The 115,343-nt window shown below is 34.0% G+C and carries 99 protein-coding genes, 3 tRNA genes and 1 pseudogene (1 of these 103 running past the window's edge); 63 read left to right on the top strand and 40 right to left on the bottom strand.

Going from position 1 to position 115,343, the window contains the following annotated elements:
* The 13 genes from ACP5P5_RS08340 to ACP5P5_RS08280 form a co-directional block, all read left to right on the top strand.
* A protein-coding gene (locus ACP5P5_RS08340; RefSeq protein WP_428285647.1) for a diflavin oxidoreductase crosses the window boundary here: on the top strand, nucleotides 1–431 show its 3' portion. 1,246 nt of this gene lie to the left of the window's left edge; 431 of the gene's 1,677 nt are visible here — the last part of the coding sequence; its start codon lies off the left edge, out of view; it ends in the stop codon at nucleotides 429–431.
* A gap of 18 nt (nucleotides 432–449) precedes the next feature.
* Complete coding sequence (locus ACP5P5_RS08335) at nucleotides 450–2,120, top strand: NADPH-dependent assimilatory sulfite reductase hemoprotein subunit (protein ID WP_428285646.1); 1,671 nt, start codon at nucleotides 450–452, stop codon at nucleotides 2,118–2,120.
* 12 nt (nucleotides 2,121–2,132) lie between these two features.
* The gene (locus tag ACP5P5_RS08330) at nucleotides 2,133–2,840 is read left to right on the top strand and encodes a DUF2490 domain-containing protein (RefSeq protein ID WP_428285645.1); all 708 of its coding nucleotides are present in this window, start codon (nucleotides 2,133–2,135) and stop codon (nucleotides 2,838–2,840) included.
* The gene (locus tag ACP5P5_RS08325) at nucleotides 2,837–4,384 is read left to right on the top strand and encodes a TSUP family transporter (RefSeq protein ID WP_428285644.1); all 1,548 of its coding nucleotides are present in this window, start codon (nucleotides 2,837–2,839) and stop codon (nucleotides 4,382–4,384) included. Before ACP5P5_RS08330 ends, ACP5P5_RS08325 begins: the two co-directional genes overlap by 4 nt.
* Nucleotides 4,385–4,493: 109 nt before the next feature.
* Nucleotides 4,494–4,925: an RrF2 family transcriptional regulator gene (locus ACP5P5_RS08320; RefSeq protein WP_428285643.1), complete on the top strand. Its 432-nt coding sequence runs from the start codon at nucleotides 4,494–4,496 to the stop codon at nucleotides 4,923–4,925.
* Nucleotides 4,926–4,969: 44 nt separating this feature from the next.
* Nucleotides 4,970–7,153: a cbb3-type cytochrome c oxidase subunit I gene (locus ACP5P5_RS08315; RefSeq protein ID WP_428285642.1), complete on the top strand. Its 2,184-nt coding sequence runs from the start codon at nucleotides 4,970–4,972 to the stop codon at nucleotides 7,151–7,153.
* A 16-nt stretch (nucleotides 7,154–7,169) separates the two neighbouring features.
* Nucleotides 7,170–8,192: a cbb3-type cytochrome c oxidase subunit II gene (locus ACP5P5_RS08310; RefSeq protein ID WP_428285641.1), complete on the top strand. Its 1,023-nt coding sequence runs from the start codon at nucleotides 7,170–7,172 to the stop codon at nucleotides 8,190–8,192.
* Nucleotides 8,193–8,209: 17 nt separating this feature from the next.
* Nucleotides 8,210–8,479 (top strand): hypothetical protein, encoded by a 270-nt coding sequence (locus tag ACP5P5_RS08305; protein ID WP_428285640.1) that lies wholly within the window; start codon nucleotides 8,210–8,212, stop codon nucleotides 8,477–8,479.
* Nucleotides 8,480–8,538: 59 nt separating this feature from the next.
* The gene (locus tag ACP5P5_RS08300; protein ID WP_428285639.1) at nucleotides 8,539–8,946 is read left to right on the top strand and encodes a cytochrome C; all 408 of its coding nucleotides are present in this window, start codon (nucleotides 8,539–8,541) and stop codon (nucleotides 8,944–8,946) included.
* 74 nt (nucleotides 8,947–9,020) lie between these two features.
* Nucleotides 9,021–9,416 carry a group III truncated hemoglobin gene (locus ACP5P5_RS08295; protein WP_428285638.1) on the top strand — a complete coding sequence of 132 codons (396 nt, stop codon included), beginning with the start codon at nucleotides 9,021–9,023 and terminating at the stop codon, nucleotides 9,414–9,416.
* A gap of 39 nt (nucleotides 9,417–9,455) precedes the next feature.
* Nucleotides 9,456–9,908, top strand: coding sequence for a hypothetical protein (locus tag ACP5P5_RS08290; RefSeq protein ID WP_428285637.1), 453 nt, complete (start codon nucleotides 9,456–9,458; stop codon nucleotides 9,906–9,908).
* Between the two features lie 30 nt (nucleotides 9,909–9,938).
* Nucleotides 9,939–10,889 carry an iron-sulfur cluster repair di-iron protein gene (gene ric, locus ACP5P5_RS08285; protein ID WP_428285636.1) on the top strand — a complete coding sequence of 317 codons (951 nt, stop codon included), beginning with the start codon at nucleotides 9,939–9,941 and terminating at the stop codon, nucleotides 10,887–10,889.
* A 228-nt stretch (nucleotides 10,890–11,117) separates the two neighbouring features.
* Nucleotides 11,118–11,447 (top strand): 2Fe-2S iron-sulfur cluster-binding protein, encoded by a 330-nt coding sequence (locus tag ACP5P5_RS08280; protein WP_428285635.1) that lies wholly within the window; start codon nucleotides 11,118–11,120, stop codon nucleotides 11,445–11,447.
* A 169-nt stretch (nucleotides 11,448–11,616) separates the two neighbouring features.
* Here the strand turns inward: ACP5P5_RS08280 and ACP5P5_RS08275 are convergent.
* Nucleotides 11,617–11,689: transfer RNA gene (locus ACP5P5_RS08275), tRNA-Lys, on the bottom strand.
* A gap of 133 nt (nucleotides 11,690–11,822) precedes the next feature.
* Here ACP5P5_RS08275 and ACP5P5_RS08270 point away from each other — a divergent pair.
* The 3 genes from ACP5P5_RS08270 (at nucleotide 11,823) to lpdA (ending at nucleotide 15,026) form a co-directional block, all read left to right on the top strand.
* Complete coding sequence (locus tag ACP5P5_RS08270) at nucleotides 11,823–12,626, top strand: SDR family oxidoreductase (RefSeq protein ID WP_428285634.1); 804 nt, start codon at nucleotides 11,823–11,825, stop codon at nucleotides 12,624–12,626.
* A 27-nt stretch (nucleotides 12,627–12,653) separates the two neighbouring features.
* The gene (locus tag ACP5P5_RS08265) at nucleotides 12,654–13,478 is read left to right on the top strand and encodes an SAM hydrolase/SAM-dependent halogenase family protein (RefSeq protein ID WP_428285633.1); all 825 of its coding nucleotides are present in this window, start codon (nucleotides 12,654–12,656) and stop codon (nucleotides 13,476–13,478) included.
* A gap of 141 nt (nucleotides 13,479–13,619) precedes the next feature.
* Nucleotides 13,620–15,026 carry a dihydrolipoyl dehydrogenase gene (gene lpdA, locus ACP5P5_RS08260; protein WP_428285632.1) on the top strand — a complete coding sequence of 469 codons (1,407 nt, stop codon included), beginning with the start codon at nucleotides 13,620–13,622 and terminating at the stop codon, nucleotides 15,024–15,026.
* Nucleotides 15,027–15,172: 146 nt separating this feature from the next.
* Here lpdA and rplT read toward each other — a convergent pair whose 3' ends face one another.
* The 3 genes from rplT to ACP5P5_RS08245 form a co-directional block, all read right to left on the bottom strand.
* Nucleotides 15,173–15,517 carry a 50S ribosomal protein L20 gene (gene rplT / locus ACP5P5_RS08255; protein ID WP_428285631.1) on the bottom strand — a complete coding sequence of 115 codons (345 nt, stop codon included), beginning with the start codon at nucleotides 15,515–15,517 and terminating at the stop codon, nucleotides 15,173–15,175.
* 41 nt (nucleotides 15,518–15,558) lie between these two features.
* Nucleotides 15,559–15,756, bottom strand: coding sequence for a 50S ribosomal protein L35 (gene rpmI, locus ACP5P5_RS08250; protein ID WP_428285630.1), 198 nt, complete (start codon nucleotides 15,754–15,756; stop codon nucleotides 15,559–15,561).
* Between the two features lie 177 nt (nucleotides 15,757–15,933).
* Complete coding sequence (locus ACP5P5_RS08245; protein WP_428285629.1) at nucleotides 15,934–19,134, bottom strand: hypothetical protein; 3,201 nt, start codon at nucleotides 19,132–19,134, stop codon at nucleotides 15,934–15,936.
* A 407-nt stretch (nucleotides 19,135–19,541) separates the two neighbouring features.
* Between ACP5P5_RS08245 and ACP5P5_RS08240 the strand changes: the two genes are divergently transcribed.
* The 3 genes from ACP5P5_RS08240 (at nucleotide 19,542) to ACP5P5_RS08230 (ending at nucleotide 25,980) form a co-directional block, all read left to right on the top strand.
* Complete coding sequence (locus tag ACP5P5_RS08240; RefSeq protein WP_428285628.1) at nucleotides 19,542–22,007, top strand: gliding motility-associated C-terminal domain-containing protein; 2,466 nt, start codon at nucleotides 19,542–19,544, stop codon at nucleotides 22,005–22,007.
* Nucleotides 22,008–22,045: 38 nt separating this feature from the next.
* Nucleotides 22,046–23,008, top strand: a complete 963-nt coding sequence (locus ACP5P5_RS08235; RefSeq protein WP_428285627.1) for a PorP/SprF family type IX secretion system membrane protein — start codon at nucleotides 22,046–22,048, stop codon at nucleotides 23,006–23,008.
* 212 nt (nucleotides 23,009–23,220) lie between these two features.
* Entirely contained in the window at nucleotides 23,221–25,980 is a 2,760-nt protein-coding gene (locus tag ACP5P5_RS08230) for an OmpA family protein (RefSeq protein WP_428285626.1), read from the top strand.
* A gap of 282 nt (nucleotides 25,981–26,262) precedes the next feature.
* Here the strand turns inward: ACP5P5_RS08230 and ACP5P5_RS08225 are convergent, their stop codons facing one another.
* Nucleotides 26,263–27,444 (bottom strand): MFS transporter, encoded by a 1,182-nt coding sequence (locus ACP5P5_RS08225; RefSeq protein WP_428285625.1) that lies wholly within the window; start codon nucleotides 27,442–27,444, stop codon nucleotides 26,263–26,265.
* A 180-nt stretch (nucleotides 27,445–27,624) separates the two neighbouring features.
* Here ACP5P5_RS08225 and ACP5P5_RS08220 point away from each other — a divergent pair, with 180 nt between their 5' ends.
* Nucleotides 27,625–30,543 (top strand): SusC/RagA family TonB-linked outer membrane protein, encoded by a 2,919-nt coding sequence (locus ACP5P5_RS08220; RefSeq protein WP_428285624.1) that lies wholly within the window; start codon nucleotides 27,625–27,627, stop codon nucleotides 30,541–30,543.
* Nucleotides 30,544–30,561: 18 nt separating this feature from the next.
* On the top strand, nucleotides 30,562–31,869 hold the full coding sequence (locus ACP5P5_RS08215; RefSeq protein ID WP_428285623.1) for a RagB/SusD family nutrient uptake outer membrane protein: 1,308 nt from the start codon (nucleotides 30,562–30,564) through the stop codon (nucleotides 31,867–31,869).
* A gap of 64 nt (nucleotides 31,870–31,933) precedes the next feature.
* On the opposite strand, the gene ACP5P5_RS08210 is transcribed toward ACP5P5_RS08215, so the two are convergent.
* Together ACP5P5_RS08210 and ACP5P5_RS08205 are read right to left on the bottom strand one after the other, a co-directional pair.
* A complete protein-coding gene (locus ACP5P5_RS08210; protein WP_428285622.1) occupies nucleotides 31,934–34,171 on the bottom strand; it encodes a Tex family protein in 2,238 nt (745 codons plus the stop codon).
* Between the two features lie 97 nt (nucleotides 34,172–34,268).
* On the bottom strand, nucleotides 34,269–35,591 hold the full coding sequence (locus ACP5P5_RS08205) for an exonuclease domain-containing protein (RefSeq protein WP_428285621.1): 1,323 nt from the start codon (nucleotides 35,589–35,591) through the stop codon (nucleotides 34,269–34,271).
* 108 nt (nucleotides 35,592–35,699) lie between these two features.
* Between ACP5P5_RS08205 and ACP5P5_RS08200 the strand changes: the two genes are divergently transcribed.
* From ACP5P5_RS08200 to ACP5P5_RS08190, 3 genes are read left to right on the top strand one after another with little or no spacing between them, the layout of a single operon-like run.
* Nucleotides 35,700–38,333 carry a valine--tRNA ligase gene (locus tag ACP5P5_RS08200; protein WP_428285620.1) on the top strand — a complete coding sequence of 878 codons (2,634 nt, stop codon included), beginning with the start codon at nucleotides 35,700–35,702 and terminating at the stop codon, nucleotides 38,331–38,333.
* Nucleotides 38,334–38,353: 20 nt separating this feature from the next.
* Nucleotides 38,354–38,968, top strand: a complete 615-nt coding sequence (locus ACP5P5_RS08195) for a phosphatase PAP2 family protein (protein WP_428285619.1) — start codon at nucleotides 38,354–38,356, stop codon at nucleotides 38,966–38,968.
* Complete coding sequence (locus ACP5P5_RS08190; protein WP_428285618.1) at nucleotides 38,965–39,456, top strand: GNAT family N-acetyltransferase; 492 nt, start codon at nucleotides 38,965–38,967, stop codon at nucleotides 39,454–39,456. The genes ACP5P5_RS08195 and ACP5P5_RS08190 overlap by 4 nt, the downstream gene beginning before the upstream one ends.
* A 17-nt stretch (nucleotides 39,457–39,473) precedes the next feature.
* On the opposite strand, the gene ACP5P5_RS08185 is transcribed toward ACP5P5_RS08190, so the two are convergent.
* The gene (locus ACP5P5_RS08185) at nucleotides 39,474–39,974 is read right to left on the bottom strand and encodes an Lrp/AsnC family transcriptional regulator (RefSeq protein WP_428285617.1); all 501 of its coding nucleotides are present in this window, start codon (nucleotides 39,972–39,974) and stop codon (nucleotides 39,474–39,476) included.
* Nucleotides 39,975–40,098: 124 nt separating this feature from the next.
* On the opposite strand from ACP5P5_RS08185, the gene ahcY reads away from it, so the two are divergent.
* Nucleotides 40,099–41,424 (top strand): adenosylhomocysteinase, encoded by a 1,326-nt coding sequence (gene ahcY / locus ACP5P5_RS08180; protein ID WP_428285616.1) that lies wholly within the window; start codon nucleotides 40,099–40,101, stop codon nucleotides 41,422–41,424.
* A gap of 141 nt (nucleotides 41,425–41,565) precedes the next feature.
* Complete coding sequence (cysM, locus tag ACP5P5_RS08175; protein WP_428285615.1) at nucleotides 41,566–42,447, top strand: cysteine synthase CysM; 882 nt, start codon at nucleotides 41,566–41,568, stop codon at nucleotides 42,445–42,447.
* Nucleotides 42,448–42,481: 34 nt separating this feature from the next.
* On the opposite strand, the gene ACP5P5_RS08170 is transcribed toward cysM, so the two are convergent.
* A complete protein-coding gene (locus ACP5P5_RS08170) occupies nucleotides 42,482–43,393 on the bottom strand; it encodes a sugar phosphate isomerase/epimerase family protein (RefSeq protein WP_428285614.1) in 912 nt (303 codons plus the stop codon).
* Nucleotides 43,394–43,542: 149 nt separating this feature from the next.
* Here ACP5P5_RS08170 and ACP5P5_RS08165 point away from each other — a divergent pair, with 149 nt between their 5' ends.
* The 5 genes from ACP5P5_RS08165 to ACP5P5_RS08145 all read left to right on the top strand — a co-directional run bounded on the left by ACP5P5_RS08165 (nucleotide 43,543) and on the right by ACP5P5_RS08145 (nucleotide 48,231).
* Nucleotides 43,543–44,379 (top strand): polysaccharide deacetylase family protein, encoded by an 837-nt coding sequence (locus ACP5P5_RS08165; protein WP_428285613.1) that lies wholly within the window; start codon nucleotides 43,543–43,545, stop codon nucleotides 44,377–44,379.
* 5 nt (nucleotides 44,380–44,384) lie between these two features.
* Nucleotides 44,385–44,897, top strand: coding sequence for a DUF2911 domain-containing protein (locus ACP5P5_RS08160; protein ID WP_428285612.1), 513 nt, complete (start codon nucleotides 44,385–44,387; stop codon nucleotides 44,895–44,897).
* Between the two features lie 160 nt (nucleotides 44,898–45,057).
* A complete protein-coding gene (locus tag ACP5P5_RS08155; protein ID WP_428285611.1) occupies nucleotides 45,058–46,926 on the top strand; it encodes a hypothetical protein in 1,869 nt (622 codons plus the stop codon).
* Nucleotides 46,927–46,931: 5 nt separating this feature from the next.
* Nucleotides 46,932–47,381, top strand: a complete 450-nt coding sequence (locus tag ACP5P5_RS08150; protein WP_428285610.1) for a YhcH/YjgK/YiaL family protein — start codon at nucleotides 46,932–46,934, stop codon at nucleotides 47,379–47,381.
* 55 nt (nucleotides 47,382–47,436) lie between these two features.
* Complete coding sequence (locus tag ACP5P5_RS08145) at nucleotides 47,437–48,231, top strand: DUF2452 domain-containing protein (protein WP_428285609.1); 795 nt, start codon at nucleotides 47,437–47,439, stop codon at nucleotides 48,229–48,231.
* Nucleotides 48,232–48,275: 44 nt separating this feature from the next.
* On the opposite strand, the gene ACP5P5_RS08140 is transcribed toward ACP5P5_RS08145, so the two are convergent.
* The 3 genes from ACP5P5_RS08140 to ACP5P5_RS08130 all read right to left on the bottom strand — a co-directional run bounded on the left by ACP5P5_RS08140 (nucleotide 48,276) and on the right by ACP5P5_RS08130 (nucleotide 50,087).
* A tRNA-Arg gene (locus ACP5P5_RS08140) sits at nucleotides 48,276–48,349 on the bottom strand.
* Nucleotides 48,350–48,417: 68 nt separating this feature from the next.
* A complete protein-coding gene (locus ACP5P5_RS08135; protein WP_428285608.1) occupies nucleotides 48,418–49,236 on the bottom strand; it encodes an SDR family NAD(P)-dependent oxidoreductase in 819 nt (272 codons plus the stop codon).
* A gap of 38 nt (nucleotides 49,237–49,274) precedes the next feature.
* Entirely contained in the window at nucleotides 49,275–50,087 is an 813-nt protein-coding gene (locus ACP5P5_RS08130) for a phytanoyl-CoA dioxygenase family protein (protein WP_428285607.1), read from the bottom strand.
* A gap of 383 nt (nucleotides 50,088–50,470) precedes the next feature.
* Between ACP5P5_RS08130 and ACP5P5_RS08125 the strand changes: the two genes are divergently transcribed.
* Nucleotides 50,471–51,328, top strand: coding sequence for a BamA/TamA family outer membrane protein (locus ACP5P5_RS08125; protein ID WP_428285606.1), 858 nt, complete (start codon nucleotides 50,471–50,473; stop codon nucleotides 51,326–51,328).
* 1 nt (nucleotide 51,329) lies between these two features.
* Here ACP5P5_RS08125 and ACP5P5_RS08120 read toward each other — a convergent pair whose 3' ends face one another.
* The 6 genes from ACP5P5_RS08120 to pfkA all read right to left on the bottom strand — a co-directional run bounded on the left by ACP5P5_RS08120 (nucleotide 51,330) and on the right by pfkA (nucleotide 60,185).
* Nucleotides 51,330–51,986, bottom strand: coding sequence for a phosphatase PAP2-related protein (locus ACP5P5_RS08120; protein ID WP_428285605.1), 657 nt, complete (start codon nucleotides 51,984–51,986; stop codon nucleotides 51,330–51,332).
* A gap of 21 nt (nucleotides 51,987–52,007) precedes the next feature.
* Entirely contained in the window at nucleotides 52,008–53,945 is a 1,938-nt protein-coding gene (gene nagB / locus ACP5P5_RS08115; protein WP_428285604.1) for a glucosamine-6-phosphate deaminase, read from the bottom strand.
* A gap of 90 nt (nucleotides 53,946–54,035) precedes the next feature.
* Nucleotides 54,036–55,685 (bottom strand): beta-N-acetylhexosaminidase, encoded by a 1,650-nt coding sequence (locus tag ACP5P5_RS08110; RefSeq protein ID WP_428285603.1) that lies wholly within the window; start codon nucleotides 55,683–55,685, stop codon nucleotides 54,036–54,038.
* Between the two features lie 48 nt (nucleotides 55,686–55,733).
* On the bottom strand, nucleotides 55,734–57,590 hold the full coding sequence (locus ACP5P5_RS08105) for a CocE/NonD family hydrolase (protein ID WP_428285602.1): 1,857 nt from the start codon (nucleotides 57,588–57,590) through the stop codon (nucleotides 55,734–55,736).
* Between the two features lie 83 nt (nucleotides 57,591–57,673).
* Complete coding sequence (pyk, locus tag ACP5P5_RS08100) at nucleotides 57,674–59,167, bottom strand: pyruvate kinase (RefSeq protein WP_428285601.1); 1,494 nt, start codon at nucleotides 59,165–59,167, stop codon at nucleotides 57,674–57,676.
* Between the two features lie 28 nt (nucleotides 59,168–59,195).
* Entirely contained in the window at nucleotides 59,196–60,185 is a 990-nt protein-coding gene (gene pfkA / locus ACP5P5_RS08095; RefSeq protein ID WP_428285600.1) for a 6-phosphofructokinase, read from the bottom strand.
* A gap of 278 nt (nucleotides 60,186–60,463) precedes the next feature.
* On the opposite strand from pfkA, the gene ACP5P5_RS08090 reads away from it, so the two are divergent.
* Nucleotides 60,464–61,360 carry an SDR family oxidoreductase gene (locus ACP5P5_RS08090; RefSeq protein ID WP_428285599.1) on the top strand — a complete coding sequence of 299 codons (897 nt, stop codon included), beginning with the start codon at nucleotides 60,464–60,466 and terminating at the stop codon, nucleotides 61,358–61,360.
* A gap of 101 nt (nucleotides 61,361–61,461) precedes the next feature.
* Complete coding sequence (locus tag ACP5P5_RS08085; RefSeq protein WP_428285598.1) at nucleotides 61,462–62,259, top strand: CHAD domain-containing protein; 798 nt, start codon at nucleotides 61,462–61,464, stop codon at nucleotides 62,257–62,259.
* Between the two features lie 5 nt (nucleotides 62,260–62,264).
* Here the strand turns inward: ACP5P5_RS08085 and ctlX are convergent, their stop codons facing one another.
* The 3 genes from ctlX to ACP5P5_RS08070 form a co-directional block, all read right to left on the bottom strand.
* Nucleotides 62,265–63,179, bottom strand: a complete 915-nt coding sequence (gene ctlX / locus ACP5P5_RS08080; RefSeq protein WP_428285597.1) for a citrulline utilization hydrolase CtlX — start codon at nucleotides 63,177–63,179, stop codon at nucleotides 62,265–62,267.
* Between the two features lie 7 nt (nucleotides 63,180–63,186).
* Nucleotides 63,187–64,632 (bottom strand): arginine deiminase family protein, encoded by a 1,446-nt coding sequence (locus tag ACP5P5_RS08075; protein WP_428285596.1) that lies wholly within the window; start codon nucleotides 64,630–64,632, stop codon nucleotides 63,187–63,189.
* Nucleotides 64,633–64,841: 209 nt separating this feature from the next.
* On the bottom strand, nucleotides 64,842–65,474 hold the full coding sequence (locus ACP5P5_RS08070) for a spheroidene monooxygenase (RefSeq protein WP_428285595.1): 633 nt from the start codon (nucleotides 65,472–65,474) through the stop codon (nucleotides 64,842–64,844).
* A 149-nt stretch (nucleotides 65,475–65,623) separates the two neighbouring features.
* Here ACP5P5_RS08070 and hutI point away from each other — a divergent pair, with 149 nt between their 5' ends.
* The 4 genes from hutI (at nucleotide 65,624) to ACP5P5_RS08050 (ending at nucleotide 71,286) form a co-directional block, all read left to right on the top strand.
* The gene (hutI, locus tag ACP5P5_RS08065) at nucleotides 65,624–66,856 is read left to right on the top strand and encodes an imidazolonepropionase (protein ID WP_428285594.1); all 1,233 of its coding nucleotides are present in this window, start codon (nucleotides 65,624–65,626) and stop codon (nucleotides 66,854–66,856) included.
* 106 nt (nucleotides 66,857–66,962) lie between these two features.
* A complete protein-coding gene (locus ACP5P5_RS08060) occupies nucleotides 66,963–69,107 on the top strand; it encodes a cation:proton antiporter (protein ID WP_428285593.1) in 2,145 nt (714 codons plus the stop codon).
* 48 nt (nucleotides 69,108–69,155) lie between these two features.
* Nucleotides 69,156–70,211 carry a formimidoylglutamase gene (locus tag ACP5P5_RS08055; RefSeq protein WP_428285592.1) on the top strand — a complete coding sequence of 352 codons (1,056 nt, stop codon included), beginning with the start codon at nucleotides 69,156–69,158 and terminating at the stop codon, nucleotides 70,209–70,211.
* Between the two features lie 73 nt (nucleotides 70,212–70,284).
* Nucleotides 70,285–71,286 carry a hypothetical protein gene (locus ACP5P5_RS08050; RefSeq protein ID WP_428285591.1) on the top strand — a complete coding sequence of 334 codons (1,002 nt, stop codon included), beginning with the start codon at nucleotides 70,285–70,287 and terminating at the stop codon, nucleotides 71,284–71,286.
* Here the strand turns inward: ACP5P5_RS08050 and abc-f are convergent.
* A complete protein-coding gene (abc-f, locus tag ACP5P5_RS08045; protein WP_428285590.1) occupies nucleotides 71,283–73,220 on the bottom strand; it encodes a ribosomal protection-like ABC-F family protein in 1,938 nt (645 codons plus the stop codon). The genes ACP5P5_RS08050 and abc-f overlap by 4 nt on opposite strands.
* Before the next feature lie 142 nt (nucleotides 73,221–73,362).
* Between abc-f and ACP5P5_RS08040 the strand changes: the two genes are divergently transcribed.
* Nucleotides 73,363–73,953 carry a DUF3347 domain-containing protein gene (locus ACP5P5_RS08040; RefSeq protein WP_428285589.1) on the top strand — a complete coding sequence of 197 codons (591 nt, stop codon included), beginning with the start codon at nucleotides 73,363–73,365 and terminating at the stop codon, nucleotides 73,951–73,953.
* Nucleotides 73,954–73,968: 15 nt separating this feature from the next.
* Here ACP5P5_RS08040 and ACP5P5_RS08035 read toward each other — a convergent pair whose 3' ends face one another.
* Nucleotides 73,969–75,435 carry a hypothetical protein gene (locus tag ACP5P5_RS08035; protein WP_428285588.1) on the bottom strand — a complete coding sequence of 489 codons (1,467 nt, stop codon included), beginning with the start codon at nucleotides 75,433–75,435 and terminating at the stop codon, nucleotides 73,969–73,971.
* 139 nt (nucleotides 75,436–75,574) lie between these two features.
* On the opposite strand from ACP5P5_RS08035, the gene thrS reads away from it, so the two are divergent.
* The 3 genes from thrS (at nucleotide 75,575) to ACP5P5_RS08020 (ending at nucleotide 80,863) form a co-directional block, all read left to right on the top strand.
* Nucleotides 75,575–77,503, top strand: a complete 1,929-nt coding sequence (thrS, locus tag ACP5P5_RS08030) for a threonine--tRNA ligase (protein ID WP_428285587.1) — start codon at nucleotides 75,575–75,577, stop codon at nucleotides 77,501–77,503.
* Between the two features lie 61 nt (nucleotides 77,504–77,564).
* Nucleotides 77,565–78,164, top strand: a complete 600-nt coding sequence (gene infC / locus ACP5P5_RS08025; RefSeq protein WP_428285586.1) for a translation initiation factor IF-3 — start codon at nucleotides 77,565–77,567, stop codon at nucleotides 78,162–78,164.
* 203 nt (nucleotides 78,165–78,367) lie between these two features.
* On the top strand, nucleotides 78,368–80,863 hold the full coding sequence (locus tag ACP5P5_RS08020) for a TonB-dependent receptor domain-containing protein (protein WP_428285585.1): 2,496 nt from the start codon (nucleotides 78,368–78,370) through the stop codon (nucleotides 80,861–80,863).
* Nucleotides 80,864–80,868: 5 nt separating this feature from the next.
* Here ACP5P5_RS08020 and ACP5P5_RS08015 read toward each other — a convergent pair whose 3' ends face one another.
* Nucleotides 80,869–81,063, bottom strand: a complete 195-nt coding sequence (locus tag ACP5P5_RS08015; RefSeq protein WP_428285584.1) for a hypothetical protein — start codon at nucleotides 81,061–81,063, stop codon at nucleotides 80,869–80,871.
* A gap of 280 nt (nucleotides 81,064–81,343) precedes the next feature.
* Here ACP5P5_RS08015 and ACP5P5_RS08010 point away from each other — a divergent pair, with 280 nt between their 5' ends.
* Nucleotides 81,344–81,859, top strand: a complete 516-nt coding sequence (locus ACP5P5_RS08010) for a fasciclin domain-containing protein (protein WP_428285583.1) — start codon at nucleotides 81,344–81,346, stop codon at nucleotides 81,857–81,859.
* 54 nt (nucleotides 81,860–81,913) lie between these two features.
* Here ACP5P5_RS08010 and pruA read toward each other — a convergent pair whose 3' ends face one another.
* The gene (pruA, locus tag ACP5P5_RS08005) at nucleotides 81,914–83,545 is read right to left on the bottom strand and encodes an L-glutamate gamma-semialdehyde dehydrogenase (RefSeq protein ID WP_428285582.1); all 1,632 of its coding nucleotides are present in this window, start codon (nucleotides 83,543–83,545) and stop codon (nucleotides 81,914–81,916) included.
* Nucleotides 83,546–83,661: 116 nt separating this feature from the next.
* On the opposite strand from pruA, the gene ACP5P5_RS08000 reads away from it, so the two are divergent.
* Genes ACP5P5_RS08000 through ACP5P5_RS07985 form a run of 4 tightly spaced genes read left to right on the top strand, consistent with a single transcriptional unit; the run spans nucleotide 83,662 to nucleotide 87,120 of the window.
* Nucleotides 83,662–84,672: a class 1 isoprenoid biosynthesis enzyme gene (locus tag ACP5P5_RS08000; RefSeq protein ID WP_428285581.1), complete on the top strand. Its 1,011-nt coding sequence runs from the start codon at nucleotides 83,662–83,664 to the stop codon at nucleotides 84,670–84,672.
* An 8-nt stretch (nucleotides 84,673–84,680) separates the two neighbouring features.
* Nucleotides 84,681–85,856: a putative sugar nucleotidyl transferase gene (locus tag ACP5P5_RS07995; protein ID WP_428285580.1), complete on the top strand. Its 1,176-nt coding sequence runs from the start codon at nucleotides 84,681–84,683 to the stop codon at nucleotides 85,854–85,856.
* Nucleotides 85,857–85,885: 29 nt separating this feature from the next.
* On the top strand, nucleotides 85,886–86,647 hold the full coding sequence (gene tpiA, locus ACP5P5_RS07990) for a triose-phosphate isomerase (RefSeq protein ID WP_428285579.1): 762 nt from the start codon (nucleotides 85,886–85,888) through the stop codon (nucleotides 86,645–86,647).
* Nucleotides 86,647–87,120 carry a hemerythrin domain-containing protein gene (locus tag ACP5P5_RS07985; RefSeq protein WP_428285578.1) on the top strand — a complete coding sequence of 158 codons (474 nt, stop codon included), beginning with the start codon at nucleotides 86,647–86,649 and terminating at the stop codon, nucleotides 87,118–87,120. Before tpiA ends, ACP5P5_RS07985 begins: the two co-directional genes overlap by 1 nt.
* Nucleotides 87,121–87,124: 4 nt before the next feature.
* On the opposite strand, the gene ACP5P5_RS07980 is transcribed toward ACP5P5_RS07985, so the two are convergent.
* Nucleotides 87,125–88,096, bottom strand: a complete 972-nt coding sequence (locus ACP5P5_RS07980) for an ion channel (RefSeq protein WP_428285577.1) — start codon at nucleotides 88,094–88,096, stop codon at nucleotides 87,125–87,127.
* Between the two features lie 108 nt (nucleotides 88,097–88,204).
* Between ACP5P5_RS07980 and ACP5P5_RS07975 the strand changes: the two genes are divergently transcribed.
* The 3 genes from ACP5P5_RS07975 (at nucleotide 88,205) to lepA (ending at nucleotide 92,490) form a co-directional block, all read left to right on the top strand.
* The gene (locus ACP5P5_RS07975) at nucleotides 88,205–89,473 is read left to right on the top strand and encodes a lipopolysaccharide biosynthesis protein (protein ID WP_428285576.1); all 1,269 of its coding nucleotides are present in this window, start codon (nucleotides 88,205–88,207) and stop codon (nucleotides 89,471–89,473) included.
* 3 nt (nucleotides 89,474–89,476) lie between these two features.
* Entirely contained in the window at nucleotides 89,477–90,634 is a 1,158-nt protein-coding gene (locus tag ACP5P5_RS07970) for a glycosyltransferase (RefSeq protein WP_428285575.1), read from the top strand.
* A gap of 71 nt (nucleotides 90,635–90,705) precedes the next feature.
* Nucleotides 90,706–92,490, top strand: coding sequence for a translation elongation factor 4 (gene lepA / locus ACP5P5_RS07965; protein ID WP_428285574.1), 1,785 nt, complete (start codon nucleotides 90,706–90,708; stop codon nucleotides 92,488–92,490).
* 131 nt (nucleotides 92,491–92,621) lie between these two features.
* Here the strand turns inward: lepA and purB are convergent, their stop codons facing one another.
* Nucleotides 92,622–93,968 carry an adenylosuccinate lyase gene (purB, locus tag ACP5P5_RS07960; RefSeq protein ID WP_428285573.1) on the bottom strand — a complete coding sequence of 449 codons (1,347 nt, stop codon included), beginning with the start codon at nucleotides 93,966–93,968 and terminating at the stop codon, nucleotides 92,622–92,624.
* Nucleotides 93,969–94,110: 142 nt separating this feature from the next.
* On the opposite strand from purB, the gene ACP5P5_RS07955 reads away from it, so the two are divergent.
* Entirely contained in the window at nucleotides 94,111–94,857 is a 747-nt protein-coding gene (locus ACP5P5_RS07955; protein ID WP_428285572.1) for a menaquinone biosynthetic enzyme MqnA/MqnD family protein, read from the top strand.
* 10 nt (nucleotides 94,858–94,867) lie between these two features.
* On the top strand, nucleotides 94,868–95,650 hold the full coding sequence (locus ACP5P5_RS07950) for a glycosyltransferase (protein WP_428285571.1): 783 nt from the start codon (nucleotides 94,868–94,870) through the stop codon (nucleotides 95,648–95,650).
* Nucleotides 95,651–95,656: 6 nt separating this feature from the next.
* On the opposite strand, the gene ACP5P5_RS07945 is transcribed toward ACP5P5_RS07950, so the two are convergent.
* The 3 genes from ACP5P5_RS07945 to ACP5P5_RS07935 are packed head-to-tail and all read right to left on the bottom strand — an operon-like array spanning nucleotide 95,657 to nucleotide 99,109.
* Nucleotides 95,657–96,403, bottom strand: a complete 747-nt coding sequence (locus ACP5P5_RS07945; protein WP_428285570.1) for a TylF/MycF/NovP-related O-methyltransferase — start codon at nucleotides 96,401–96,403, stop codon at nucleotides 95,657–95,659.
* Nucleotides 96,404–96,431: 28 nt separating this feature from the next.
* Complete coding sequence (locus tag ACP5P5_RS07940) at nucleotides 96,432–97,595, bottom strand: glycosyltransferase family 9 protein (protein ID WP_428285569.1); 1,164 nt, start codon at nucleotides 97,593–97,595, stop codon at nucleotides 96,432–96,434.
* A 26-nt stretch (nucleotides 97,596–97,621) separates the two neighbouring features.
* Nucleotides 97,622–99,109, bottom strand: coding sequence for a lipopolysaccharide biosynthesis protein (locus ACP5P5_RS07935; protein WP_428285568.1), 1,488 nt, complete (start codon nucleotides 99,107–99,109; stop codon nucleotides 97,622–97,624).
* A 129-nt stretch (nucleotides 99,110–99,238) separates the two neighbouring features.
* Here ACP5P5_RS07935 and ACP5P5_RS07930 point away from each other — a divergent pair, with 129 nt between their 5' ends.
* Both ACP5P5_RS07930 and ACP5P5_RS07925 read left to right on the top strand, forming a co-directional pair.
* The gene (locus tag ACP5P5_RS07930; RefSeq protein ID WP_428285567.1) at nucleotides 99,239–99,964 is read left to right on the top strand and encodes a class I SAM-dependent methyltransferase; all 726 of its coding nucleotides are present in this window, start codon (nucleotides 99,239–99,241) and stop codon (nucleotides 99,962–99,964) included.
* A gap of 6 nt (nucleotides 99,965–99,970) precedes the next feature.
* On the top strand, nucleotides 99,971–100,957 hold the full coding sequence (locus ACP5P5_RS07925; RefSeq protein ID WP_428285566.1) for a hypothetical protein: 987 nt from the start codon (nucleotides 99,971–99,973) through the stop codon (nucleotides 100,955–100,957).
* Here the strand turns inward: ACP5P5_RS07925 and ACP5P5_RS07920 are convergent.
* From ACP5P5_RS07920 to ACP5P5_RS07905, 4 genes are read right to left on the bottom strand one after another with little or no spacing between them, the layout of a single operon-like run.
* Entirely contained in the window at nucleotides 100,944–101,543 is a 600-nt protein-coding gene (locus ACP5P5_RS07920; protein WP_428285565.1) for a class I SAM-dependent methyltransferase, read from the bottom strand. The genes ACP5P5_RS07925 and ACP5P5_RS07920 overlap by 14 nt on opposite strands.
* A gap of 2 nt (nucleotides 101,544–101,545) precedes the next feature.
* A complete protein-coding gene (locus ACP5P5_RS07915) occupies nucleotides 101,546–102,463 on the bottom strand; it encodes a glycosyltransferase family 2 protein (RefSeq protein WP_428285564.1) in 918 nt (305 codons plus the stop codon).
* Complete coding sequence (locus ACP5P5_RS07910; protein WP_428285563.1) at nucleotides 102,453–103,577, bottom strand: glycosyltransferase; 1,125 nt, start codon at nucleotides 103,575–103,577, stop codon at nucleotides 102,453–102,455. The genes ACP5P5_RS07915 and ACP5P5_RS07910 overlap by 11 nt, the downstream gene beginning before the upstream one ends.
* Nucleotides 103,578–103,585: 8 nt before the next feature.
* Entirely contained in the window at nucleotides 103,586–106,072 is a 2,487-nt protein-coding gene (locus tag ACP5P5_RS07905) for a YfhO family protein (protein WP_428285562.1), read from the bottom strand.
* Between the two features lie 133 nt (nucleotides 106,073–106,205).
* Between ACP5P5_RS07905 and ACP5P5_RS07900 the strand changes: the two genes are divergently transcribed.
* Entirely contained in the window at nucleotides 106,206–106,481 is a 276-nt protein-coding gene (locus ACP5P5_RS07900) for a hypothetical protein (RefSeq protein WP_428285561.1), read from the top strand.
* A 15-nt stretch (nucleotides 106,482–106,496) separates the two neighbouring features.
* Here ACP5P5_RS07900 and ACP5P5_RS07895 read toward each other — a convergent pair whose 3' ends face one another.
* The 3 genes from ACP5P5_RS07895 to ACP5P5_RS07885 are packed head-to-tail and all read right to left on the bottom strand — an operon-like array spanning nucleotide 106,497 to nucleotide 108,676.
* Complete coding sequence (locus ACP5P5_RS07895) at nucleotides 106,497–107,006, bottom strand: NUDIX domain-containing protein (protein WP_428285560.1); 510 nt, start codon at nucleotides 107,004–107,006, stop codon at nucleotides 106,497–106,499.
* A 15-nt stretch (nucleotides 107,007–107,021) separates the two neighbouring features.
* Nucleotides 107,022–107,798, bottom strand: a complete 777-nt coding sequence (gene dapF / locus ACP5P5_RS07890; RefSeq protein ID WP_428285559.1) for a diaminopimelate epimerase — start codon at nucleotides 107,796–107,798, stop codon at nucleotides 107,022–107,024.
* Nucleotides 107,799–107,803: 5 nt separating this feature from the next.
* Entirely contained in the window at nucleotides 107,804–108,676 is an 873-nt protein-coding gene (locus tag ACP5P5_RS07885) for a nucleoside phosphorylase (protein WP_428285558.1), read from the bottom strand.
* Between the two features lie 75 nt (nucleotides 108,677–108,751).
* Between ACP5P5_RS07885 and ACP5P5_RS07880 the strand changes: the two genes are divergently transcribed.
* Nucleotides 108,752–108,822 (top strand) — tRNA-Cys (locus ACP5P5_RS07880).
* A gap of 42 nt (nucleotides 108,823–108,864) precedes the next feature.
* A complete protein-coding gene (locus ACP5P5_RS07875) occupies nucleotides 108,865–109,275 on the top strand; it encodes a hypothetical protein (RefSeq protein WP_428285557.1) in 411 nt (136 codons plus the stop codon).
* Between the two features lie 20 nt (nucleotides 109,276–109,295).
* On the opposite strand, the gene ACP5P5_RS07870 is transcribed toward ACP5P5_RS07875, so the two are convergent.
* Together ACP5P5_RS07870 and rocD are read right to left on the bottom strand one after the other, a co-directional pair.
* Nucleotides 109,296–110,003 carry a VIT1/CCC1 transporter family protein gene (locus ACP5P5_RS07870; protein WP_428285556.1) on the bottom strand — a complete coding sequence of 236 codons (708 nt, stop codon included), beginning with the start codon at nucleotides 110,001–110,003 and terminating at the stop codon, nucleotides 109,296–109,298.
* 22 nt (nucleotides 110,004–110,025) lie between these two features.
* A complete protein-coding gene (rocD, locus tag ACP5P5_RS07865) occupies nucleotides 110,026–111,255 on the bottom strand; it encodes an ornithine--oxo-acid transaminase (RefSeq protein WP_428285555.1) in 1,230 nt (409 codons plus the stop codon).
* A 406-nt stretch (nucleotides 111,256–111,661) separates the two neighbouring features.
* Between rocD and rpmB the strand changes: the two genes are divergently transcribed.
* The 4 genes from rpmB (at nucleotide 111,662) to ftsY (ending at nucleotide 113,398) form a co-directional block, all read left to right on the top strand.
* Nucleotides 111,662–111,898, top strand: a complete 237-nt coding sequence (gene rpmB, locus ACP5P5_RS07860; RefSeq protein ID WP_428285554.1) for a 50S ribosomal protein L28 — start codon at nucleotides 111,662–111,664, stop codon at nucleotides 111,896–111,898.
* 25 nt (nucleotides 111,899–111,923) lie between these two features.
* Entirely contained in the window at nucleotides 111,924–112,106 is a 183-nt protein-coding gene (rpmG, locus tag ACP5P5_RS07855; protein ID WP_428285553.1) for a 50S ribosomal protein L33, read from the top strand.
* 2 nt (nucleotides 112,107–112,108) lie between these two features.
* Nucleotides 112,109–112,279, top strand: a complete 171-nt coding sequence (locus ACP5P5_RS07850) for a DUF4295 family protein (RefSeq protein ID WP_428285552.1) — start codon at nucleotides 112,109–112,111, stop codon at nucleotides 112,277–112,279.
* Nucleotides 112,280–112,447: 168 nt separating this feature from the next.
* Complete coding sequence (ftsY, locus tag ACP5P5_RS07845; protein ID WP_428285551.1) at nucleotides 112,448–113,398, top strand: signal recognition particle-docking protein FtsY; 951 nt, start codon at nucleotides 112,448–112,450, stop codon at nucleotides 113,396–113,398.
* A gap of 86 nt (nucleotides 113,399–113,484) precedes the next feature.
* Here the strand turns inward: ftsY and ACP5P5_RS07840 are convergent, their stop codons facing one another.
* A complete protein-coding gene (locus ACP5P5_RS07840) occupies nucleotides 113,485–113,967 on the bottom strand; it encodes a hypothetical protein (RefSeq protein ID WP_428285550.1) in 483 nt (160 codons plus the stop codon).
* 104 nt (nucleotides 113,968–114,071) lie between these two features.
* Between ACP5P5_RS07840 and ACP5P5_RS07835 the strand changes: the two genes are divergently transcribed.
* Both ACP5P5_RS07835 and ACP5P5_RS07830 read left to right on the top strand, forming a co-directional pair.
* Nucleotides 114,072–115,037 carry a polyprenyl synthetase family protein gene (locus tag ACP5P5_RS07835; protein ID WP_428285549.1) on the top strand — a complete coding sequence of 322 codons (966 nt, stop codon included), beginning with the start codon at nucleotides 114,072–114,074 and terminating at the stop codon, nucleotides 115,035–115,037.
* A 33-nt stretch (nucleotides 115,038–115,070) separates the two neighbouring features.
* Nucleotides 115,071–115,343: pseudogene (locus tag ACP5P5_RS07830) on the top strand (amino acid transporter); the annotation flags it as partial.

Genomic DNA, 115,343 nt, shown 5'->3' with positions numbered 1-115,343 from the left:
TTATTATGATTGCTCATGGAACAGGTATAGCACCTTTTCGTTCATTTCTTCATCAACGCGATGCCAATGGTGATGAGGGTTTGAATTGGTTGTTTTTTGAAAATGAAAATTTTGTAACCGACTTTTTATATCAAACCGAAATTCAAAATTGGTTAGCACTTGGGCATTTAAACAATTTGCATGTTTGTTTTCAAAAAAATATTTTTCAACCTAGCACTTTAACGGAACAATTAATTAATAATAGCTATGAGTTGTTTCAATTAATTAATAATGGCGCTTACATATATGTAAGTGGTGAAAAAGAATATACCGGTTCAGTAATTGATGATGCTTTATTACAAATTATAGAAAATAAAAATGGGAAAGATGCAGCTTTGGCAAAGTTGCAACAATTGAAAAAAGAAGGTAGGTATGTAAAAGAAATTTATTAATAGTACAATATGGCTAATATGGAAAATGAAAATAAACTTTCATCAATTGAGAAAATTAAATTGAAAAGTAACGGTTTACGGGGAACCCTTGCTGAAAGCCTGAAAGATAGTTATACAGGTGCAATACGTGAAGATGATCAAGCTTTAATAAAATTTCATGGTATGTATCAGCAGGATGATAGAGACAGGCGAGAGGAAAGGGCTGAAAAGAAACTAGAACGATTATATTCATTTATGGTGCGGTTACGTTTAACCGGTGGATTATTATTGCCGCATCAATGGGCAGCTATACATCATGTTGCAGGTAAATATAGTACTGAAGTAATTAAAATAACCAGTCGTCAAACCTTGCAATTGCATGGCATTATCAAAGCTGATATTAAGCCTACTTTAAAAAGTTTTCATCAGGCTGAATTAACTACGATTGCAACTTGTGGTGATATTAATAGAAATGTTTTATGTTCAGCACATCCTGCATATTCCGTTTTGCATGAACAAGTTTTTGATGTAGCAAAAAAAATTACAAAAAAATTATTGCCCAAAACTCATGGCTATGCCGAAATATGGTTAGATGAAGAACGTTTAGACAACCCCGAGTTAGAAAAAGATGAATTGTATGAGAATCGTTATTTGCCAAGGAAATTTAAAATTGCAATTGCCATACCACCACATAATGATGTGGATGTTTTTGCTAATGATATTGGGTTAATTGCAATTGAAGAAGATAATCGATTAGTGGGATTTAATGTTGCCATTGGTGGGGGCCTTGCATCTACACATGGCAACCCGGTTACTTATCCCAGATTAGCAACCGAGATTGGCTTTGTGCAAGGTGAAGAAAATCTTATAAACGTAGTTTATGCCATTGCTGCTATTCAACGCGATTATGGGAATAGAGCCGACAGAAAATTCGCCAGATTAAAATATACCGTAGATAAATATGGTATTGATTGGTTTAAACAAGAAATTGAAAAGCGAAGTGGTTATCAATTTCTGCCGTTAAAACCTTATCAGTTATTGGAACGGGCCGATAAAATTGATTGGCATCAAAATCATGAAGGGAAATGGTATTATACGGTATTTGTAGAAAATGGAAGAGTACTTGATACCGACACAGCTCAGTTAAAAACAGCTTTATATGAAATTGCAACTAAAAAATTAGCAAACTTTAGGTTTACATGTAATCAAAATTTGATTCTCAGTGATATATTACCACTCAATAAACCTGCTGTTGAATCTGTTTTAGTACAATATGGAATCATTCAAGCAAATGTATTGTTTTCAGCAATTCGCCAGCGTTCAATGGCTTGTGTAGCATTACCTACTTGTCCATTAGCCTTAGCTGAAGCCCAGCGCTATTTCCCTTCTTTAATTTCCAAAATTGAATTATTGTTAGCTAAACATCATTTGGAAAACGAACCTATTATTATTCGAATGACAGGTTGCCCCAATGGATGTGCTCGTTCTTATGCAGCCGAAATTGGTTTAATTGGTACAGCTATTGGAAAGTATAACTTGTATTTAGGTGGTGATTATGCCGGATTTCGATTGAATAAACTTTACAAAGAAAGTTTAGATGAAACAGCCATTTTGCAGGAGTTAGATGCATGCTTTAAAGCATTTTCGCAATTTCGAAAAAGGGGGCAATCCTTTGGCGATTTTTCGAATGAATATTTTTTTAAATCATAAATTCAATTTTTTTTGATTAAAAGATTAATATATACCATTTCTTTTTCGGGCTGCTATTATTTTGCAACGGCACAGGTGCAAACAACAACCACTATGGCTGCTTGGGGCGGTTATTTTTTTACTGCGCCGGTATCATCCAAATGGTCGTTGGTAGGCGATGCACAAGTTCGATCTAAAAATGGCTTTTCACAACTTTTCCAATTTTTAATAAGAGCAGGTGTTGCATACAATGTTCGTCCTAATTGGTCAGTTATTGTGGGTACAGCCAATTTTCAATCCTCTGGTAAACTTTTTAATGAAGCTATTTTATTGAATGAATTTCGCTTATGGCAAGAAAATGCTTTGCAATTGGATTTATCACCTTTTAATTTATTTTTTCGAACCAGAATGGAGCAAAGGTGGTTACAGCGACCTGTAACAGATAGTACAGTAGGCATAAACTATATCAATCGTTTACGTAATAAAGTAAGTATTACTTATCCTTTATCTTCTACACTTATGGCAGAAATGGGAACTGAAGTGATGGTTGTGTCACATCAATCGAATATGATGGATTTACTGAGAGCTTTCGCGGGAATATATGTTTCCCTAAATAATAATGTTCGTTGCCAAATTCAATATTTATATCAATGCCAGTACAAAGCGGATGCTTTGGCACATTATCGTGATAATCAACACATAATTCGTATCAATATTTTACAAGATTTTTCCAGAAAATGATTGATAATACAAAGACATATCAAAAGCAGGCATTGGCTCATACTATTGAGCAAAATAATTTATTTCCTGTTTTTATAAAATTGGAAACCTTACGAGTGTTAATTATTGGTGGCGGAAATGTTGCTTTAGAAAAGTTAAGAAGCATATTGCAAAATGCACCCGGTAGTCAAATTACAATGGTAGCTATTCAATTTCATGCTGAAATTATTGAACTTCAACAACAATACAATAATATAACAATTATTCCGACTGCTTATACACCTTCTTTTCTGCAAAACCAACAATTGGTATTTGTTGCCGTTAATAACATTGCGTTAGCTGCGCGTATTTTTGATGATGCACATGCTTGTAATCTATTGGTGAATGTAGCCGATACGCCTAATTTATGTGATTTTTATTTAGGCGCAATTGTGCAAAAAGGCAATCTAAAAATTGCTATATCTACAAACGGTAAATCGCCAACAATAGCAAAGCGTTTAAAAGAGTTATTAATTGAAACAATTCCAAATGACGTAGATGCATTGTTGTATAATATGCACCATATTCGCCAACGCCTCAATGGTGATTTCAGATTAAAAGTTCAACAACTTAATTCATTAACACAATCTTTAGTTTCTAATAATATTTCACCCAATAAGTTGTTCCAAACCAAAGAAAAAAAATGGCAACAGATTGTAAAATGGTGTTTGTTGGCTTTTGTATTTATGATTTTAGGCCATACATTATTATCATTGTTGCCTTCCTTCAGTTGGAAATCCGGAATTGTAAAGTTGATAGATTTAATGGATTGGAAAGTTTTTTTGATGATGCTATTAACAGGATTTATTGCACAACTGGTAGATGGTTCTTTAGGAATGGGTTATGGCACAATTTCAACTACGTTTCTTTTAGCTAATGGAGTTAATCCTGCCATTGTTAGTAGTCGAGTGCATGCAGCTCGTGTATTTTCAAGTGGTGTTTCTGGTTACCAACATCATCGTTTTGGGAACATTAACAAGAAGCTGTTTAAAAATTTGGTTATTACCGGCACAATAGGAGCTGTGTTAGGAGCTACTTTAGCGTGCCTGTTACAAGCTTATGCTTTTTATATTAAAATTCCATTATCTGTTTATACCTTATTTTTAGGTTATCATATTATACGCAAAGCATTTTCCCAAAAAATGGTTGGTTCTAAAGTTAAACGGGCCGGGTGGTTGGCAGGCTTTGGAGGTTTTACAGATGCATTTGCCGGCGGTGGTTGGGGTACTTTAGTTACAAGTACTTTGATTGCAAAACGCAAGAATCCTCGTTATGTTATTGGTTCAGTTTGTTTAGCTGAGTTTTTTATTGTTTTTGCAAGCGCCCTTACTTTTTTTATTGTATTAAAACATATTCCATTGTTTGATGTAGCCGGTTTAATTATTGGTGGTGTTTTGGCAGCGCCTGTAGCCGCAAAATTAGCCGGGAGGTTGCCTGTCAAAAAAATGTATGTAGCGGTTGGTATAATGGTCATGATAACCAGTATTATCACACTATGGAAGGCATTACATTCCTTTTTTGTTTAGCTTTTTTTAAAAACATCTGATTGTTGAAAAAAGAAATTTTTATTAATAAAAGATAAAAAGCTCCTTTATTTCTAATTTTATATTATTTTTGTGCCCACAAACCATGAATATGTTTTCAAAAACATGTGAATACGCTATCCGGGCAATTTTATATATTGCACAAAAGTCTAAACACGGCATAAAGGTTAGTATTAAAGATATTGCTAAAGGCATTGGCTCTCCGGAATATTTTTTAGGGAAAATATTACAAGACTTAAGCAGAAAGGGTTTAATACAATCTTTAAAAGGCCCAACTGGCGGTTTTTATTTAGATGAAAGTAATTTACAATATACACTGGCCGATGTAGTGAAAGCAATAGATGGCGATAAAATTTTTAACGGATGCGGATTGGGTTTAAAACAATGTTCTGAAAAATCGCCATGTCCCATTCATAACGATTTTAAGAAAATACGCGCTGAAATTTTTGAGTTATTGCAACGTGCCAGACTGGGTGAGTTTAATGAATTGTTGGAAAAAAAGCTGGCCGTTTTAAAAAAATAATTTTTTTGCTTTAATAAAAGACAAAAACCTCTTAATATATTTTTATGTTTAAAAAATTTAGCCTTCTTCTAATTGGTGCAATATTGCTGTTGGTTGCTTTTCCTTTGAACCATGTATTTGCACAGGATGGTATACCCACCAGTTCATTTAGTTTTCAATCCATTACAGGAATCATGCTCATCATTATTACATTATTAATTCTGATATTACTGGCAGCCTTTGTACTTCAGTTAAAAGTAAAGGAAATGAATAAAGAACAACTTCAGTCTGATCAGGTGAATATTGAACAAAACATATCCACTTATATCAGTCGGTTTACAGCTGAGCAGATTGATCAATATTTTTTATGGAAGCAAAAAAGAAAGCGTAACAATCATCAAAATGGAAATAGTGGGGTGGGTACTACTGGAAAGACGTTTTTGTTCTTAGTGTTCCTGTTTTTTGCACAGCAATTATTGGCGCAGGGCCCGGCTCAAACTGTAACCGGAGAGGCCGGAATTGTCATCACCACAATTCTAATTTTAACACCCATTTTATTGGGGATTATTATTATGATTGTAAAAGTGATGAATGTTTTAAAGCGATATCGAAATAATTTAAAAATTAAAGAAGCTGAAAAATTGGCGGAGTATCTGCAGCAAAAAGATGATGTGAATTTAGATGCAGCATTGATGCAAAGAAAAGCTGCTTTAGATTTTTCACTTCATAATAATGAATTATCAGGCAATGCCCCGCCGTTAGATAAACGTGGATTGATACAAACTGATCCTGATCAGACTGAATTGCCGATTGCCGCAGCAAAGAAACGTGCTTTGAAACGCCCCAATATTGACCCTGCTTTATCTAAATTGGTATTATGGTATATTGGTTGTGCCGCTTTTTGGCTAATTTTTGGAACAACAATAGGGGAGTACATCGGAATAAAATTTGTAGCACCAGATGCAGATCATATCAGTTGGTTAAGTTTCGGGCGTTTAAGACCTGTTCACACCAATTCGGTATTTTGGGGATGGGCTTCTTTAGGTATGTTGGGTTTAGGATACTATATTGTTCCAAAAGTGAGTAATGCACCATTAGCCAGTTTTAAAAAAGGATGGTATACGCTCTATTTCATTAATGCTGCAGTTATTTTAGGAACTCTTTGTTTAATGGCAGGTATTAATAATGCCGGTGGTGAATATAGAGAATACATTTGGCCTGTAATGTTGTTGTTTGGGATTGGCCTGGTTTTAACCTTAATCAATTTTTTACAAACTATTGCTAAAAGAACAACCAAAGAAATTTATATTTCCAATTGGTATATTGTTTCTGCCATAATGTTCGGATTAATCATTGCATTGGTTGCTTATCTTCCCTTTTGGCAAGATGCTTTAGGCGAAACCATTATACAAGGTTATTATATGCATCAGGGGGTAGGTATGTGGTTCATGTTGTTTACTTTAGGCATTGTTTACTATTTTTTGCCACAACAACTAAATCGTCCAATATATTCCTATAGCTTAGGTATTTTAGCTTTCTGGACTCAAATCTTATTTTATACATTAATTGGCACGCACCATTTTGTGTTTAGTGCTATACCTTGGTGGTTGCAAACTGTTGCAATTGTTGGAAGTGCCGGAATGGCTATTCCTGTAATTGCAGGTACTACTAACTTTTTAATGACCTTTAAAGGCTCATGGTATAAAGTTGCAGATAGTTATACGCTTCCATTTTTTTTGGTAGGCATTATTTTTTATTTCTCTGGATCTATGCAGGGAACGGCAGAGGCTTTCCGTTCTTCAAATCTAATTTGGCATTTTACCGATTTTACCGTGGCGCATTCACACTTAACAATGTATGGAATCATATCATTTTTTCTTTGGGCAGCTATTTATGCAGTTGTTCCCAGATTAACAGGAAAAGAAGCACCACAGCTTACAATTGGTGCACATTTTTGGTTTGCATTAATTGGACTATTGTTTTATACTATTCCATTAATGATTGGCGCTACGTTTAAAGGAAACATGTGGTTGGAAGGAAAGCCTTTTATTGAATCGGTAGTAATGATGGCACCTTATTGGTTATGGCGCGCTATTGGTGGTAGCTTAATGTGGTTTTCTCATTTATTGTTTGGGTATAATTTTTATAAAATGTTAGTTGATACGAGTAATATTTCTGTTACTGATTTAGCAATTGAAAAGCTACAACTTGGAAATACTAATACTACTGAAACAAACGCTATTCGTTAATTATTCAATTTTTTATATGGAATTGTTTGATAATCATAAAAAATTATTTTCTACAGCAGCATTATTTTTCATTGTATTAACCATATTGGTGGCTATTATTCCTGCATGGCGAAATCAATATAATAATGCACCATTACCCAACTCTGTTCCTTTATCTGATGATGCTGCTAAAGGAAAAGAAGTCTTCATATCAAATGGGTGTGTAGCTTGTCATACAAAACAAGTTCGAAATATTTCAATGGATAAAGTTTGGGGAGAGCGTCCAAGTATTGCTGCTGATTATGCAGATATTCATCGTCAAAGCATATGGGTTAATACGGCTACTTTAATGGGAACTGAACGTACCGGACCTGATTTAACCAACATTGGCTTAAGGCAACCCAGTAAAGATTGGAATTTAGTTCATTTATACAATCCTAGAATTGTGGTGAAAGAATCTATTATGCCATCTTATTCATTCCTTTTTGAAATAAAAGAAAATCCGGATAAAAATGATGTAGTGGTTAATGTTCCGGAAGCTTATTTATATGGTAAGAAGGGAAAAGTTGTTGCTAAACCCGAAGCTTTGCAACTCGTAGCTTATTTAGCTTCATTAAAGCAAACAAAATTACCTGATGGAAGTCCAACCCCCGATTTTTTATACAAGCAACAGTCGTTGGCTACAAATACTAATAGTCAAAATGCTTCAGGTAATGCTTTGAATGGTGATGCATTGTATGTAGCTAATTGCCAAAGTTGTCACCAGGCAAACGGTGAGGGATTGCCTGGCGCTTTTCCACCTTTAAAAGGAAGTAAGGTGGTATTAGATGATAATGCTGCAATAATGGTGAATATAATTATGAATGGTTACACCGGAAGAGAGAAGGAAGGTTTTGGACCTATGCCGCCTGTTGGTACAAACAACAACTTATCTGCCGAAGAAATTGCTGCTATTATGAACCATGAAAAAACAAGTTGGGGAAATAATGCTAAACAAGTATCGGTAGATGAAGTAAAAAAGTTGATGGATTTAGCAAAAAATGCCGCATCTAATCAATAATTTTTAAAAGAATTAGTATGAAAAAAGTTATCATTATTTTTTTGGGTATAATTTTTTCTAAAGTGCAAGTATTGGCATGTGCAGCTTGTAAGGAACTACAACCGACTTTTTTAAGAGGCATAACTCATGGACCGGGACCTGATGGAAATTTTGATTATATCATTGTTCTAATAGCCATTGTAATAACGCTACTAACACTTTATTATTCAATAAAATGGTTAATAAAACCGGGTGAAAACAACATTAATCACATTAAGCAATCAATTCTTAAAGATGACATTAGCTGAAAATAAAATTTCATTTAAGAATTGTGTTAGTGCAATTGACATTATTAAACTTAATATATATGAAAGATAAAAGTTCAATTTTCATTTTTTTAGATGATGAAATAAAACCTATTGCGTCTTTCGAATCACCCGTAAGGTTTGAATTAGATACTACTAAGTTAGTGGATGGGAAGCATAGTCTTCGAATAGTTAGTAAAGATCCCGTTGGTAAGGAAGGTATTCGAATTATTCCATTCGAGGTTAGGAATGGGCCAGCCATTGAAGTAGAAGGGATAAAGGAAAATGCAGTTGTAGATGGTATTTTACCTTTAATGATTAATGCATATGGAAAAGGTAATCAAAAAGATTTTTTAATCATTGGTAGTGAATCCCCTAAAAGTATTCCTTCTTGGGTATGGGTAATTACGATTTCCTTTATTGCTTGGGCTTTATTTTATTTAACACGGTATTTGTCATTGCATCCATAATGAAGCTTTAAGAATTTAGAAACGTTTTATTATCAATGAAATCGTAATAAGTTTTAAAATCAAACTATTTATCTATGAACATAAAAAATGACATACACTCATTTCAAGATATTCAGTATTTGGTCAATGCATTTTATACAAAAGTGCAACAAGATGAATTGCTAGCACCTATATTTAATAATGTAATAAAAGATGACTGGCCCAAACATTTAGAAAAAATGTATCGTTTTTGGGAAACATTATTGTTAGATAAACACACCTATTACGGAGCACCCTTTCCGCCACATAGTAAGTTACCTATTGGCCATGCACATTTTGAACGGTGGTTAACATTATTTACTGAAACCGTTGATTACTACTTTGTGGGCGAACGAGCAGAGGAAGCCAAATGGCGTGCCTCTAAAATGGCTATAATATTTGAAAGTAAGCTTAATTATCTTGTCAAAAAGCACAATGAAATTCAAGCTTGAGAACTCTTTTTGTCTATAAACAATTATATACTTTTTGTAATGAAAATAACAGACATTTTTATAGCTTCAACATTTATTTGGGTTGGTTTTATTGGTGCTATTAGTTTTATGGAAGCTTGGTTGAAATTTCAGGCTCCTGGTGTAACATTGTCAATTGGTTTAGGGATTGGTCGTTTAGTTTTCGGCGCACTCAATAAAGTAGAGTGGGTAATAACCTTTATTATAGTGGCTACATTTATTTATCTGGCTTTAGACATTCAAAATAATAAACAATTTTTAATAGATGTTGGATTTACTTTTTTTTGGGTGGTATGCTTATTACTTGCTGAAACTTTTTGGTTGTTGCCTAAATTAGATGAAAGAGCACAACTAATTATTGCAGGTGAAACATTACCGACAAATTCCCTTCACATTTTTTTTGTTGCAGCAGAGTGCCTTAAAGTAGTGTTATTAATTTATTTCGCTATCCAAATATTTCATTTTAAGCAATAAAACTCACATTATCATTTAAAATTTTTAATCATGTCAGCAATACCTGTTTTAAATGTTACTATCTTGCCTCCGCAAGAAAAACATGCCACCATATTTCGTCATTTCGATGCGTTAAACGAAGGAGAGGCATTTTTAATTTTAAACAATCATAATCCTAAACCTCTTTATTATCAATTAGTAGGAGAAAGAGGTAATGTATTCACTTGGGAGTATTTAGAGGAAGGCCCTGAATGGTGGAGGATAAAAATTACTAAAAAATTAATTTCAAGTAAAGTAAATGATACTGTTGGAAGTATTGTTGCAAATGATTTAAGTAAAGCTGAGGTATTTAAAAAATTAGGCATCGATTTTTGTTGCGGTGGTAATAAAACTTTGGCTGAAGTTGCTGCAGAAATAAACATTTCAGAAACAAACTTAAGAGCAGCATTAAGTGCTTTAGATGATCATGCAACTAAAAATTTCTCTGAAGATTATAATAAATGGGAAGTTGATTTCTTAGTAGATTATATCATTAATATCCATCATCGATATGTTAAAGAAGCTTCAGCTATCATTAATGAATTAGCTCGTAAGGTTACTGAACATCATGGCAGTAATCATCCGGAATTGTATGATTTTTCAAAAAGGGTGAATCTATTTTTAAATGACATGTTGCAACACATGGAGAAAGAAGAAAAGGTTTTATTTCCACAAATAAAATTATTGGTGCAGCATGAACGCGATCACAATCAAGGACATTTCATGAAAGGAATTATTCCGGGGGCTATTAAAATGATGATGCAGGAGCACGAAGTTTCTGGTGAAGACTTACGTTTTTTTAGAAAATTAACCAATAATTATACACTTCCTTCAGATGCTTGTAATAGCTATGCTTATTTATTTAAAAAAATGGAAGAATTTGAAAATGATTTGTTTATTCATATACATTTTGAAAATAATATACTTTTCCCAAAAGCTTTGGTATTGGAAAAAGAGGTATAAATATTGCATGTTACATCAACAAATGAAGTAGACACTGGATTTGATTTCCCAACAAACTTAAGCCTATTTAAAATGTTGCAAAGTTTGATGAAAATTGATAGGAAGTTAATTACTAGGTAATTCTATTACAAAATAAAGCAATTATGTAAAGTGCTTTTAGAACATGAATGATTTTGAAAATATAAATTAAGACAGTAAAATTTTTTAAGGGTCATTTAATATTATTTTATGAACTATAATGAAATTAGCTTCAATGTTTTTTTTCAGCATGAAATGAAGTTGGTACATACTTATACCAATTCTTATAGGAATCTCATGTATTTATTAGCGGACCAATTTTTTTTAGATGATTTTGGTGACTGCAAGGGTATGGGAAAATGTGGTACCTGCGCTATTGAAATAATGGATGCTCCTAATTTAGATATGAATTTACAGCGAAATGAGCGTAAAACTTTACAAAATATTATAACAACTGAACTGCCTATGCGTTTGTCATGTCAATTGTTTATTAATTCAAACTTACAAAATGCCATTATTAAAATTATTGAGTCTGATTAAAATACAATTACCCCTGACCCAATATCCATAAAAGAGGCATTTGCCTCTTTTTTTATTTTATAAGTTAAGTATTAAATCGTCAATATTATACCGTTGATAGAGAAATTGTGTAATGTTAAAAAATTTAATAAAATAAAAAAACCTCATCAAATATTGATGAGGTTTTCAGTGATCCCGCTGGGACTCGAACCCAGGGCCCATACATTAAAAGTGTATTGCTCTACCAACTGAGCTACGGAATCATCCCGTTTGTTTTTGGGAGTGCAAAAATAGGAGAAAAGTTTTTTTTACCAAATTTTTTTACAATCAATTCTAAAGATATTTATACACACTAACAAAAGCAGAACCTTATTTTTGCAAATAATACATTCATTTATGGTGTTCAAAAACAAAGTGGTAGTTATTACCGGAGGTTCTGAAGGTATTGGGAAAGCTTTAGTTGAGGCATTTATGGCACAAGGTGCAAAAGTGGCAACCTGTGGCCGTAACTATGATAAGTTATACATGTTACAATCTATTCATGCCGGGAAACCCTTAATGATACAAGCTGCTGATGTGAGCAATGAAACAGATTGTAAAAATTTTATCAATGCCGTAATAAAAGTTTATGGCACTATTGATATTTTGATTAATAATGCAGGAATTTCTATGCGATCTTTATTTAAAGAAACAAGTATTGAAACCTTGCAACGTTTAATGAATGTAAATTTTTGGGGTGCTGTTTATTGTACAAAATTTGCACTTCCTTATATAACTCAGACTAAAGGCACTATATTGGGTGTTTCGTCAATTGCCGGTTATAGAGGTTTACCTGGAAGATGTGGCTACTCAGCTTCGAAATTTGCAATGAACGGCTGGTTGGAAGCATTAAGAACAGAATTAATGGATGAGGGCGTAAATGTGATGTGGGTTTGCCCGGGTTTTACTGCATCCAATATTAGAAATGTAGCGTTGAATAAAGATGCTCAACCACAAGGCGAAAGTCCTTTGGATGAGTCTAAGTTAATGACTGCAGAAGAATGTGCCCAGCATATTATGAAAGCCATTGAAAAGCGCAAACGCACGTTGGTATTAACTGCACAGGGAAAAGAAACTGTTTGGATGAATAAGTTATTCCCTTCGTTAACTGATAAATTAATTAAGCGTTTTTTTTATAAACATGGCGAATTGGTAAAATAATTTTAGTGCTGTGAACGTTCCAGAAACATGTCAGTTGTAACACTTTCATCCGATATTGGTTTCCAAGATTATATTATTGCTGCTTTTAAGGGACAAATTATATCTCAAAACTCGCAGGCATTATTGGTTGATATTAATCATGAATTAAATGCAACGAATTATCCTCATGCTGCATTTATCTGCAGTAATGCTTATTCCTATTTTCCTAAGGGTACAATTCATGTTTTATTAATTGATTGTTTTGAAGGAAATAATGAGCAGTTCTTGCTTATGAAACACAATGACCAATTTATAATATGCCCCGATAATGGTATTGCTACCATGTTGGTAGCTTTACCAAAATTTGTTTATAGCATTCCTTTAAGTACACATTATTCCATATTGAACATAACACAACAATTAGCATTGGTTATTCATCAGATATTGAGTAATAAGTTGCCGGAAGATTTTTTAAAAATTACAACCAATTTTCAACAAAAAATTGCATTACAACCCTTAGTGGGTAGCAATTGGATTGAAGGACAGATATTACTGATTGATAAGTTTGATAATGTGATTGTTAATATTACTCGTGAACAATTTGAAGAAGCCTCTGCAGGAAGGCCATTTGAAATTAGTGTGCCTCATAGCTCAGGTATTAATAAAATTAGTAACCATTATTCAGAAGTGGCCAAAGGTGAACTATTAGCGATGTTTAATGCTGCCAATTATTTAGAATTGGCTGTAAATAATGGTAAAATGGCCGCCTTATTTGGATTACGTAGTTTTTCTACACGTAATGTTTCAACTGGTAGTGTAACCTCCAATACATTGTTTTATCAAACTATTCGAATTTATTTTCTGAATAAATAATTTTTTACTATATATAATTCTTTGTTTTCATGTTAAGGTGAATAACTCTCTTTTTTCCATTTCATCATAAGCCAGTATTTTTGCACCCATATTTTGGTAAAACAATTTTGTTAATTACCACTCATTTTAATTTTTAAAATTATGGCATACGATGTTATTGTAATCGGAAGTGGCCCTGGCGGATATCCCGCAGCAATCAGAGCTTCTCAATTAGGTTTTAAAGTGGCTATTATAGAAAAAGAAAGCTTAGGAGGAATTTGTTTAAACTGGGGGTGTATTCCAACTAAAGCCTTAATAAAAAGTGCTAATGTGTATGATTATTTAAAACATAGCTCCAACTATGGTATTCAGGCAACCGGCACCCATGATTTTTCTGCTGTTATTCAACGCAGTAGGGGGGTTGCCGATAAAATGAGTAAAGGTGTTCAGTTTTTAATGAAGAAGAATAAGATTGATGTGATAATGGGCACCGGTAAAGTTAAAGCAAAAGGCAAGGTTGAAGTAACAACTGCTGATGGTTCAAAACAAATTGTAGAAGCAAAATATATAGTAGTTGCTACAGGAGGTAGAAGCCGCGAATTGCCTAACTTAAAACAAGACGGTAAAAAAGTAATTGGCTACAGAGAAGCCATGGTGTTGCCCGTTCAGCCCAAAAGTATGATTGTTGTAGGAAGTGGTGCTATTGGGGTTGAATTTGCTTATGTGTATAATAGCATGGGAACTAAAGTAACCATAGTTGAATTCATGCCAAGAATTGTTCCTGTTGAAGATGAAGAAATTTCAAAAGAATTAGAAAAGCAATACAAAAAACAAGGCATTGAAATTTTTACTAATGCTTCTGTTGAAAGTGTTGATACAACGGGCACTGGTGTTAAAGCTCAGGTTAAAAAACAAGATGGTAGTATAATGACCTTGGAAGCTGATATAGTTTTAAGTGCAGTTGGTGTTGTTGCTAACATTGAAAATATTGGATTAGAAGAAAATGGCATTAAAACAGAAAAAGGTAAAATTGTTGTTGATAAATATCAGCAAACCACCGTTCCCGGAATTTATGCTATAGGTGATTGTACACCCGGCCAGGCATTAGCGCATGTTGCTTCAAAAGAAGGTATTAACGCTGCTGAACACATGGCATATTTGGAAAAGAAAATTGCCCATTTACCTGATACAATTGATTATAATAATATTCCTGGTTGTACCTATTGCACACCTGAAATTGCCAGTGTAGGTTATACAGAAAAAGCTGCTAAAGAAGCCGGATATGAAATTAAAGTTGGCAAATTCCCATTCATTGCCAGTGGTAAAGCCAGTGCTGCAGGTGCAACTGAGGGTTTTGTTAAAGTAATATTTGATGCCAAATATGGAGAATTTTTAGGCTGTCATATGATTGGTGCCAATGTTACTGAAATGATTGCCGAGGCAGTTGTTGCACGTAAATTGGAAACTACAGCTCATGAAATTTTAAATGCTGTTCATCCGCATCCTACTATGAGTGAAGGTTTAAAAGAGGCTACTGCAGCTGCATATGGTGAAGCAATTGATATTTAGTATTTATTTGTAATGAAATTAAATATTCAAAAGTTCAGTCAATTATTTGGCTGAACTTTTTTCATTTCCTGGTCGCTGTTTGTATATTCAACATAAAAAAACCGGGCTTGTTGAGCCCGGTTAATATGATTAGAAAGTCAGAAGATTTATTTTACAGAATCAACCAATGCTTTAAAGCTTTCTGGATTGTTCATAGCTAAATCAGCCAATACTTTTCTGTCTAATTCAATACCTTTTACAGATAATTTATGGATAAATTGGCTATAAGTTAAGCCTTCAGCTCTAACAGCTGCATTAATACGGGCAATCCATAATTGGCGATATTCTCTTTTCTTTAATTTACGGCCTACATAACTGTAGGTCATACCTTTTTCAACAATATTTTTGGCAACGGTATATACATTTTTGCGTTTGCCATAGTAGCCCTTGGCTTGATTTAATATTCTTTTTCTTCTTGCTCTTGAAGCAACTGCATTAACGGAACGTGGCATAATTTAATATTTTTTCTCTGAAATAGAGTGGTGAAATAATGTTATTTTAAACGTAATAAACGCATCACAAAATCTTTGTTAGCGGCGCCAACAACGCCTTTTTTGTTTAATGCTCTTTTTCTTTTTTTAGATTTTTTGGTAAGAATGTGGCGTTTAAAAGATTTTTGGAAGGTTATTTCACCTGTTCCGGTAACTTTAAAGCGTTTCTTTGCGCTTGAGTTGGTTTTAACTTTTGGCATAAATAATCTTTTCTTCAGATTACTCCCTGCTGGTGGTACCCACTGGGGTACACTTGTTGAACCTTACGGGAAAAAAAATGGAGTGCAAAAGTAAGCAACTTTACTAATAAACCTACATTTTCACTCCAAAAATTTAACGTTATGCTGTTTTAATGCGCTATTACTCCTGTATTTAACTTATTTCAGCTCAATAAATGCGTTTTGTTGGTGCGAAATCCAGTCATTTATTTTCATGGCATGTTGACCCATTAATGTTTTATACTTGGTAAGCTGGCTATTAATTTGTTCTTGCAAATGAATAAAGCTGCTATACATGGAAGCAGTGGGTGGCGCATCTGCCTGTTGAACTGCTGCGTTTAAAGCAGACAGTTTTTCTTCTAATCGAACAGGAAAACGCAAATCATCCTCACTAGCTAAAATTTTGGGATTCATTAAAGTAGTTTCAACTTCAGTTAAACCTGTTACTAATGGTTTTGTTAATGAATTAAATTGCTTTAATGAATCTGCTTGCTTTATCATGGATGCGTAATTGGCAATTTTTGTTTTAACATCACGAATGTTTTTGGTGGTTTTGCCAATAGTATTTAGTAAATTATGTATTTGTTGTTCCAGTTCAAATTGTTTTTCCAAATCGGCAGTTGTAAAGCTATTCCGTGGGTCATTAATAACTGTAAAGCTTTGCTCTTGAATTAAGGAATCGTCAGTATACAATGCCAATTTATAATTGCCAGGTACAGCGGTGGGGCCTGTTAAAATACCTTCAAAAGTGGCTGAAGTATCGGCTTTAGCATCAGGATAATGTAAATCCCAAATAAAAGTATTCATACCGCTATTGGCTGTTAAAATTCCAGAACTTTTTTTCTTAGGATTGGGGATAAAGTTTGGATTATTACTAATGGGTTCGCCAAAATAATTATGCAGTGATGAATAAGTAATAATACTGTCGCCTTTATCGGTTTTAATGGCTAAATGAATTTCTTTAGAAGGAGCGGACTTAAAATAGTAACGGATTATTACACCCAATGGTGCATTTTGCCCCTCTGTTAATGGGGGTTGTGTTGAACTTGTTCCGGCAGGAGTTCTGTATGTTTTTCTTGGTTTAAACAAGATGGCTGATTGATTTGCGAGTTTTTCGTTTAATTGATAAATTGGCGTTATATCATCTAATATCCAAAATGAACGGCCATGTGTGGCAATTACTAAATCATTATCACGGGTTTGCACTTGAATATCGCGTACCGGTGTATTAGGTAAATTTAGTTGTAAACTTTGCCAGTGTTCCCCTTCATCAAATGAAATTAATATGCCGGTTTCAGTACCACAATATAATATGTTGGCATGGGTGGGGTCTTGTCGAATACAACGATTGTAACTGGGTATTCCATTATTAATGGCAATCCATGTTTTACCAAAATCATGCGTCTTAAACAAATAAGGTTTGGTATCATCACTTTGATAACGTGTAGCTGAAACATAACAGGTTGCGGCATCAAAATGAGAAGGCTCCACATAACTAATTAAAGCCCATTTTGGTAAATTAGTTGGGGTAACATTTTCCCAATTTTTGCCATCATCTTTACTTACATGAATTAATCCATCATCAGAGCCAGTCCATAAAACACCTTTTTGTACGGGCGATTCTGCAAACGCAAATATGGTACCGTAAACTTCAGCCATACTGTTATCTAAAGTAATTGGACCACCACTTGGCTGTAGGGTAGTAGGATCATTACGAGTTAAGTCTGGACTAATCGTTTCCCAATTTTGTCCCCCATCTGTTGTTCTATGAACATGATTAGAAGTTACGTATAGCATTTTGGGGCTAAATGGAGAAAAAGCAATAGGGTAAGTCCAATTAAATCGATACTTCATAACTATGGCACCTTCACCACTATGCTGTTCAGGATATACAGAAATGTTTCTATTTTGGTCGTTCGACTTATTATAAGTGCTTAATTGTCCATCATATTCACCACCATAAGTTATTTGGGAATTCAATGGATCGGGAACAATATAACCGGCTTCGCCACCTGCAACCGGGTACCAATCACGAATGCCAATACCTTCATTTGCACTTCTGCTGGCAATACGAACGCTGGTATTATCCTGCTGGGCCCCATAAACATTGTATGGAAATTCGTTATCTAAGTTTACATGATAAAATTGTGCGGTGGGTAAATTAGGCGCAGTAAAGTTTTTGCCAGCATCAAAGGTAATTTGTGGGCCTCCATCATCACCCATTATCCAGTTATTGGGATTATTGGGATTAATCCACATGTCATGGTTATCACCATGTCGGTTAGCAATTTTATCCCAAGTAAATCCTCCATCTACTGATTTCCAAAATTCAACATTCAAAACGTAAACGGTATTTTCATTTTTAGGATCGGCAAATATTTGATTAAAATACCAAGGACGTTGGGTTAAATCATTTTTCGTACTAACTAATTGCCAAGTGTTTCCGGCGTCATCAGAACGAAATACGCCACTATTGGCATTTTCAACGATTGCCCATATTCTATTGTGATTAGCAGCAGAGATAGTGCATATTATTTTTCCTTTTAGTCCTTTTGGCATGCCGGGATTTTCTGATAGTAATTGCCAAGTATTTCCTCCATCCATTGACTTATACAAACCACAACCTTTGCCTCCGCTGCTTAATGAATAGGGGGTTCTGTAGGCTTGCCACATGGATGCATAAATAATAAGTGGGTTGGCAGGATCAATTTTTACATCAATACATCCTGTACTGTCGTTAACATATAAAATTTGCTTCCATGTTGCACCGCCATCTAATGATTTATACAAACCTCTCTCTTTATTGGCTCCATAAACCTTGCCCATGGCTGCTGCATATACTTCATCATCATTTAAAGGATTAACAGCAATGGTACCGATAGCATATGTTTTTTCAAGGCCAATATGTTTCCAGCTTTTGCCTGCATCAATTGATTTATAAATGCCATCCCCAAAAGAAATGTTGTTCCGCATTTCAGATTCCCCGGTACCTGCATAAACAATGTTATGATTTTTATTGGCTACGGCAATTGCTCCAACAGAACTACTAGTAAAAAATGAATCTGATACACATTTCCAAATATTCCCACCATCTGTTGTCTTCCATACGCCACCACCTGTTTGGCCGGCATAATAGGTATAAGGTTCGTTAGGTATTCCCATCACTGCTAAGCACCTTCCACCACGCCATGGCCCAATGTTGCGCCATTTTAAACCATTTAATAATGCAGGATTGTAAGTGGGTTTGTTTACCGATTCACTTGTTTCTTTGTTAATTTGTTGTGCGGTTCCGAAAAAAGGGGGAATAATTAGCAATAATATAAAGATTGTCTTGTTCTTAGAAGTAGATAGCCATTTCATAATAGTGAGTCTTGGTTAAATTATATTGAAAACTATTTTGAAATTTAAACATTTTTTCCGTTAATGATTAAAAGTAATGGTATTCACTACCATTTTTTAAGCTGTTTATAAGATTGAACGGGCCTTTAAGCAGCATTTGTTAGGGAAAAGAAATCTTTAGTTTAAAAATGGACATTTAAATAGTAAACTAATGAAAAAAAGTAATAAGTATTTCACCGATTTGATGCAGTTTGTGTTGATTTCATTAGAAAATTAATGTATTTTAGGACTATTATACAATATTTTATTTACCCTGCCGTTTAATGAAAAGAATTCTCATTTTTCGTTTTGTAGTTACCCCCTGCAAAAATAAAATAGATAAGTGCAAATGGCTATGTGATTGGTTGTAAAATTTTATTATTGAACGCATGAATAAGTATTTTACTTTAACGTTCTTGTTGGTTTTTGTTGCATTTGTATTATTGGGTTATTCATCCAATAATATATTAAATGTTGCCAAAGTCGAATTGGGGGGGCTTGAAAGTACACGAATTCAAAGCCAAAATCTCCCTTCAAATGCTTCTATCAAATCTCTAACTAGTCACACTGATGTTAGTATGCAAAGTTTTGATAGTGTTCCTCCTTTTTCTTGTCCCGCTAAAATGATTGTACAAAATGATACAACTATTTGTAAAGGCGATACAGTTACTTTAACTGCAATTAAACCTGTACATGTTGATAGTGAGCCTCCAGGCGTGTGGGTTCTATTAATTGGTAGCGGTGGTATTGATCAGGCTAATTTTAATATCAAGCCTTATGGATATGATAAGGCCAATCAATATTTGTACTCTATCATTAATCAGCATATTATTCGTTACGACTTAAAAAATAATATTAAAACAGAAATTCCGGCTACAAATTGGCCGGGTTGGCCTGGTAACTATACCGAGTTTACGTATGATTATACCAATAACAGGTTGATATTATGGCGTGCTGGAGCTGATAATGTTTATGCAGTTTCAGCAAGTGGTGGTGCATGGGCTCAAATAGGTAATGGCGCATTTGATAATACAAGTTATAATGCCAGTAGTTATTGGAACCCTATAACTAATAGTCCCGGATTTTATGGAGGATATGGTGGCTTCACAGTTAAAAACTGGATTTTTGAAAATAATTTATCCTGGATTCAGAAACGTCCGAATCTAAGTGATTGTAATCCACCCAAAGGGGGTAATTTAATGGGAACAACAGCTGATGGGAAAACTCTATTTCTTTTTTCAGGTCAGGGAAGTTGTGATGGAAATGAATTAAATGGAACATGCTCTTTAGGTAGTCCTTGGGCTACTGCTAACGGTATGTTTTGTTGGTTGAAAGATTTATATGCATTAGACTTGAACACTTATACCTTCACTAATATTTTACCTACGAATAACAGCTCCATTCAGTATGAAGGAGTTTTATCGTATGATTATGATAAAAATAGATTTTACCTATTTGGCGGATTTCAACCATCCGGCGATTATCCTTTAAATCTATATCTAGTTAATACCAATAAAACATATAGATTTAACTGGGGTGTTGATACAGGCTTTTCTGAATTCGTGGGTACAGGTGCAATTCCGCCACCAGCTCCAATGAACAGTTCTAATGGTTATTCGTATTATGATCCAATTGCAAAACGTGTAATTTGGGCAAGAATTGATGGAATTTGGGCTTACTATCCTGACTCTTCATTAGTGAAGCCACCCAAACCTACTTTGGTATGGTCAACAGGCGATACTACAACAACTATTAAAGTTGTCCCTTCACAAACAACTACTTACACGGTAACCTACACAGATAGTCCATATGTGTGTAAAGGGCAGGTAACAATAAAAGTTGATGCTTTAAAATCTCAATTAGCAGCAGTAACCACTGTTTGTAATGACACAACTAAAGTCTTAAATGCCGGTACTGGTTTCACTAGTTACTTGTGGTCAACTGGCGATACAACCAATAGTATTATTGTTGATACCAATGGAATATATAAAGTTACTATAACGGATAGTATCTGTAAAGTTACCGATAGTACAAAAGTTCAGTTTTCAACTAGTCCTAAACCATTTACAATACAAGCAAAATTAGACACTGTTTGCCCTGGAGGAAAAGATACTTTGACCATTGTTTCCCCTCAAACCGGTGTAACATATAATTGGTATATGGTTGGTAACAATACTTTACTGTATACCGGTACCACTTATGTAACACCTGCTATTAATGCCAATGCAAATTATGTGGTGCTGGCCAATACTAATCCACCCATTTGTGCGGCAACTAATGCAACCATTAGTATAAAAGTTGCAACTGCTTTAAGTACACCTGTTGTTACTGCAGATACCGTTACTGCAAACAGCATATTATTTACATGGCAACCTGTTCCCGGAGCCACTAGTTACTTAATTAGTTTAGATAACGGTACTACCTTTCAGTTGCCTGCAGCTGGCCCAACTGCTTTAGAAGAATTAGTTACAGGTTTAGGGCCTAATCAAACCATTAATTTTCAAGTAAAGGCATTAGGCAATTTGCCTTGTCAGGAAAGTGCGCCGGGTTCAGTTTCGGCAATCACTTTAAACCCTATTGGTGATGCCATATTTATACCAAACTCTTTTACACCGAATGGTGATGGTAATAATGATATATTCTATGTTTATGGTAATACCATCAAAACAATGAAATTATCCATTTATAATCAGTGGGGGCAATTACTATACATTAGTAATGCACAATCACAAGGATGGGATGGCACTTACAATGGCACTAAAATGGCTGTAGGGGTTTACTACTATACTTTTGAAGGTACATTACAAAACGATTCTAAAGTGAAGAAAAGTGGTTCAATAACATTAATTCGATAAGGTAATATCTGAATATGCGACAATTGAAATACTATATAATGTTGGGTTTTATAATTTGTGCCACAGTTGTAAAGGCACAGATTGACCCGCATTTTACTCAGTATTATGCCAGTCCAATGTGGTTAAATCCCGCAATGACCGGTGTTATTGATGGAAATTACCGTGCAACTGCAAATTCAAGAAACCAATGGTCGTCAGTAGCAACACCTTTGGTAACTAATGGTATTAGTTTGGATGCAGCATTGCCCAATAATTTTGGAATTGGATTAATGGTATTAAACCAAACTGCAGGTGATGGTGGTTATAATTATACAAACAGTTATTTATCATTATCATATCAGGTTCATTTAAGTGAATATAAACGTTTAAGTGGAGGCTTTCAATTGGGTTTTATTTATCGCGGTGTTGATCCAACAAAACTCAAATTCGGAAATCAGTTTAATCCCTTGGTAGGATATGACCCAACTTTACCATCCAATGAAATTTTTTCTAAAACATCTGCATATACTTTAGATGGAAGTGTTGGTGTGATGTATTATGATGGTGATCCTAACAAAAAAATAAATCCGTTTGTGGGTGTAAGTTTATACCATCCAACACAACCAACAGACAAATTTTTACAAGCCAGCAATAGCTTTATACCTATTCGTTATTCCTTTCATGCCGGAACAAGAATTGCTGTAAGTGATTTAGTTCAATTAACACCACACGTTGTTTATGAAATGCAAGGTGCTGCAAGCGAATTAGCAGGTGGCTTATATATGAATTACACGCTTGATTATACAAAAGATTTGATAGCAGGTGTAATGTATAGAAATCATGATGCTATAGCTCCAAATATTGGAATTAATTTGAATGGCTTTATTGTTGGATTAAGTTATGATATTAATGTATCATCTTTGAATACAGCCTCTCAATACCGTGGTGCATATGAAATTTCAATAAGTTATGTACATCGCAAAAAAATTCCTGCTACTAAATTTATTTGTCCCCGTCTTTAGTCCTAATAGCTTATTGGGTTAGTGCAAGGTTATTCTGATTGTACAGAATAACTTTTTTTTTGTGATACAGAATTACTTAATATCTACAAAAATGTGAAATACGCAAGAAATAGTTACCCACATAATGTTAAAAACTTATTGGGCATTTTTTACCTATGTGCTGTAAACAGTACCTATATTCACACATAGAATTTCTCTTTTATAACATTAGCATGGTAAAACGTGTAACATTACTAACTCCGTTATTTCCAAAATGCATTACTTTTATTATAGTAATGTTTGTGTCTTCATCGCTCTTAAATGCTCAATCTATTCGTGCTTATACAAAAAGGGCAGATGAATTGTTCAAAGAAAAAAATTACTACGGTGCTGCTCAATTATACAGTAAAGCACTGAACGGAAATATTGATAGCAGAGATGTATTACCCTATACACCGGTAGTACATAAGCATGGCAGAAAACCTAAAGGCGCTAAGGAAATATATTTATTGCACCAGTTAGCAGAGTCGTACAGATTGTATCATGACTATCAAGATGCTTTACCCAACTATGAAAAATATTTAAGTTTAGAAAAGAAGCCCGATGTTATGGCTTATCTGTGGTACGGTATTTCATTAAGGGCAGTGAATGAACCAGAGAAAGCAATTGAAGCGTTATCAAAATTTACTACAGAACATACACAGCAGGATAACTACACAGCTTTAGCTTTGAAAGAAATGGCTGATTGCAGGTTTAATATTGAACAGCAACAAAATGTTAAACGCTTTACTATCCAAAAATTACCTTCACCCATCAATGCATTGGGCTCGAACTATGCTTATGCAAAGATGAATGATAGCATTTTTGTTTTTTCAAGCTCAAGGCCCGATACAATTGGAAAAAATAAACAAGTAATTTATCGTTCAACCTTATATCAATATAATACCAATCAAAATACCATTTCCAAATTATTTCAACAAGCATTACCTTACGATGCAGCCGCCGCACAGTTTTCGGCTGATGGGTTACGGGTATATTTTACAGGATGGAATGAAGACCAGAAATCTGATGCCAATAAATATCTTATATATACGGCTACACGTTCTTCAGTCGATGCGCCTTGGGATACCCCTTTTGCGCTAGATAGCCTCGTCAATGCCCCCGGGTATAATGCAAGGCATCCATTCATTACAAAAGATGGGCAATATTTATTTTTTGCATCCGATAGGCCGGGTGGTTTGGGAAAGTATGATATATGGAAAGTATCATTAAATAGTTTTGGCTTACCTAACGCTGCACCTGAAAACCTAGGTGCTGCCATTAATACACCTGATGATGATATGGCACCTGTATTTTTAGCCGATAGTAGTATGCTTTATTTTAGCTCAAACGGACGGGTAGGGGTTGGCGGCATGGATATTTATCAGAGTAAAGGCAATATTCTTTCCAATCAATGGAACACTGCTGAAAATTTAGGCCTGCCCATTAATTCAGTTAAAGATGATATTTATTATGATAGTTTTGGCAATGCAGATACAAGTTATTTAACTTCCGATAGAGAATCGCCTTGTTGTTTGGAAATATTTCAATCTATAAAACTCCCCCCTTTGCCAGAGGTTAAGCAACCTGAACCCATTGATTCTTCAAAGTTGAATTCACCTGATACTAGTGCAAAGATCAATATTCCTGCAGTTTCAATTCCTGTTAATAAATTAGATGAAGAAGCTGAAAGAAGGAAACATATTCTGGATTCATTAAATAGTGCTACTATCAAACGCGTTTCAGTAAACTTTGACTTTTATAAAGCTAAAGTTAGACCTGAAGATAAGAATAGCTTAGATACCATCATTCAACTGCTAAAAGATAATCCAGATTACAATGTGGTTATTGGTTCATTTACCGACTGTAAAGGCAAGTTTGATTTGAATTTGCGTTTATCAAAAGCTCGTTCATTAGCCGTAAAAATTTACTTAATCAAGCATCATATTGCTGCATCAAGAATTAATGTTGATTTTTATGGTGAACAACACTTAATCTTACCTTGTAAAGATGATGCTACGTATGATACCGCTCAACAAATTATAAATCGTCGCTCCGATATTATAGTTACCAAGGCTAAAAATCCGAAATGGGTTCCTTCAGGAAAAGAGTTGGATATTGATCAAATATTAGATGATATTTCAAATGGCCGTCGTCCATTCAGATATATTCCTGATGAACCTATTGCAAAGGCTAATAACAATTTAAAAGCTGAGAAACAGTTATTACGTGAAGAAAAAGCTAGAGTAAGAGCAGAACATTTAGCTGAATTAAGAGAACAAAAACGTTTAAAACAACAACATGAAGCTGAAGCTGCTCGTTTAAGACGTGAAGAGAAAGCTAGAGCTGCTGCTGAACGTAAAGCGAGATTGCAGGCTGAAAAAGAGGCACGTAAGGCTGCTGCCAGAGAAAAGAAGGCAAAACAGAATGCCGCTAATAACCCATATGTGTCAAAACAAGTTACAGCAAACAATAATAAAGTAGTTAATCAGGCTATACCTTCTCACATTGAAAATGAATTGCAACAAAAGGATAGAAAAATAGCTACCCTTGACTCTATTTCTGAAATTAAGAGCAGATTATTATTAACAGCCATTAATCATCGATCAATTAATCAGGTATTTACTGTTTATACTACATCCGATTCTGTACACGTTGATTTATATGATAATGGAACATATGACCACGACAGTGTATCGGTAATTTATAATTCAGAAATTATTGTATACAAACAAGAGTTAAAAACAGATAAGGCCATTACTTTTAAGGTGCCTGTTGAGCCTAACGAAAAACGTAATGAAATGATATTCTTTGCAGAAAATTTAGGAGAAATACCGCCAAACTCAGCCTTAATGGTAATTACTGATGATACCGGCAAACGTACAGAAGTAAGCATATCAAACGACTTAATGCATAATACCATTATATACTTTGTAAAACTGAAGAAGCATTAATTACTAACCATTTCTATTCCAACGGTTACAAATTGCCCCTCTTAATGAAAATTGAAAGGGGCTTTTTATTTTTACTGATTAATTGTGGTTTTCATTGCATGTCGCCATACATTCAATGAAAATTAGCCGGATGAAATAATAATGTGAAATTTACTTGTGTAGATGTACAATACTGTTCGCTGCAATATTCCATCTATTCAAATGCTCAAATTAGCTAGGGATTTATGATAGATTGAAGCAGTTTTTTGGGTAGAAGAGTGGTATTACATTACAAGTATGTATTTATGAAATTACTTTTGATGTTGCTATTTTTTTAGGCTGTGTACTTATAAAAATAATCCAGGCAATACAAATTAAAATAGTGGAGCCTATCATTACACCCTGCCAAGCCGCCAATTTCCAAAAATATAATCCTAAGGCAGAACCTAAAGTAGTTCCAACAAAACTCAAACTCATAAATACAGTATTCAAACGATTTCGAGCTTCCGGCAAAAGTGCATATACACGGGTTTGATTAGTAACATGAACAGATTGTTGGGCTATATCAATCAAAATGGTACCTAAAATCATAAACCATAAACTATCTCTTCTCCAAAACAGTACTGCTATACTTATTAAAAATAGAGACAAACCCATTTTAATAGTTTTTCTAGGTGAACCTTTATCTCCTAGTTTACCAACAAAGGGAGCAGTAATGGCGCCTGCAGCACCGGCAATTCCAAATAAACCAATTTGATGAGATGCATAATGAAAGGGAGCATTTGATAAATGCAAAACCATGGTTGTCCAAAAACTACCAAATACTGCAAAACAGCACATATTAATAGCTGTAGCTTCTCTTAAAACAGGTTGTGTTTTAATTAATTGGATTAAAGAATGCATTAAATGTCCATAATGCCCCTGAAATGAAACATGATTTTTTGGAAATTGCTTTTGCATAAAAATGGCCAAAAAAGAACATAAAATGGCAGCTATCCAAAACATGCTACGCCAGCCCATCCATTCAGCCACTGCACCACTTAATGTACGCGAAAGTAAAATTCCCACTAAAAGTCCACTCATTACAGTGCCAACTACTTTACCTCGTTGATTAGGATCGGAAAGTGTTGCAGCCAATGGCAAAATTAATTGAGGTACAATTGAACCAAGCCCTACAAAAAAGCAACTGATTTGTAATGCAATAAAACTTTGTGCTGTGGCTACACCAACTAAAGCGATAATTGCTAAAAGGGTAGTAGCTATGATTTGTTTTCTTCGTTCAATCATATCGCCGAGTGGAACCAAAATCAATAAACCTGCTGCATAGCCTGCTTGCGTAAGATAAGTTGTACTTCCTGCTATATTTTCAGGTACATGAAAAGAGTGGGCAATTAATACAATTAATGGTTGAATATAATAGATGTTGGCAACGATTAAGCCGGTGCAGATGGCCATTAAAATCACATCTTTCTTTTGTAAATGCATGGCGCAAAATTGTGCATAATAGCAATAATCGAAAAATTTTAATTTTTAATATATGCAATAAATGTTAAACGCATTTAATACTATTTAATGAGATTATAAAACAAGCGTTAGTTTTATGAAATTTTCATTAAATTACGATGTTGTTTAACTAATTATTAAACCAAAACTACATTTATGCATATGAAAAAACGATTGCAGCTATTATGTTGGCTGCTACTGCTATTGCCGGCTTTGGCTATAGCTCAACAAAAAAATATTTCAGGAAAAGTTATTGATCAAAATGGAAATCCTGTGGCTGGAGCTAACATTTCCGTAAAAGGTACACAAACGGGTACACTGAGTGATGCAGAGGGACATTTTTCATTAAAAGTGTCTGTTGGAGCTACAATTGAAATAAGTTTTACAGGATATAGAACCCAAAGTTTTAAAATAACCAATGAAACAACCTCATTTAATGTGGCTTTGAAAGAGGATTATGCTCGATTAGATGAGGTTGTGGTAACTGGTTTGGCCACAACTGTAAAACGTAGTAATGCTGCCAATGCCGTAGCAGTAATTGGTGCACAAGAATTAGCCGGTACTGCACCAGCCCAAACTTTTGATGCGGCATTAAATGGTAAAGTGGTGGGTGCTAATATAATCGCTAATTCAGGTGCTCCGGGTGGAGGTACATCCATAAAATTAAGAGGAGTAACTACTATCTTCGGCAACTCACAACCGTTGTTTGTAGTAGATGGAGTTATTGTAAACAATACAGCTACATCAGCAGGGTTAAATGCTGTTACAGCGGCTGCTGCAGCCGGAAATTCTTCTAATCAGGATAACGCTTCAAATAGAATTGCCGATTTAAACCCAGAAGATATTCAAAGTGTTGAAGTATTAAAAGGTGCTTCGGCTGCTAGTATTTATGGAGCACAAGCCGCAGCAGGAGTTGTAATTATTACAACGAAAAGAGGGAGAGCAGGTAAAACAAGGTTTAATTTTTCGCAAGATGTGGGTTTCAACTCAATTATAAGATACTTGGGGCAACGTCCATTAACTGATGCTATCGTACAATCTCAAGGATGGGATGTTGCGGCTTATGATTCCGCAAAAGCTGCAGGAAAATTATACGATTATGAGAAAGAAATGTATGGTCAAAAAGGATTTATTCGTGACTCTCGTTTATCTATTAGTGGTGGTAACGAAAAAACAACTTTTTATTTAGCAGGTGGGTTACGTAAAGAAGATGGTATTATTAAACGTACAGGCTACGCAAACAATTCTTTACGTGTGAATATTGATCATCGCATTAGTGATAAAATAAAACTAAGTTATAGTTCAACTTTTATTAATTCTTCTGCTGACAGAGGATTAACTAATAATGATAATGCAGGCGTAAGTTTTGGAGTAGCACTCTCATCTACACCTTCTTTTGCACAATTATTTCCCGATGCAAATGGTAATTATCCCAATAATCCTTATGCAGCATCTAATCCATTACAAACTCGTGATTTAATGACGAATAATGAATTAACCAATCGTTATATTGGTGGTGTTAATTTGGATGCGATAATTCAACAGTCTAATAAAATGACTACTCGCATTATTGCAAGAGGTGGATTAGATTACTACAACTTAAAAACAACAGCTGTATTCCCTTCTATTTTACAATTTGAAGTTAATACAACAAAGGGACACAGTATACAGGGTATGACGAATAATGTAAATACTAACTGGGCAGGATTTTTAGTAAACTCCTATAAGCCGGCAGATGATTTATCGTTTCTTACCACAGCAGGTTTAACACATGAATATGGTAAATACGATAACATACTAAATGTTGCTACACAGTTAATCGGTATTCAAACCAATCTCGATCAGGCGGGAGCTATAAATGTTTCTCAATTTAGAACTCAATATAAAAATGATGGTGTTTTTGTGCAGGAAGAATTTGCATTTAAAAACTACTTAAACATTACTGCAGGTTTGCGTTTTGATCAATCAACCAATAATGGTGATTATAAAAAATATTTTACTTATCCAAAAGCCAATGTGGCATGGAATTTATCAAAAATGAATTTTTGGAAGAGTAAAACTATCAACGATTTAAAACTAAGGGTAGCGTATGGTGAGTCAAGTAATTTCCCTGCTTACATTAGCCGTTTTACGCCTTTAAATTCTTCGAATATTGGTGGTTATCCCGGTTCATTGGTTTCAAATACTTTGGGTGATGGAAGTATAGGTTCTGAAAGACAAACAGAATTAGAAGCCGGGGTTGATGTTAGTGTTTTAGAAGGAAGATTAAGCTTAGAAGCAACCTTCTATAATAAAGTAGTAAAGGATTTATTAATGCAAGGACAGGTACCTGCTTCAACCGGCTTTGCTACTAAGTATTTAAATGCCGGTAGTTTAAGAAACAGAGGAGTTGAGTTGAGTTTGAAGGCAATACCTTTTGAAAGAAAAAATTTCAGATGGACCTCAACTACTAACTTTTGGTTGAATCGTTCTTTGATTACTCAATTGACTATTCCCGCATTCCCACTTGGAGCATTTGGTACAACTTTGGGTACTTACTTTATTCAACAAGGTGCATCTGCAACCCAAATAGTAGGGTTAAATGGCAATGGTGGTATTGGCAAATTAGGAGATGCTGAACCTAATTTTCAAATGAACTTTTTAAACGATTTTACAATTCATAAAAACTGGTCTTTGCGTTTCTTAATTCACTGGAAACAAGGGGGTGATGTTATTAATTTAACACAGCTATTAACCGATTTAGGTGGCACTAGTCCCGACTTTGATGTGATGCAAAGTAATGGTAAAACAGCAGGCGAAAATCGTATTGCCGCATTAGGTGTTTCTTCAAAACCCTTCGTACAAAATGCCAGCTTTGTTAAATTTAGAGAAATTGGTTTGTATTATACTGTTCCTTATCGCATTAAAAATATTGAACGCATACAATTAGGAGTATCGGCTAATAATTTATTTGTAATAACACCTTACGTTGGTTACGATCCTGAGGTATCTAACTTTGGAGTTGGTTTTTCATCAGGTGTTGATGTTACACCTTTCCCAACTTCAAAACGTGTTCAATTTCATGTTGCTATATCATTTTAAAAATAAAACTATTTATATATGAAAACTTTTAAATTTTCAGTATTGCTAATTAGCATCAGTTTGCTAATGAATACTGCATGTAAGAAAGAACCTATCCCATATTTGAACGGCCCTACATCTCAACAAATAACAAGTGATCCAACCATTAGTGAATTGAATAATTTGGTTACCGGAACAGAATCGGGTATGCGCAATAATATTGCTATTTATTTAGATGTAGTAAGTATGATTGGTCGCGAAGGTTACCGATTCTCAGGTTCTGAACCGCGTTATACTTCTGACTTATTGGGTGCAGGTAATGCTATATTGGATAACAATACATTTTATCTCACTAATCCTTGGGGGTCAAGATATAATACCATTCGCAATGCATACATTTTAATTCAGGCCGCTACAAATTCAACTTATGTAACAGATGCTCAGCGCAAAGCTTACACTGGTTTTGCTAAAACTATTATTGCTTATCAACTTTTATTGAATTTGAATTTAACCTATGAGAATGGCATAAGGGTTGATGTTGCTGATTATAATAAGTTAGGCCCTATTGTTGGTTTAAGTGATGCGCTAACTGCCATAAGCAATTTATTGAATCAGGGTCAGGCAGACCTAACCGGTAGTGATGTTATATTTAATTTATCATCAGGCTTTTCCGGTTTTAATACTGCAAGTGGTTTAATTCAGTTTAATCGTGCTTTGGCTGCAAGGGTAGATGTGTATCAACAAAACTGGACAGCGGCCTTAACAGACTTAAATGCTTCCTTCTTTAATTTAAATGGTAATTTTTATACAGGTGTTTATCATGTATTTTCAACAGCATCAGGCGATCAATTAAATCCGTTGTATTTACCATTGAATAATACCGGCGAAAATCGTTTGGCGCAGCCATCTTATGTTACAGATATTGAACCGGGTGATGATAGAATTAATAAAGTTGCTTTACGTAATTCTCCTGCTACACAAAGTGGTTTAACTAGTAACTACGATGTGGCAATTTTCAAAACTAATACAGATCCTGTATCTATTATTCGTAATGAAGAATTGATCTTAATTTATGCAGAAGCAAAAATTCAAACCAATGCTTTAACTGATGCCCAAACTGCAATTAATGTTATTCGCAACGGACACAATTTACCTAATTACAGTGGCCCTCTTACCCAAGCGGCTTTAATTACAGAGATGTTGAAACAAAGAAGATTTTCTTTGTTTTATGAAGGCCATCGTTGGGTAGATGTGCGTAGGTATAACTTACTAAGTACTTTGCCTTTAGATAGACCTACCGATCATATTTGGAAACAATTCCCGCTACCCTTTTCGGAGAGTAACTAATACGTGAAGTGCTTTCTAATTTAAGTGCGACTGTTTTAGCTTATGCATTACAGTCGCACTTTTTTTATTTACCAAATTTCTTTTTTAATGCCGAGAGTGCATCTTCAACACTCATATTGCTTAAATCTGCTTCCGTTTTTTTATGGGATGGTGTTGGCTTTTTTGTTTTATCACCTGAAGCTGCAGCTTGTTTAATGGAAAGTGCAATTCTTTTTCTAACTACATCAACTTCCAAAACTTTTACTTTTACTTTATCGTTTAATTTTAGTGCCTCTGAAGGGTCAGCTATATAACGATTGGCAATTTCGCTAACATGCACTAAACCATCTTGTTTCACACCAATATCAACAAATGCGCCAAAGCGAGTAATATTAGTAACAATTCCGGGTAGAATATCGCCCGGCTTTACATCTTCAATACTATAAATGCCGGCAAATTCAAATTGTTCAATTTCATTTCTGGGGTCTAACCCAGGTTTTTTCAATTCATTTAAAATATCTTGAATAGTCAATGTTCCAATTGTTTCTGATACGTATTTTTCAGGTTTTACTTTATTTAATAAAGTTTCGTTCCCAATCAGTTGTTGCACATTGGTTTGTAAATCGTTCGCAATGGCTTCGGCAATATGGTATGCTTCCGGATGGACAGCACTAGCATCTAAGGGATTTTCTCCATCTTTAATACGCAAAAAACCGGCACATTGCTCAAAGGTTTTTTGTCCTAAGCGTGGTACACTTAAAATTTGCTTCCTATTAGTAAACTTACCAATACTATTTCGGTATTCAATAATTTGTGCAGCTAATGTTGGCCCAATTCCACTTACATAACTTAATAAATGTTTGCTGGCAGTATTAATATTTACGCCAACCGCATTCACACAATTAACTACTGTTTGGTCTAATTTTTCTTTTAGCCGGAATTGATTTACATCATGTTGATATTGACCAACACCAATGCTTTTTGGGTCAATTTTTACTAATTCTGCTAATGGATCCATTAAACGTCTTCCAATACTAACAGACCCTCTTACTGTTACATCGTAATCGCCAAATTCTTCTCGGGCAATTTCAGAAGCAGAATATACCGATGCGCCATCTTCATTTACTAAAAATACAGGTAAGCCGGTATTTAATGATTTTATGAATTGCTCGGTTTCTCGCCCTGCAGTACCATCGCCAATAGCAAAAGCAGCTATCTTAAATTTCTCAATTAAATGTAAAATAACGGAACTGCTTTGTTGTAGTTTGTTGCTTTCATGAACAAAAATTAAATCGTGATAAAGCAATGCGCCTGTCTCATCAAGACAAACTACTTTACAACCTGTTCTATATCCGGGGTCAATTGCTAAAATTCTTTTACCGCCTAAAGGTGCACTTAATAATAATTGCTTTAAATTTTCTGCAAACACTTGAATTGCTTCTTCATCAGCTTTTTGTTTTAATGCTGAACGCAATTCTGTTTCTAAGCTTGGTTGTAAAAGTCTTTTGTAAGCATCTTTAATGGCTTTTTTTACTTGTTCAACAGCAGCATTGCCATAATTGGTAATAAATTGTTCTTCAATAATTGCTATGGCTTCTTCTTCATTTGGGGCAATACTAATCCTTAAAAATCCTTCTAAAAACCCTCTTAAAATAGCTAAAATTCTGTGTGAAGGAATGGTGGTTACCGGCTCCTGAAAATCGAAGTAATCTTTAAATTTAATACCTTCTGTTTCCTTGCCTGTTAATACTTTACTTTGAAACAAAGCTTTTTGCTCAAATAAGTGCCGAAGTTTGGCTCGTATGCCGGCATCTTCATTTATACTTTCTGCAATAATATCTCTTGCGCCTTGTAATGCGCAAGCAGCATCAGTTATAGCTTCATTAATGAAATTTTTAGCTACGCTTTCTACATCAATATCTTGTTGCTCTAAAATTTGAAGCGCCAATGGTTCAAGACCATTTTCTTTTGCTGTTTGAGCTTTGGTTTTACGCTTGGGTTTATAAGGGAGATAAATATCTTCTAGCGTTGCAACGGTAGTGGCTTTGTTTAGTTTCTCTTGCAGTGCTTCCGTCATTTTACCCTGCTCGGTTATACTTTTTTCAATGCTTGCTTTTAATTGAAAAAACTGTTGTAAACGTTTATGTTCATCTTGAATTTTTTCAATTTGCACCTCATCTAACCCCCCGGTTTTATCTTTTCTATATCGTGCAATAAAGGGTATCGTTGCCCCTTCACTTAAAAGGGTTATAACGGAATTTATTTGATTTATACTTATTTGTACATTAGCTGCCACTAATGCATTGATATTATCTGGTAACATACATAAAATATTTAATAAAATATTTGAATTTGGGCAGCGAATATAATCGCTGGAGGCTAAAAAAAAATTTTTAAAATAGCATTAGATTATTTAATGCCTAGTTGTTGAAGTAAATAACTTGCTCGGGGTAATTGCGGATATATTGTTGAATGAGGTGTTTAATAACATCATTTTCAGGATAAGGTGTTAATGTATTTTTAAGCATTTCAACTGTTAATTGGGGTGGTTCAGGTTCATTTTGTAACATGCCCATACCGGTAAACATACCTTTTTCAATTAAAATGTAATGTGAGCCATCTTTTATAGAACAAGTAATCGCTTCTGCTTCCAAAGATTGAATGGCATCTTTTACTCTTATATTGTATTCCATTGCTTCAGGTAAAGGATTTGCAGGTTCATTTTTATCTAAAAAACATAAGTAGGGAATCAGTTGAAATTTGTTAATTAGGCTCCACAAACAATTATTCGCCTCAGTTATATAACTAAATGCTGCTAAAGGATTTAATTGTTTCTTCCATTTATCAATAGCCAGGCGTTCATAGCCTTTGTTGTCAATAAAATGGTATAAACCAAATTTTTGTTCTTTAAATTTTTGGCTTTTATTATATTTCGGCCACCTTTTTTTTATTTCAATACTCTCCAATATTGCAGCAGTAAATTCGCTACTGCAAACATTAAACTCAATGGCATATATTTCTCGTAAAAAAGCTTGTTTTTGTGCGGTGGTTTTATTGTTAGCAAAATGTTGTGTTACTCTTTTTTTTAAATTCTTGGCTTTACCAACGTATATAATTTTTTTTTGCTGGTTATAAAAATAATATACGCCTGGTTTGTCCGGAATATTAATAAATTGTTCTTCAGGAATATGGGGTGGTAAATAGGTAGCAATTGATCTGCCTTTCATCATTTTTTGTAAGTAACCACTTTTATCGTTTTGTATTAACAGCTTGAATAATTCGGTAGTTGCTAAAGCATCCCCCGATGCCCGATGTTGCTGGCTATGATTAATTTGAAGGGTTTTACAAATGCTTCCTAAACCATATTTGGGTAATCCGGGAAAAATTTTTCTCGATAAACGAATGGTGCACAGCTTTTGTGTGTTTAATTCAATTCCACAGATATTTAAATGTTGTTTTACAAAAGCATAATCAAAATTTACGTTGTGTGCTACGAAAATGCGTTCTTTTAATAAATGATATATATGTGGTGCAACAGCCGAAAATAGTGGTGCGTTGGCTACCATTGCATTTGTTATTCCGGTAAGTGTTTGTACAAAGGGCTGAATGGGCATTTGCGGATTAATCAAAGTTTCGTAAACCCCTTCAATTTTTTTACCATCAAATAACACAATAGCAATTTCTGTAATGCCACCATTGTGTGCATGCCCTCCGGTAGTTTCAATATCAACAATTGCAAACATGTGAGGGTGAAATTACAATTTTTTAAACTTCGCATCAAATTCCGTTGAATTACTAACAGATGGCCGTTGCAATTCCTTACTTTTGCAGCATTTCAATGTAACTAACTTATGTCTGAATTAAGTAAAAATTTTATTCCTACCGAAATTGAAAACAAATGGTATCAACATTGGTTGCAAAAAGGGTATTTTAACAGTGTACCCGATAAACGTGAGCCATATACCATAGTAATGCCTCCACCAAATGTTACAGGAGTGTTGCATATGGGGCATTGTTTAAATAATACCATTCAGGATATTTTAATACGCAGAGCGCGAATGCAGGGCAAAAATGCCTGTTGGGTTCCGGGTACAGACCATGCTTCTATTGCTACAGAAGCAAAGGTGGTGGCCATGCTTCGGGAAAAAGGTATTGCTAAATCATCTTTATCTCGTGAAAAATTTTTAGAATACGCTTGGAAATGGAAAGAAAAATATGGAGGTATAATTTTAGAGCAACTAAAAAAACTGGGTTGCAGTGTTGATTGGAATAGAACCAGTTTTACAATGGACGATGATTATTACCAATCCGTAATACAAGTTTTTATTGACTTGTATAAAAAAGGATATATATACCGTGGTCAAAGAATGATTCACTGGGATGTAAAAGCTAAAACCGCATTGAGTGATGAAGAAGTAATTAGAAAAGAAACACACCAAAAATTATACTACATCCGATACGCTATAAATAATGGTGCAGCAACAAACGAATATATTACCATTGCAACAGTAAGGCCTGAAACCATTATGGGCGATGTTGCAATTTGCATACATCCGAATGATGAGCGTTATAAGCATTTACACGGTAAAACAGTTTTTGTTCCTTTAATTCATAGAGAAATACCCATTATTACTGATGAGTATGTAGCAATGGATTTTGGAACCGGTGCTTTAAAAATTACCCCAGCTCATGATGCCAACGACTATGCTTTAGGTATAAAACATAAATTACCTGTTATTGATATTTTGAATGATGATGGTACATTAAACAAACTAGCACAAATAGGGGTGGGCTTAGATCGTTTTGAAGCCAGAAAATTATTAGTAGAAAAATTAACTGAAGCTAACCATATTGTAAAAGTTGAAGATTATACCAGTGAAGTTGGATACTCAGAAAGAACAGATGCTGTTGTTGAACCGCGTTTAAGTTTGCAATGGTGGGTAAAGATGAAAGAACTTGCTGTACCTGCATTGCAGGCAGTAATGGAGAATGATATTGCTTTCCATCCGGCAAAGTTTAAAAACTTATACAACCATTGGATGAGTAATATTAAGGATTGGTGTATTAGCCGTCAATTATGGTGGGGGCATCGCATTCCTGCATGGTATGATGCTTCGGGAAATTATGCTGTTGCAGCAACTGCTGTAGAGGCATTAATTGAATTGCAAAAAAATAATCCCCAATTAACCTTACAGCAAATTCATCAAGATGAAGATTGTTTAGATACCTGGTTTTCTTCTTGGTTATGGCCTTTTGAAGTTTTTAAGGGATTAAGCAAACCGAATAATGCTGACGTTCAATATTATTACCCAACCAATACATTGGTAACTGCGCCTGAAATCATTTTCTTTTGGGTAGCACGGATGATAATGGCCGGTTATGAATTTACGAATCAACTGCCATTTAAAAACGTATATTTTACGGGTATTGTACGGGATAAATTGGGGAGAAAGATGAGTAAGAGCCTGGGAAATTCACCCGATTTATTAGGATTAATTGATACTTATGGTGCCGATGCCGTTAGGTTTGGAATTATGATTGCCTCACCTGCAGGTAATGATATTTTGTTTGATGAAGCCAGTTTGGAACAAGGTAGAAATTTTAACAATAAAATTTGGAATGCCCTTAAACTAGTGAAGTTGTGGGAAGCAAGGTTTACTGATAATGAAATAAATACCAACGATACCACATTTGCGCTGCAATGGTTTGAAAACCGATTAGCTCAAGTGCAGCAAGAAGTAGAATCTTTAATGCAACAGTTTAAACTAAGTGAGGCATTAAAAGTTATTTACTCATTAATATGGGATGATTTTTGTAGTTGGTATTTAGAATGGGTTAAGCCCGGATTTGAACAGCCTATTTCTAAAAAAGTATATGCAAAAACAATTGAATATTTTGATGTATTATTACAATTGTTGCACCCTTTCATGCCTTTTATTACTGAAGAAATTTATCATCAGTTAGCTAACCGAAATAGTGACTTATGTATAAAACTAATGTTACCCATTACACAACACAATCAAAAAGTTTTGGAAGAGGGTGAATTATTGAAGCAAGTAATAACTGCTATTCGCGAAGCAAGAGTAAAAAATAATATTAAGCCTAAAGATGCTATAGAATTATTTGTAGAAACTCCCAACGCACCTGTTTTTAATAATATTCAATCCATTATCTCAAAACAAGTAAATGCTTCTAGCTTTCAAATAGTAAATAATACAATAAATAACAGCATTGTGGTAGCTATTGAAACGCATAAATTATACATTGTATCAACTGCAGCTATTGATAATACTGCTTTAAAAGAAAATTTGTTGAAGGACTTGGCTTATCAAATGAATTTTTTGCAAAGTGTTGAGAAGAAATTGAATAATGAAAAGTTTGTACAAAATGCTTCCCCTGCTGTAGTGGCTATGGAACAAAAGAAAAAAGCCGATGCCTTGGCACGTATTCAAACAATTGAAGAGTCTTTGAAATCATTACAGTAAAAGCAACAAAGTAAAGCGGCATGAAAAAATTATTTTTTTTATTTCTGTTATTAGGAGCAATGTTAAGCAGTTATGCCCAAAATGTCGATATTGATTTGTTAACTAGGCTCAATCCTAATCAGCCTAATAGCATTGTGTGGAGAGGGGCAACTATTTCTGCTTATCCGGTAAGTATTGGTGTTCCTGCAGGAATTTGGTTGTATGCCACCATAAAAAATAATCAAACATTACAGCAGCAGGCATATGTGGTTGGTGGAAGTGTAATTATATCTGCAGCTTTGGCTGAAGCAGTAAAATTATCAGTAAATCGTCCAAGGCCTTATACTACCTACCCACAGTTAGTGCATCCTTATGATGCAAGTGAAGCCGGGTATTCCATGCCTTCAGGCCATGTTTCTTTGGCATTTGCTAATGCAACGGCTTTGGCATTGACGTTTAAAAAATGGTATGTTACAGTTCCTGCCTTTGCCTGGGCTACTGCAATTGGTTATTCACGATTGTATTTGGGTGAACATTATCCTAGTGATGTATTAACAGCAGCTATTATTGGTGCAGGAAGTGCTTATGCAGGAAGATGGCTTACTCAAAAATATTTTCAACATAAAAAAGCGCACAAAAATATAGGTGGTTTATGAGTGTGAAAATTCAACAAGCTACAATTGCTGATGTACCGATTATTCAGCAAATAGCATATAAAACCTGGCCCAACACCTATGGTGCTATTTTAAGCGAGGCTCAAATTAATTATATGCTTCAATTAATGTATAATACAAGCGAGTTGGAGAATCAAATTCAAAGTGGTTATCAATATTTATTAGCAGATAATGAAAATGAAATAATTGGCTTTGCAGCTTTTAATGAAATTAGCCCTCAGGCATTTAAACTTCAAAAATTATATGTTTTACCCGAAGCGCAGGGTACAGGTTTAGGGAAACTTTTATTGAATCATATTATTCAAGAAATAAAATCAAAGGGAGCAGTTTCTTTAATATTAAACGTTAATCGTCACAACAATGCTTTGTCTTTTTATACTAAAATGGGTTTTCAAATAATTAGAGAAGAAGATAATGACATTGGTAACGGTTATTTTATGAATGATTATGTAATGCAACTTTCGTTTTAATAAAATAACTACTTGTATTATGAAAGTAGTGTATGCGTTTGCTTTACTACACCCATTACAAAAACACTTTGCACATGCCCTATATTTTCTGCTTCACTTAATTGATTGACATGAAAATCATAGTAATCTTCCATATTTTTAACAGCCACTTTTAACATAAAATCAAACTCTCCGGAAATACTATAACATTCTTTTACTTCAGGCATTGCCTGTATGGCCTTAATAAATTTCAATCCGGCATTTTTGTTGTGTTGCTTTAATGAAACATAACAAATCACCCATAAACCTTTATTAATTTTTGCGGCATTTAACAATGTAACATATTGTTGAATAATGCCGGTTTGTTCTAATTTTTTTATGCGTTCGTGTACCGGTGATGTACTTAAATGAACTTTGTCTGCAATTTCTTTAATGGTTAATCGGGCATTGGTTTCCAAAAGCCGTAAAATTTCTAAATCTACTGCATCTAATCCATTAGGTATTTCATAATCGGTAGTTTGTCCTTTTTGCTTCGTCATAGTCTTTATTTTTTAGCAAATTTTACTAAATAACGCCTATATTATTTAAATATTTCCTGAAATTATTGGTTTAATTCGGAAATTTATGCTTCCAAGTTATCTTTGCAATCCTAAATAAAATATTATGTCATCTACTACCTATGCTATTGATTTTAAATTACCCTATAAAGTGGCCGATATTAGCTTGGCTGATTGGGGTCGTAAAGAAATAAAATTAGCTGAAGCTGAAATGCCCGGCTTAATGGCTTTACGTGCTGAATATGGTGCTTCTCAACCTTTAAAAGGTGCACGTATTGCCGGATGTTTACACATGACTATTCAAACTGCAGTTTTAATTGAAACATTGGTTGCATTGGGTGCTGAAGTAAAATGGAGTTCATGTAACATTTTTTCAACCCAAGACCATGCCGCTGCTGCAATTGCTGCTGCCGGTATTGGCGTATTTGCATGGAAGGGGCAAACAGTTGAAGAGGCTGAATGGTGTATAGAACAAACTTTATTTTTTGGTAGCGCTGACAGACCTTTAAATATGATTTTGGATGATGGTGGTGATTTAACCAATATTGTATTTGATAAATATCCTGAATTAGTTAAAAATGTTCGTGGGTTATCGGAAGAAACTACAACGGGCGTTCATCGCTTATATGAAAGAATGGAAAAAGGAACTTTACCTATTCCTGCCATTAATGTAAATGATTCAGTTACTAAATCAAAATTCGACAACAAATATGGCTGTAAAGAAAGTTTAGTTGATGCTATACGTCGTGCTACAGATGTTATGATGGCCGGTAAAGTAGCTGTAGTTGGAGGTTACGGTGATGTGGGTAAAGGTTCTGCTGCTTCATTACGTGGTGCAGGTTGCCGTGTTATTGTTACTGAAATTGACCCAATATGTGCATTACAAGCGGCAATGGACGGATACGAAGTAAAACCCATGATTGAAGCTGTTGAAGAAGCAGATATTATTGTTACTGCTTCAGGTTGCCGCGATTTAATTACGGAACCCCATTTCCGTAAAATGAAAGATAAAGCCATTGTATGTAATATTGGCCATTTTGATATTGAAATTGATATGGCATGGTTAAATGCTAACTATGGGCATACTAAAAATACCATTAAACCACAAGTTGATTTATATACCATTGATAACAAAGATGTTATTATATTAGCAGAAGGCCGTTTGGTAAATTTAGGTTGTGCTACAGGGCATCCTTCTTTTGTAATGAGTGCTTCATTTACCAATCAAACTTTAGCACAAATTGAACTTTGGAACAATGCCAATAAGTATGAAAACAAAGTGTATGTGCTTCCTAAAGTATTAGATGAAAAAGTAGCTCGTTTACATTTAAGTAAAATTGGTGTTCGTTTAGATACCTTAACTGATGTTCAGGCTAAATATTTGGGTATTACTAAAGAAGGGCCATTTAAAGCCGAAATGTATCGTTATTAAACTCAATGATAATTATTATAAAAAATGCCTGATGTTGTCACATCGGGCTTTTTTTATTCCAATATTAAATTTTGCTAATTAGTAAAATTAACGTGTGATTTATCCACTCATTTTCTAACTTGCAATAGCAAAATAAAATGTATGGCAGGATTATTAGATTTTATAGGTAATACACCTTTGATTGAATTGAAACATATTTCAAAAAATAAAAATGTTCAAATTTTTGCTAAGTTAGAAGGCACTAATCCGGGTGGAAGTGTAAAAGATCGTGCTGCATATGGTATGATAAAAGGGGCATTAGAACGTGGTGAACTTAAACCCGGTATGAAATTAATTGAAGCTACCAGCGGCAACACAGGTATTGCTTTGGCAATGATTGCTCGCTTATTTAATGTAGAAATAGAATTAGTAATGCCTGAAGATGCTACCCGCGAAAGGGTGTTGACCATGCAGGCATATGGTGCAAAGGTTACACTTACACCCAAAGCACAATCAATGGAAGGAGCAATTGATTATGCAAATGCAAGGGTGGCAGAAGGGGGATATTTAATGCTAAATCAATTTGCTAATCCCGATAATTATAAAATGCACTATGCAACCACCGGCCCCGAAATTTGGCGTGATACTGCGGGAAAAGTAACACATTTTGTTTCATCAATGGGTACTACGGGCACTATTATGGGTGTATCACGATATTTAAAAGAGCAAAATCCTTCAGTTCAAATCATTGGATGCCAACCGACGGAAGGTTCAAAAATTCCTGGAATTCGCAAATGGCAAGAAGCTTATCTACCCAAAATTTTTGAAAGAAATAGAGTAGATGCTTTAATAGATGTTTCAGAGCAAAATGCACGAACAATGACCAAACGTTTAGCACGTGAGGAAGCAGTTTTTGCCGGAATGAGCAGTGGTGGTGCTGTATATGCTGCCGAACAACTTTCCGCTCAATTAGATAAAGGATTAATTGTATGTATTATTTGCGACAGAGGCGACAGATATTTATCAAGTGATTTATTTGATTAAGTTAATTGAATTATTAACTTAACAAAACCCTTGTTTAATAGCCCCATGTTTTCATTATGGCTAAATTTTCTTTTGCACAATCTAGTGGCGCTTTTCCTTGGTATGACTCTTGTTCAATAATGAACAAATGAGTGCCGCCTTTATCTTTTCCATAATCAATGGCTTCTTTCACCGGCACAACGCCATTATTTAATAAGCTGCTTTCATAATTTTCATTTCCTCCTGACGATCGAATTTCGTTTTTAACATGCATAGAAGCAAACCTGCCCGGATATTTATTTAAAATAGGCATAACAGTGGCATTGCCATTATATAAGTTGCCAACGTCTAATTGCTGCGTAACTAAAGTAGGATCTGTATTTTGAAGAATAACATCATAAATGGTGGTGCCGGGTGTTATTTCTTTAAACTCAAAATCATGGTTATGATAACCAAACTTTAAACCCCAGCGTTTGCATAGTTGCCCGCATTTATTAAACACCTCCATATAATTTTTAAGTTGATCCACATTTGTTCGCATGGAATCGTCTAACCAAGGGCTAATAACATATTGTTGCCCAACAATGGCAGCATCTTCAATGGTGTGTTTCCATTCTTTAGTAAAATCTTTTTTTGCAGCATCCCAATGTTCGGGTTTTAAAACTGTGTGGCCGCTAGGCATATTCATACCCAGATTGCTTAGTATTTTTTTAAAGGCTTTAGCAGAATAACCATAAAATTTCCTATCAATATAATTGGCATGTTCTACCTGTGTATAGCCCATGGATGCTAATTGTTGCAGGGTTTGTAAAGGATTGGCCTTCATGTCATCACGTACCGAATAAAGTTGAATACCGGTTACAATTTTGCTTGTATTGCCAAAAGCATTTACATATTTTGGTAAAACCATTGTACCTAATGCAGCCATTGAACTGCTTACTAAAAAATTTCTTCTACTAATAGTCATAAGCCAAAGTTTTATTAAATACCGAATGTTCTAAAATTATGGCTTTTTTTTTAACTATCCACATATTAACTTTAGCAATATTTACAAATTGGAATGAAATATATTTACATGTTCTTATAGCTCACTTAATAAATTAATGTTTTTTATTTATGAAATTAATGAAACACCTGCTAAATGGCTGCTTTATTACCGGCAGTTTATTTTTGTTTTCTTGTAATAATGGGAAAAAACCAATACAAAATTCCGACTCAACTAGTAACAAAAAGGTTGTTAATACAATGGTTCCAGGAACGCCAATTAAATATGACAGTTCCAAAAGATATATTTTTCTAACATGGGATGATTCACCACAACCACCGGGTACGCAAAACTGTGCGCAAACATTCCGTAACCAAGGTGTAAAGGCTACTTTCTTTTCTGTAGCTGCACACTATGATATTGATCCTTTACGCAAAAGAATTTTAGATAGTTTAAAAAAATCATATCCACAATTTTTGGTAGCCAATCATAGTTATACTCATGCTTTTCGCGATAATTATAATTTTTATTACACGCATGTTGATAGTGCAGTAAATGATATTTTGAAAGCGCAACAGGATATGCAAATTCCTTTAAAAATAGTACGTCTACCCGGTAGAAATACTTGGGCAGGAAATGGGGAATTCCGCGGGCCTAAAACAAGCGAAAAAGTAGCAAGGAAATTAGATTCTTTAGGTTTTAAAATTATTGGGTGGGATGTTGAATGGCAATTTATTAAAGGTAATACTCCTAAGCAAAGCGCTACTGAATTAGCTAAAGAGGTGAATAATAAATTTGATATTGGTTATACCAATCAACCCAACATGATGGTTATTTTGGCACATGACAGAATGTTTGCAAAGCCCCAGTATGTTGATTCGCTTAATGCATTCATTCAATTATTAAAACAAGATCCTCGAAATGTTTTTGAAACTATTGACCATTATCCAATTGTTCAACAAAAATAAAATATATGAAAAAAGCTATTTTTTTAATGGGATTACTTAGTTTATCATTCATTGCCTTTCAGGCTTGTGCACAAGACAAAAGCAAGCGTCCTAGCCCGCCGGCTACTGCTTCCGTTACTACCCATAATGGAGTAACTATTACAATTGATTATAGCCAACCTGCTATTAAAGGGCGAACCCTTGGCAAGGAGATTGCTCCTTATGGACAAGTATGGCGCACCGGTGCAAATGAAGCAACGGTATTTCAAATTAATAAGGATGTTACCATTGATGGTAAATCGCTTAAGGCAGGTAAGTATAGCGTATACAGTATCCCCGGAAAAGATGAATGGACTTTTATTCTAAATAAAACTTGGAATCAATGGGGCACTGAATACAATCAAAAAGATGATGTTATGCGCTTTACAGTTAAACCATTAAAGCATGCCTTCACAGAAAGAATGACTTTTGCTATTACTCCATCGGGTGAAGTAAGTTTATTATGGGGTGATGTTAGTGTAGGATTTATGGTAAAATGATAGATCTGCAATGCTTATTTTAACTCCGAAATATCATTTCGGAGTTTTTTTATGTACAATGCTTTTAAATTTTATTCATTCATAAATTTTTCAAACTTTATTAATTGTCTTAACTTTCAAATGGTTATATTGCCTGGCTAAAAATCACCAAAATCTTTCAATGCGGCTTACCCAATATAATATAATAAGCCCCTTTATTCTATGTGTGTGCATTTGGTTATGTAGCTGTAATTTTTGTTTAGCGCAAGATAAAAAATCGCAGTTAGATACTACTTTACAATTTTTAACTCCTCGTAAAGGTTTATTTGAAAAATTAGTAAAAAGTATTGTTAATAGTACACCTCCTCCGGAAGATACAGCCATTGTAACCATAAATAATATTACGCCATTTGCTTTATACAATGGTGCAATAATTAGACACATTCATATTGTAGACGTTAGATTTGGCGAATCAGTGAATGACACTACACTAAAAAAGAAAAATTTATTTGATGAGATTGGTAACTCAATTCATTTAAAAACAAGAAAGTCTTTCATATCTCAAAATTTATTTTTTAAGAAGGGACAACCCATGTCGCCTTATTTAGTAGCAGATAATGAACGGTACTTACGAGACCAACCTTATTTGCAAGATGCTCGAATTATTATTACCGGTAATTCTCCTGATTATGACTCAGTTGATTTAACGGTTTTTTATAAAGATGTTTTTCCAATAAGTGGTTCCGGCGATGGCGGTAGTGGGCAGAGTATTTATGCAGAAGTACAAGATGAAAACTTTTTAGGGAATGGGCAACGGGTTAAAATTGAAAATTTATATGATTTAACCCGGCGGACTCGTTATGCTTTTGGTGGTGAATATTTGCGAAGAAATATTGCCGGTACATTTGCCAACTTTACGGTTGGTTATCAAGGAAATGCTCCTGCATTTAATAGTGGCAGAAGAGAAGAAACTCAGGTGTATTCTTCTTTAGATTTACCATTGGTTAGCCCTTATGCATTGTGGACAGGTTCTTTAAATGCATCTTTGCATTACACTACCAATCAGTATGTAAGCGATTCATTGTACAATCAAATGTTCAAATATAGGTATGCTTCTTATGATATGTGGGCCGGGTATAACGTTTCTGCAAGACGTTTGTTACATGAAACTAATTCGCGAAAACCTAAAGACTTTGTTGCACTTCGTTTGGTAAAGAACGATTTTCTGGAAATTCCAAACTTGTATGAAACACAATATAATTTTCAATATGCCAATTTAGTAAGTGTTTTAGGTGCATTCACAAGGTTTAAACAAGATTATTACAGAACCAACTTTATTTATGGTTTTGGTAGAAACGAAGATATTCCTGCCGGTTATAATTTATCAGCATTGTTTGGTTGGACTAACAAACAAGGGTATACACGTCCATATGCGGGGGTTGATTTACAGAAATATGTAGTAACACCTAAGCAGGCATTTTTTAATTATGAACTAAAATTTGGTGGATATTTTAATAATGGAAGTTTTCAAGACATTAGTTTTTTAGCAAGCTTAGAGTCATTCTCACGCCTTCGTAGGTTGGGCAATAGCCGATGGTTGGTTCGCCATTTTATTAATGGAAGTTTTACCCAACAAATCAATACTTTTTTAAATGAACCCTTAAGAGTAAATAGTCAATTTGGTATTCCATCATTCAACAACATTATTGGATACAATGGTTCAAGTAGAGCAACCGGGAGTTGTGAATCAGTTTTTTATAATACTTGGAAGTTTTTTGGGTTTAGCTTTGCCCCATTTGCATTTGGGAATATTTCCTACTTAAAACCTATAGGCGAGGGGTTTAGTTATGGAGATGTTTATACTGCTTGGGGAGGTGGGGTAAGAACCAGAAATGAAAACTTAGTTTTTGGAACTATAGAATTAAGGGTTCAATATTTTCCAAGAACAACAGTAGGAATGTCTCCTTGGAATATTGGTGTGCAAACAAATCTTCAATTTAAATATAATAGCCAATATATAAAAAAGCCCGATTTTGTTACAGTAAATTAAACTTTATGATTATAGATCTCCTGCATAATCAGAAATATTATAATTTTTCAACGCAAATGCTAAAAGCTTTTCAATTTCTGCAAAATAATAATTTGCAAAGTTTATCTGAAGGTAAATATGAAATTGATGGGTCAAAAATTTTTGCATTAGTAAATAGTTATGAAACACTTGAGCCGGAGAAAGAAAATATGGAATCTCATTTAATTTATACTGATGTGCATTACATTATTAAAGGCCATGAACAAGTTGGACATGGTTTTTTAGAGGCAATGCCCAAACAAAAACATATTGATATTAATAATGATTGCATCATTTATGATGCACAACCTTCATTTTATTCAACTTTAATGGAGGGTATGTTTGCTGTATTTTTCCCACACGATGTACATATGCCCGGTATTTTTTTGCAGAAAAAATGTTTGGTGAAAAAAGTAGTTATTAAAGTAGCTTTATAAATTATCAACTAATTAATTGTTGAATTGTAATATTTGCAGTTAATTATTTAGCACTATGGTACAAGCCTATAATTTTTTAGCCAGCTGGCAGTTATTCCCGGAAAAATGTAATTATGAATTTGGAATAGTTCCTAAAAGCGGCCATTATAAAATTGAGACAACTGATAATGGAAAAGCTTTACAAATAAGCATGAACTGGATTACGCATGAAAATGATGCTTATTATGCACAATTTTCCGTAATACCCGATGGGAGTAAACAACCATGTGAATACCAAGAATTAGCAGATACTATACAGGCTGAAATACCTGACTCGTCAAACTTTATTACGTACTTTTTTAAAAATGAACAACTGGTATTAACTGTTCAACATAATATTTTACCCAATGGTTATTTAGCACTGCAAAATAGTGGTATTAGACCTAACGGAGATGCCTTTGTGAATAAAGAAGTATATTACAAGCAAATGAGTGTGTTACCATATGCTTCTTCAGTAGGCAGTGTAGTGGTAAAGCCTACAAAGCAGGGTGTTATAAAACATAAAGCTTTAACTGCAATGGAAGAACAAACAAATATGCAGTTGGAACAGATTAAACAACAAATAGAACTATTGGCAAGACAAGCTCAAGAGATACGAAAGCGAAAGGAGCTAAGCCTAATGATATATGATGCCCAAATAAATTTTAAACCACAAATTGGTCAAGTATACCATTTATACGAAAAGAAAGATGGAAATTATTTACTTTCATTGGTGGCCCCTAAAGAGTGGGGGGCAGGTTTTGGACCTTTTAAACAATTTATTGCTTCTGTTCAATTGTTAGCGGACCACACATGGGTAGAGGTTGCATAATATATAAATAATAAAACTGTAACTAAAAAGTTACAGTTTTATTGTGACCCCGTCAGGATTCAAACCTGAAACCTTTTGATCCGTAGTCAAATGCTCTATTCAGTTGAGCTACGGGGCCATTGTTTTATTAATTGGGTTGCAAATATAGTAGGTTAATACTTAAAACCAAAAAGGAACAACAAAAATTTATTCTTTATAAATGCCTGCAGCTGTTTTTTCAACCCATTTTTTGGGAAGTAGCCATGCAAAAAATGCCCCTAACTTGTTTACAAAACCTGTTATAACTTCTGTCTTTTCTGCATACATAGCTTTTATTGCAAGTTTTGCCACTTCATTAGCCGACATATTGAGTTTTGATGCAGCCTTTTGGGCTTTTTCTCCAACTTGGGCCCTATTGGGGAAATCTGTATCGGTTGCACCTGGACAAACTGCAGTTACTGTAATATTGGTATCTTTTAATTCATATTGCAAACCTCTGGAAAAGCTTAATAAAAATGCTTTTGTAGCAGCATATAAAGTTAAACCCGGCACCGCTTGATAGGCTGCTGCACTCGCAACATTTAAAATATAAGCTTTGGGTTGCTGTTTTAAGTGGGGTAATAGCAAATAAGTTAATTGAACAGGAGCGAACATGTTTAACCGCATCATGTCCTCATGCTGCATTAATGGATACTTGTCAAAAGCACCACTTAATCCATAACCCGCATTATTGATTAAGCCCTTAATATTGAATTGGTTAAGTTTTATCCAATTATACACATCTTCAGCTGCATTTTCTTTGGCTAAATCGCACACTAAGTAGTGCACCACAATGTCGTATTGCTGCTTGAGTGTTTCAGCTAAATTGGCTAAAATATCTTCACTTCTAGCAATGATTATTAAATTGTTTTTATCGGCAGCTAATATTTCAGCAATGGCTTTGCCTATGCCCTTGCTTGCACCTGTAATTAAAAAGTAACCATGCATATGCATTGAAGTTAAAGGGTCAAAGACTTCTATCCACATAAATAATGCAATGTTTATTAGGCATCACATTGAATTTTTTAATGATGTACCACTTTGGTAAATCTGTGGTAAAAAGGTGTTTTACTTTTTTCGTGTTTGGGTTTAAATTTACCTGTAATAATAGGTACATACATTACTCTTCTTCTACTTGCTTCACCAACCAATGGTGATTGTTTAACTCTATGCCAGGTGCGACCATCATGAACAGTTAAATCGCCGGCAAAAATATCAAAGCCAACCTCTTTGGGGTCGTCACTATAGTCAACAAAATATTTTTTTCCGAAGAGTAATTGTAAAATATTTTGTTTATGGGTACCTGGCAAAACTCTTAATCCACCATTCTCAAATAAACAGGTATCTAAATGAATACCAACATTAAGCATTGGCATTATTTTTTGGCCTAAAAATAAATCACGTGGGCTGTCGGTATGCCATCCCATTTGGGTAAATGTGCTGTTAGGGATATTGATATAGTTGTTGATGACTAAGCCATCTTTTTCATTTTCGGCAATTCTTCCTTCATAATTGCCCAATAATTTAATTAAAGCTTTTAGGCGGTTATCACCTAATAATTCATGTAAGGGATTACTATATAAAGAGGTAAAACATAGCCGTTGAATGGTTTTGTTATTATGCTCATCCCTACCAAATTTTAAAGGAATACCATTAATTTTTTCTTTTCCTTCGGTAAGCCAGGCATACTCAAGCTTTCTTAATTCGTTTAAATATAGGGATACCTTTTCTGGAGTTAAAAAATTACGGAACACGATGACACCGTGTTTGTCGAAAAAATCCATTTGCTCCACAGTAATAGTATCACCTAATTCAAAGTTACTATTCCATTTGTTCATTCGAGGGTCATTTATCAAAGTAACTGCAATGTTAATTAATTATTATAAAATTGTAACTATAGTGTGAACTAAAAATAAATTAATTCTTCCAAATTTGTAGTCTTTTCTTTTAATAATGTATTTGAGCTTATATTTACTGATTATTTATGTTGAAAAAAAATGCTCTGCTAATAACCCTAAATTGTTTGATATCACATTTTTTATTTGCACAGGAGGGTAAAAAGGACAGTCTTTTTTCAAAAAGAGTACTTTATTTTCCTGTTATATCTAAATCCATTGAAACTAGTTGGTCTTTCGGGGTTGCTGGATCTGCTACATTTCATTTGTCCAAATCTGATACAACTTCTCGTACCTCTAATTTACAATCAATTTTATTATACTCTTTGAAACAGCAATTTATAGCTGCAATAAATGGTGCGGAATACTTTAAAAAAGAAAAATATATTTTAAACGAACAAATTTCTTTCAGTTCATTTCCTGATAAATTCTGGGGTTTAGGAAATAATTCACCTGATTCGTCAGTCGAAAATTATAGTTTTCATCAGTATTATGTGAATTTACATTTACTCAGACATTTAGGTCATCATTTCTTTGGGGGGGTGTTATATGAAATGCAAAATGTATATAATGTTAAATATATTCAAGGAGGATTGTTTGATAAACAAAATATAGCTGGAAGGAACGGATATACTGTAAGTGGCTTAGGCATGAGTTTTACCTACGATAATAGAAATGATGCTTTTGCACCCAATAAAGGCATATTTGCTCAGGCTTATTTTAACCATTTTGATAATTTAATAGGTTCCTCATTTAATTACACGAATGTTGTTGTTGATATAAGAAAATACTTACAAATATTACCAAAACAAATCTTAGCTTTTCAGTTATACAGCTTTTCAAATATTGGTGATGCAATTCCTTTGCGAAGTTTAGCTTCCTTAGGAGGTGCAAATAGCATGCGAGGTTATTATAGTGGACGCTACCGCGATAAACAAGCTTTCGTTTTTCAATCTGAATACCGATTTTCAATATATAAAAAATTGGGTATGGTAATATTTGGCAGTAGTGGAGAAGTTGGTACAACTGTCAATGATTTTAATTTAGATGGTTTAAAATATGCCTATGGTGGTGGTTTACGCATTCAATTGACTAAAAATGAAAAATTGAACTTGCGGTTAGATTATGGTATTGGTCAAGGAAATAATCAGGGATTTTATTTGCAACTAGGAGAGGCTTTTTAAGCTATTCAGCGTAGTTATTTTGAAATGTGGGTGAAATCCAATGTTGTGCTAATTTGTATACCAAAAAAGCAAATAAAGGAGCCATAACAACATCAATTGTATAATGAACGTGTTGGATTAGTATCATTAATCCAATTAACATAGTAGATAAAAGCGCCAAGTTTTTTAATTTGGATTTTTTCAATACTAAGAAAATTAGAAATTGTGTGGAAGTATGACCAGAATAAAACAAGTCTTTTGTAATAAAATTAGGGCCATAAAAATAGTTACTAATAGGATCAGTTAACGCAATAAGATTATCAGGTGGATTTAAGGGGATTAAGCTAATGGTAATAATTCTTGATATATTTAAGAAGATATAAGCCCATAAAAAAAGCAAAAATATTTCAGGATCTCGAATGGCTTCAATAATTAAAATTAAAACCATTGCCCAAATAACGCAAAATATAGGTACCGATAAATTTACTGCAGGCAAATTGTTCAATATTCTATCGGTTAATACAAAGCCATCTCTACTTTCAATAAATTGAAAAAAATAGGGGAAGATGATTAAAATGCCTATTAACACCACCAGCCCAATTAATAATTTGGCTTTAAAAGTTGGCTGTTGCCAGGCATTTTTCCAAACTGAGGGCAATGAATTCTGTTCCTTATTCACCCGTGCAAGATAAGTTTTATTTTAATAATCCATTCTAACAAAGGCTTCCATAGCTGCGTATTGTGTAAGTCCTAAACTTGCATATAGATGTGCTGTAGTTGCATTTCGGTCTTCAGCTCTTTGCCAAAATTCACGGCTATCTGAGCCCTGAAAAGGAACCATATCTTTTTGCGATTGATGTATGAAAATTCCATACCTTTTTTTCATTACTTGATCGGGGCTCATAGGAATAGCCATTTCTATTTCGGTAATATCCCATTCTTGCCAAGCTCCTTTATATAACCATAACCAACAATCTTCAATCCATTTTTCACCGGAAGCTTTAATGCGTTTTAGGCTTTCTATAACTATATCTAAACATACTTTATGTGTTCCATGTGGATCGGCTAAATCACCCGCACAATATACCTGATGCGGTTTTAACTTTTGTAATAAATCGATTGTAATTTCTACATCCTTTTCCGTGTAAGGATTTTTTTCTATGGTTCCGGTTTCATAAAAGGGTAAATTCATAAAATGTGCATTGCTGTCGCCTACACCAACGTATCGACAAGTAGCTCTTGCTTCGCAGCGCCTAATTAATCCTTTTATAGCACGAATTTCTTGGGTGTCTATTTCATTTTTTTTCTTGGTGGCTAAAAAGCGTTTAGCCTCACTTAATATTTCTTCGGTTTTTTTATTGTCTATCCCAAATAAGTTTTCAAAACCAACAGCAAAGTCTAAAAATCGAGTTACAAATTCATCAGTAACGGCTATGTTGCCACTTGCCTGATATCCTACATGCACATCGTGTCCTTGATCGTGTAAACGCATAAATGTTCCACCCATGCTAATAATGTCATCATCGGGGTGCGGTGAAAAAATTAAACAGGTTTTAGGATAAGGAGTACTTCTTTCAGGATGCCCCGGAATATGAACATTGGGTTTCCCTCCCGGCCATCCGGTAATGCTATCGCGAAGCATATAATAAACTTGTAAGTTAATGTCATAAGCATCTCCCTTTTCAACCAATAAATCACTTAAGCCATTTTCATTATAGTCGTGCATAGTTAAACTTAATACAGGCTTATTTAATTTAAGTGCCATGTTAACAACTGCACGTTTAATTACTTTCGGTGTCCATTCAACTTCACCTGTTAACCAAGGAGATTTAATGCGGGTTAATTCAGCTGCCGCATTATGATCAAGAATAAAAGTGCAATTATTGTGTTGCTGTAATATACTGGCAGGTATTTGTTCAGTAACCTGGCCTTCAACACTTTTTGCTATTATACTTGCTTTAGAACCCCAGGCCATTAATAGAATTTTTTTGGCTTTTAAAATGGTGCTAATGCCCATAGTAATGGCCATTCTGGGAACTTCAGAAATATTTTGAAACTCATATGCATTATTAATACGAGTTGTATTATCCAACGAAACCAACCTTGTTTTTGAATAGATACTTGACCCAGGCTCATTAAAACCAATATGACCATTGGCTCCAATTCCTAAAATTTGTAAATCAATACCACCGGCATTTTCAATTAATTGTTCATAAGTTTCGCAAGCTTTTTTTGCTTCTTCTTTAGATAATTCGCCGTTTGGTAAATGAATATTTTCTTTTGGAATGTCTACATGGTCAAACAGATGTCGATGCATATAACTCCAATAGCTTTGTAAAGCCTCTCTTTCTAAGGGATAATATTCATCTAAATTAAATGTAATAACATTTTTAAAGCTTAATCCTTCCGTTTTATGTAAATTAACTAAATGTGCATATAGGCGAATAGGAGTGGCACCGGTAGCTAATCCTAAAACACAAGGTAAATTTTTAGCTTGCTTTTCTTTAATTAATGAAGCAATTTCCCTGGCAACAAATAAAGAACCGTCATCTGAACTGTCGAATATTTGAACAGGAATTTTTTCAAAACTGTCAATTAAATCAACGTTGAATTTGTGTGGTTTGGTAGTTGTGGACATAAAATATGATTTTGCGTTTTTTTGCAGGTTAAATTTAGTAATTATACTTTGTAACGGAAAAATAAAAGCAAACGTTTGCAGCTCTTACCTTTAATTAGCGTTTTGTTGCCATTTTTTATTGAAATGCACATTCCAGAGTTGGAACCTGTTGGTTTCAGATTGAAGTTTTGTTGCAAAGTTTTTCCAATTTTTTTTATCAGGGTTTGTCCATAAAACTTCACTTAATGCACTCATACGAGGTAAAATCATGTATTCTACTTTAGTGTCATATTTCATGTATTCTGTCCACACATTTCCTTGAGCGCCCAAAATATATTTTGCTTCATCTGCATTTAAGTTATTGGGTACTGGATTATAACTATATACTTTTTCTACAGTCGTATAACCACCAATTGTTAAGGAGTCTTCTGGTTTGTTTTGACTGTGATCGAAATAACACCAAGCACCCGGAGTCATTATTACATCATGATGCTGTTGTGCTGCTTCAATGCCACCTTTTTCACCACGCCAACTCATTACCGTTGCATTGGGTGCAAGCCCTCCTTCCAAAATTTCATCCCAGCCAATAATTTGTCTGCCTTTGCTATTTAAATATTTTTCTATTCTATGGATGAAATAACTCTGTAGTTCGTGTTCATCTTTCAATCCTTTCTCTTTCATTAATTGTTGGCAAAAAGGAGAAGCTTTCCAATAAGTTTTAGGGCACTCATCGCCACCAATATGTATGTATTTAGATGGGAATAAATCCATTACTTCATTTAATACATTTTCTAAGAATTGAAAAGTATATTCTGACGGGCAAAAAACATCATCAAAAACACCCCAACCTTGTTGCACCTGTTTACCGGTGGTATCGCCGCACCATAAATTTTTATTGGCAGGTGTAGGCGTATCTTTATCAGGAAAACAACTTAGTTCAGGGTAAGCAGCAATTGCAGCCGATGCATGTCCGGGCATTTCAATTTCAGGGATTACTGTTATAAAACGATTTGCAGCATATTGTACAATATCTTTAATTTCTTGTTGTGTGTAAAAGCCGCCATAACGAATACAATCGTTGCCTGTACCGGGTGCATGCCCGATAATTGTTCCGTTACGATAAGCCCCTACCGTTGTTAATTTTGGATACTGTTTTATTTCTATTCGCCATCCTTGGTCTTCTGTTAAATGCCAATGAAAAGTATTCATTTTATGCAGGGCAATTAAATCAATGTATTGTTTAATGAAATCAACTGAAAAAAAGTGGCGACCAACATCTAAATGCATGCCTCTATATGCAAATTGTGGTTCGTCTTCAATTGAAACTGCTGCTATAGTTAATTGTTTATTAGCTTTTACAGGTAAAAGTTGAATAAGGGTCTGCATTCCATAAAATGTACCTGCATAACTATTGCCTGAAATGGTTATGTTATGTGGGGTAGATTGAAAACTGTAATATTCCGGGTTATTCGGTGCTTGAATAAACTTTTTGGTTTGGAAGGTGATACCTTCTGCTTGTTTGTTTTTGTGAATAGGTAGTTTAAAATGGTAATATTTTGATAGATAATCATTAAAAAAATGAGCCGTGTTTAAATCGCCTTCATCCATAACAATGATAGGAGTGTTAGGCGTTAATTTGAATACTCCTTTTTGTAATTGTATTTTCGATGGTTCGGGTATAATTGACACTACATTTTTTTGTGCTAACATAGTTTTTGTTAGGAAGAAACTCATGAATAACAAAGGCAAGTATTTTTTCATAATGGTTAGTTTGGGTACTATATATTAATAATTGGTTGGTAAAATAGCTTAGTTATTACTAGGCAAAATAGGCAATAATAAATATGAATCATTATTGTAAATGCGAATATTGGCCTTTTTAAAATCGCTGTCTTTAGCATGATATATATCTAGAAATTGTTGCGGATTTCTGTCCACTAATGGAAACCAACTACTTTGTATTTGCACCATTATTTTATGACCTTTTTTGAAGGTGTGAGCAACGTCGGGTAAAGTATATTGAACAGTGGTTGGTGTTTTTGGCTTAAATGGTTCCGGTTTTTCAAAACTGTTTCTAAAACGACCTCGCATTACTTCACCTCTAACCAACATTTCATAGCCACCCATAGGATAAGTAGAAGCATTGTTGTATTCAAAGTCTTCCGGAAAAACATCAATTAATTTCACTACAAAATCTGCATCTGTTGTTGATATACTAACATTTAAATGTGCAGTTAAGGGACCTGCTAAAGTTACATCGTTGGTTAAAGTAGGTGTTTCATATACCAACACATCGGGGCGTGTGGCAGCAAAACGTTGATCATCTGTCATATATTCCCTGGTTCTATACTCATGTACACCATCTGTGTACGGTACCGGCTTTGCGGGATCGCTTGTATATTCCGAGAATGAGATATTGAAAGTTTTGGCTGGCTCAAAACTTAATTTTCCATTTTGTTGTAAATAAAGTTTTGACGTTTGAATGTTAGCAGGAGGCCATACATTGAACTGATGCCATTTGTTTTCACCACTAAAAAATATATTGGCTTCAGCAATTTTATCTATACTTCCGGCACCTTTTAAATAATAATTGAAAAAAGGAATTTCAATATTATTAGCATACCAGTCGGCAGTATTGCTATCAAAATATACGTTTCCTAAATGGGTGCCATCACCACTTGCCCATTGTCCATGATACCAAGGGCCCATCACTAATTTATTATTGTTTTTGGCTTTTAATTCTATGGCTTTGTATAAATTCCATGCACCAAAGCAATCTTCCGCATCAAATAAGCCACCTACAACTAACGATGCAGTGGTTGGTAAAATGTGTTGCATAAAGTTTCTGTCATTTCTTTCTTGCCACCATTGAGTATAGTTAGGATGATTCATTAAGTCATTCCAAAATGCAACACTATCACCCAATAATTTGGTTAAGTTAGGTAGCGCACCTGTGGTTAAGTAGAACCTGTAATTATCTTTAATGGGATAGTTAAAAGGGGTGGGGCTAACGGTAGTGGGTTTTGGCCGTGGTTTTCCAAACGAAGAATAAAAAGCAAATGCATCCATTGCAAAAAAAGCTCCATTGTGGTGAAAATCGTCGCCTATAAACCAATCTGTTACGGGGGCTTGCGGGCTTACTGCTTTTAAAGCAGGATGGTTACTCAGCGCAGCCATAGCTGTATAAAATCCGGGATATGAAATACCAAATACTCCTACGTTACCATTATTGTTGTCGAGGTTGTGAATTAGCCAATCAATTGTATCATAAGTATCAGAGGCTTCATCCACATCATTCTTCGATTTTTTGTCGGGATTATAAGGTCTAATATTCACGAATTCACCTTCGCTCATCCATTTACCTCTCACATCTTGTATAACCATAATGAAGTTTTCTTTCAGGTATGTTTTATAATGATTACGCCAAAACTTTCTATATTCATGTTCACCATAAGGGGCACATGAATAAGGTGTGCGAGTCATTAATATTGGATGTTTTTCAGTATTATCTTTTGGCATGTAAATGGAAGTAAACAATTTTACTCCATCACGCATAGGTATGTAAACTTCTTTTTTTACATAGTTTTGAACAATCCAAATAGAGTCAGCATTTTGTGCAATTGAAAATAAAGGCAATACTAGCAGTAGAAATAAAATTTTTCGCATGGCAAGTTATGTTTATGAATTGCTTAAAAATAAAAAAGATTCTTCGAACGAAGAATCTTTTATGATGAGTGATTTAAAACATATTAATCAATTTTAGTAACTTTCAAAACATTGGTTGGTAAATGCTGGTCAATGGGTGTACTGCCTGTATTAACAACCACATCATTGCTTTTAATAAATCCTCTTTCTTTTAAAATATTAATTTGGTCAAAGATGATATCATCCAAGCTCTCTTCTTCGCCATAATAAAAAGCTCTAACACCCCAACTTAAACTTAATTGGTTAACAAGCGAACGTTCTTTGGTAAAAATATATAGTGGTGCTTTAGGTCTGTAACTGCTCAACATAAATGCGGTATAACCACTTTGTGTCATTCCAATTAATGCTTGAGCGTTTACATCTTCAGCAATTTTACATGCGTTGTAACAAACAGCATCACTTAAAAAAGAAGGTGAGTGGGGTTGAGGTTTTAAATCTTCTTCACGGTTATAACGATATTCCGTATTCTCTACCTCTGTAATAATTTTTCGCATGGTTTCAACCACCAATTTAGGGTGATTGCCTGTAGCAGTTTCACCACTTAACATAACGGCATCAGCACCTTCTAAAACTGCGTTAGCCACATCGGTAATTTCACTTCGGTTAGGTTTAACTCTGTCCATCATGCTCTCCATCATTTGAGTAGCAACAATTACAGGTTTTGCCCTATGAATACATTTACGAATAATATCGCGTTGCGCCATTGGAACTTTTTCTACCGGCAATTCAACGCCCAAATCGCCACGTGCAACCATTATTCCATCAGATTCAATAACGATATTTCTCAGATCAACTAAAGCAGAGGGCATTTCAATTTTTGCCATCACTTTAATTTTACTTTTCTTTTCGTTTACTCTTCTTTTTAAATCAATTATATCTTCTGCTTTTCTAACAAATGAAAGTGCAATCCAGTCTAATTCATTGGCAACAATAAACTCAAAATCGGCAATGTCCTTTTCTGTCATAGCCGGTAATGAAATTTTAGTGTCAGGAAGGTTCACACCTTTTTTGGGTAATAAAATACCGCCATAAGTAACTTTAACCTTAACATCGCCATTGGCAGTAATTGCATCAACTACCACTTCAATTTTTCCATCATCAATTAAGATTTTGTTACCTACTTCTACATCATTATGCAGATTTGGATAGGAAACATAAATTTTTTCTTTTGTGCCAACCACTTTTTCTTTAGAGGTAAATGTAAGTATATCACCTGTCTTAATTTCTAATCCACCATTTTCAATTTCACCGACACGTAATTTAGGGCCTTGCAAATCGCCTAAAATGGCAATATTATAAGGCTGTGTTGCATTTATTTTACGAATATGCTGAATTACTTCTAGCTTGTCTTCATGAGTGCCATGTGAAAAATTTAAACGAAAAATATTAACACCTGCTTGTACCAATTCTAACAATTTTTCATAAGTATTGCAAGCCGGGCCAACTGTGGCAACAATTTTTGTTCTATGATAAGCATGTTCTATACCTGCTTCTTTATTCATATTGGTATACAGGTATTTTTGAATGTTTTTTGACATATGATGGGTTTGTTTGCTTAGCTTAATTTTATGATGCCAGAATTTTTACAATTTTCATCCATTCCTGGCCAATGGCTTGCCGTTCTTTAACGGCCATATCTAAAGGAGTATAATGTATTTTATTGTTAATTACGCCAACCATTACATTATGGCGACCAATCAATAAACTTTCAACCGCATAATAACCCATGTGGCTGGCAACTAAACGATCATGACAGCTAGGAGCACCTCCACGTTGAATATGGCCAAGAATACAAACACGTGTATCGGCTGTAGGCACACGTTCTTTAATAACTTTTGCAATTTCTTCAGCACCACCAAATTCTTCTCCTTCAGCCACGACAATTAGGTTTACTAGTTTTTTTCTTTTTTCTTTTTCTGTTAATGAATGAATGAGGGCTTCAATATCAGTTTTTGTTTCAGGTATTAAGATGTTTTCAGCTCCTGTTGCAATACCACTATGCAAGGCAATATAGCCGGCATCGCGCCCCATTACCTCAACAATAAATAAACGGTCGTGGGCGTCCATTGTATCACGTATTTTATCAATTGCATCTACAGCAGTATTCACAGCGGTATCAAAACCAATTGTATAGTCCGTACCAGCCATATCTTTATCAATAGTACCGGGTATGCCTATACAAGGAATATCAAATTCATTGGCAAATTTTTGAGCTCCTCTAAAACTACCATCACCACCTATAATTACCAATCCATCAATACCATATTTTTTTAAATTGGTATAGGCTTTTTTTCTACCCTCCGTTTCAAAAAAATCTTTACTGCGGGCTGTTTTTAAAATAGTACCACCACGTTGTATAATGTTTGCAACACTTCTACTATTCATGGGTACAATATCGTCTTCTAACATTCCATTATATCCTCGCATAATGCCAAAAACCTCCAAACCATAATAAATGCCAGTTCTTACTACTGCTCTAATAGCAGCATTCATGCCGGGAGCATCACCACCGGAAGTTAATACACCAATTTTTGTAACTTTTTTCTTCTCTGTCATTTTAAATTGAAAAATTATCGTCTAAGTATGATTTTTTTAATAATTTTTAAAGCACAATGCTTTTTCATTGGAAGATGCAAAAGTAAGTAATTAGCCGCATATCAACATCGAACCAATAAAGGTTTAATTTATGTTTCATATTGGGTATCCCAAAGTGTTGGTTTGTGAAAGGAATGATTGATTTTTATCAAAAAATCAGGAATAATAATTTAAAAACTATTTTGGTAAAGTTATTTTACAATTTAATCAATTAGGGTTTCGTTTGAAAAAAAAGCATTATGAGAATTCTTATTACCGGTTCAAATGGATTTGTGGGATCACATTGGGTGCAATATTGCTTGGAGAATAATATTAATTTTTTGGCAACAGGAAGTAGGCACGTATGGGTTCATTCCTCTAATTCTAGCAATTATAGTGTAATGAATTTAACAGATGCCCCATCAATCAATGATATAGTAGAATGTTACGCTCCAACAATCATTGTGCATGCTGCTGCATTAAGCAAACCCGATGAATGCCATACTAATCGTGAAAATGCTTTAGATATCAATGTTTTGGGGACTGATAGATTATTGCAAGCAGCAAAAAAACTATCGCATCCCGTACATTTTGTTTATGTTTCTACTGATTTTGTGTTTGGAGAAGACGGGCCTCATTCTGAAGAGGGTACTAAAAATCCACTTAACTTTTATGGGGCTACTAAATTAATGGCTGAACAACGTGTTATTGAAAGTGGTTTGCCATATACCATTATTCGCCCAAGTTTTATTTATGGGAAGTCAATGCATGGTGTCCGAAAAGATTTTTTACATGCCATTTTAGAACAAGTGCGAAATGGACAGCCTGTTAATATTGTCAACGACCAGTTTCGAACACCAACTTATATTGAAGACTTTTGTAGAGGCCTACACTTTATTATTCAACAAAATAGTACCGGCATATTTCACATTTCAGGTTGTAATTATTTAACTCCTTACCAAATGGTTATTGAAATGTTGGAATTTTTAAAAATACCTAATATACTTATTACTCCTGTAACTGGTGAAAATTTTAAAGAACCCGTTGTAAGAGCAAAAAAAGGCGGGTTAAATATTCAAAAAGCACAAAGAATATTGCACTATGAACCCACCGATTTTTCAGAAGCTTTGAAACTAATTTTTATTGGTGCTAAATAAATATTAATATTTCTTCATTTCCTGCAATAAAATAGCTATATTCAATAGAATTTAGTAAATTGTTTTGTGAACTTACACTTAATAGTGAAAAATTAAGTTTTATGGCATCCCCTTTTCAAAAATACTATGCGTTAAGGGTAAAAAATTTGTTTAACAACCTGTATGAGGTGGAATTAACTTCAAGCAATACTACTTTACATGATTTTAGAATTGAACTTAAAAAATTTAGAACAATTATCCATTTTTTAAAAACAATTTATCCCAAACATCGAATTAAAAAAGCTATTAAATTAATTGAATCTGTATTTGATGAAGCGGGTGTTTTACGTGAAATGCAATTGTTACAGAAATGGTTGCAACTAAGTAAAATGCCGGAACTTGAAACCATTTTAGGTTTAGAAGGGTCAATAATTTATGCCCAACATATTTTTTTACAACATATACCTAAACATAAACAAGCTTTGCAAAAGGTAATTGATGTTTGTGGTCCTTTGGTGGAAGAAACCAATGCATTATTACCCGAACAGTATGTGCAAAAATTAAAAGTTGAGTTATTAGAGCAACTGAAAAAAAATATTTCTGTGGAAGAATGGCACGATTACAGAAAAAAAATTAAGCGATGGATGAATGCTATTCGATGGGTTAACCAAGATAGTGATGAATTGGAGGAGGTAAATTTCCCTTATTTCAATCATTTACAAGAAGCAATTGGGAATTGGCATGACTTAATTATTATTGAAGATTATTTTGCCGCCATTCAGGCGCAAAAAAATATTGATAAAGATTTGCAACAATATTTAAGTGCAGCACAATTAGTGCTGTTTAGTAACATACAACAGCGCGAAAAACAAGTAAGGCACCTGCTACAACAGCAGATGCCTGTTTCAAGTAGTAAATAAAAAAATTAGTTTTTTAAAGGCAAGAAAACTTCCGCCAACATACACCTTGCACTACCACCACCATTTTTTTCAATAGTACTTATATTGGAGTGAATAATGGTATTAAATGAAGTGAGTTGTTGAATTTGCTCGTTGTTTAAACTTTCATAAGCTTGGGTTGACATTACTAAAAATTTATTCCCCTTTTCATTTATTACCTGTAACATGTTACCTGCAAAATGTTCCATTTGTTCAAAACTAATTGGGATAATTTTTTTGCCGGATTGTTGAATAACTTCTTCAACTTTTTTTCTTTCTTCCTTAATTTTAATACTGTCTAAACAAATAACAACGTATCTATCTGCCACGCACATCATAACGTTGGTATGATAAATAGGCATGTTATTTTTATCGCTTGCATGAAATTGTACAATGGAATAGCCCATTTTTTCGCTAAATACTTTCAAAGCATGCTCATCAGTGCGAGGTGATAAGCAGGCATATGCAATTTTATGCTCACGGTCCAATACCATACTGCCCGTTCCTTCTAAAAATTGATTTTGATCTTCTAAATAAGATAGGTCAATTTGATGTTGGATGCTAAATTTTTTGCTTATTGCATTTAAAACATCGGGTTTCCTTTCCAATCGTCTGTTAGGAGCAAACATGGGATATAAAACAATAGTCCCATTGGTATGAAAAGAAATCCAATTGTTAGGGAATATTGAATCGGGTGTATGCGGTTCAGGAGTATCTTCAACAATTGTAACATCAATGCCATGCTGCATGAGTTTTTCTGCAAAATGATTAAATTCATTCGCAGCTTTTATGGCAACTGAACTATCTGCTTCATTTTGTTGAAAAGCATTGTTCACAGCTGTTTGTTCATTAAATGTAAAACGAACAGGTTTTATCATTAAAAGATGATTCGTATTTTGCATAATTAAATTAATTTATTTGTTCGCGTAACAAAGGCATACTCATACAATGAAATCCACCTCTGGCTCTTGATAATTCTGCTGAAGGCATAAGAATTAAAGTGTCTTTAATGTCTTCAACATTTATTTCGCCTGCAACTATTTTAGGAATTAGCTCTTTTGCATGAATTATATTGAAGCCGGCAGTTTTAAATGCTTCAGCGGTTTTATCATTTCTGTCGTAACCTAAAACTACTCCCTCTTTTAGGGCCAACAAATTGCACGAGTCAGTCCATTGCTCTCTTGCACTATAAGGAAATTCATTATTGCCTGAAAAAATAATCTTAATGTCCTCGTCTTTACAATGAAAATCTGTTTTACTAATGTCAATTAATAACTCTTCCAAACTATCAAAGTGCGTGCTATTATTAGGGTCAGATTTTTTGAATTGTTTAATTTTTATTTTTTCTTCTTTTTTTAATTCTAATGTTCTTTCAATCATGTCTTCATCCTCGTGCAAAACAGCTTTTTTAGAAAAATTACCCAACATTACCCAAACATTACGTTTTACCTGAGTAAACACAGTATCTATGTGCATGTAATCGCGTTTTTTGGGTATTTTTATAATGGTAACTTTTTCCATTAAGTTTTTTTCAAAAACAATGTGTGTAATTCTTGCAGCAGCCTCTGCCGATGTACGTTCACTAACTCCAACCAATAAATGATTGTTGCTGATAACCATAATATCGCCACCTTCCAAAGTTATTTTACGTTCATCTTCTTCTTTGGGCAGTAGTAAATTTTGATAGGAGTCTGTTAACTCAATAATATTATTGCGATAATCTTTGAAAAATGGATGATTAAAAAATATGTATTTAGCCAATAATGCTTCTCGGGTACGAGCTTTTTTAGCTGGCTTATTTAATAATACATGATCTTTAATAGTTATGCCAATATCGCGTGTAAAAATAAAATTCGGAATAGGAGCAAATAGCATTTCTTTGCTTTTAGATGCCCCGCTAATAAATGTTTTTGCTAGTGAGGTAGCATCATATTGCATCAAAGTATTTTGTGTATTAAACGTACATCCCTCTATAGCACAAACGGAAGCAACTAAACTGTGTTTTATTGAATCGTTCATTAAAATTTCGGCTAACAACCATTCTAGCTCAATAACCTTATCAGATCGAAAAAAATCGGGATGTTCCGGTTTATAAAAATTGCGATTATTTTCTTCCGCATCAATGGTTGGAATTTTGTCTTTTACTTTTTCCGGATCTAAGAACAATAATAGAATTTTGGTATAATAATCATACTCTTCTTTGCGAATAGTATTTAAGTGAACAATATCTTCAAATAACCAGTCTTGTGCTTTTGATGGTACTACTTTTCCCAATCCGCTGTCGGGGCTATGTACCAATAATCGTTTTAATGTACCAATTTCTGAATTGACAAACAAAGTATTATGGTTTTGCATATATAAATAGTTTAATATGAATTACAGTAATTATTGAGCTAAATAAAAAAGCATCAAAAATTAAATAAAGTAGATAATAATTTATCTCGTGAAAAATATAGTGAAGCCAAGCTAATGGTCGGGCATGGAGTTTAAACCGCGATACATCCATGCAAAGTAGGGCAAATAGGGTAATATGGTATTATGAGATAAAGCCATTTGCACGCAATTTACAACTTTCCCTGAAATGGATCAATTCCCCTTAAAGATCCTACTGATTTTATTGGTATAAAACGAATAAACATGTCTTCTTTATACCAGTTTTCTCTTTTGGTTTTAGCAATAACTTCTTTATGAAAGGGTTGTGAATAGGCAAATTGACGCATAGCTGCTTTTGATTCCCATATACTTAACGTTGCACCTCGAAACCAAGGAATTTCTCCCAAACCAATAGATAACATTAATCCGGGTGAATGCTTTAATTCCATTGAGATATTGTTTACATGTTGCCAAAAGCGTTTAGCTTTTTTTGTGTATAGGGTAGCTCTTGTTAACACGGCAATAGGCCCTTCATAATCAGATTTTGGAGGAAGTTTACCCATACAAAGCTTACCATCCCAAGTACCATGTCCTTCAATGGGTTGCAAGGCAATTTGTAATATTTCACATTGAAAAATTTTCCACCAAAGCGTTAAAAATTTTCCTACTTGCTCATTGCCGTTATTTAGATGTTTTGAAACAGTTAACACAGCCCATTGTTGCCAATCGGCGTGTAAATCAAAACTCCCATTTTTGCCACAACCCATTAATTTGTAAAAATGAATTTGTTTGTTAAAACTTAACGGTAATCGGAAAACTGCCATTGAAAGTAAACCGAAAAAAGCGAATTTTTTTGGGTATCTTACAACGTGTAAAAAGCAAATCATAAGCCGGGCGGTTATAACATTTATTGATTGTATTTGCTATTAAAGTATAATTGTATGCTAAAAGTTTTTATCATAAATTATAAAACATGCTCATTTTAATTACTAACATACACTACTTATTAAATGTTCGGCAAAGTAATGAATTGCTAAGGGGTAAACAAATGCAGCACTTACCCACAATTGAAAATGCTTACTTGGTAATTGAAAATGGTATGATTGAGGATATGGGAAGCATGAATAATGTGCCCCAAAAGAATTTTGATACTGTATATGATGCTAAACATGCTTCTATTTTACCAACTTGGAGCGATAGTCATACCCATATTGTATTTGCTAAAACACGTGAACAGGAATTTGTAGATAAACTAAATGGTTTAAGTTACGCCGACATTGCAGCACGTGGGGGCGGAATTTTAAATTCAGCAACCGCCTTGCAATCTACCTCTGAACAACAACTTTATGAAGCTGCAAAGAAGCGTATTGAAGAAGTAATGCAATTAGGTACTGGTGCTATTGAAATTAAAAGTGGTTATGGATTAACTGTTGCTAATGAAATTAAAATGCTACGCGTAATTCAACAATTAAAAGCATCATTACCAATACCCATTAAAGCAACATTTTTAGGAGCTCATGCAATTCCCTTAACTCATAGAAATAATAAACAAGGTTATATAGAATTGGTTATAAATGAAATGCTACCCTTAATAGCTAAAGAACAATTAGCTGATTTTGTAGATGTGTTTTGTGAACATAACTTTTTTTCAGTAACAGATACGGAAATTATTTTAGAAGCAGCATATAAATACAACTTGCGTCCAAAAATACATGCCAATCAATTATCGGTAAGTGGTGGGGTAGAAGTTGGTGTTAAACATAAAGCCCTATCAGTTGATCACTTAGAAGACATGAATGAAAAATCCATACATGCATTAGCTAATTCTAATACAATTGGTACAATTTTACCAACTGCTGCATTTTTCTTACGCATGCAATATGCGCCTGTTCGAAACATGCTGAATGAGAATTGTGCTTTAGCCTTGGCATCAGATTATAATCCGGGTTCATCGCCTAGTGGTAATATGAATTTTGTAGTTGCATTAGCATGCATACAAAACGAATTCTTACCGGAAGAGGCAATTAATGCAGCCACTATTAATGGTGCATTTGCAATGAATATTGAAAATGAATTAGGTAGTATAACTGTTGGTAAAAAAGCAAACTTAATTTTCACCAAACCCATACCGTCAGTTGCTTATATTCCGTATCATTTTGGCTCACCTGTAATAGATAAGGTTATGATTAATGGTAATTGGATATGATTTTTAATAATACTTTATTGTTAAAATGATTTTTCAAAATTTTTCTTTAAGTTTTTTCAATTATATTGCTAAAATACACTGATTCTATTTTAATAATATTAGCATTATGAATGATTTTTTTAAGCACTTTGCTCATGAGTTTCATTTGCCTTTACACAATCCTGTATTAATATTCTCGTTAATATTATTTATCATTTTGCTATCTCCACTTTTACTGAAAAAATTAAATATACCGGGTATTATCGGATTAATTATTGCCGGGGTAATAATAGGGCCACATGGCTTTAATGTATTAGAAAAAAATTCTGCTGTTGATTTATTTTCTACCATTGGTCTGTTGTATATAATGTTTATTGCAGGTTTAGAATTAGATATTAATGAGTTTAAAGCCAATCAAAACAAAAGTTTTTTATTTGGCTTTCTAACATTTATAGTTCCCTTGGGTATTGGTTTTCCTGTTTGCCATTATTTATTGGGATACGATTTTAATGCTAGTTTTTTAACAGCAAGTATGTTTTCAACACATACATTAGTAGCCTATCCAATAGTTAGTAAACTGGGTATAGCTAAAAATCAGGCAGTTGCCATTACCGTTGGTGCAACAGTATTAACAGATACTGCGGTACTTATCATTTTTGCTATTATTATGGGCAATCATGCCGGAACCTTGAATGCAGATTTTTGGATAAGATTATTAGTCTCTTTAACAATATTCTCGGCAATCATGTTCTTATTAATTCCACGAATTGCCAAATGGTTTTTCAGGGTTTTGGAAAGTGAAAAACATTCACACTATATTTTTGTATTGGCTGTTGTTTTCTTTGCAGCTTTTTTAGCCGAAGTGGCAGGTGTTGAACCAATTATAGGTGCTTTTGTGGCCGGGCTGGCTTTGAATAAATTAATTCCACATTCATCTGCATTAATGAATAGAATTGAATTTATGGGCAATTCACTATTTATTCCCTTCTTTTTAATATCTGTTGGGATGGTTGTAGATGTTAGTGTAATTACACATGGCCCCGCAGCTTTAATAGTAGCTGGCACATTAATTACTGTTGCTTTATCGGGTAAATGGCTTGCTGCACTATTAACACAGCTCATACTAAAATATTCCAAAGAGCAACGACAAATAATTTTTGGTTTAAGCAGCTCGCATGCCGCAGCAACATTGGCTATTATTTTAATAGGCTTTAAAGCAAATATTATTGATGAAAATATTTTAAACGGTACCATATTATTAATTTTAGCTACCTGTGTTTTTGCCACCATTGCTACTGAAAAGGCCGCCAAGAAAATATTGCTGAATAAAGAAATGACGGAAGAAGCCATATTAGAATCGAGCAGTATGAATAGTGAGCAAATTTTAATTCCTACTGCTAATGTTGAAACGGTAGATAGAATTTTAGATCTTGCATTATTAATTAAGGATAAAAAATCGAGCAATCCAATTACTATCTTAACAGTTGTTCCTAATGATGAAACGGCTGAAAAAAATATTATCCTTTCAAAAAACAAATTAGAAGCATATATACAACAAGCCTCTGCTACAGAAAATAAAGTAAATACCTTAACTACAATTGACCACAATGTATCAAGTGGTATTTCGCGAATTACTCGTGAAGTGTTAGCCGATTATGTTATACTTGGTTGGCCTCACAAAAATGGTATTTTAGAAAGCTTAATTAGTGATCGATTTGAAAACATTTTAAACAAGGTAAATAAAAATATTTTCATTACACATCTTGCTACGCCTTTCGTTTATAATAAAAGAATAGTATTAATAGTTCCTGCATTGGAAGAGCTAGAAACCGGATTTAGTGCATGGTTAAAAAAAATAATTTATTTATCACAGGAGTTAACTATACCCGTATTGATTTTTGGCAACAATAAAACCTATGAAACCATTCAAGAATATTGTACAAGCAATAAAATTAATTTTATTCCTGCCTTTAAAGAGTTTTTGAATTGGGAAGACTTTTTAATTCTTTCCAGAAATATTATGAAAACAGATTTATTGGTATTTGTTTCGTCAAGAAAAGGATCCTTGTCTTACAATCCATTTTTAGAAAATATTCCTTATAAATTGGAAAAATATTTTGAAGCCAATAATAAAATCATCATCTATCCGGAGCAAAACAATACCCATTTGGAAAATGAATATGATGGAATTCCATTAGCTCCAATTGCAAAAGGAATTGAGACCTCTATTGGAAAGGGTATTGATTTGATTTTCAAAAAGAAAAAAGATTGATTATGCAATAGGTTTCGCCTAATTTTATAACAACTAATCAATTTGTGTATGCCTTACCTTCATTTGTTTAAAAAAGAAGACATTTTATCGTTAGTGCGTATTCGCAGGTATGAAACAAAATTAGGTGAACGCTTACAAACAGTGTTAACGGGTGTACAATTCAGAGATGCAATTGCCGATTCCGATGCTGATTTTGTTGTACTTGGAATTCCGGAAGATATTGGTGTAAAAGCAAATGAAGGTGTAGGGGGAACAAACACGGCATGGAATGCTTTTCTGCAATCATTTTTAAACATTCAAAGCAATGATTTTTTAGATGGCCGTGAGATTTTAATGGCAGGATATTTTGATTTTTCTTCTTTGGTTGATGTGATTGAAATAAATGCATTTAATTATGAAGAAAAAATTGATGCCTACCGACATGCGGTAAACACAATTGATGACACGGTTGAGCAATATATTCACGAAATAACACAACAAAAAAAAATACCTATTATCATTGGCGGAGGTCATAATAATGCCTATCCCTGCATTAAAGGTGCAGCAAAAGGCTGGTATAAAGCAGGTATTATTGATTTGCCACAAATTAATGTAGTGAATTTAGATGCACATGCCGATTATAGGGCCATGGAAGGTAGACATAGTGGTAATGCTTTTCGTTACGCAGAGGAAGACGGTTATTTAGAAAAATATTGCATTTTGGGCTTACACGAAAATTATATTTCTCAGAATATATGGATGGATATTGTAAACAATCCATTTATTGACTGTATTACTTACGAAGATATTTTTTTACATGAAAAAAGAAGTTTTCAACAGTCATTAGCGCATGCTGCAGCTTTCACTGAGGGTGGGTTATGCGGTATTGAACTTGACGTTGATGCTATAGAAAATACTTTAAGTAGTGCCGGAAGCCCTACCGGAATAAGTCCAATTAATGCCCGCCAATACCTAAATTTTATGGCTTGGAATACACGGCCGGCTTATTTGCACATATGCGAGGCTGCCACTCGTATGGAGGATGGTAGACAAAGTAATACTACCGGAAAGTTGCTTAGTTACCTGGTTTCCGATTTCGTAAAAGCCATGGTTGCCCAGTTCTAATTGTGGATAAAAAGTAGGATGAATTGAAAAATATGAATATCTTTGTATATCCGTTCACCCTATTTACCTAATCATGAAAACAGTTGTTAGCATACTTATGCTATTGTTTTCAATTGGTATTGCTAGTGCGCAAAGGTTTTATGTTGACAACTTTGCCAAAAAAGATGCATTTGCCGCTGAATTAGCAAATGTGTTAAATAATAGCAATAACCAATTCAATCAATATAAATTTAAGCCGGTGTTACAACAACCGGAAGAATATGCTTTTAAAGTTCATTTATTTCAACTTAAAAAGATTTTACCCGGTGCCATGCATGGTTACCTTTTTTCTGAAAGTCAAAGTAAAGTTTGGGTTGAATATACATTCGCACATACCAGTTCCATCAATGAAGGATTAGAGCAAATTAAGAAGCTTACTACACAAATGTATAAGGCTTTAAATAGAAAATTAGTTATAAAGAATGGGAATTATCAACCGGAAAGTACGGTGGTTTTTGAGAAAAAATTGGCTTACGCTGTAAATAACGGTTTTTTTGATTTTAATATGTTTTTGCAACTTAAGAAGAACACTGCAGATAGTAGCTATAATGTAATATTAAAAATTACCCCTCCTAAATCTGTATTTTATAATTGGGTTTTAAAGCAACAGCCAATTGGTAGTTTTAATATGGCATTATCCGTGAAAAGCGGTGTAAATAATATTGAAAACACTATTCAAAAATCTGATGGCTGCCCGGTTGACATCATGCCTTTTCAATGTGATGGCCAAAGGCAACAAAATGATACCATATTTTATAGCTACTCCAAGACAGGATTTGATGGCCTAGCAGACGCAATTAATGAATATCAGGCAGCTTTTGATAACGTAAAGGCCGCAATGGGTAATGGTTATGTATACTTTTTACAAAGAACACATACCAGTAATGAATCTAAAGTAACTTTTGTAAAATTTTCAGACATTGATAAAGAAAATGCTCCTTTTGTAACCATGCAGCTGGTTAAAACAAACCAATATGCAGGTATTTCAAAACAACAATATAAAATTGTTTTGGAATTTGCAATGCCGGGATATTAACCTTCCAATTCCATTAATTTTTCAAATAAACTTTCATAGTTAGCTTGCGCTTCATTACATTTTAGTACAACAGTTTGGTATGCTTTCTCTAGTTCAGCCATTTTTTGAGGTTCCTTATAAATATTAGGATGCGCTAATGACATTTCAAGTTCCAACTTTTGTTCATTTAAATGTTCCAATAAGGCTTCAGTTTGTTGAAACTTTTTTTGAATTTGGGTATATTCTTTTTTTTGTGCACTAGTAATATTCTTTTTTTTCTGATCAGTATTGTCTGGTTTTGATGGAGCAGTTTTTATGGGTTCCTGAGCTGAGTTTTTAGCTGAATTTTGCTGTTTAGACATGCGCTCATTCCATTCCAACCATTCACGATAAGTGCCTTTAAACTCCTTTATTTGCTGATCAACAATTTCCCAAATTTTATTGGCAGTTTTATCAATAAAGAAACGGTCGTGGCTTACCAACAAATAACTTCCTTCATACTTATTCAAGGCTTCTGCCAATAGTTCAACCGAATGCATATCTAAATGGTTGGTAGGTTCATCTAATATTAAAAAATTACTTCTACTAACAATTACCTTAGCCAATGCTACACGTGCCTTTTCACCTCCACTTAGTAAACGAATTTTTTTATCAATATCATCGCCGCCGAATAAAAAGCAACCCAATAAACTGCGCAATTCTAAATCTGTTTTATTACTTCCGCAGGATTGCATTTCTTCTAAAATAGTATTGTTTAAGTTTAATGCTTCAAGTTGATGTTGTGCGTAAAAACTTTCCTGTACATTATGGCCCCAAATTCTATTACCTTCTTGATTTTCAGTTCCGGCAATAATTCTAAGTAAAGTAGATTTACCCTTTCCGTTAGCACCAATTAAAGCAATTTTATCTCCTCTTTCAATTTCGGCATGAGCATTGTTTAATACCGTAATATCGCCAAAACTTTTATGAATATTTTTTAGTTCACAAATGATTTTACCGGGTTGTCTTTCTATCTGGAAATTAATTTTAATGTTGGGTCTTTCTAAGTTTACATTTTCTAAACGGTCTATTTTTTCCAATCTTTTTATGGCGCTTTGCGCAGCTGCTGCTTTGGTAGCTTTAGATCGAAAACGCTCAATAAAACGTTCTTGTTGACGAATATAATCTTGTTGGTTTTCATAAGCTTTTTGCTGCAGTTCAATGCGTAGTTCTTTTTCTTTCTCATAATAATCAAAGTTACCCGCATAAATGTGGAGCTGCTGTTGGTATAACTCCACAATTTTATTCACCATTTTATTTAGAAAATATTTGTCGTGGCTAACAATTACAACACTTCCTTGGTAATGTTTTAAATATTTTTCTAACCATTCTATTGAAGGTAAGTCAAGGTGGTTAGTAGGTTCATCTAATAACAAAACATCTGGTTGTTGTAAAATCATTTTAGCTAACAAAACACGCATTCTCCAACCACCACTAAACTGTTTATAAGGTTTTTGCAAATCGGTATTTTGAAAACCAAGTCCTTGTAATACTTCTTCTGTTTTATGGTGAATAGTATATCCCCCTGCTTCTTCTAACTCATGCAGTTTATGAGTATATTCCATTAGTAATGCTTCTGTTTCTGTTGTTTCTAATTGTTTCGCAATGGCTTCAATTTCTTTTTCCAGTTGTTTTACTTTTTCAAATGCCCCCATTGCAACTTCTAAAATAGAATCATTGGTATCAAAACTTAATAGGTCTTGATGTAAGTAACCAATGGTGGTATCTTTCCCTTTTTCAACCACACCTTTTGCAGGTGTATATTCGCCCACCAATACCTTTAATAGGGTTGATTTGCCCGTGCCATTATACCCGATTAAGCCAACTCTATCGCCGGGTTGTATGTGCCAGGTAGCATCTTCTACAATTATTCTTGAACCAAATTCAAATGTTACATTTTGTAAACCTATTAGCATTTTATATTAGTATGATTTCAGCAAAGATAAACTTAGGGTAGGAATGAAGCGAATGTGAATTTAATATATTAGAATCATCTTATGTATTATGTATGCTTTCATTTTCCTACATTTGATTTGAACCTTTAAATGAAGTATGATTATGTGCAAAGTAGTAGTTAATGGCTGTTTAGGTATAATACTTTTAGTTGGACTAATAGCCTGCAAGCAAAATGATAAAAAAGCTGAAGTTTCTCCCAACATCAATACCCCTTTAATGGTTTCAAAACATCAAGCTCAATTTGATTCGACCTTTACCACTTTTCTTCAGCATTATTACACCATATCAAATGCTCTTTTTAATCAGCAATTAAGCACTGCAAATACTGCTGCCGAAAACATGATAGCAACAATAGATAGTTTACCATTTAATTTATTAAAAGCAGATTCTATTATTATAGAAACTGCTAAAGAAAATGTTGTAGGTATACAGGCAGATTTAAAGGGATTGATGGCAGAAACCACTTTGCAAGAAAAATTAAAAGATTTTGCTACAATCAGTCAGGCTTTGTATGATCTTGTTAGAACTGTTCAATACAGTAAAGCAACAGTTTATCATTTTCATTGTGATAAAGTATTTAATAATGCAGGAGCAGATTGGTTAAGTAATTCTACTATGATTCAAAATCCTTATTTACCGGGTAGTAAAACTGTTTGTGGCACTTTGGTTGATTCTTTAAAATTTAAGCAATAAAATTGATCATTAAGTTTAATAACGCTGAACTTGAACTGTCTTCGGCTTGTAGGTTATTATTACTTTAGCATTGTTACTTTCATCAGAAGTAATGAATATTTCATGTCGCTCGTTTCCTGCAGTAATTACCATTAATGCGGTGTTGGGTGGTACATCGCCCAAGTTGTTAGCATAGGTAATAATTTCGTGAGTAGGAGCTTCGGTTGATAAATGCAAATTGATAGTAATGGGCTTTTCACTTAATCGGGCATGATTAACTACCAGTTTATTGTTGTCAAAGACAGTTATCGTATCATTATCAATCACCCCATTATCATAAAAATCAATTTTAACTTCTGCCGCATTTACAAAAATTTCTTTTACTAATTTGTTTTTCCTTGTAGTTAGTTCAGCTGGTGGCGGTATTTTCATTTCATTTTTATGGACTGGATTAGTGGTATCAATTGAATTTAATTTTAATTCGTTTTGCTTGGGTTGAATAGCCAAGTCTGATTGCGGTTGTTTATTTTGCGAATTAGCCTTATTTATGTTTTCTACTTGTTGAGCAATTGAATTAATTGCCGGTGTATTAGCAAAATTCAGATCTCCTTTAAGTTGTGGTAATTTGCTTACCAAGGCTGCTTTACTTTTGGGACCCCATTTTCCGTCTGGATTAATGGATAAAGCTTTTTGTAATCTTTTTATGTTATTTTGTACTGTTTCATTCGGAATACTAATAGTGTTATTTTTTGTTGGATTTTCAGATGGTGAGGTGGTGGTTGCTTTTATACGTTGTAATAGTTGGTCAATTTGTTGTTGATTAGTAAAATCGGGATTAGGAGAAGCATTGGGAAATCTCTTTATCAATTCTGCTTTACTTTTGGGACCCCATTTCCCATCTGGAGTTAATCCTAATGCTTGTTGAATTTTTTGTATGTTTTTATTTGGAATATCCGTAGCATCTCCAATAGGTAAATCTGAGGTATTATTTTGTTTAATCTGAGGAGATTGTTTTAAAAAAGGTGCCGGTTCAAAATCAGACTCTGCAACCCTCATTAAATAAACAGTTCCACTGCCACAGTCATTTTTATCTTTTTCACCAATGCTTGAAAATGTGCCGCTTAAAATTTGTTGTTTACCATCCTTGCTGTAATCTAAATAGCAGGTCATTAAACAAGGAACACTTAAATCGCTGGCTTTAATTTCCAGCATCTTCGTTTCTTTAATAATTATATTTTTTGTAGAGGGAGTGTATAATCCTTTAAATGCAGCTTTGCCGTAAAAAACGGTTGTTTTGTATGAATAAGTTACCCCTTCTAAAGCCTTATTAGGTAATTCATTAATTTGAACTTCATATTTATATCGATCTTCAACAAATTGCCCTGAAAATGGATTGTAATTTTTTTGTATAAAAAAACCACGCCAAATGCCCGTTAAATTTTGTGCAGGTAAGGCAATAATACTTAAACAGGCAGCAATAAATAATACAACAAAACGGTACATATACACAAAACTAAGCTTCTTTAACTCCATAATGATATAACAAACAGTTAAGTTTTTTTAGGTAAATTAAAGCAAAAAAAAATCTCTGCATGCAATTTGTTACCTTTGTTCTTCGCAAAAAATACATTTAAAATTAAATATGATAGAAATTCGTTTTCCAGATGGTGCCATACGTTCTTTTCCAAAAGGCACTACTGCATTAGAAATTGCTAAATCAATTAGTGAAGGATTGGCTAAAAAAGTTTTGGCTGCAAAAGTGAATGGAGTGGTTATAGATGCAACTCGACCCATTGAAGAAAATGCTACGCTACAATTACTTACTTGGGACGATGAAGAGGGTAAAAAAACGCTTTGGCATTCATCTGCACACTTAATGGCCGAAGCTGTTGAAACCATGTTCCCTGGAGTAAAATTTTGGGTTGGTCCTGCCATTGATCATGGCTTTTATTATGATATGGATTTAGGTGACAGAAAAATGTCAGAAGAGGATTTATTGGTTTTAGAAAAGAAGATGAATGAATTGGCCAAACAGGGTAATGTTTATATTCGGAAAGCTATTCCTAAACAAGAAGCAGTTGCTTATTTTAAGGAAAAAGGAGACGAGTATAAATTAGATTTACTTCAAAACTTGAACGATGGTGAAATTACTTTTTATACACAAGGAAATTTTACCGATTTATGTCGTGGCCCACATATTCCCAACACAGGTTTTATTAAGGCCATAAAATTAACCAATATAGCCGGTGCTTATTGGAAAGGTGATGAGCATAACAAACAACTTACTAGGGTATATGGTATTACTTTCCCTAACCAGAAGGAATTAGATGCCTATTTAGCCATGCTGGAAGAGGCAAAAAAACGCGATCATAGAAAATTAGGGAAAGAACTTAGCATTTTTACTATGGACGATGATGTGGGTCCGGGTTTACCCTTATGGATGCCTAATGGAACCATTATTATTGAAGAATTAGAAAAATTGGCCAAAGAAACTGAAGAAGATGCCGGTTATAAAAGAGTTGTAACTCCGCATATTGCAAAAGAAAGCATGTATTTAACCAGTGGGCATTTACCTTATTATGCCGATAGTATGTTTCCACCTATGGAAATGGATGGGGAGAAGTACTATTTAAAAGCTATGAATTGTCCTCATCACCATAAAATTTATGCGGCAGAACCCAAAAGCTATCGCGATTTACCGTATCGTATTGCAGAATATGGTACTTGTTATCGATATGAGCAAAGTGGAGAATTGTTTGGATTAATGCGTGTACGTTGCTTACACATGAATGATGCCCATATTTATTGTACCAAAGAACAGTTTGCGGAAGAATTTAAAGCCGTGAACAATATGTATCTAAAATATTTTAAACTATTTGGTATTGATAAATATGTAATGCGTTTGTCATTGCATGATCCTGCTAAATTGGGCAAAAAATATGTGAATGAACCAAAGCTATGGTTAGAAACAGAAGATATGGTTCGCAAAGTATTGCAGGAAACCAATACACCATTTATTGAGGTGCCGGATGAAGCAGCTTTTTATGGCCCAAAAATAGATGTGCAAATTTGGAGTGCCATTGGCAGAGAGTTTACACTTGCAACCAATCAGGTTGACTTTAATTCGGGCAGAAAATTCTCACTTTCATATACTACACCCAATAATGATACAGATATTCCATTAATTATTCATAGAGCTCCATTAGGAACACATGAAAGGTTTATTGGATTTTTACTGGAACATTATGCCGGAAAATTTCCGGTATGGTTAGCACCTCAACAGGTAATAATTTTGCCGATTAGTGATAAGTTTGCCGATTATGCCAATGAAGTGGCATTAAAATTGAAAGCCAAGCGTGTGCGGGTTACTGTTGATGAACGAAATGAAAAAATAGGTAAAAAAATTCGTGAAGCAGAAATGATGCGTATTCCTTACATGCTAGTTGTAGGTGAAAAGGAGATGAATGAGCAACAACTTTCTGTACGCAGACAAGGGGTAGGTGATACCGGTAGTATTTCAATTGATAACTTTGTTCATAACATTGTTGAAGAAATTATGGAACGGAAATAGCTTGCTTAGCAATTTTTAATCATTATTTTTACACCAAAATTTAAAATCAAACCCATTTTTAATGGCATTATCAACAAGAAGTAACAATAGCGGAAATGGAGGAAGAATGAATCCGCGTTTTCAAAGAAATCAAGAATCAGAGCATCGCATTAATGAAAGAATCAGGGCATCTCAAGTACGATTAGTAGGCGACAATGTAACCGTTGGTATTTATCCCTTACAAGAAGCATTAAAAATTGCAGCTGAACAAGAACTAGATTTAGTAGAAATATCACCGAATGCAGACCCTCCGGTTTGTAAAGTAATTGATTATAAGAAGTTTTTATACGAGAAAAAGAAGAAAGAAAAAGAAATGAAAGCCAATGCCAAGCAAAGCGAGGTAAAAGAAATTCGCTTTACACCCGGCACTGACGATCATGACTTTGATTTTAAATCGAAACATGCAGAAAAGTTTTTGCAAGACGGCAATAAAGTAAAAGCATACGTTCAATTTAAAGGAAGAGCTATACAATTTAAAGAGCGCGGGGAATTAATTCTTTTAAAATTTGCAGAACGTTTAGCAGAAATAAGTCAGCCTGAAAGCTTACCTAAATTGGAGGGCAAGCGAATGTTTTTAATGTTAACACCTAAAACCGCTAAGAAGAAAAAAGAGTCTGCTTAAAATTTACTTAATTAACTTTTAATTTAAGGCCACTTTTAATAACTAAAGTGGCTTTTTCTTTGTTGTGAATACTGGTAATTGATAAACATCAAATAAATATTACCATTCATCCTTTTTAACAATGCAACCCCAATTAAAACAGATTTGCTACAAAATAGCAAAGTAATTTTGCAACTTCTTAAGCAAACCAAATTAGTAACATAATGCACAAAAAATTACTAGCAATTTTCATATTGATATTTTCTTTTTTTCAAGCAAATGCATTTAACGATAATTCAAACAATAATGTTTCAGGCAAAGTAATTGACGCTGCTACAAAACAACCTATTGAATATGCTACAGTTACCGTTCTAAATAAAAGCACTAAAAATACGGTAAATGGAACAATTACTGACGCTACGGGTTCTTTCGTTATAAAGGGTTTAACTCCTGGTAATTATATTTTAAAAATTCAATCATTAGGTTATAAAGACTATACCATTGGTACTGTAAGTGTTCAAAAAAACACACCGGTTCAATTACCAACTATTGTATTGGTAAAACAGGAAAATGTACTACAAGACGTTACCGTTAGTGCTAAAAAACCATTAATTGAGAATAAAATTGACAAAATGGTTTTTAATGCTGAAAAGGATTTAACCTCACAAAGTGGGGTAGCAACAGATTTGTTGAAGAAAGTGCCAATGGTTTCAGTAGATGTAGATGGGAATGTTCAATTAGCGGGTAGCTCCAGTATTCAATTTTTAATTAATGGTCGTCCTTCAACCGCATTTGGCAATAATATTTCCGATGTATTACAGGCTATTCCAGCTAGCCAAATAAAAAGTATTGAAGTAATAACCAATCCGGGAGCAAAATATGATGCATCCGGTTTGGGTGGTATTATCAATATCATATTGAAGGATAATCAATCGAAAGGAGTAAATGGGAATTTATCTCTAACGGCTGGAAGTTTATTACAAAATGGTTCATTTAATATTACTGCTCGCAAAAATAAATTCGGTGTAAATGCATTTATAAGTGGTGGAACCCGGTTGCGTTCAACCACACCTAATTCAGTAGATAGAAATTCAATTGATACAACTGCTAAAACCAATGTTCAGCTGTTACAAAATGGTGCTTCACGATTTACTCGACATGGTATGCAATCAGGTTTAGGATTTGATTGGAATTTAGATTCACTAAATAACTTAAACGGTGGTGTAAACTACAACTTATTTGGTTATGCCGGAACAGGCTATGTTAATCAAACACAAATTACCACCGACATGTTAAGTGGTGGTAATTTGTTATCGAATATAGCTTCACTGAGTAATTCAAATGGTGGATTTCATTTTCATAACATTGATGCAAACCTGAATTATAAGCGTAAATTTTCAAAACCCGACCAGGAATTAGATATTGCCTTGAATTCAAGTTTTGGTACGAATCACGGTTATTCAAACAGTGAACAATACTATGTGCCGTCTGAGACTAAGTTTTTTGGAACGCAAAATGATAATCCCGGTACCAACAACGTGCATGTAATGACAATTGATTATACACAACCATTTACCTCTAAAATAAAGTTTGGTGCCGGTAGCAGAATTACTTTAACTGATATACACAGTACAGCTACTATTCATTCTTTAAACCCATACACCGAAGCTTATTATTATGATTCCTCTCAATCTAATTACTTAGATTATCATCAACAAGTTTATGCAGTGTATAGTGAATTAAGCTTCCCGGTTGGAACTTTGTTTGATGCACAAGTGGGTGGTCGTTATGAACGAACTGAAATTAATGATTATTATTCCAATACTACAACACAAGTTAAAACACCTGGATATAACACTTTTGTTCCAAGTTTCTATTTCATCAGAAAATTATCTGGTAACTCAACTCTTAAGTTAAGTTATTCAAAACGCATTGAAAGGCCCAGCTATCAGGATTTAAATCCTTTTGTGAATACCAGCGACCCCAAAAATATTACAACTGGAAATCCTTATTTACAACCTCAAATTGGAAATCGATATGAATTAGCCTATAACAAACAAGTCAACAACGTAGGTTCTTTCATGGTAGCTGCATTTTACCGCACTTCTAATCATGATATTCAGCCCTATGTTTATTATTATCCCACTTATTTAGTTGGCGACTCAACATTTACCAATGTATCTGTAAGTACTCGTCAAAACATTGGTATTGAACGCAATATGGGTATGAATTTATTTGCCAGTATTGATGTGTCAAATGCACTTAATTTACGTACGAACATGTTCTTCTACTATCGAGAACAAATCAATCAGCTAGATCCAGGATATAATGCTAGCAGTTTTAACTACCATATTAATTTGAATGCCAGTTATCAATTTAAAAAGGATTTGGCGGCAGAGGCCTTTGGTAATTTCCGTTCAGCAAGAAATGAAGTGCAGGGGCGTTATCCGTCTTTTACTACCTACAGTTTAGCTATTCGTAAACAATTTTGGAATAAAAAAGGTAGTTTAGCTTTAACGGCTGTAAATCCCTTTAATGAGTATGTGAATATGCGTACAATCTTAACCGGCCCTAACTTCACTACTAATAACTTAAGGCAAATTCCATTCCGTTCCTTTGGTTTAAACTTTACCTGGAAGTTTGGAAAGTTAGAATTTAAAAAAGAGGATAAAGACAAACCTGACAATAGCAATGGTGGCGGAAATCTGGATAATGGTTAGAAAATTTATATTTCCAGTTTGTCAATTACCATTAGGGCATTTAACAATTTATTCCAGGCAACTTGCCATTCATTGTGTGCATGGTGCAGTGCATCTTGTTGCTCCTTTGATAGTTGTTGTTTTTTTTCTTCAACTATTGCATTCATGGCCTTTAATGATTGCTGGTGTAGTTGATGAATGGGTTGTTCATTATTCTCCATCTTATAATATTTTGTTTAAAGTTACAATTTGTTTCGCATTACAATCAACAAAATTAGACTTAACAAATAAAAAGTTATTTTAAAATCTAGGTATTTTTTTCGTGCTACATTCCTGTATTTTTATCTATACTATCATCATACTTTATTATTAAACCTAATTTTTTGTGTAAAAATTTTAAATAATTTCACGAAAAGAATAAACAAAAAAGATAGAAATATTAAAATATAAAAAAAGTTAAACCTTTTTTCATGGTTAATCGTTGTAAAATAAAAAATCATTATGAAAGTAAAATTATTATCCTCTTTAATTGCAGTTGTTTTATTACTGAGCACACTTTCAGTAAAAGCTCAAAAAACAGTTGTAGGGGTAGCTGCTAGCTCTCCAGATCACACTACATTAGTAGCTGCCATTAAAGCAGCAGGTTTAGTAGAAGCTTTAGAAGGAAAAGGACCATTTACTGTTTTTGCTCCTACCAATGAGGCATTTAATAAATTGCCTGAAGGGACAGTGGCAAACTTATTAAAACCTGAAAACAAAGCAACATTAACGAAAATCTTAACTTATCATGTTGTGCCCGGCAAATTAACAGCTAAAGATGTTATAGCTGCCATAAAAAAAGGGAATGGAAAAGCAGAAGTAAAAACATTAGAAGGTGAAATGTTACAAGTAAGTTTACACAATGGAAAAGTAATGTTAACTGATGCAAAAGGAGGTACATCAATGGTAACTGCTAGCGATTTAATGGCTGGGAATGGGGTTGTTCATGTAATAAATACTGTTTTAATGCCAAAATAGGGTTTAAAAAAAGCAGCCTGAATATAATCGGCTGCTTTTTTTGTATTACGGTTATTATGATTCAAGCATAAATGGGTAACCGTAATCTACAGGAGGGTTAAATGTTTCTTTAATGGTTCTGGCACTTAACCAACGATATAAGTTTAAGATACTACCGGCTTTATCATTAGTACCACTTGCTCTGGCTCCACCAAATGGTTGCTGACCTACTACAGCCCCAGTGGGTTTATCATTTACATAAAAATTGCCGGCAGCATTTCGTAAACGTTCAGTTGCCATTACAATGGCAGAACGATCTTTAGCAATAATAGAACCGGTAAGTGCATAAGGTGAAGTAGTATCAACTAATTCTAATACTTCTTCAAATTCATTGGCAGGATATACATACAAAGTAAGTACAGGGCCAAAAATTTCTTCACATAAAGTAACATATTTGGGATCTTCTGCCAGTATAATTGTAGGCTGAATAAAATAACCTTCTTTTTTGCTGCATTCCCCGCCCACTAAAATACTTGCCTTTTTTGAACGCTTGGCGCCATCAATGTATGCTTTTATTTTATCAAAACTTTTCTCATCAATAACGGCGTTAATAAAATTAGAGAAATCTTCTACTGTTCCCATTTTAAAACTATTTACCCCTGCTATCAACTTCTTCTTTATTTTTTCTGCAAGATTTGATGGTATATAAGCACGAGAAGCAGCAGAGCATTTTTGTCCCTGATATTCAAAAGCACCGCGTAATAATGCAGTAACGGCTACATCAACATCGGCAGATTTATGTACTAAAACAAAATCTTTACCACCGGTTTCACCAACTATACGTGGATAAGATTTATAATTCGCCATGTTTTTACCAATTGTTTCCCACATTGTGTTAAATACGCCGGTTGAACCTGTAAAGTGTACACCTGCAAAATCGCGATGATTAAAACAAATTTTGCCTAAAACTGGCCCATCTACATAAATCAAATTAATAACGCCGTGAGGTAACCCTGCTTCTAATAGTATTCGCATAAACAATTGTGCGGCAAATACCTGGGTATTGGCGGGTTTCCATACTACAACGTTACCACACATAGCAGCCGAAGTAGGTAAATTACCGCTAATAGCCGTAAAGTTAAAGGGGGTAACGGCTACCACAAATCCTTCTAATGGCCGGTATTCCATGCGATTATGCATACCGGAGGCACTATTGGGTTGTTGTTTATATATTTCACTTAAGTAATGAACATTAAAACGTAGAAAATCAATCAATTCGCAGGCACTATCAATTTCAGCTTGAAATGCATTTTTGCTTTGGCCAAGCATAGTAGCTGCATTAATGTAAGGACGATATTTTGTTGCCAGTAAATCGGCTGCTTTCAAAAAAATGCCGGCTCTGTCTTCCCAAGGCATAGCTGCCCAGTCATTTTTAGCCGCCAATGCAGCATCAATAGCTTGTTGAACATGTTTTTCATCGCCCATATGGAAATAGCCCAAAGTATGTTTTATTTCATGGGGCGGATGTAAAGCAATTTTTTTATTGGTTTTTACTTCTTTTGAACCAATATACATGGGTATATCGGCTGTTTGTGCCTTTAATTCTGCTATTGCTTTTTTTAGTAATTCCCTTTCTTTGCTACCGGGTGCATACTGTAAAACCGGTTCATTTGCCGGCATTGGATAATGAAATGTGCCTAAACTCATGGTGCTTGGTTTTATAATGTAAGTGCAAGTTACTAAACTTGTTTTGTTTAATAAGTAACAAAAGGCATTGTTCATGTGAAGTATAAATAGTATGCTAAATAATAGTTTCTTTGTAAATGGTGAAAAATTTTAGGCCATACATAGCATCCTTACCAATAGTTTTTAGAATAGTAACGCATTTTATTATTAGTAGGCGTAAGGCCAAACAATTTGCCCAAACTACCATAGCACAAATTGAAAAAAATTATTGCCATGCTGTTAGTGAAAAAGTTAGAAAAAAAACAATTACAAGCTTTGCAATTTATAATCCCATTGTTTGTGATGCTTTCACCCAATTACATAAAAGATTTACTTCAAAAGAAGAACAAAAATTGTTGGTTTATTATTTTGTAATGGCCTCGATGTATGATGATTTTTTTGATCATCATGAAATGAGTGTAGAAACAATAGAAAAGCTAACTTTTTTGGGTGATGCTTATATGCCGAAAACATTAGATGAGATGTTAATTCAATCCATTCATCGTTATTTATTGGCAAGGGTAAATAATAAAACCGATTACTTGAGCTTATTTGAGCATATGTTTACAGCACAAAAAGATTCTCTTTTACAATTTAATGCTGATATTGATACTGAAACGTTATTGTCAATTACCCATCGCAAAGGCGGATATGCCGTTTTAATGTGCTATTACTATCTGCAAGTTGTGGGTAGTGAAGCAGAAAAAAAATGTTGGTATTTATTAGGCACCATAATACAAATGATTAATGATTTGTTTGATACATTTAAAGACAGTCGTGCCGGAATTTATACTTTTGCCAATCATTCCGATTCGGTTATAGATATTAAAACTGCGTATAACAATCAAGTACAACTTTTGAAGAATGCCATCCGTGAAGTAAAAGCAAACCCGAAAAATAAACGTTTTTTTAATTATACCTTAGCAGCAGTGTACTGTTTAGGTTTTTTGGCTATTGAACAATTAGAAAAAGTAGCAGAAAAATATGGAAAGAAGCTTCCAAATTTTACTGAACTTAGTAGAATAGATTTGGTGATTGACATGGAATTATACAAAAACAGAAAACGATGGATTAGTTTGTTTATGTTAGAAGGCTACTCACTGAATTAAATGTACATATGAATTTACCCATAGTTTTATTTGATGATGCAACATGGAGAGATGAATTTTATCCTTTTTCTGTAAATCATTCTATCGCTGACTTACGGTATGGCATTTATACCCAGCGAGAGCGATGGGAAAAATTAACAGACACTAAGGTTTATATTCAAACCATTGATTATTTATCAGCTTTGTATGAACCACCAACACAACCCGAAGCTGTTTTTGTTGCTGCGAATGTATTGCCTAATATGGAATTAATAAATTCTCTGCAACAATTATCAAAACAGCAGGGTTTAATTTATGCAAGCGAAAAAATTGCCTATAGAGGTAATTTAGAAGAAGCAAAAGCTTATTTTAACACAAATTCAATTAGTACCTCTGAAAAAAATATTGCTTTCAATGGAACGTTAATCTGTATTAATTCTGCCATTGATTTGCTTGCCAAAAATTCTGCTATTATTGCATCCGATTTTCAATTTGTTATTGCTAAACAGCAAAACAATATAATCCATCCTTCTAATTATGTTGAAAATGCTGAAGGTATTCACATTTCTCCCAATGCAACATTAAAAAATGTGAGTTTGAATGCTGCTGATGGGCCAATATATATTGCAGATAATGCTTTAATTATGGAAGGTTCATTTTTACGTGGCCCCATTGTTGTAGGCAAAAATTCTGTGGTTAAAATGGGAGCAACAATTTATGGCGGAACATGCATAGGTAATAATTGTACAGTAGGGGGGGAAGTAAAAAATAGCATAATTATGGACTTTAGTAATAAAGCACATCATGGATATTTAGGCGATAGTATTATTGGTAACTGGTGCAATATTGGGGCCGGTGCCAGTAACAGTAATATAAAAAATAGTGGTGAACAGGTTACTGTTTGGAATGATAGCCTAAAAAAGTACAGTCCACCTGTGCAAAAATGTGGTGTGTTAATGGGCGATTATACCCGTATTGCCATTAATGCGTCTATTAACACTGCAACAGCTATCGGCATTGCTTGCAATGTATTTGGAGTAGGTTTATTGCCGCGTCATTTCCCACATTTTTCATTTGGTATTGAAAAAAAATATACTATTGAACAGGCTTTAAAAGAAATTCAGCAGTGGAAAGGCTTTAAAAATTCTTCCACTACAAATCAGGAAATAAAAGTGTTACAGCATATCTTTGAACAACTTACATAAATGTATTTTATAATTAATTTTTTTCAACCATGCGCAAACAAATAGCAGCAGCTAACTGGAAAATGAACTTAAATGCTGATGAAGCACATCAATTATTATCTAAAGTACTTCATACTAAACTGGAACTTAAGCCCGGCCAGGAAATTATTTTTGCTGTTCCTTTCCCTTATATATCTATGGCAGTTAAAAAGTGTGCTGAGCATAACAACGTATTTGTTGCCGCACAAAATTGTTCAGATAAAACATCAGGCGCCTATACCGGAGAAACTTCTGCAATTATGTTACAATCCGTTGGTGTGCAGTATGTGATAATTGGCCATAGCGAAAGAAGAGAATATTTTAATGAAACCAACGAAGTTTTAGCTAAGAAAATTGATCAATGTTTAAGCCATGGTTTAAAACCTTTGTTTTGTTGCGGTGAACCGCTGTCTATTCGGGAAGAAGGAAAAGAAAAAGAGTTTGTTGCCGAGCAGTTAAAACAATCGTTGTATCATTTATCTGCCGATCAATTGCAACAAGTTGTAATTGCCTATGAACCCATTTGGGCTATTGGAACCGGCAAAACAGCTACTACACAACAGGCTCAAGATATGCATGCTTTTATTCGCCAACAAATTGAATTAAAGTATGGTCATCATATTGCTCAAACCATTTCTATTTTGTATGGTGGAAGTGTAAAGGCTGCAAATGCAAAAGATTTATTCTCACAACCTGATGTTGATGGGGGTTTAGTTGGTGGTGCTTCATTGAATGCAGAAGAATTTATTACTATTATTCAATCGTTAGATTAATGCCTATTAAACGCAGTGAGGCAATGCAGCCGCTTTCGCGGCAACACCACAATGCATTATTGTTTTGTTTGTTATTGAAAAAAGGTATAGCCAAAAAGGCAGACAATAGTGTAATGAAAGACTTTTGTATTTCTTTTTGGGAAAACGATTTAATGCATCATTTTCAATTGGAGGAAGATTTGCTGTTCACTTTAGGAAATACATATCCTGTGCTGCAATCCGGCTTAATTCAAATGAAAGATGAGCACACGGCGTTACAACAATACATGAACCAAATAAAAATACATGTTACCTATGCTATTTTAACGGAATATGTGAATTTATTGGAAAAACATGTACGTTTTGAAGAACGGATTTTATTCCCGCATATTGAAAACACAATCAACAGTAACATCTTACAACAAATTGGAAAAGCCTTAGTACAGGAAGAAGAACATAATTGTTTGCAATATCCGATTCATTTTTGGGAATAAATATTTATACAAATTGAATATTGAAGGTAGCCGGTTCGTAATCATCTAACTTATCTAAATATAAAATGGTACTGTTTCCATCTTCTGATGGATGATACATGGGTTTGAACTTGGCACCATATACAAATTCTCGATAAGTGTAGGATGTTCTTGTTACAACTGTTGAAGAAAAGCTTTCATCAAATCCTTCTAAAAATACCAACAACTCGGTTTCTGCTGCTTCAATATCCTCTTTTTTTAGGCCATAAAGCGGGCTATCATGATTAATTGGATGAACCAAAGTCCAGTTAGACATTAGGGTAGATGCTTTGTTTATATCTAAAGCGGCACTAAAAAAGCGCGTTTTCACAACACCTTCTTCAAATACCTTCATTGATATGGTAAAACGAGCCTCTGCATTTACTAAATAATTTTTGGTGTAAGGCACTAAACGCATCATTAGCGCAACGCCATCTTTAAATGGCGCAAATAAAGCATGCGCACTATATTGAATGTAGGCTTTAGGACGAGCAAAACGTCCATACATTAAGCCTGTTGCAATGGCAAAACTTAATAGCCCGCAAAGCGCTTCTAATGAAGCAACAAAACTAGCCATAAATCCGACGGGACTAATTCTTCCATAGCCTACCGTTGTAAATGTTTGTGCACTAAAGAAAAATGCTTCACCAAATTTTTCATTGGCCGAATGTGTTTCAATTCCGCCTAAATGTTCTAATCCAATCCATAAATAAACACCGGCAAACAAAACATTAATTACAATAAAGAATATAACAACAATCAACAAAAAACGCCAAAGCGGCATGGATAATAGCGCATGATAAATATTTAATCGCTCAAAAAAACGCATTCCCTTCACCTGCAAATTAGGCGATCCATCCCTGTTTAACATTCGCCCACCAACCAAGCTGCTAACGGTACTTAATCCGGTATCTGTTTCGCTTTTAGCCTTTTTATTAATATGTTTTAAAAATAGCATGTTAGCCAATAATTTATTATCGAAAATAATGTATTTATGCAGTACACCGGGTTTATATTTGAACCAACAAAAAGTTACAGTACATTAAAAAGTGCAAATTATTTATCGATGAATATTACCAAACAATTAATGCAACAAATTATTGCTAGAACTTTTTTGGTAATTAGTTCTTTACTGGTAAATATTTGTTTAGCCCGATTTACAAATGCTGCTGAAATTGGGGTACTACTTTACATTACAGCAATTGGTGCATTCATTGTATTGGTGGGCGGAATGAGTTTAGAAAGTGCTTTTACTTATTATTCAGTGCAAAAAGCTATATCAAAAAAACAAATAATTACCCTAAGTTTTTGGCAGTTAATGGGTGTAATATTCCTATTGATACTAGTGCAAATATTCTTTCCTCAATATTTTGAAAATATTAGTCATAATTATCGTGTTAGCTTTTATGTTTTTATTGCCGGAACACTCATGACAAACTATTTTACGGCGGCTCTATTTGCATCACAGCATTTCATATTACCTAATTTGTTACAAACTGTTGGAAATATAGCATGCATTATATTTATTAGCATTTTATATTTCAATAACAAACCTGCCCAAGTGCTATTTAAAACCTATTTCTATTTTGCAGGATTAAATGGCTTATTATTGTTTATGGCTTTGGTGTTTATAAAAAATGAGCAAATATTTAATAACCAACAAGTAAAAAATAAGCAGCTCATTTATCGTTATGCATTACAAGCATTAGGCGCTAATTTATTATTCTTTTTGGTGTACAGATTAGACTATTGGTTTGTGCAGAAATTTACCTCAGCCACTGATGCGGGTAATTATATGCAGGCATCTAAATTAGCACAAATATTTATTTTAATACCTCAATTTATGGCACCCGTTATTTTTAATGCATCTGCCATGAAGCAGGATAATAAACTTCCGGTTTTCATCAACACAATTATTCAACTTTTTTTTCTTTTTTTTCTTCTTGTTGCTTTACTATTGTGGTTGTTTGGGAATGCAATTATTATAGTAGTGTTTGGCAATAGTTTTTCGAAAGTTGCTAATGTTATGCTTATTTTAATGCCCGGATTGTTTTTCTTGGCGGGGTTAAACTTGCTTTCAGCATACTTTAGTGGACTGAATAAAATATCCATCAACATAAAAGGCGCTGCGATGGCAGCATTAATTACTTTGGTAGGGAATATGCTTATTATACCTTATTATCATATTCATTGGGCTGCAGCTATTACTTCATTTGCCTATGCAATTGCAGGAATGTGGTCGTTGTATCATTTTAAAAAAATGAACGTTGATGTATTTTTTTTCAAAAAGCTTGACTGGCGAAAGTTTACATTATTTTTTCGAACAAAATATTAAAGTATGCAGGTATTGTGGTTAGCAAGTTGGTACCCCGATGCGTTTGAGCCTTATAATGGCGATTTCATTCAACGTAATGCCCGTTCCGTTGCTGAGTTAATGCCAATAACTGTTATACATGTTTTACAGGCCGGAAGCAATATTCATTCAAAATATAAATTTGAAATTAACAAGCAGCATCAACTGGAAGAATGGATTGTCTATTTCTCTTTTAAACCTACGCCCATCAAAAAATTAAATACTTTGTTATATCAACGTGCCTATGTGCAATGCTATAAAAAAGTTTTGAAGAAATATTTGTCTACTTATGGGAAACCTGCAATTGTGCACGTGCATGCACCATTTCGTGCCGGAATGGTGGCTAGAAAATGGTGCCGAAAAATGCACCTACCTTATATAGTTTCAGAACATGCATCTATGTATGCTGAAACAGCAATTGATGGCTATTTCGAAAAGCCTTTTTGGTTTAAAAATGCATTACTAAAAATAATGCAACAGGCAGCAATAGTAACCAATGTGTCATTCACTGTGGCAAATGCCATACAAAAAATATTCAATTTGTCAACCGTAACAGTTGTTCCCAATTTGGTAAATACCCAATATTTCCAATTTAAAGCTGAACCTCAACCCAATAAGTTTACTTTTTTGCATGTTTCATCCTTGTTGCCACAAAAAAATGTAAATGGAATTTTAAAAGCATTTGCCCTTTTAAAAAATGAATTTCAGCAATGGCAATTAGTAATTGTTGGGCCCAAATCGTCGGTTATTGAAGCTGAAATTGAGCAATTAGAATTAACAACATATGTGCATTTAACTGATACCGTACCTTATGAAAAGGTAGCCACCTACATGCAACAAGCCAATGCATTGGTTTTATTTAGTTGGCAGGAAAATGCACCATGTGTCATTTTTGAAGCCTTATGTTGTGGGTTGCCCGTTATTACATCATCAGCCGGTGGTGCAGCCGATTTTATAAATGAAAATAATGGAATAATTGTACCACCGGGCGATGAAATGGCTTTATTGAATGCTTACAGGCATATTCTGCAAGAATATTCAAAGTTTAATCGTTTTGCCATAGCTAACTCTGCTGGAAGGAAATTTGCACAATCGGTAATTGCATCGCAAATAGTGGCTTTATATAAGCCTTTTTTGGGGTAAGAAGATAATTTAAATGTAAAAAATACAGGTAGTTACATAGTTGACTGCTATCCTTATATCTTTGCAGTTGTATGAAGAATATCAGAAATTTTTGCATTATTGCCCATATTGACCACGGAAAAAGTACGTTGGCTGACAGATTGTTGGAAGAAACAAAAACAATTGGTTCTAGAGAAATGATGGACCAGGTACTAGATGATATGGATTTAGAGCGTGAAAAAGGAATTACCATAAAAAGTCATGCCATTCAAATTAACTATAATCATAAGGGTGAAGATTATACTTTAAACCTAATCGATACCCCCGGTCACGTTGATTTTAGTTATGAAGTTAGCCGCGCTTTAGCAGCTTGCGAGGGTGCATTATTGTTGGTAGATGCTACACAAGGTATTCAGGCTCAAACCATTAGTAACCTTTATTTGGCTATTGAAAACGATTTAGAAATTATTCCAGTCATCAACAAAATTGACATGGATGGGGCTATGATACCCGAAGTAACCGACCAAATTGTTGATTTAATAGGCTGCAAGCCCGAAGAAATTTTGTTGGCAAGCGGTAAAACCGGTATAGGCATTCAAGATATTTTGAATGCCATTGTTGAAAGAATTCCACCTCCGGCAGGTGATGAAAATGCCCCTTTACAAGCCTTAATTTTTGATAGTGTATTCAATAGCTTTAGAGGTATTATTGTTTATTTCCGAATAATGAATGGTACTTTACGTAAAGGAGATAAAATTCAATTCGTTTCAACCGGAGAAAACTATATAGCTGATGAAGTGGGCATCTTAAAATTAAACATGGTACCCAAAGATGCTTTAAGCGCAGGCAATGTAGGTTATATAATTACTGGTATTAAAAACGCAAAAGAGGTTAAAGTTGGTGATACCATCACATTAGCTGCCAATCCGGGTGAAATGATTCAGGGTTTTGAAGAAGTTAAACCCATGGTTTTTGCCGGTATTTACCCCGTTAATACAGATGATTTTGAAGAATTGCGGGAATGCATGGAAAAACTGCAGTTGAATGATGCATCACTAACATTTGAATTGGAAACATCCAAAGCACTTGGGTTTGGTTTCCGGTGCGGATTTTTGGGATTGCTACACATGGAAATTATTCAGGAACGTTTAGAGCGAGAATTCAATCAAACAGTAATTACTACCGTTCCTAACGTAAGTTTTCATGCATATTCTACAAAGGGAGATAAAATTATAGTGAACAATCCCTTTGAAATGCCCGACCCTACTCGTTTAGACAGAATTGAAGAGCCTTTTATTAAAGCACAAATTATTACTTTACCGGAATATATAGGTAATATTATGACCTTATGTTTAGGCAAACGAGGCATTCTTGTTAACCAATCATATTTAACCCCAACAAGGGTTGAATTAATTTTTGAAATGCCTTTAACTGAAATTGTATTCGATTTTTATGATAAGCTGAAAAGTAGTACACGTGGGTATGCTTCATTCGATTATTCCCCAATTGGCTATAGGGAAGCAGATATTGTAAAAATGGATATTTTATTAAATGGTGATAAGGTGGATGCTTTAAGTGCATTAATTCACCGTAGTAGGGCACAAGATTTTGGTAGAAAGCTTTGTGAAAAATTAAAAGAATTATTACCCAGACAACAATTTCAAATTGCTATACAAGCAGCCATTGGAGCTAAAGTTATAGCCCGAGAAACTATTTCGGCCATGCGAAAAGATGTAACCGCTAAATGTTATGGTGGTGACATTAGCCGTAAGCGTAAATTATTGGAAAAACAAAAAGAAGGGAAAAAACGTATGCGCCAAATTGGTAATGTAGAAGTACCTCAGGAGGCTTTTTTGGCTGTATTGAAAATAGATTAGTGATACCTTTATACTTATAAATACAAAGGCTGTCTTTCTCTTTTATTGAAGACAGCCTTTTTTCTATCATTTCATAAAACCTAAAATTCAACGATTTTAATGTTGAGGTTGATAGTATAACTTGACGAAAACTAATAGTTAGGCGCTATACCAATGTAATTATGTGGAGTAATAGACTTCAATTGCTTTTTTAATGCTGCCGGAATTTTTAATTCATCAATAAACTGATGCAAGGTTTTCTGATTAATTCCTTCTTTGCCTCTTGTCAAAGCTTTCAAAGCTTCATAAGGGTTGGGATAATTTTCTCTTCGTAAAATAGTTTGAATAGCTTCGGCAACAACAGCCCAGTTGGCATCTAAATCGCTTGCTAATTTTGCTTCATTCAAAACCAACTTACTCATTCCTTTGGCAATTGATTGAAGGGCAATCATGGTATGTGCAATAGGTATACCTAAATTTCTTAATACTGTTGAGTCAGTTAAATCGCGCTGCAAACGTGAAATGGGTAATTTATTCGCCAAATGGTTGGCTATAGCATTAGCCATGCCTAAATTGCCTTCCGCATTTTCAAAATCAATAGGATTTACTTTATGAGGCATTGCAGACGAGCCAACTTCCCCTTGTTTTGTTTTTTGTTTAAAGTAATCTAAACTAATGTATGTCCAAACATCTCTACAAAAATCTATTAATATGTTATTAATGCGTTGTATAGCATCTAAATGAGCAGCCAAACAATCGTAATGTTCAATTTGGGTGGTAAACTGTTGGCGTTGCAAGCCCAATTTTTTATCAACAAATTCATTCCCCAGTTGAATCCAATTTTTATGAGGGAATGCCACAACATGCGCATTAAAATTACCGGTAGCACCACCAAATTTAGCAGTATAAGGAATTTGCGTAAATAGTGCAATTTGACTATCTATACGTTCTACAAAAACCATCCATTCTTTACCCAACGAAGTAGGAGAGGCAGGTTGCCCGTGAGTGCGAGCCAGCATTGAAATTTTTTTCCATTGTTGTGCCTGCTGTTTTATCTGCTGTTTTAAGTTGAATAATGCCGGCAAATATTCTACTTCCATGCAATCTTTCCAACTTAAGGGAATTGCAGTATTATTTACGTCTTGAGATGTTAAACCAAAATGTACCCATTCTTTTAACGGGCCTACACCTATTTTATCTAATTGTTCTTTTATAAAATACTCAACTGCTTTAACATCATGATTGGTAGTAGCCTCTAATGCTTTAATATGATTGGCATCTGCTAAGCTAAACGAATCAGCTATATTCTGAATTTTCTTTTGTTGTGCTGCGGATAACTTAAAAAATTTTTTTTGCGCAAGAAATATGAAATAAGCTACTTCTACTTGTACGCGATATTTCATTAAAGCAAATTCCGAGAAATAACTATCCAATGAAGCCGTTTGTTTTCTATAACGTCCATCAATTGGCGAAACAGCGGTAAGTGAAGTAAGTTCCATGTAAAAATAATTTTCCGGTTGAAGAATGTTTTTAAGTTTTATTGGGTTTGTTACAGATAACCGTTCAAATAATCATTCACTTTAAAACATATACCTGTTAAAACAGTGAATTTTCTTTTCTTTGCATGCAAAAGTAAACGAATTGGACAAGAGAATAAGAGTTGGGGCTGTAAGTTATTTAAATACCAAGCCATTATTATATGGTGTAAAAAAGAATGCAGCACTGTTAGAACAAATAGCATTGATTGAGGATTATCCTGCAAGTATTGCCAATATGCTATTAAACGATGAAATTGATGTAGGCCTGATTCCTGTTGCGGTTATACCCAAAATGAAGGCTTCTTATATTATTACTGATTATTGCATTGGTGCAGAAAATGATGTTGCCTCTGTTTGTCTTTTCAGTGAAAAACCCATTGAAGAAATTACCCATGTTATGCTCGATTACCAGAGCCGAACTTCTGTTAATTTAGCGAAAGTATTGTTGAAACATTACTGGAAAAAAGAGGTGATTTTTGTAGATGGCGGCGTTGATTTTAGAGCGCAAATAAAAGGTACTACCGCCGGGGTTGTAATTGGCGATAGGGCATTAGAACAAAGAAAAATTTCACCATTTATTTATGATTTGGCAGGTAATTGGATTAAAATGACCGGATTGCCTTTTGTTTTTGCAGCTTGGATAGCCAATAAACCATTAAATGAAAATTTTATTACCGAATTTAATAGGGCTAATGCTTTAGGAATTGAACATTTAAATGATGTTTTAGCCAAGATAAATTATAGTACATATAACCTGCATACCTACTACTCACAAAATATTAGTTATGAATTGACGGATGAAAAAAGGAAAGGTTTGGAACTATTTCTATCTTTACTAAAAACCGTTTAAGCATTTCTACATGGCCATTATTACTGTAGTAACCATTTGTTATAATAATTTAGTCGAGCTTCAAAAAACTTGTGCTTCAGTTGATAAACAAACTAATGTCCCTTTTTGCCATTTAATTATTAATGGTTCCACTAACTATGATATTGCCATTTGGCTTTCTGCAACTCAACAGCCTTCATATCGCCAATGGATAAATGAGCCAGACAAAGGCATTGCAGATGCATTTAATAAAGGCGTTAAACATGCAGCCGACGGATTTATTCATTTATTAAATTCCGGAGATATTTATGCAAATGACAATGTTTTATTAGAGATAAATAATTTTTTAGATACTCATCCCAACATTAGTTGGATGAGCGGAAAGATTATTATAAAGCGTGCACAACATTGGGTTACCGTTGGTAAGCCTTTTGATGCAAAAAAATTATACAGAGGAATGCGAAGCATTGCACACCCAACTTGGTTTGTGAAAAAAGAAGTATATGAACGTTGTGGTTATTTTAATATGCAATACAAAATTGGAATGGATTATGATATGCTTTGCAAAATGAAGGATGAACCTTATGCCTTTTATAATGCCCCTGTAACAAAGTTTGATGATACAGGCATTAGCTCAACACAATACTTAGCCTCTTTGAAAGAAAATATTGTTATTTATGAAAGCCATTTCGACTTTTCACTTAAATGTCGTTTATGGCAATGGCGTTTAAAAATGCTGTATTTATTACTGCAAACAAGGGTTGGAAAATTTTTATTTCTTGTAAAGAAGAAATTAGGTTTAGAAAACCACTGATGTAGATTACATTTTTATGGCAATCCTTCCGGTATCATCCATTCTGTTCAACAATATTTGAATATTTTGCTCAGTAATGTATTCGTCAACGGCCTGCCGTGAACCCTTCCAAAAACCATAATCGTCAATAATTAAAACCCCGTTTTTATTTAATAATGGATAAAGGTGTATCATTTCATGCCGGGTTGAGGCATACCAATCAGTATCTAATCTTAATAATGCAATTTGATTGGGTATATAATTTGGAATAGTTTGCAGGATATCGCCTTCTATAAAATGAATATTTGCTGATGGATATGCAACATTCGCCAAATTCTTTTTTACTTCATCTAATGTTGAATAAGCCCATACAACACTTTCCGATTTGTTGTTGGCTTCATTTTGTAATTGATCTGCAGCATTTCTATTCAATGAGTCTTTATCTTCTTCTGTTGGAGGCGTCATGCCTGAAAAAGTATCATATAAATAAAGCTGTCTGTTATTAATACCTAATTGCAATAAAGTTTCTGCAATGGCCATCATACTGCCACCTTTCCAAACGCCACATTCTACAAAATCACCGGGAATATTATGTTGAATAACATATTTAACAGCCTCAATAAGACCAAACAACCGTTCATTGCTGGTCATAGTGTAAGGTCTTACTTTTTCAATAATTTGTATGTGAAAGGGTTCAAAATCTAATGGGTAAGGAGATTGTTTAGCCTCTAAACCAAATAATACTTTGAAGGCTTTAATGGGTTTAAAAATCATTTTCTACGTTGTGTTGAATGGATGCAAGTTAATGTGGGGGATGGGTATCGAAAAATTTTTTTATTGTAGTAATCATTTTTATTGCGGTTACATCGGCATAAGGAATGTTTACTACATATTCTAATTTCTTCATAATTTTTACATCATTTTTTTGTACTGCATCATCTATTGTATGCGGATAAACTGCTACAATATTGTTACTGAATGCTTCAGGATATGGAGCAAATCGGCCATATTGCGATCCATTAAAAACACCAAATGTGGTGGTGTTTACAAGTGCAGCCAAGTGTATTGAACCAGTATCAACGCTAATTAAACATTTTGCATTTTTTAAAACCAATAATAATTCCGGCAAGGTAGTTTTATTGGTTAAATCTTTAAGGGGATGATTATATTGTTTTACAAATGATCGGCTGTATTGCAAGTCATTTCTTGAACCACAAACTAAGGCCATCCAATTAAATCGTTCATATAAATAATTACTTACTTCTACAAAATTTTCAGTAGGCCAAATTCTTTTCTCATGGCGTGAACCGGGAAATATAACGAAGTAATCATGATAAATTCTTGAAGTAACATTTGAATGTATAATATTAATGGGGAAAGTTGGCTTAAAAACTTCACTGGTTTTACCTGTTACAAATTCGGTAAATGCTTTATTTCTATAAAATTCAAATACCGGTTTTTGCATTTCAGGCATTAAATATTTGTATAATCTAAAATCATACAACTGTTCATAAGATGCATAATTCTGCTTATTTCTAAACATACCATAAGTATTTTTAGCTTTAGCAGCTTTTACAATACTATCATCAATTCGTTTGGCACGGCTATATATAGGATTGATTACGATGTCATATCTTCCCAAATAAATATTTCTCAAAAACTTATATCGGTAAAGCATATTGGTTTTAAATGCATTCTTATGCAACCAAATACTATTAGAAAAATAATTTTTTGCTTGCAGATTAAAGAGTGTTCTTATCGATGTATTGCCCACAAAGTCAACTGCATAATTTTGTAATAAAGTACATTGCACCATTTCAGCAATAAAAGATTGCCATAAAACAAAATCACCAATCTCATCAGTACGTACAATTAGTGCTTTAGGGGTTGTATTTTTTTTTCTTCGTCCGGTAATGGCAAGTATTAAAACCAAGTCATATACCAATCCTTTTAAAAAATTAAGCATGGCATTTAAGGTTTTACTAGGTTAGGTTATTTATTTTTCCCCATCCATTTTTCAAAAAGCTGATGTGCATCGGGTGTTAGTTTAAATATAAATATACCAACTATGAATAGAATAGAAAAAATTGCCGAGCGAAATATAATGCCCGTCCATCCAATCATATGGTTAAATAAAAAATAGCTTATAAAAAATGCTTCAAAACCTAATAAAATGGCTATTATCGTTTTACCATTAAAGGGCTGCATTTGAAACTTTCTTCGTAAAAATTCAAATCGTATGAAATTATAAATTGTGTAGGAAGCCAATTCACCAATGGCAGAGCCAATAATGCCATAATGTTTTATTAAAAACCAGGTTAATGGAAGGCGCAGCGTTAATAAGATAACGCCGGAATTGAAATCAAATTTCCAATAGGTTGAGGTGTTAATTACCACATTATTTACACCGGTTCCTGCATCTATAATTCGTGCCATGCCTAAAATAAATAATACACCTAAACCCGATTGGTATTTGTTTTGCACATGCAACACTTCCATACTTTGCGATACATTTAGCCAAATATTACCAAATATAAAAAGCGCTAATAGTAGCAAATTAATACACGACCGAACATAGATTCGGTTAATTTCCTTGTAATCTTTATCCTTCCAGGCTTTGGCCAAATAGCCTGTTGCAATAGCTTGAATACTACGTTGGGGTACTTGTACCAAATTAGCCGCATATTGTGATAGTCCAAAAATACCTACCGAAACCAAATCCTGAAAATGTGCAATAAATACACTATCTACCGTTGCAGCAATGGAGCTTATTAGGGTTCCACCAAAAATAAAAGCCTGCATACTCAACATTTTTTTGCGAAACTTTTTGGTTACGCGGCTTATTTGAAATGGAAAATACAATTCTTTTCTTCTGCGTAAATACACTACCAACACAATAAATATGAATGTATATAAAAAGGTAAACAACCATACAAATGTGTTAAATGAAATTATTTTGAAATAAAATAGTAATATAAAAACCGTAGTCACAATGCGCATTACGGTTTCTTTTAAAAAGTTGGAAATAATAGTTTGATGTATGGCCCAACAATAAGCTTCTAAAACAGAAAAAAGTAGCATGCCTAAAGCGAAGGGAAACATAAGGTAATAAAAATCAACAATTAGTGGTGACTTTTGCTGGTAGGCATGTACAATTAAAGGTTGAAAATAAAAACCTGCTACCAACAAAATAATAAAACCGGTTAAAGCTGTACCCATTGCCCAAGTGACAATATCAATTTTTTGAGCAGGCAAATTGTCTTTATAATACGGATAGAATTTATAAATAACAGGAATAATGCCTAAACTGGAAAATATGTACATATTCTGCCCGAAATCAAAAAAAATGCGTGTTAATCCAAATTGTTCGGGAGTAAACGAGCCATTGGTTACATAAAAATAAGTGTTTAGTGCACCAACCAGAAAGCCGAGGTACACTAATATGCTTGAAACAATAGTTTGGTGACGTATACTACCCATAATAATTGATGCAGGTAAAAGCTATATTAAGCGCCAAATTTATGTATTCGATTAACAAATAAACGGATTAGGCCCTATATATTTATTCAAAACAAATTATCTTGCCAACTTAACTGTATTGATTTTTGTATGGTTTCAAACAACTTTAATCCATCATTTCGCCACCCACTTTACATTATTCGTAAAGGTTTATACAATAAAATTAAACAATACAGTGTTGAATTAAACGGAAACTTGTTAGACTTTGGATGTGGCGCTAAACCTTACCAAACTTTATTTACCCATGTAAATAAATATGTTGGGGTGGATTATGACAGTGAAGGACATGCACATCAAAATGAATCAATTGATTTTTTTTATGATGGGCATACTTTACCTTTTGAAACCCATAGTTTCGATAGTTTGTTTAGTTCAGAAGTTTTTGAACATGTATTTAATTTAGAGGCAATTTTACCTGAAATAAACCGTGTGCTAAAGCCGGGTGCTAAAATTTTAATTACTTGCCCATTTGCATGGGAAGAACATGAAATACCGGTTGATTATACCCGATATACCCAATTTGCTTTGCATAGTTTATTGCAAAAAAATGGATTTCGTATTTTAATAACCGATAAAAATGGTCATGCTACTGCCGCTTTACATCAGATGTTCATGGTGTATTTACACGACGATTGGTTGAATCGTGTTTTTATTTTATCAAAATTCAATTTTTTTAAGAAAGTGGTGCGGCAGATAATGATACCCTTTTTAAATTTATTATTCATTACAACAGAAAAATTATGGCCGGTAAATAGACGGCTTTATTTGAATACAATTATTGTAGCGGAAAAAATTGAAGACTGTTTTAAACAATAGCAATTCATGGAAAATGGTTTGAAGAAAATGGCATTTACAGTTTGCTCGGCTAACCATTTAGCTTATGCAAAAACTATGGCCGATAGTTTAATACAACATGCACCTGATTATACCGTAATTATTGGGCTAGCTGATAAAAATAATAATCGATTTAAAGATGAGGATTTTTTACCTCATCGCATTGTTGAAGTGGAATCGTTGGCTATTCCGAATTTTGATGCAATGAGTATTCAATATAATTTAATTGAACTGAATTGCGCTTTAAAACCTTTTATTGCACAATATATTTTTAATACAGAATACCCTGATATTTTACTTTACATTGATGCCGATATTTATTTTTACCAATCTCCGAGTGAAGCTGAACAAATTTTAAATGATAATGCAATAGCCATTACACCGCATTTTTTTACACCTATCAACGATGGTGCCTTGCCCATGGAACGTGATGTTTTAAGATCAGGTATTTACAATGCCGGATTTATTGCCATGAAGAAACACAGCATAACTGATAATTTCTTGCAATGGTGGGCTGAAAGGTTAACCAATCAATGCTTTTATAATTTTGCTGAAGGCATGGCTGTTGATCAAAACTGGCTAAACTTGGTTCCACTTTTTTTCGATAGAATTGCTATTATGCACCACAAAGGTTATAATGTAGCATATTGGAACTTACATGAAAGAAGTTTGGCCTTAAATAACAATCAAATATGGGTGAATAATGATGTGCTGCTTGTTTTTTTGCACATAAGCGGATATAAATTTGAAACCCCACAAATTTTATCAAGACATCAAACCAGATTTAACCTTTTACAACTACCCGTTTTAAATAAGCTCTTAGAAACCTACCGAAATAAGGTATATGAAAATGGTTACACAAAATATATTCATTTGCAATGTGCATATGCTAAAGCTGAAAAAAAATCAACCGGTTTAATGGCATTCGCGAATACAATACTAAAGCCGTTAGGGATTAAAATTACGAATGCATAATTTTTTCAATTTGTAAAACCATCACTACATTGTAGTCTATTTCGCAATTACTGCTAAAAAGTACTTTGTATTTTATATCGGAAATACTATTTAGTTGCTGAAGCATAAAATCATAGCCCATATGGGCATGAACGTGATATGGATTCATAGGTTGGCCAATATGTTTACATATTGCCTCATATTTAGGTTGATCGGGGAAAACCAAAATTAAATTACCACCACTCTTTAAAATTCTGATAAACTTGCATAATACCATTGCTGTGTTAGGTACATCCTCAATTAAGTGACTACTGTAAACGTAATCATATGTATTATCAGCAACCGGAATTTCATCATTAATTACATCGCAAGGTATATCTACTTTATCTTTTCCGGCATGGGCATAAGGCTGTGGATAATCAATGCCATCACATTCTGTTTTTTTAATTTTATCACCACCAAAACCAATATCGCATCCTTTACCTTCGCAAAAGGGTAATACCCATTTTCTAACTTTACTGGTTTCAGACTTATAATTGAATTGAATGCCAAACAAACGGGTTAAAGTGCCTTTAATTTTTCTGTTAACAAATGTTTCAAAATTCATAATTATTGGTTTAAAAGGCCTTTAAATGCATCAATCCTAAATTGAATAACGGGCCATGCTTTTGCAGGATGTCCTTGAAAAGTGTATTTGATTGCTAAAATAACCGATGCGGCTAACTTAAATGTATATTCAATATTTTTTTTAACAAAAGCCCAACGACTAATGGCTAAAACCCTTCTTCGTTCACCACGACCAATTCCACTGGCCACACGATACATGTATTCTTTTGTTAGTTTTTTTACTTCAACAACATGGTGTACAATAATTTGTGGATGATAATAAATTTGTTTGCCTAATGCTTGCAGTTTGTAAAAAAAATCTTTTCCTTCACCGCCAATACGCACAGTTCCGACAACGCCCGGTAACATTTCATTAAAACCACCTACCAACTTAAAGTCATCAGTTCGAATAATCATATTCGACTCTAAAGGATATTTTCCCGGGGCAAATACACATATTTCGGGGCTATAATCAAAATTCCCTACCAACGATGATACATAGTAACTCATCCATTTAGGTTCGCTTGGAATATATCTTGGAATAATTCTTCCACCTAAACCCCCTGCGTTAGGGTAAGCTTTAAAAAAATCAATAATTTTTTCTAAATAATCAGGCTCGGCTATGGCATCATCATCCATAAAACACAATAAAGCCCCTTTCGCCAATGCAGCACCGGTATTACGTGCATATGAAGCGCCTTGTTTGGGTTCATTCAAAGAATAAAAAAAATAATCAGCATGTGCTGCTATAAATGATTGACAAATAGTCTCTGTATTATCTGTAGAATTATTATTCACCACAATTACTTCGTATAAATTTTTATTGAAGGTTTGATGCACTAAACTACTAAGGGCAGCCTCAATATAAGCCGCACGATTGTAGGTGCAGATAACAACTGATATTTGAATATTATTTTCCATGCAAATTTTCTAAAATACTATGTGCATTTTGCGCAATATTACCCCAAAAAAATGCTTTATAAAAAGAATTCGGAGTTTCCTTATTAAATTTTGTAACTAGTATAATTGCTTCAGCAAAAGCATTCATGTCATTGTCTGCCACAATCCATAACTTTTCCTGCGCAATATTATTTGGAATTCCTCTACTGCCGGATGTAGTAGTAATGACTATAGTATTTTGCGCAAGCGCTTCAACTAACTTGGTTTTAATGCCTGTTGCCATTGTTCCGGGATGAATGAATGCATCAACGCCCAAATTCATTTCGTTAATATTTGTTACAAAACCTATGTATTTTATTTCAGGAATTTGTTCAAATGCATCTTTTAAAAAAGTGGGTAATGCAGTACCGCAAATAATAAGGGTAAAATTGAATTGCTTATGGCGAAGCAATGGAATTAAATGATGGATGATGTTTTGTAGTGCTTCAGAATTGGGTGCATAATTAAGTGTGCCATTAAACAACAACAAACAATTATTTTCAGCAATATTATATTTGTTACAAATAATTTTACGTACTTTAATTTTTTCAGTAATAGAAGGTGGAGATTGCTGAAATGTTCCATAACGAACAACTGCCACTTTTGAAGGATGTAATTTCCAATGCTGTATTGCATAGTGTGCATCTTCTTCACACTTAAAAAAGTTATAAGTACATAGTTGATGCATCCATTTTTCGTATTGTAAATATAATTTCCAATAGCTGCGGTTCAATAATTTAAAACGAAAGCCTTCAATATTGTGAGAGTGAATAATGTAAGGCAAGCCTGTGAAAATATGTAATAAATAGCCTAACCATCCCCAATACGAATGCTCAATAATGATTATTTGAATGTTGTTTTTTTTAATATATTGAATAAGCGCAGGTATTTTTATTAAATTGGCAATGCCTCTACGTTGAACATATAAATGGTTGTATTTATGTTCGAACGGGATATCATTCCAATTATTATTCCCGGCACAAGCAATGAATATTTCATCAAAATGAGCTAAAGATTTATAAAAATCTACAATCCCTTTTTGCCCACCCATTGCTGCCGGGAATACTTTGTACGAAACAATAGCAAGTATTCGCATACTATATTTTATTCAGGCTTACTATTCTTTAGCCTGAATGAATGAACAATAGCAGCAATGATTAATATCCATACCAATGCTGATGCACCAATTGCAATCTTCGTACTATTATAATATGATGCAGGTTTAAATTCAAACACAATTTCATGTTTACCTGCAGGAATTGACAAGCCACGCAAAACATAATTTGTTTGAATAATAGGAACTTCCTTGCCATCAATATAGGCTTTCCAACCTCTGTTATAATAAATTTCACTAAATACGGCAAAACCATTGCTACTGCTGTTCGATGTATAATGAATAATATCATTATCATTTTTTACCAATTGAATACTGGCAGCAGTATCGGTTGTATTCGTATAAGTTACCAATGACTGTTGTGCCGCATCAATGATAGCAGTATCTTTTGGTGTAAAGTTGTTTAATGCTTTCATTACCGCAGCCGGACCGTTTACAAATTGTACGGTTTTTACAAACCAACAAGGACCTAATGCTTCGGGATTCAATTGTACCTCGGGTTTATTGGTAGCAGGATTATTAACAATAATGTACTTGGTATTTAGCATATTTAATACCTGCCTGTTCATAGGTTGTTTTCTTAGCTGGAAATTCAGTAAGTCTTCAACAATACTTAATTTGGCCGGATGATAGCCGCCAACAGAATGAAAATGATAGGAGGTAAGTGCATCGTTAAAAACATCTTGTGTTAAATTCAAAACCCGATAGTACGATGTATCTTTTAAAATTTGTTGATCTGCAGCGGAAGGTTTAAAATAAGCATCATCAATAGATTCTTCATCTTGGAAGTTTTTTTCACTGAAATATCTGCGATCAATACTTATGTTATCTGCGGCAATTAGTATAACTATTGCTGCAATAGCATAAGTAACTTTCAGTTTGTTTTTCAAATAAAAGAAAATAGTGGCGGCAGCCAAAACAACAAAAATAATAGAACGCAGCAAGTCTGCACCAAATAGACTTCTTCTATCTGAAACCAGCGCATTATAAATGCTATTGGCTTCAGTTGTATTACCTTGGGTTAATTGCGTAAAATACGTTTTTAAATTAGCGTCTGCCGGAGCAGCATAATCAAAACTAAAGTATAGCAATATGGCCAATACAAAAAAGGCACCTGTAATAATCAGCGTTTTTTTCAATGCAAAAATGGCAAAAGCTTTGTCTTTAGTATCGAAAAATAATTGTTGCAGTACCAATATTGCTACAAAAGGAAAAGTAAACTGAGGAATTACCAACGTCATTGTGGGTACCCTAAATTTATTGTAGAGTGGCAGGTGGTTGAATAAAAACTCGTTAAAGAACATGAAGTTTTTGCCCCAACTCATTAGCAAAGCCACTACCGTTAATATTAACAACCACCACTTATGTGGTGTTTTCAAATAAACGATTCCAAAAATGAATAATAAACATAAAACGGCACCTAAATATACCGGACCGCTTGTAAAAGGTTGATTGCCCCAGTAAGAAGGCATACTTTCGGCGAACTGAGCAGCCTGATCATCGGGTACCCCTTTTTGTTGCAACATTTTTGCAATATGTGAATCGGCATTCAGTTCACCACTAGAGGCACCACCATATACATCAGGAATTAATAATGTAAAACTTTCCGCTTTTCCATAACTCCAATTAAAGGCATAGTCAATGGGTAATCCGGCAGTTTTTCGAGTTGACGTAGCATTGGCAGCGGTATCTAAATTCAACGTGCCATTACGCATAGTGGCTTTTGAATAATCGTTAGTGGTAGCCAACGTTACTAAGTTACATGCGGCACCAATAGCCCCGGCAATAAATGTTAATATTAATGCTTTAACTAAATGTTTATAATCTTTTGCCTTTATCCATTGAATAATAAATCCCATGGTCACAAATGCTGCTATAATAATAAAGTAATAAGCAATTTGTAAATGGTTTTGAGCAATTAATAACCCACTAAATAAAGCGGTTAAAGCTGTTCCCCACCAATATTTTTTTTCATAAATAAGCCATATGGCTCCAACTAATGCAGGCACATATCCTAATGCAAGCATTTGTGTATCATGTCCTGCCGCAACAATAATAGCAGAAAAAGAAGCATAGGCATAACCAATACTTCCTGCTATGCCAATCCAATAATTGGTTTTAACCACTTGACTCAGAAAATAAAACGATATACACAACAAAAAGAAATAACCAATAGGTTTTGGTAAAAACAACATGAATAACGGATGCGCATATACTATAGAAACCGGATTGGCTGCTGTTAAAATAATTTGATAGGCAGGCATTCCACCAAATAAATTGTTATTCCATAAAGGATAACGACCATGGGTATCTTTATACTGAATTAAATCTTGCGCCATTCCCCGCCAGTGAATAACATCACTTTGTTGAAGCACCTTCCCTTCGAGGGTGGGTTTTGAAAACAAAACAGCTACAATTGCAAATAATACTATGGCAATAATATGTGGCAATAAATTTTTTAAAGCAACATTTTTCATGTGGTTGTTTTTATTGTTTAAAGAAACCAATGTATGTTTAATTCATATTATGATTAACAATTACAAGTTGACATATTATATGTAACATTGTTTTTTTGCAAAAGCAAATTAATGGTATTTTGAACGAAATTTTATGAAACAGCAATTTTTATTCTTAAACCAGGTGGCTTTTATTGGTAATATAGCTTTTATAGTGACAATGATTATGCATTATAGCGGCCCTATATTTCAGAATAAAGATTTAGAAAGTTATTGGTTGGTTGCAGGGCATGCGGTTATTATATTAAATATTTATTTGCTGTTAAATTTAATTTTTAAAAGAAGTTTTATTCAATTGGCGCCAAAATGGTTAATAGGCTTTAATGGTAGCTTATTATTATTGGAAGCAATTTATTTTTTAAGCCTTTAAATTGTAAAATTTAATTTAGGCCTGTTTGGAAAATTCATTTATCAGCATATTCACAACAACTTTATCAATTGGCAAGTGAACAGTTTCGCTGGTTAATGCTGATAACGGAATCCATCTTAATCTCTCATACTGGCCATTGGTATCGGCAATTTCCTCCGGTGTAAAATCAAACAGAATTGACGTGGTTTTTAAATTTGCTATATCCTCATCAAGGGCGGAAACTTTATAGTATATTGATATTATTTGATCAATAGTGTTGAAGGCAGATATTTGAAAAAAATCGGTGGTGTAAAAATGTTCTTTGAGTGTAACGTGTAAACCGGTTTCTTCTAAAAACTCACGTTCTAAGCAAGAACGTGTGCCTTCTCCTAATTCTAGACCACCGCCCGGAAATTTTGTAAAATAATTGCCACGAATAAATTCATCACTCACCAAAATTTGGTTGTTGTGTATGAGTAAGCCGTAAACCCTAATGGTGAATTTTTTAGGCTTACTCAGTTTTTCGTACGCAATAGGCTGGTGCATAATTTTATAATTTTTTTATAATTCAATTTCGCCTTTAAAAACATAAGCGGCAGGGCCGCATAACCATATATTCGAAAAATTTTCGCCTAATTTATCAAATTCCACTGCCAATTTACCGCCTAGAGTATTTACTTCAATACGGTTAAATCCGGCATCATTATGTGCAAAAATCAAAGCAGCCGCAGTTACGCCTGTTCCACAACTTAATGTTTCATTTTCTACGCCACGCTCATAAGTTCTAACGGTAATGGAATCCTCATTCACCATTTCCACAAAGTTTACATTAACGCCTTCTTTTTCAAAGTCTTTACTAAAGCGAATGGAGCGACCTTCTTTAAACACTTCGTAATTATCAATGTCTGTTACAATTTTCACATAATGAGGCGAACCGGTATTCAATAAAAAATCGCCATAATAATGTTCAATATTATCAACATTTTTCATCTGTAAATCAACCCAACCATTTTTTTCAAAATGCGCTTCATGTGGGCCATCAATGGCTATAAAATGGTACTTTTCTTTTTTTAAACCAATATCATTAGCAAATTTCACCAAACAGCGTCCTCCATTACCACACATGGTACTTTCATTACCATCAGCATTATAGTACTTCATTTCAAAGTCGTAGGTATTGCTTTGATTTAATAACATTAAACCATCTGCACCAATACCAAAACGCCTATTGCAGAGAAAATTAATTTGTTCGGTAGTTAAAGTTAATTTTGTTGTTCGGTTATCAAGTATAATAAAATCGTTACCGGTGCCCTGATATTTATAAAAATTAAGTTGCATATAATTTATAGTGTACTTATAATAGATAAAGCTTTTTTAATTAAGTTTTCAACTGCCAGTGCTCCATCTTTACTAAATTCTTTTTGTATTCTATTGGCCACAATTACGTTAACCGATAAACACTGATGACCTAATAGTTTACCCAAACCATATATGGCACTGGTTTCCATTTCAAAGTTACTAATTCGATGTTCACCACTGCTAAAGCTGCTAAAATTATCTACTAATCCCGGATTAGCTAATCCTAACCGCAAAACTCTACCTTGTGGGCCATAGAAACCTGGGCAGGTAACGGTAATGCCATGGTGAAAGCCTTCAACAAAATGTTTTAAAATACTAATACTTCCTGTGGCTATGTAAGGTTGAATATTTCCTGATAATTGTGTGTGTACAATAAAATTTTTTAGAATTTGTTGTTCTGCCTCATTGGCTTGATAGGGATAATAATGCAATAAGTTATCTAAACCAAGTCCATGGGTACCTACTACAAAGCTATCAACAGGAATATCGGCCTGCAATGCCCCTGAAGTACCTAACCGAATAATTTTTAGTGATTGTAAATTAGATTTAATGGTACGTGTGGTGAAATCAATATTTTTTAGTGCATCTAATTCATTCATCACAATATCTATATTATCCGGCCCAATTCCGGTAGAAATAACAGTTAAACGTTTTTTGCCAATATATCCGGTGTGTGTTACAAATTCTCTGTGTTGTCTTTTAACTTCAATTGAATCGAAATGTTTGCTAATTTTTTCTACACGGTCAGGGTCGCCTACTGTAATAACGGTATCGGCCAATTCATCAGGTGTTAAATCAACATGGTAAACAGCACCACGTTCATTAATAATAAGTTCAGATGGAGCAATTGTATTCATAATTTTTTTTTGAAATTGCAAAATTAGAATTTTGTATTTAGTTACGATGCTTTATTTTCGCAACCTGAAATAAATGGTCCTGTGGCCGAGTGGCTAGGCAGAGCTCTGCAAAAGCTTGTACAGCGGTTCGAATCCGCTCGGGACCTCTAAACATAAAAGGATTACGCTGGTAATCCTTTGTTTTCTTTATGAAATATACACAAACCATTGGAATTATTGCCGCCATTTTAATGATAGCTAACTGCTATTTACCTTGGATATATATACCTTCAGTCAATTTAACATTAAATGGTATTCATGGAACTGTGAACGACCAATTTACTTTTGGTCAACAAATCATTTCACAAGTTTTTTTCTCTGGTTTGCTAATAACAGGCTTTTTACTTCCCAAAGTATGGGCAAAGCGTACCAATATTTTCCTTGGATTTATTAATATGGCCTGGGCCGTAAAAAACTTTGTTTTATTTTCAATATGTAGGGCAGGAGAATGCCCACAAATAAAAATGGGGTTATATATTACTTTAATTTTAGGTGCAATTGTATTAGTAATGACATTGTTACCTAAATTAAATGTACCTGTTGAGCGAAATATTCGTTGATGAATTTAGCGTCTTTATTATTACCCTTCAATTAGTTTAGCTATACCAAAGGCAGCAGCTGCTGCAGCAGCACCAATCATCATTACACGTAAACCTCCCAATAATGGTGGAATGCCGGTAATTTTGCTTTTAAAATATCCGAAAATAAATAAACATATTAGAGTTACTATTACTGAAATTTTCAATCCATTAATTGCTTCACTAACGAAAAAATAGGGGCTAAGGGGTACAAGACCACCTACGATATAAGACAAACCTATATTAAAAGCACTTTTTCTAGCCCTTTTGGGGTCGGGTACTTCTAAACCCAATTCGTGCTTCATCATAAAATCAACCCAACGCTGCTTATCTTTAATAATTTCTTGTGTAGCTTCTTCTTGCACTTGTTCACTTAGCCCCCAATTTCTAAATACAGAACGAACTTCTTCAATTTCAACTTCCGTTTTATTTTCAATTTCCCAGAATTCCTTCTTTATTTCACTATTATAATGGTCAACTTCTGTTCTGCCTGCCAAGTAACCTCCTAAGCCCATGGCGATTGAACCTGCAGCAATTTCTGCTATTCCGGCTACCCAAATTAAGTTAACCTGATTCCCCACTGCACCACTTAATCCTGCAGCTAATGCAAAGGGAACTGTAAGACCGTCACTCATGCCAATTACAATGTCTGTCAATAAATCTGAACTTTGTAAATGTTCTTCTTTGTGGTGCAAATGGGTATCTAACATAGGTTAAAAATAAATAAAAACACTATTGAAATTGTTGCAAAGTTGTTTTAATAATTTGAATAGCTTCTTTTAGTTGTGCTTCCGTAATAATTAAAGGAGGAGCAAAACGAATTTTGTCGCCATGTGTCGGTTTGGCTAATAAACCATTTTCTTTTAATGCTAAACAAATGTCCCAGGCAGCATCTTCATTGGCATGTTGAATAACAATGGCATTTAATAGACCTTTACCACGTATGGTTTGAATATGTGGGCTATTAATTTTAGCTAATTCTGATCGAAATAAATTGCCCATTTTCTCTGCATTTTCGGCCATTTTTTCATCTTTAATTACTTGCAATGCTGTAACGGCTACTGCACAAGCTAAAGGATTACCGCCATACGTGCTACCATGTTCTCCGGGTTGAATGGTTAGCATAATTTCATTATCGCAAAGAACGGCACTTACAGGCATAGTGCCTCCGCTTAAAGCCTTTCCTAATATTAAAATATCGGGGCGAACATGTTCGTGATCGCAAGCCAGCATTTTTCCGGTGCGGGCTAAGCCTGTTTGGATTTCATCGGCAATGAATAAAACGTTATATTCATTACATAAATCACGAACTCCTTTTAAATATCCATCATTGGGAACCACTACACCAGCCTCGCCTTGAATGGGTTCAACCATAAATGCTGCTACATTTTTATCCTGCAAAGCTTTTTCTAGTGCGGTTAAATCGTTGTATGGTACCAATTCAAAACCAGGCATGAATGGACCAAAGTTTTTATAGCTAGATGGATCGGTTGAAGCTGAAATTGCTGCGAGGGTTCTTCCCCAAAAATTACCTTCGGCAAAAATAATTTTGGCTTTATTTTCAGGTATACCTTTTCTTACATAGCCCCATCTACGAGCTAGTTTTATAGCAGTTTCTCCCCCTTCAACACCTGTATTCATGGGTAAAACCTTATCATACCCAAAATAATCGGTAATGAATTTTTCAAATTCACCCAATTTATTATTGTAGAAAGCCCGGGAAGTAAGGGTAAGTTTTTGAGCTTGTGCACTCAAACTTTCAATTATTTTAGGATGGCAATGTCCCTGATTAACAGCGGAATAACCACTTAAAAAATCAAAGTATCTTTTTCCCTCAACATCATATACAAAAACTCCTTCACCTTTTTCTAATACAACAGGCAATGGGTGATAATTGTGGGCACCATATTTTTCTTCTAAGTCAATAAAATAGCTACTGCTATATATTTGCTGAGTTAACATAACAATCAAGTTAAATGTAAATAAATTAAGATAGAATTAAAATTAAAGCCAATTACAGGCTAAAGCATAAATAAGAACAAACTAAAAAAGTAGAAATACTTTTACCCCAAGGGATGATCTAAAAAATCGAGGTTATATTGTAAGAAGCGTTTCATTCTGCGAAGCAAGTTACGAAATGCCTTGAATAAAACGGATGTAAATTCCTTTTTTTATTGAAAATGAGGTCATACGGTTGTTTTTTTCTTAATTATATAAATATTATTGCTAAATGTGTATAAAATGCATTTGTTTTGTCTACAAAATTTACATTTCCACGGCTTGTGTATAATTTGTATAAAAAAGATGAAATTAATATGGATATTTCATTTCAGTTTATTACCTTTGCCGTCCCGAAAAAAATAGCATCATGGCAAGAGTATGTCAGGTTACAGGAAAAAAACCATTAACAGGAAACAAAGTTTCACATTCAAACATTAAAACGAAGCGTCGTTTTCTGCCGAATTTGCAAACTAAACGTTTCTTTTTTGCAGAAGAAGACCGTTGGGTAACTTTAAAAGTTTCTGCTGACGCCATTCGTACCATTAATAAAAATGGATTGGCTACAGTGATTAAGCAATTAAGAGCCGACGGCGTAAAAATTTAATTAAACCAGTAAATTACCCATTACAATGGCAAAGAAAGGTAATAGAGTACAAGTAATATTAGAATGCACCGAGCATAAAGCCTCAGGCTTGCCGGGCACCAGTCGTTACATTTCCGTAAAAAACAAAAAAAATACACCGGAACGTCTGGAGTTAAAAAAATACAACCCAATTCTGAAAAAAGTTACTGTTCATAAAGAAATTAAATAATTATGGCAAAAGCAGCAAAAACAGCGATTAAGACCAAAGACCAAAAGGCCGCCGCTGAAGCAAAAAACTGGACTAAAGTTATTAAACCCGTACGCAGCCCCAAAACCGGTGCTTACACATTTAAAGAAGCTATTGTGCACAAGGATAAAGTAAAAGAATTTTTAGCTAAGTAGTTTTTTGCAATTAAATTATGCAAGGCTTTCCACAAATGGAAAGCTTTTTTTTATTCAAAATTTGTGTTGATTGTTGTTATTGATTGGATATAATGTATACACAAAATTTTTCTATAAATTTTAGTGTTAATTTTACTCACATTTACATTACTCATTGAAAGAATTTTTATGGGATTTTTTGATAAGTTATTCGGCAAGAAAGAAAAGGAAAGTTTAGACCAGGGACTGCAAAAAACCAAAGAGGGTTTTCTATCTAAAATATCAAAAGCCATTGCCGGTAAAAGTACGGTTGATGCAACAGTGTTGGATGAATTAGAAGAAGCATTGATTGGTGCCGATGTAGGTATTGATACCACTTTACAAATTATTGCACGTATTGAAGAGCGGGTTAAAAAAGATAAGTACGTTAATACTGCAGAACTAAATAATTTATTAAAAGATGAAATTCAAAATGTGTTAAAAATAGCTAATGAAAGTGAAAAACATTTTGAAATTCCAAACGATAAAAAGCCATTTGTAATTTTAATTGTTGGAGTAAATGGGGTAGGTAAAACAACCACAATTGGCAAATTAGCTCACAACTATAAAAAAGCGGGCTATTCTGTTTTACTTGGTGCAGCTGATACATTTAGAGCAGCAGCAGTTGATCAATTAACTATTTGGAGTGAAAGAGTTGGGGTTCCTATTGTAAAACAAGCTATGGGTAGCGACCCAAGTGCTGTTGCATTTGATACTGTTAAAAGTGCTGTTGCAAGGAATACTGATGTTGTAATTATTGATACGGCCGGCCGTTTGCACAATAAAGCACATTTAATGGAAGAGCTATCGAAAATTAAGCGCGTAATTCAAAAAGTAATTCCTAATGCACCGCATGAAGTAATGTTGGTACTTGATGGTTCAACAGGACAAAATGCATTAGAACAAGCTAAGCAATTTACGGCTGCAACTAATGTATCGGCTATTACTATTACTAAATTAGATGGAACTGCTAAAGGTGGGGTAGTACTAGCAATTGCCAATCAATTTAAAATTCCCGTAAAGTTTATAGGGGTAGGTGAAAAAATTGATGATTTATTGGTGTTTGATAAAAAAGAATTTGTTGATAGTTTATTTTCATGACAAAATTAGTAATTCCTAAAAGCAAAAAAGTTCGAAGTATTGATGACAACTTCGAACTTCTTCTATAATATTTCTTCGTGTTTTATTTAGAATGTATATCTGATACCTAAACCACCCCAACCGCCTTCGAAATAGGAATAACCTACTAAATTGAAAGATGGTTGCCAGTCGAAACTAACATTTAAAGGAGCTCCTTTAATTTTATAGTCCAAGCCCAATACACCATCAATGCCAATAGCTATTCCACTATTTCTATTAGGATAATCTCTTTCCCAATTATTGTTATAAGAACCAATATGAGCACCAGGGCCAACATACCATTTTAAGCCGGGAGCACCATTAATATCGCCATGTATTTCATACAAGCCTGTTAATCGAAAACCATACTGCCAAAAATAGCCTAAACCCTCAACAGCATTATTGCCATTTACAAAATGTTTTACAGAAACTGCACCGGGATAAATTTTTAAACCCACCGCTGTTTGATAGGAGCTACTTAAATTTTGCGCCTGCAATGAAGCAATACCAACAAATAAAGAGAAGAGGCTTAGGATGAATAATTTTTTCATAATACATATTTTTACAAAATTATCAAAAAATCGTGCCAATTTTTTGTGTATAAAACTTTGATGCTGAATAATTTTATTTCAAATTTTTCCTGTTAGTTTGTGGTATGCATACGTTTGAACAACTTACAGAATTATTTGGAAAGTATTTTTCAGCACAACAATTACCAACTTTACCTAAAAACTTATATGACCCATGTAGATATTTTCTGCAGTTAGGGGGAAAAAGAATTCGTCCGGTTTTTTGTTTAATGGGTAATGAGTTGTTTGGTTACATTCATGAAGATGCTTATAAAGTAGGAACTGCAATTGAACTGTTTCACAACTTCACTTTAATACATGATGATATTATGGATGAAGCCGAACTACGCAGGGGCAAACCTACTGTTCACACTAAATATGGAAATACTGCTGCTTTATTATCGGGTGATGTAATGATGATAAAAGCTTACCAATATTTAGAAAATATTCAAACAGAATATTTAAAAAACATTTTGCTTTTATTTAATAAAACAGCAGTAGAAGTTTGCGAAGGCCAACAATTGGATATGGATTATGCGCAAGATAATCGCATTGATTTATATGAATATATAAAAATGATTGAACTAAAAACATCTGTTTTATTGGCAGCTAGTTTAGAAATGGGGGCAATCATAGGTGGTGCTAGTGAGGGGAGTAGCAAACATTTATATGCGTTTGGAAAAAATTTAGGTATTGCATTTCAAATACAGGATGATTATTTAGATGCGTTTGGTGAAGCTGCAAAATTTGGTAAAGAAATTGGTGGCGATATTAAACAAAATAAAAAAACAGCTTTACTAATTCGTGCATTAGAGGTAGCGACAGATGCACAACGACTAAAGTTGAACAATGCTTTGAATAACAATGCTGATAATAAAGTTGAAACTGTTATTGAACTATTTCGTGAATGTGGCGTTCCTGAATGGGCAAAAGCTTTAAAAGAAGAATATTTGAATAAAGCAATGTATCATTTAGAAGAAGTTGCTGTTCAAAGCACTAGAAAAAAACATTTAAAAGATATTGCTGCATTTCTTATTCAAAGAGATTATTAGTGTATCTTCCTTTTTTTAATAAATAGCGATTGCATGTCGACCTTATTTCGTAAAAAATCAATTGACAAAATTGTTGCCGATTCTGAGGCAGGATTAACAGATGGCCATCATCAATCATTAAACCGCGTACTAACGGTAAAGGATTTAACATTCATGGGCATTGCTGCCATTATTGGTGCAGGAATTTTCTCAACTATTGGTACGGCAGCTTTTAATGGAGGACCCGGTATTGCATTTCTTTTCATTATAACAGCAATTACATGTGGCTTTAGTGCATTGTGTTATGCTGAATTTGCTAGTAGGGTT

The sequence above is a fragment of the Hydrotalea sp. genome (genome assembly GCF_049968455.1).
Lineage (GTDB): Bacteria > Bacteroidota > Bacteroidia > Chitinophagales > Chitinophagaceae > Hydrotalea.
Note: the sequence above shows the minus strand (reverse complement) of the source record. Positions and strands in the feature narration are given on the sequence as shown.

What these genes read in the sequence shown, in the direction of transcription:
- ctlX (WP_428285597.1), bottom strand. Translation starts at nt 63,179, where the DNA reads ATGCAAAATACGAATCATCTTTTAATGATAAAACCTGTTCGTTTTACA.
- ACP5P5_RS08245 (WP_428285629.1), bottom strand. Translation starts at nt 19,134, where the DNA reads ATGAAATGGCTATCTACTTCTAAGAACAAGACAATCTTTATATTATTG.
- rpmG (WP_428285553.1), top strand. Translation starts at nt 111,924, where the DNA reads ATGGCAAAGAAAGGTAATAGAGTACAAGTAATATTAGAATGCACCGAG.
- ACP5P5_RS08200 (WP_428285620.1), top strand. Translation starts at nt 35,700, where the DNA reads ATGTCTGAATTAAGTAAAAATTTTATTCCTACCGAAATTGAAAACAAA.
- lpdA (WP_428285632.1), top strand. Translation starts at nt 13,620, where the DNA reads ATGGCATACGATGTTATTGTAATCGGAAGTGGCCCTGGCGGATATCCC.
- pruA (WP_428285582.1), bottom strand. Translation starts at nt 83,545, where the DNA reads ATGAGTTTAGGCACATTTCATTATCCAATGCCGGCAAATGAACCGGTT.
- ACP5P5_RS07885 (WP_428285558.1), bottom strand. Translation starts at nt 108,676, where the DNA reads ATGAATACAATTGCTCCATCTGAACTTATTATTAATGAACGTGGTGCT.
- ACP5P5_RS08155 (WP_428285611.1), top strand. Translation starts at nt 45,058, where the DNA reads ATGCGGCTTACCCAATATAATATAATAAGCCCCTTTATTCTATGTGTG.
- ACP5P5_RS07970 (WP_428285575.1), top strand. Translation starts at nt 89,477, where the DNA reads ATGCAGGTATTGTGGTTAGCAAGTTGGTACCCCGATGCGTTTGAGCCT.
- infC (WP_428285586.1), top strand. Translation starts at nt 77,565, where the DNA reads ATGGCATTATCAACAAGAAGTAACAATAGCGGAAATGGAGGAAGAATG.
- nagB (WP_428285604.1), bottom strand. Translation starts at nt 53,945, where the DNA reads ATGTCCACAACTACCAAACCACACAAATTCAACGTTGATTTAATTGAC.
- ACP5P5_RS08320 (WP_428285643.1), top strand. Translation starts at nt 4,494, where the DNA reads ATGTTTTCAAAAACATGTGAATACGCTATCCGGGCAATTTTATATATT.
- ACP5P5_RS08075 (WP_428285596.1), bottom strand. Translation starts at nt 64,632, where the DNA reads ATGCAAAACCATAATACTTTGTTTGTCAATTCAGAAATTGGTACATTA.
- ACP5P5_RS08230 (WP_428285626.1), top strand. Translation starts at nt 23,221, where the DNA reads ATGGTAAAACGTGTAACATTACTAACTCCGTTATTTCCAAAATGCATT.
- rocD (WP_428285555.1), bottom strand. Translation starts at nt 111,255, where the DNA reads ATGTTAACTCAGCAAATATATAGCAGTAGCTATTTTATTGACTTAGAA.
- ACP5P5_RS08290 (WP_428285637.1), top strand. Translation starts at nt 9,456, where the DNA reads ATGAAAATAACAGACATTTTTATAGCTTCAACATTTATTTGGGTTGGT.
- pfkA (WP_428285600.1), bottom strand. Translation starts at nt 60,185, where the DNA reads ATGACAGAGAAGAAAAAAGTTACAAAAATTGGTGTATTAACTTCCGGT.
- ACP5P5_RS07875 (WP_428285557.1), top strand. Translation starts at nt 108,865, where the DNA reads ATGAAATATACACAAACCATTGGAATTATTGCCGCCATTTTAATGATA.
- ric (WP_428285636.1), top strand. Translation starts at nt 9,939, where the DNA reads ATGTCAGCAATACCTGTTTTAAATGTTACTATCTTGCCTCCGCAAGAA.
- ACP5P5_RS08300 (WP_428285639.1), top strand. Translation starts at nt 8,539, where the DNA reads ATGAAAGATAAAAGTTCAATTTTCATTTTTTTAGATGATGAAATAAAA.
- ACP5P5_RS08170 (WP_428285614.1), bottom strand. Translation starts at nt 43,393, where the DNA reads ATGACTATTAGTAGAAGAAATTTTTTAGTAAGCAGTTCAATGGCTGCA.
- ACP5P5_RS08010 (WP_428285583.1), top strand. Translation starts at nt 81,344, where the DNA reads ATGAAAGTAAAATTATTATCCTCTTTAATTGCAGTTGTTTTATTACTG.
- ACP5P5_RS08020 (WP_428285585.1), top strand. Translation starts at nt 78,368, where the DNA reads ATGCACAAAAAATTACTAGCAATTTTCATATTGATATTTTCTTTTTTT.
- ACP5P5_RS08190 (WP_428285618.1), top strand. Translation starts at nt 38,965, where the DNA reads ATGAGTGTGAAAATTCAACAAGCTACAATTGCTGATGTACCGATTATT.
- ACP5P5_RS08195 (WP_428285619.1), top strand. Translation starts at nt 38,354, where the DNA reads ATGAAAAAATTATTTTTTTTATTTCTGTTATTAGGAGCAATGTTAAGC.
- ACP5P5_RS08035 (WP_428285588.1), bottom strand. Translation starts at nt 75,435, where the DNA reads ATGTACCGTTTTGTTGTATTATTTATTGCTGCCTGTTTAAGTATTATT.
- ACP5P5_RS08105 (WP_428285602.1), bottom strand. Translation starts at nt 57,590, where the DNA reads ATGCGAAAAATTTTATTTCTACTGCTAGTATTGCCTTTATTTTCAATT.
- abc-f (WP_428285590.1), bottom strand. Translation starts at nt 73,220, where the DNA reads ATGCTAATAGGTTTACAAAATGTAACATTTGAATTTGGTTCAAGAATA.
- ACP5P5_RS08050 (WP_428285591.1), top strand. Translation starts at nt 70,285, where the DNA reads ATGAAAACAGTTGTTAGCATACTTATGCTATTGTTTTCAATTGGTATT.
- ACP5P5_RS08130 (WP_428285607.1), bottom strand. Translation starts at nt 50,087, where the DNA reads ATGAACAAATGGAATAGTAACTTTGAATTAGGTGATACTATTACTGTG.
- ACP5P5_RS08060 (WP_428285593.1), top strand. Translation starts at nt 66,963, where the DNA reads ATGAATGATTTTTTTAAGCACTTTGCTCATGAGTTTCATTTGCCTTTA.
- ACP5P5_RS08135 (WP_428285608.1), bottom strand. Translation starts at nt 49,236, where the DNA reads ATGTGGATAGAAGTCTTTGACCCTTTAACTTCAATGCATATGCATGGT.
- tpiA (WP_428285579.1), top strand. Translation starts at nt 85,886, where the DNA reads ATGCGCAAACAAATAGCAGCAGCTAACTGGAAAATGAACTTAAATGCT.
- ACP5P5_RS08055 (WP_428285592.1), top strand. Translation starts at nt 69,156, where the DNA reads ATGCCTTACCTTCATTTGTTTAAAAAAGAAGACATTTTATCGTTAGTG.
- ACP5P5_RS08210 (WP_428285622.1), bottom strand. Translation starts at nt 34,171, where the DNA reads ATGTTACCAGATAATATCAATGCATTAGTGGCAGCTAATGTACAAATA.
- ACP5P5_RS08240 (WP_428285628.1), top strand. Translation starts at nt 19,542, where the DNA reads ATGAATAAGTATTTTACTTTAACGTTCTTGTTGGTTTTTGTTGCATTT.
- ACP5P5_RS08110 (WP_428285603.1), bottom strand. Translation starts at nt 55,685, where the DNA reads ATGAAAAAATACTTGCCTTTGTTATTCATGAGTTTCTTCCTAACAAAA.
- ACP5P5_RS08215 (WP_428285623.1), top strand. Translation starts at nt 30,562, where the DNA reads ATGAAAACTTTTAAATTTTCAGTATTGCTAATTAGCATCAGTTTGCTA.
- ACP5P5_RS08040 (WP_428285589.1), top strand. Translation starts at nt 73,363, where the DNA reads ATGTGCAAAGTAGTAGTTAATGGCTGTTTAGGTATAATACTTTTAGTT.
- ACP5P5_RS07910 (WP_428285563.1), bottom strand. Translation starts at nt 103,577, where the DNA reads ATGCGAATACTTGCTATTGTTTCGTACAAAGTATTCCCGGCAGCAATG.
- ACP5P5_RS08325 (WP_428285644.1), top strand. Translation starts at nt 2,837, where the DNA reads ATGATTGATAATACAAAGACATATCAAAAGCAGGCATTGGCTCATACT.
- ACP5P5_RS08185 (WP_428285617.1), bottom strand. Translation starts at nt 39,974, where the DNA reads ATGACGAAGCAAAAAGGACAAACTACCGATTATGAAATACCTAATGGA.
- purB (WP_428285573.1), bottom strand. Translation starts at nt 93,968, where the DNA reads ATGGAACTTACTTCACTTACCGCTGTTTCGCCAATTGATGGACGTTAT.
- ACP5P5_RS08085 (WP_428285598.1), top strand. Translation starts at nt 61,462, where the DNA reads ATGGCATCCCCTTTTCAAAAATACTATGCGTTAAGGGTAAAAAATTTG.
- ACP5P5_RS07935 (WP_428285568.1), bottom strand. Translation starts at nt 99,109, where the DNA reads ATGGGTAGTATACGTCACCAAACTATTGTTTCAAGCATATTAGTGTAC.
- ACP5P5_RS08310 (WP_428285641.1), top strand. Translation starts at nt 7,170, where the DNA reads ATGGAATTGTTTGATAATCATAAAAAATTATTTTCTACAGCAGCATTA.
- ACP5P5_RS08070 (WP_428285595.1), bottom strand. Translation starts at nt 65,474, where the DNA reads ATGGCAGTTTTCCGATTACCGTTAAGTTTTAACAAACAAATTCATTTT.
- ACP5P5_RS07840 (WP_428285550.1), bottom strand. Translation starts at nt 113,967, where the DNA reads ATGAAAAAATTATTCATCCTAAGCCTCTTCTCTTTATTTGTTGGTATT.
- ACP5P5_RS07905 (WP_428285562.1), bottom strand. Translation starts at nt 106,072, where the DNA reads ATGAAAAATGTTGCTTTAAAAAATTTATTGCCACATATTATTGCCATA.
- ACP5P5_RS07925 (WP_428285566.1), top strand. Translation starts at nt 99,971, where the DNA reads ATGGAAAATGGTTTGAAGAAAATGGCATTTACAGTTTGCTCGGCTAAC.
- ACP5P5_RS08265 (WP_428285633.1), top strand. Translation starts at nt 12,654, where the DNA reads ATGTCAGTTGTAACACTTTCATCCGATATTGGTTTCCAAGATTATATT.
- ACP5P5_RS08225 (WP_428285625.1), bottom strand. Translation starts at nt 27,444, where the DNA reads ATGCATTTACAAAAGAAAGATGTGATTTTAATGGCCATCTGCACCGGC.
- ACP5P5_RS08220 (WP_428285624.1), top strand. Translation starts at nt 27,625, where the DNA reads ATGAAAAAACGATTGCAGCTATTATGTTGGCTGCTACTGCTATTGCCG.
- ftsY (WP_428285551.1), top strand. Translation starts at nt 112,448, where the DNA reads ATGGGATTTTTTGATAAGTTATTCGGCAAGAAAGAAAAGGAAAGTTTA.
- ACP5P5_RS08335 (WP_428285646.1), top strand. Translation starts at nt 450, where the DNA reads ATGGAAAATGAAAATAAACTTTCATCAATTGAGAAAATTAAATTGAAA.
- ACP5P5_RS07950 (WP_428285571.1), top strand. Translation starts at nt 94,868, where the DNA reads ATGGCCATTATTACTGTAGTAACCATTTGTTATAATAATTTAGTCGAG.
- ACP5P5_RS08165 (WP_428285613.1), top strand. Translation starts at nt 43,543, where the DNA reads ATGAAATTAATGAAACACCTGCTAAATGGCTGCTTTATTACCGGCAGT.
- ACP5P5_RS07835 (WP_428285549.1), top strand. Translation starts at nt 114,072, where the DNA reads ATGCATACGTTTGAACAACTTACAGAATTATTTGGAAAGTATTTTTCA.
- ACP5P5_RS07985 (WP_428285578.1), top strand. Translation starts at nt 86,647, where the DNA reads ATGCCTATTAAACGCAGTGAGGCAATGCAGCCGCTTTCGCGGCAACAC.
- ACP5P5_RS08145 (WP_428285609.1), top strand. Translation starts at nt 47,437, where the DNA reads ATGGTACAAGCCTATAATTTTTTAGCCAGCTGGCAGTTATTCCCGGAA.
- ACP5P5_RS07920 (WP_428285565.1), bottom strand. Translation starts at nt 101,543, where the DNA reads ATGAATTTTGAAACATTTGTTAACAGAAAAATTAAAGGCACTTTAACC.
- dapF (WP_428285559.1), bottom strand. Translation starts at nt 107,798, where the DNA reads ATGCAACTTAATTTTTATAAATATCAGGGCACCGGTAACGATTTTATT.
- thrS (WP_428285587.1), top strand. Translation starts at nt 75,575, where the DNA reads ATGATAGAAATTCGTTTTCCAGATGGTGCCATACGTTCTTTTCCAAAA.
- ACP5P5_RS08150 (WP_428285610.1), top strand. Translation starts at nt 46,932, where the DNA reads ATGATTATAGATCTCCTGCATAATCAGAAATATTATAATTTTTCAACG.
- ACP5P5_RS07850 (WP_428285552.1), top strand. Translation starts at nt 112,109, where the DNA reads ATGGCAAAAGCAGCAAAAACAGCGATTAAGACCAAAGACCAAAAGGCC.
- ACP5P5_RS08205 (WP_428285621.1), bottom strand. Translation starts at nt 35,591, where the DNA reads ATGTTTGCAATTGTTGATATTGAAACTACCGGAGGGCATGCACACAAT.
- cysM (WP_428285615.1), top strand. Translation starts at nt 41,566, where the DNA reads ATGGCAGGATTATTAGATTTTATAGGTAATACACCTTTGATTGAATTG.
- ACP5P5_RS08280 (WP_428285635.1), top strand. Translation starts at nt 11,118, where the DNA reads ATGAACTATAATGAAATTAGCTTCAATGTTTTTTTTCAGCATGAAATG.
- ACP5P5_RS07995 (WP_428285580.1), top strand. Translation starts at nt 84,681, where the DNA reads ATGAATTTACCCATAGTTTTATTTGATGATGCAACATGGAGAGATGAA.
- ACP5P5_RS08090 (WP_428285599.1), top strand. Translation starts at nt 60,464, where the DNA reads ATGAGAATTCTTATTACCGGTTCAAATGGATTTGTGGGATCACATTGG.
- ACP5P5_RS07915 (WP_428285564.1), bottom strand. Translation starts at nt 102,463, where the DNA reads ATGGAAAATAATATTCAAATATCAGTTGTTATCTGCACCTACAATCGT.
- ACP5P5_RS08305 (WP_428285640.1), top strand. Translation starts at nt 8,210, where the DNA reads ATGAAAAAAGTTATCATTATTTTTTTGGGTATAATTTTTTCTAAAGTG.
- hutI (WP_428285594.1), top strand. Translation starts at nt 65,624, where the DNA reads ATGCTCATTTTAATTACTAACATACACTACTTATTAAATGTTCGGCAA.
- ACP5P5_RS07975 (WP_428285576.1), top strand. Translation starts at nt 88,205, where the DNA reads ATGAATATTACCAAACAATTAATGCAACAAATTATTGCTAGAACTTTT.
- ACP5P5_RS07870 (WP_428285556.1), bottom strand. Translation starts at nt 110,003, where the DNA reads ATGTTAGATACCCATTTGCACCACAAAGAAGAACATTTACAAAGTTCA.
- ACP5P5_RS08315 (WP_428285642.1), top strand. Translation starts at nt 4,970, where the DNA reads ATGTTTAAAAAATTTAGCCTTCTTCTAATTGGTGCAATATTGCTGTTG.
- ACP5P5_RS08000 (WP_428285581.1), top strand. Translation starts at nt 83,662, where the DNA reads ATGGTGAAAAATTTTAGGCCATACATAGCATCCTTACCAATAGTTTTT.
- ACP5P5_RS07945 (WP_428285570.1), bottom strand. Translation starts at nt 96,403, where the DNA reads ATGATTTTTAAACCCATTAAAGCCTTCAAAGTATTATTTGGTTTAGAG.
- lepA (WP_428285574.1), top strand. Translation starts at nt 90,706, where the DNA reads ATGAAGAATATCAGAAATTTTTGCATTATTGCCCATATTGACCACGGA.
- pyk (WP_428285601.1), bottom strand. Translation starts at nt 59,167, where the DNA reads ATGTCAAAAAACATTCAAAAATACCTGTATACCAATATGAATAAAGAA.
- rpmI (WP_428285630.1), bottom strand. Translation starts at nt 15,756, where the DNA reads ATGCCAAAAGTTAAAACCAACTCAAGCGCAAAGAAACGCTTTAAAGTT.
- ACP5P5_RS08160 (WP_428285612.1), top strand. Translation starts at nt 44,385, where the DNA reads ATGAAAAAAGCTATTTTTTTAATGGGATTACTTAGTTTATCATTCATT.
- ACP5P5_RS08270 (WP_428285634.1), top strand. Translation starts at nt 11,823, where the DNA reads ATGGTGTTCAAAAACAAAGTGGTAGTTATTACCGGAGGTTCTGAAGGT.
- ACP5P5_RS07980 (WP_428285577.1), bottom strand. Translation starts at nt 88,096, where the DNA reads ATGCTATTTTTAAAACATATTAATAAAAAGGCTAAAAGCGAAACAGAT.
- ACP5P5_RS08295 (WP_428285638.1), top strand. Translation starts at nt 9,021, where the DNA reads ATGAACATAAAAAATGACATACACTCATTTCAAGATATTCAGTATTTG.
- ACP5P5_RS07900 (WP_428285561.1), top strand. Translation starts at nt 106,206, where the DNA reads ATGAAACAGCAATTTTTATTCTTAAACCAGGTGGCTTTTATTGGTAAT.
- ACP5P5_RS08015 (WP_428285584.1), bottom strand. Translation starts at nt 81,063, where the DNA reads ATGGAGAATAATGAACAACCCATTCATCAACTACACCAGCAATCATTA.
- ACP5P5_RS08235 (WP_428285627.1), top strand. Translation starts at nt 22,046, where the DNA reads ATGTTGGGTTTTATAATTTGTGCCACAGTTGTAAAGGCACAGATTGAC.
- rplT (WP_428285631.1), bottom strand. Translation starts at nt 15,517, where the DNA reads ATGCCACGTTCCGTTAATGCAGTTGCTTCAAGAGCAAGAAGAAAAAGA.
- rpmB (WP_428285554.1), top strand. Translation starts at nt 111,662, where the DNA reads ATGGCAAGAGTATGTCAGGTTACAGGAAAAAAACCATTAACAGGAAAC.
- ACP5P5_RS07940 (WP_428285569.1), bottom strand. Translation starts at nt 97,595, where the DNA reads ATGCTTAATTTTTTAAAAGGATTGGTATATGACTTGGTTTTAATACTT.
- ahcY (WP_428285616.1), top strand. Translation starts at nt 40,099, where the DNA reads ATGTCATCTACTACCTATGCTATTGATTTTAAATTACCCTATAAAGTG.
- ACP5P5_RS07930 (WP_428285567.1), top strand. Translation starts at nt 99,239, where the DNA reads ATGGTTTCAAACAACTTTAATCCATCATTTCGCCACCCACTTTACATT.
- ACP5P5_RS07895 (WP_428285560.1), bottom strand. Translation starts at nt 107,006, where the DNA reads ATGCACCAGCCTATTGCGTACGAAAAACTGAGTAAGCCTAAAAAATTC.